Annotated in this window: 72 protein-coding genes and 4 pseudogenes; 49 read left to right on the top strand and 27 right to left on the bottom strand. The window is 72.0% G+C overall.

Features of this window, described 5'->3' with window-relative positions; genetic code table 11:
- The first annotated feature begins 181 nt into the window (after window positions 1-181).
- The 9 genes from ACPT94_RS34165 (at window position 182) to ACPT94_RS34125 (ending at window position 11,557) form a co-directional block, all read left to right on the top strand.
- A complete protein-coding gene (locus ACPT94_RS34165; protein ID WP_425247622.1) occupies window positions 182-1,426 on the top strand; it encodes an ATP-grasp domain-containing protein in 1,245 nt (414 codons plus the stop codon).
- Window positions 1,423-2,688, top strand: coding sequence for an ATP-grasp domain-containing protein (locus tag ACPT94_RS34160; protein ID WP_425247621.1), 1,266 nt, complete (start codon window positions 1,423-1,425; stop codon window positions 2,686-2,688). Before ACPT94_RS34165 ends, ACPT94_RS34160 begins: the two co-directional genes overlap by 4 nt.
- 40 nt (window positions 2,689-2,728) lie before the next feature.
- A complete protein-coding gene (gene epsC, locus ACPT94_RS34155) occupies window positions 2,729-3,376 on the top strand; it encodes a serine O-acetyltransferase EpsC (RefSeq protein WP_360335354.1) in 648 nt (215 codons plus the stop codon).
- A 67-nt stretch (window positions 3,377-3,443) separates the two neighbouring features.
- Window positions 3,444-4,397 carry a cysteine synthase A gene (gene cysK, locus ACPT94_RS34150; RefSeq protein ID WP_360335352.1) on the top strand — a complete coding sequence of 318 codons (954 nt, stop codon included), beginning with the start codon at window positions 3,444-3,446 and terminating at the stop codon, window positions 4,395-4,397.
- Window positions 4,394-5,626: an ATP-binding protein gene (locus ACPT94_RS34145; RefSeq protein WP_360335350.1), complete on the top strand. Its 1,233-nt coding sequence runs from the start codon at window positions 4,394-4,396 to the stop codon at window positions 5,624-5,626. The genes cysK and ACPT94_RS34145 overlap by 4 nt, the downstream gene beginning before the upstream one ends.
- Window positions 5,627-5,785: 159 nt before the next feature.
- Window positions 5,786-7,546: a non-ribosomal peptide synthetase gene (locus ACPT94_RS34140; protein ID WP_425247620.1), complete on the top strand. Its 1,761-nt coding sequence runs from the start codon at window positions 5,786-5,788 to the stop codon at window positions 7,544-7,546.
- Window positions 7,547-7,597: 51 nt separating this feature from the next.
- Complete coding sequence (locus ACPT94_RS34135; RefSeq protein ID WP_425247619.1) at window positions 7,598-8,974, top strand: condensation domain-containing protein; 1,377 nt, start codon at window positions 7,598-7,600, stop codon at window positions 8,972-8,974.
- A gap of 49 nt (window positions 8,975-9,023) precedes the next feature.
- Complete coding sequence (locus ACPT94_RS34130; RefSeq protein WP_360335344.1) at window positions 9,024-10,262, top strand: acyl-CoA dehydrogenase family protein; 1,239 nt, start codon at window positions 9,024-9,026, stop codon at window positions 10,260-10,262.
- 50 nt (window positions 10,263-10,312) lie between these two features.
- Window positions 10,313-11,557, top strand: a complete 1,245-nt coding sequence (locus ACPT94_RS34125; protein ID WP_425247618.1) for a cytochrome P450 family protein — start codon at window positions 10,313-10,315, stop codon at window positions 11,555-11,557.
- 181 nt (window positions 11,558-11,738) lie between these two features.
- Here the strand turns inward: ACPT94_RS34125 and ACPT94_RS34120 are convergent, their stop codons facing one another.
- Genes ACPT94_RS34120 through ACPT94_RS34110 form a run of 3 tightly spaced genes read right to left on the bottom strand, consistent with a single transcriptional unit; the run spans window position 11,739 to window position 14,776 of the window.
- Window positions 11,739-13,082, bottom strand: a complete 1,344-nt coding sequence (locus ACPT94_RS34120) for an FAD-dependent oxidoreductase (protein WP_360335341.1) — start codon at window positions 13,080-13,082, stop codon at window positions 11,739-11,741.
- A gap of 36 nt (window positions 13,083-13,118) precedes the next feature.
- A complete protein-coding gene (locus ACPT94_RS34115) occupies window positions 13,119-13,556 on the bottom strand; it encodes an SgcJ/EcaC family oxidoreductase (protein ID WP_360335339.1) in 438 nt (145 codons plus the stop codon).
- Window positions 13,557-13,594: 38 nt separating this feature from the next.
- Entirely contained in the window at window positions 13,595-14,776 is a 1,182-nt protein-coding gene (locus ACPT94_RS34110; protein WP_360335337.1) for an acyl-CoA dehydrogenase family protein, read from the bottom strand.
- Between the two features lie 200 nt (window positions 14,777-14,976).
- Here ACPT94_RS34110 and ACPT94_RS34105 point away from each other — a divergent pair, with 200 nt between their 5' ends.
- Entirely contained in the window at window positions 14,977-16,557 is a 1,581-nt protein-coding gene (locus tag ACPT94_RS34105) for a 4-hydroxyphenylacetate 3-hydroxylase family protein (protein ID WP_360335335.1), read from the top strand.
- 66 nt (window positions 16,558-16,623) lie between these two features.
- Here the strand turns inward: ACPT94_RS34105 and ACPT94_RS34100 are convergent, their stop codons facing one another.
- From ACPT94_RS34100 to ACPT94_RS34090, 3 genes are all read right to left on the bottom strand, one after another.
- On the bottom strand, window positions 16,624-18,279 hold the full coding sequence (locus tag ACPT94_RS34100) for a thiamine pyrophosphate-binding protein (RefSeq protein ID WP_425247617.1): 1,656 nt from the start codon (window positions 18,277-18,279) through the stop codon (window positions 16,624-16,626).
- 19 nt (window positions 18,280-18,298) lie between these two features.
- Entirely contained in the window at window positions 18,299-19,306 is a 1,008-nt protein-coding gene (locus ACPT94_RS34095) for a methyltransferase domain-containing protein (protein WP_360335331.1), read from the bottom strand.
- A gap of 166 nt (window positions 19,307-19,472) precedes the next feature.
- Complete coding sequence (locus ACPT94_RS34090) at window positions 19,473-20,744, bottom strand: MFS transporter (RefSeq protein ID WP_360335329.1); 1,272 nt, start codon at window positions 20,742-20,744, stop codon at window positions 19,473-19,475.
- A gap of 379 nt (window positions 20,745-21,123) precedes the next feature.
- On the opposite strand from ACPT94_RS34090, the gene ACPT94_RS34085 reads away from it, so the two are divergent.
- From ACPT94_RS34085 to ACPT94_RS34030, 12 genes are all read left to right on the top strand, one after another.
- Window positions 21,124-21,984, top strand: a complete 861-nt coding sequence (locus ACPT94_RS34085; protein ID WP_360335327.1) for a TauD/TfdA dioxygenase family protein — start codon at window positions 21,124-21,126, stop codon at window positions 21,982-21,984.
- Complete coding sequence (locus ACPT94_RS34080) at window positions 21,981-22,775, top strand: HpcH/HpaI aldolase family protein (RefSeq protein ID WP_360335325.1); 795 nt, start codon at window positions 21,981-21,983, stop codon at window positions 22,773-22,775. The genes ACPT94_RS34085 and ACPT94_RS34080 overlap by 4 nt, the downstream gene beginning before the upstream one ends.
- 33 nt (window positions 22,776-22,808) lie before the next feature.
- On the top strand, window positions 22,809-23,762 hold the full coding sequence (locus ACPT94_RS34075; RefSeq protein WP_360335323.1) for a PLP-dependent cysteine synthase family protein: 954 nt from the start codon (window positions 22,809-22,811) through the stop codon (window positions 23,760-23,762).
- 32 nt (window positions 23,763-23,794) lie between these two features.
- A complete protein-coding gene (gene asnB / locus ACPT94_RS34070) occupies window positions 23,795-25,612 on the top strand; it encodes an asparagine synthase (glutamine-hydrolyzing) (protein WP_425247616.1) in 1,818 nt (605 codons plus the stop codon).
- Window positions 25,609-26,670, top strand: coding sequence for a PrpF domain-containing protein (locus ACPT94_RS34065; RefSeq protein ID WP_425247615.1), 1,062 nt, complete (start codon window positions 25,609-25,611; stop codon window positions 26,668-26,670). The genes asnB and ACPT94_RS34065 overlap by 4 nt, the downstream gene beginning before the upstream one ends.
- Entirely contained in the window at window positions 26,667-27,770 is a 1,104-nt protein-coding gene (locus ACPT94_RS34060) for an acyl-CoA dehydrogenase family protein (protein ID WP_360335317.1), read from the top strand. Before ACPT94_RS34065 ends, ACPT94_RS34060 begins: the two co-directional genes overlap by 4 nt.
- The gene (locus ACPT94_RS34055; RefSeq protein ID WP_425247614.1) at window positions 27,758-29,206 is read left to right on the top strand and encodes a dihydroorotase; all 1,449 of its coding nucleotides are present in this window, start codon (window positions 27,758-27,760) and stop codon (window positions 29,204-29,206) included. Before ACPT94_RS34060 ends, ACPT94_RS34055 begins: the two co-directional genes overlap by 13 nt.
- A complete protein-coding gene (locus tag ACPT94_RS34050; protein WP_425247613.1) occupies window positions 29,203-31,044 on the top strand; it encodes an NAD(P)H-dependent oxidoreductase in 1,842 nt (613 codons plus the stop codon). Before ACPT94_RS34055 ends, ACPT94_RS34050 begins: the two co-directional genes overlap by 4 nt.
- Window positions 31,045-31,360: 316 nt before the next feature.
- Complete coding sequence (locus tag ACPT94_RS34045; RefSeq protein ID WP_360335311.1) at window positions 31,361-31,684, top strand: hypothetical protein; 324 nt, start codon at window positions 31,361-31,363, stop codon at window positions 31,682-31,684.
- 98 nt (window positions 31,685-31,782) lie between these two features.
- Window positions 31,783-33,084 (top strand): acyltransferase family protein, encoded by a 1,302-nt coding sequence (locus ACPT94_RS34040; protein ID WP_425247612.1) that lies wholly within the window; start codon window positions 31,783-31,785, stop codon window positions 33,082-33,084.
- A gap of 283 nt (window positions 33,085-33,367) precedes the next feature.
- Window positions 33,368-34,156, top strand: a complete 789-nt coding sequence (locus ACPT94_RS34035; RefSeq protein ID WP_360335307.1) for an alpha/beta fold hydrolase — start codon at window positions 33,368-33,370, stop codon at window positions 34,154-34,156.
- A gap of 127 nt (window positions 34,157-34,283) precedes the next feature.
- On the top strand, window positions 34,284-36,392 hold the full coding sequence (locus tag ACPT94_RS34030; protein ID WP_425247611.1) for an MMPL family transporter: 2,109 nt from the start codon (window positions 34,284-34,286) through the stop codon (window positions 36,390-36,392).
- 348 nt (window positions 36,393-36,740) lie between these two features.
- On the opposite strand, the gene ACPT94_RS34025 is transcribed toward ACPT94_RS34030, so the two are convergent.
- Window positions 36,741-37,067: a hypothetical protein gene (locus ACPT94_RS34025; RefSeq protein WP_360335303.1), complete on the bottom strand. Its 327-nt coding sequence runs from the start codon at window positions 37,065-37,067 to the stop codon at window positions 36,741-36,743.
- 1,513 nt (window positions 37,068-38,580) lie between these two features.
- Here ACPT94_RS34025 and ACPT94_RS34020 point away from each other — a divergent pair.
- The 8 genes from ACPT94_RS34020 (at window position 38,581) to ACPT94_RS33985 (ending at window position 47,361) form a co-directional block, all read left to right on the top strand.
- Entirely contained in the window at window positions 38,581-39,582 is a 1,002-nt protein-coding gene (locus ACPT94_RS34020) for a methyltransferase (protein ID WP_425247625.1), read from the top strand.
- Between the two features lie 60 nt (window positions 39,583-39,642).
- Window positions 39,643-40,875, top strand: coding sequence for a cytochrome P450 (locus tag ACPT94_RS34015; protein ID WP_360335300.1), 1,233 nt, complete (start codon window positions 39,643-39,645; stop codon window positions 40,873-40,875).
- Between the two features lie 615 nt (window positions 40,876-41,490).
- Entirely contained in the window at window positions 41,491-42,198 is a 708-nt protein-coding gene (locus tag ACPT94_RS34010; RefSeq protein WP_425247610.1) for a flavodoxin family protein, read from the top strand.
- Window positions 42,195-43,604 carry a phenylacetate--CoA ligase family protein gene (locus tag ACPT94_RS34005; protein ID WP_360335296.1) on the top strand — a complete coding sequence of 470 codons (1,410 nt, stop codon included), beginning with the start codon at window positions 42,195-42,197 and terminating at the stop codon, window positions 43,602-43,604. The genes ACPT94_RS34010 and ACPT94_RS34005 overlap by 4 nt, the downstream gene beginning before the upstream one ends.
- Before the next feature lie 17 nt (window positions 43,605-43,621).
- Complete coding sequence (locus tag ACPT94_RS34000) at window positions 43,622-45,121, top strand: anthranilate synthase component I family protein (RefSeq protein ID WP_425247609.1); 1,500 nt, start codon at window positions 43,622-43,624, stop codon at window positions 45,119-45,121.
- Between the two features lie 5 nt (window positions 45,122-45,126).
- Complete coding sequence (locus tag ACPT94_RS33995) at window positions 45,127-45,771, top strand: anthranilate synthase component II (RefSeq protein ID WP_425247624.1); 645 nt, start codon at window positions 45,127-45,129, stop codon at window positions 45,769-45,771.
- Window positions 45,772-45,872: 101 nt separating this feature from the next.
- A complete protein-coding gene (locus tag ACPT94_RS33990) occupies window positions 45,873-47,183 on the top strand; it encodes a phenylacetate--CoA ligase family protein (RefSeq protein ID WP_425247608.1) in 1,311 nt (436 codons plus the stop codon).
- Entirely contained in the window at window positions 47,152-47,361 is a 210-nt protein-coding gene (locus ACPT94_RS33985) for a DUF6052 family protein (RefSeq protein ID WP_360335290.1), read from the top strand. The genes ACPT94_RS33990 and ACPT94_RS33985 overlap by 32 nt, the downstream gene beginning before the upstream one ends.
- Window positions 47,362-47,423: 62 nt before the next feature.
- On the opposite strand, the gene ACPT94_RS33980 is transcribed toward ACPT94_RS33985, so the two are convergent.
- Both ACPT94_RS33980 and ACPT94_RS33975 read right to left on the bottom strand, forming a co-directional pair.
- The gene (locus ACPT94_RS33980) at window positions 47,424-48,833 is read right to left on the bottom strand and encodes an extracellular solute-binding protein (RefSeq protein WP_425247607.1); all 1,410 of its coding nucleotides are present in this window, start codon (window positions 48,831-48,833) and stop codon (window positions 47,424-47,426) included.
- Between the two features lie 34 nt (window positions 48,834-48,867).
- The gene (locus tag ACPT94_RS33975; protein WP_425247606.1) at window positions 48,868-50,043 is read right to left on the bottom strand and encodes an epoxide hydrolase family protein; all 1,176 of its coding nucleotides are present in this window, start codon (window positions 50,041-50,043) and stop codon (window positions 48,868-48,870) included.
- Window positions 50,044-50,403: 360 nt separating this feature from the next.
- Between ACPT94_RS33975 and ACPT94_RS33970 the strand changes: the two genes are divergently transcribed.
- The 3 genes from ACPT94_RS33970 (at window position 50,404) to ACPT94_RS33960 (ending at window position 54,947) form a co-directional block, all read left to right on the top strand.
- Entirely contained in the window at window positions 50,404-51,999 is a 1,596-nt protein-coding gene (locus tag ACPT94_RS33970; RefSeq protein ID WP_425247605.1) for a methyltransferase domain-containing protein, read from the top strand.
- Window positions 51,996-53,396: an FAD-binding oxidoreductase gene (locus tag ACPT94_RS33965; RefSeq protein ID WP_360335282.1), complete on the top strand. Its 1,401-nt coding sequence runs from the start codon at window positions 51,996-51,998 to the stop codon at window positions 53,394-53,396. The genes ACPT94_RS33970 and ACPT94_RS33965 overlap by 4 nt, the downstream gene beginning before the upstream one ends.
- Before the next feature lie 624 nt (window positions 53,397-54,020).
- Window positions 54,021-54,947 carry a GNAT family N-acetyltransferase gene (locus tag ACPT94_RS33960; RefSeq protein ID WP_425247604.1) on the top strand — a complete coding sequence of 309 codons (927 nt, stop codon included), beginning with the start codon at window positions 54,021-54,023 and terminating at the stop codon, window positions 54,945-54,947.
- 392 nt (window positions 54,948-55,339) lie between these two features.
- On the opposite strand, the gene ACPT94_RS33955 is transcribed toward ACPT94_RS33960, so the two are convergent.
- Complete coding sequence (locus tag ACPT94_RS33955; RefSeq protein ID WP_360335278.1) at window positions 55,340-56,650, bottom strand: MFS transporter; 1,311 nt, start codon at window positions 56,648-56,650, stop codon at window positions 55,340-55,342.
- A 320-nt stretch (window positions 56,651-56,970) separates the two neighbouring features.
- Between ACPT94_RS33955 and ACPT94_RS33950 the strand changes: the two genes are divergently transcribed.
- The 3 genes from ACPT94_RS33950 to ACPT94_RS33940 are packed head-to-tail and all read left to right on the top strand — an operon-like array spanning window position 56,971 to window position 58,939.
- A complete protein-coding gene (locus ACPT94_RS33950; protein WP_360335276.1) occupies window positions 56,971-57,513 on the top strand; it encodes a carboxymuconolactone decarboxylase family protein in 543 nt (180 codons plus the stop codon).
- A gap of 38 nt (window positions 57,514-57,551) precedes the next feature.
- Complete coding sequence (locus ACPT94_RS33945; protein ID WP_360335274.1) at window positions 57,552-58,517, top strand: oxidoreductase; 966 nt, start codon at window positions 57,552-57,554, stop codon at window positions 58,515-58,517.
- Entirely contained in the window at window positions 58,514-58,939 is a 426-nt protein-coding gene (locus ACPT94_RS33940; protein ID WP_360335272.1) for a hypothetical protein, read from the top strand. The genes ACPT94_RS33945 and ACPT94_RS33940 overlap by 4 nt, the downstream gene beginning before the upstream one ends.
- A 25-nt stretch (window positions 58,940-58,964) precedes the next feature.
- On the opposite strand, the gene ACPT94_RS33935 is transcribed toward ACPT94_RS33940, so the two are convergent.
- Window positions 58,965-59,405, bottom strand: a complete 441-nt coding sequence (locus ACPT94_RS33935) for an enediyne antibiotic chromoprotein (protein WP_360335270.1) — start codon at window positions 59,403-59,405, stop codon at window positions 58,965-58,967.
- A 308-nt stretch (window positions 59,406-59,713) separates the two neighbouring features.
- Here ACPT94_RS33935 and ACPT94_RS33930 point away from each other — a divergent pair, with 308 nt between their 5' ends.
- On the top strand, window positions 59,714-61,288 hold the full coding sequence (locus ACPT94_RS33930) for an MFS transporter (RefSeq protein ID WP_425247603.1): 1,575 nt from the start codon (window positions 59,714-59,716) through the stop codon (window positions 61,286-61,288).
- Window positions 61,289-61,425: 137 nt separating this feature from the next.
- On the opposite strand, the gene ACPT94_RS33925 is transcribed toward ACPT94_RS33930, so the two are convergent.
- From ACPT94_RS33925 to ACPT94_RS33905, 5 genes are all read right to left on the bottom strand, one after another.
- Window positions 61,426-62,418 (bottom strand): hypothetical protein, encoded by a 993-nt coding sequence (locus tag ACPT94_RS33925; RefSeq protein ID WP_360335267.1) that lies wholly within the window; start codon window positions 62,416-62,418, stop codon window positions 61,426-61,428.
- Window positions 62,419-62,624: 206 nt separating this feature from the next.
- Window positions 62,625-64,238 (bottom strand): tyrosine 2,3-aminomutase, encoded by a 1,614-nt coding sequence (gene cmdF, locus ACPT94_RS33920; RefSeq protein ID WP_360335265.1) that lies wholly within the window; start codon window positions 64,236-64,238, stop codon window positions 62,625-62,627.
- A gap of 99 nt (window positions 64,239-64,337) precedes the next feature.
- Window positions 64,338-65,894: a class I adenylate-forming enzyme family protein gene (locus tag ACPT94_RS33915; protein WP_425247602.1), complete on the bottom strand. Its 1,557-nt coding sequence runs from the start codon at window positions 65,892-65,894 to the stop codon at window positions 64,338-64,340.
- Window positions 65,891-66,862, bottom strand: coding sequence for an FkbO/Hyg5 family chorismatase (locus ACPT94_RS33910; protein WP_425247601.1), 972 nt, complete (start codon window positions 66,860-66,862; stop codon window positions 65,891-65,893). The genes ACPT94_RS33915 and ACPT94_RS33910 overlap by 4 nt, the downstream gene beginning before the upstream one ends.
- Before the next feature lie 103 nt (window positions 66,863-66,965).
- Window positions 66,966-68,276 carry a cytochrome P450 gene (locus tag ACPT94_RS33905; RefSeq protein ID WP_425247600.1) on the bottom strand — a complete coding sequence of 437 codons (1,311 nt, stop codon included), beginning with the start codon at window positions 68,274-68,276 and terminating at the stop codon, window positions 66,966-66,968.
- A 183-nt stretch (window positions 68,277-68,459) separates the two neighbouring features.
- Here ACPT94_RS33905 and ACPT94_RS33900 point away from each other — a divergent pair, with 183 nt between their 5' ends.
- Window positions 68,460-69,947: an MFS transporter gene (locus ACPT94_RS33900; protein ID WP_425247599.1), complete on the top strand. Its 1,488-nt coding sequence runs from the start codon at window positions 68,460-68,462 to the stop codon at window positions 69,945-69,947.
- 35 nt (window positions 69,948-69,982) lie between these two features.
- Window positions 69,983-70,173: pseudogene (locus ACPT94_RS33895) on the top strand (MerR family transcriptional regulator); the annotation flags it as partial.
- 292 nt (window positions 70,174-70,465) lie between these two features.
- Here the strand turns inward: ACPT94_RS33895 and ACPT94_RS33890 are convergent.
- Complete coding sequence (locus ACPT94_RS33890; protein WP_360335256.1) at window positions 70,466-70,753, bottom strand: DUF4287 domain-containing protein; 288 nt, start codon at window positions 70,751-70,753, stop codon at window positions 70,466-70,468.
- Between the two features lie 113 nt (window positions 70,754-70,866).
- Between ACPT94_RS33890 and ACPT94_RS33885 the strand changes: the two genes are divergently transcribed.
- A complete protein-coding gene (locus ACPT94_RS33885) occupies window positions 70,867-71,511 on the top strand; it encodes a winged helix-turn-helix transcriptional regulator (RefSeq protein WP_425247598.1) in 645 nt (214 codons plus the stop codon).
- Between the two features lie 512 nt (window positions 71,512-72,023).
- Here ACPT94_RS33885 and ACPT94_RS33880 read toward each other — a convergent pair.
- The gene (locus tag ACPT94_RS33880) at window positions 72,024-72,299 is read right to left on the bottom strand and encodes a hypothetical protein (RefSeq protein ID WP_360335252.1); all 276 of its coding nucleotides are present in this window, start codon (window positions 72,297-72,299) and stop codon (window positions 72,024-72,026) included.
- Between the two features lie 109 nt (window positions 72,300-72,408).
- Between ACPT94_RS33880 and ACPT94_RS33875 the strand changes: the two genes are divergently transcribed.
- The 5 genes from ACPT94_RS33875 to ACPT94_RS33855 all read left to right on the top strand — a co-directional run bounded on the left by ACPT94_RS33875 (window position 72,409) and on the right by ACPT94_RS33855 (window position 78,010).
- Window positions 72,409-73,407 carry a helix-turn-helix domain-containing protein gene (locus ACPT94_RS33875; RefSeq protein WP_360335250.1) on the top strand — a complete coding sequence of 333 codons (999 nt, stop codon included), beginning with the start codon at window positions 72,409-72,411 and terminating at the stop codon, window positions 73,405-73,407.
- A 410-nt stretch (window positions 73,408-73,817) separates the two neighbouring features.
- Complete coding sequence (locus ACPT94_RS33870) at window positions 73,818-75,038, top strand: hypothetical protein (RefSeq protein ID WP_425247597.1); 1,221 nt, start codon at window positions 73,818-73,820, stop codon at window positions 75,036-75,038.
- Window positions 75,035-76,108, top strand: a complete 1,074-nt coding sequence (locus ACPT94_RS33865; protein WP_360335246.1) for a JmjC domain-containing protein — start codon at window positions 75,035-75,037, stop codon at window positions 76,106-76,108. The genes ACPT94_RS33870 and ACPT94_RS33865 overlap by 4 nt, the downstream gene beginning before the upstream one ends.
- A gap of 7 nt (window positions 76,109-76,115) precedes the next feature.
- Window positions 76,116-77,354 (top strand): MFS transporter, encoded by a 1,239-nt coding sequence (locus ACPT94_RS33860; protein WP_360335244.1) that lies wholly within the window; start codon window positions 76,116-76,118, stop codon window positions 77,352-77,354.
- Window positions 77,351-78,010, top strand: coding sequence for a 2OG-Fe(II) oxygenase (locus ACPT94_RS33855; protein WP_360335242.1), 660 nt, complete (start codon window positions 77,351-77,353; stop codon window positions 78,008-78,010). The genes ACPT94_RS33860 and ACPT94_RS33855 overlap by 4 nt, the downstream gene beginning before the upstream one ends.
- A 49-nt stretch (window positions 78,011-78,059) precedes the next feature.
- Here ACPT94_RS33855 and ACPT94_RS33850 read toward each other — a convergent pair whose 3' ends face one another.
- Window positions 78,060-78,794: an SDR family oxidoreductase gene (locus ACPT94_RS33850; protein ID WP_360335240.1), complete on the bottom strand. Its 735-nt coding sequence runs from the start codon at window positions 78,792-78,794 to the stop codon at window positions 78,060-78,062.
- A gap of 85 nt (window positions 78,795-78,879) precedes the next feature.
- Between ACPT94_RS33850 and ACPT94_RS33845 the strand changes: the two genes are divergently transcribed.
- Window positions 78,880-80,529 carry an ADP-ribosylglycohydrolase family protein gene (locus ACPT94_RS33845; protein ID WP_360335558.1) on the top strand — a complete coding sequence of 550 codons (1,650 nt, stop codon included), beginning with the start codon at window positions 78,880-78,882 and terminating at the stop codon, window positions 80,527-80,529.
- A gap of 24 nt (window positions 80,530-80,553) precedes the next feature.
- On the opposite strand, the gene ACPT94_RS33840 is transcribed toward ACPT94_RS33845, so the two are convergent.
- From ACPT94_RS33840 to ACPT94_RS33825, 4 genes and pseudogenes are all read right to left on the bottom strand, one after another.
- On the bottom strand, window positions 80,554-85,254 hold the full coding sequence (locus ACPT94_RS33840; protein ID WP_425247596.1) for a DUF4062 domain-containing protein: 4,701 nt from the start codon (window positions 85,252-85,254) through the stop codon (window positions 80,554-80,556).
- A 413-nt stretch (window positions 85,255-85,667) separates the two neighbouring features.
- A pseudogene (locus tag ACPT94_RS33835) lies at window positions 85,668-85,763 on the bottom strand (kinase); the annotation flags it as partial.
- A 36-nt stretch (window positions 85,764-85,799) separates the two neighbouring features.
- Window positions 85,800-86,567 (bottom strand): DUF6042 family protein, encoded by a 768-nt coding sequence (locus ACPT94_RS33830; protein WP_425247595.1) that lies wholly within the window; start codon window positions 86,565-86,567, stop codon window positions 85,800-85,802.
- Between the two features lie 107 nt (window positions 86,568-86,674).
- Complete coding sequence (locus tag ACPT94_RS33825) at window positions 86,675-87,328, bottom strand: hypothetical protein (protein WP_360335235.1); 654 nt, start codon at window positions 87,326-87,328, stop codon at window positions 86,675-86,677.
- A gap of 115 nt (window positions 87,329-87,443) precedes the next feature.
- Between ACPT94_RS33825 and ACPT94_RS33820 the strand changes: the two are divergent.
- Window positions 87,444-87,913, top strand: a pseudogene (locus ACPT94_RS33820) (DUF6233 domain-containing protein); the annotation flags it as partial.
- A gap of 345 nt (window positions 87,914-88,258) precedes the next feature.
- Here the strand turns inward: ACPT94_RS33820 and ACPT94_RS33815 are convergent.
- The 4 genes and pseudogenes from ACPT94_RS33815 to ACPT94_RS33800 all read right to left on the bottom strand — a co-directional run.
- A pseudogene (locus tag ACPT94_RS33815) lies at window positions 88,259-88,399 on the bottom strand (IS701 family transposase); the annotation flags it as partial.
- Between the two features lie 124 nt (window positions 88,400-88,523).
- Window positions 88,524-89,423, bottom strand: coding sequence for an N-acetyltransferase (locus tag ACPT94_RS33810; protein ID WP_360335233.1), 900 nt, complete (start codon window positions 89,421-89,423; stop codon window positions 88,524-88,526).
- A gap of 126 nt (window positions 89,424-89,549) precedes the next feature.
- Window positions 89,550-90,881, bottom strand: coding sequence for an IS701 family transposase (locus ACPT94_RS33805; protein WP_425247623.1), 1,332 nt, complete (start codon window positions 90,879-90,881; stop codon window positions 89,550-89,552).
- A 346-nt stretch (window positions 90,882-91,227) separates the two neighbouring features.
- A complete protein-coding gene (locus tag ACPT94_RS33800; RefSeq protein WP_360335231.1) occupies window positions 91,228-91,857 on the bottom strand; it encodes a helix-turn-helix domain-containing protein in 630 nt (209 codons plus the stop codon).
- Window positions 91,858-91,999: 142 nt separating this feature from the next.
- Between ACPT94_RS33800 and ACPT94_RS33795 the strand changes: the two genes are divergently transcribed.
- Both ACPT94_RS33795 and ACPT94_RS33790 read left to right on the top strand, forming a co-directional pair.
- The gene (locus ACPT94_RS33795) at window positions 92,000-92,989 is read left to right on the top strand and encodes an alpha/beta fold hydrolase (RefSeq protein ID WP_360335229.1); all 990 of its coding nucleotides are present in this window, start codon (window positions 92,000-92,002) and stop codon (window positions 92,987-92,989) included.
- A 761-nt stretch (window positions 92,990-93,750) separates the two neighbouring features.
- Window positions 93,751-94,017 (top strand): hypothetical protein, encoded by a 267-nt coding sequence (locus tag ACPT94_RS33790; protein ID WP_360335227.1) that lies wholly within the window; start codon window positions 93,751-93,753, stop codon window positions 94,015-94,017.
- Window positions 94,018-95,001 lie beyond the last annotated feature (984 nt).

Below are 95,001 nucleotides of genomic sequence, written 5' to 3'. Positions count from 1 at the left end.
GCCGGGCGCCGCCGTTGTGCCCGAGCGGCCCTCCACCGCCGTTCGACCTGGCGAAGTCGGATGAACGCGCAGGTCACAGCCGGGTGGCCGGGGCGTCGCAATTGTGAAGATGACCCTTGTGCGGGCCCGGAAAACGATGGAGAGGCCGTCGCGAGACGCCCTACGAGAAACGGAGCCCCGCATGACACACGGCGTGCCGAACAAGCGGTTGCTGATGGTGATGCCCTACAGCCAGTTCGTCCGCAAGGCCGTCCAGGCGGGCTTCGAGGTGTGGGCGATCTGGGACCCGTCCCTGCGGGAGCAGGCCTACCTCGACTCGGTCGCCGAGCACGCCCGGGAGCTGCTGCCGGCCGACTTCTCCGACGAACCGGCGCTGCGCGCCCTGATCGCCTCCACCGTCCGGGCCCACGACATCGGCACCGTTGTGCACCTGGGAGCGGAAAGCAGCATGGGCCCGGCCGTCGCCGAGGCGGAGGCGCTCGGACTGTCGCCCAATCCGGCTACGGCCGTGCACCGCCTCAACGACAAGGCGGCCCTGCGCGCCCTGCTGGGCGAGCACGGGATCTCCCCCGTGCGCAGCGAACTCGCGCCCACCGTCGAGGCGGTCGCGGCCGCCGTCGGGCGTCTGCCGCTGCCCGTCGTCGTCAAACCCACCCGCCTGTCCGGAAGCCGCGGCATCGCCCTGATCCGGGACGCCGCCGACCTCGACGAATGGACGGGGCGCGTCGCAGCGGCCGGACACGTCGGCCCGTATCTGGTCGAGGAGTACCTGCAGGGGCCGGAGTTCAGCGTCGAGACCCTCTCGGCGAACGGGACGCACCACGTCATCGGCATCACCGCCAAGCGCACCACCGGCGCCCCGCTGTTCGTCGAGACCTCCCACGTCCACCCGGCCGCCGTCGCCCCCGCCGACAGCGCCGCGATCCGCACCCTGGTGATCCGGCTGCTCGACGCCGCCGGCCTCGTCTTCGGGCCCGCGCACACCGAGGTGATCCTCACCGAACGCGGCCCGCGCATCGTGGAGTCCCAGACCCGGCTGGGCGGGGACCGCATCCCCCAGCTCATCGAGACCGCCACCGGTTACGACATCGAAGCGGAGATCTTCCACGCCCTCGCGGGAGCCGACATCGAGCCCCCCACGGCCCTGCACACCGCGTCCGTCGGCTTCTTCCTGCTGCCGCCCGGCCGCCTGGAGTCGGTCCGCGGCCTGGACGCCATCCGGTCGCTGCCCTACGTCCACACGCTGCACTTCCCCTTCGTCCCCGGGGACGAACTGCCACCCACCACCGACTCCGCCACCCGCCACGGCTACGTCGTCGTCGACGCCCAGTCGCCCGCCGAGGCCGACGAGCGCATCGCACGCGTGCGCTCCCTGCTGGTCACCGAGGTGCGCGAAGCCACCGCCCCGAAGGGAATCCTGCGTTGAGCCCTGCCCCGACCGTGCTGCTCGTCGGCGGCGTCGACGCCCACCTGGAGCGCTTCGACGCGCTCGGCGCGAGAGTCGTCCTGATCCAGCACCCCGACAAGATCACGCCCTACCAGACCCGCACCGCCCACGCGCTGCTGATGGTGGACTACACCGACTGGGAGACCGTACGGCCCTTCGCCGAGGCCGCCCGCGCGGTCTACGGCGTCGACGCGGTGGTCTCCCTGACCGAACCCGGCCTCGTCCCCGCCGGGCGTCTGTCCGACCTGTTCGGGCTGAGCGACGGCAGGCGCCACGAGGTCAGCCGCCGGATGCGCGACAAGTACCTGATGCGCCGTCACCTCGCGGAGCGCGGCCTGCCCGTGCCCGAGCACGGCCTCGTCGACGGCCGCGGCTCCCTGGAGGACTTCGGCGCGAAGGCCGGCTACCCCTTCATCGTCAAGCCCGTCTCCACGACGGCCGGATTCGGCCTGCTGCGGGTGACGGGCCCGCACGACATCGATGCCGCCTGGGCGCGGATCCGGCAGTTGCAGGGCGGGCGCACCGACCGCGGCTCCACCATGTTCACCGTCGACGGCTTCCTGATGGAGGCCTACATCGACGGCCCCGAGTTCAGCGTCGAGTCCCTCAGCTTCGCCGGCCGCCACGTCGTCGTCGCCGTCACCGAGAAACTCACCGACGACGCCCACTTCGCCGAGCTCGGCCACGCCGTGCCCGCCCGCCTGTCCGAGACCGACCAAACGCGCCTGACCACCGCGGTCGAGGAGTTCCTCACCGCCATGGACGTCACCGACGGACCGAGCCACACCGAGATCCGGCTCTCCGCACGCGGCCCGGTGATCATCGAGTCGCACAACCGGTGCGGCGGCGGCCACATCACCGAACTCGTCCACGCCGCGTACGGCATCGACCTGATGGCCTACGGGGCGGCCTGGCCGCTGGGCCTGACCGAACCGCTGGCCGCTCCGCCCGAGCCGGAGGCCGCCGCCGTCACCCGCTTCGTGCTGCGCAGCCCCGGCACCGTCACCGCCGTCCACGGCGTCGAGGAGGTCGCCGCCCGGCCCGAGGTCCTGCTCGCCCAGGTCTCGGTCCGGCCGGGCGACACCGTCCGTCCGCTGCGCGACAACTGGGACCGGCTCGGCAGCGTCGCGGTGACGGCCGCCGACACCGACAGCGCCGTCCGGCTGTGCGAGCGCCTGGTCCGCGAGGAGATCCGCATCGACGTCGAACCAGCCGCCCGGGAAGAGCGCCGGGTCGCCTGAGCCGCCTGCGCACCGCAGCCGAACAGGAGGAGTTGACCACATGTCCGAACGACGAGGACTGCTGCCCACCCTGCGCGAGGACCTCGGCGTCGTCGTCGAACGGGACCCGTCCCTCGGCAGCCGCTGGGAGGCCCTGGGCCACACCGGACTGTCCGCCCTGTGGGCCCACCGCATCGCGCACCGGCTCTACCGGGGACGCGCGCGCTGGGCCGCGCGGACCCTCGCCCGCATCGCGCGCCGCCGTACCGGAGTCGAGATCCACCCCGGCGCGTCGCTGGGCCGCAGGGTCTTCATCGACCACGGCGCGGCCGTGGTGATCGGGCAGACGGCCGTGGTCGGCGACGACGTGACGATCTACCAGCAGGTCACCCTGGGAGCCGTGGGCTGGTGGGCCGACAACGCCCGGCCGCCGGGCGCCCGCCGCCATCCGGTGATCGGCGACCGGGTCGTCCTCGGAGCCAACGCCACCGTGCTCGGGCCCGTCACGGTCGGCGAGGACTGCCTGATCGGGGCCATGGCCACGGTCACGGACGACCTTTTGCCCGGCACTCGCGTCTACGCCGCCCGCTCCATCGCCCGCCCCGCACCTGCCCCGGCCGGCCCGCACGCGTCCACGGCGCACCCGGCCGACCCCGCACCGCCCGCCCTCGACGCCGTCCGTCTGCTCGCCTCGGCCGGCTCGTGGTGAGCGGTACCGGGGCGCACCCACGCCCACCCGGCCGCCGCCCGGCCCCGCTCGCCTCCTGGAGACTGCCGTGACCACTGTCGTCCGCGCCGAACGCAAGGTCGCCGCCGGGCTCGAAGAGCTCATCGGCCACACCCCCCTGGTCCGCCTCGCCGTCGCACACGCCGCGCCCGGCGCCGAGGTGCTCGCCAAACTGGAATCCGCCAACCCCTTCGCCAGCAGCAAGGACCGGGCCGCCCTGGCGATGCTGCGCGGCGCGGAGCAGCGCGGCGACCTCGTTCCCGGCGCCACCGTGGTGGAGTCCACCTCGGGCAACACCGGTATCGCCCTGGCGGCCATGGCCGCCAGGCGCGGCTACCGCTGCATCGTCGTCCTGCCCGACAGCGCCACCCCCGAGCGGATCGGACTGCTGACCGCGCTGGGTGCCGAAGTCGTCCGGACGCCCAGCGCGGAGGGGTTCGCGGGAGCCATCGCCAAGGCGGAGGAGATCCAGGCCGCGATCCCCGGGTCCTGGTACGTGCGCCAGCACGAGAACCCCGACAACGTCCGCGCCCACTACGAGAGCACCGGCCCGGAGATCTGGGCCGACACCGGCGGCCGCGTCGACGTGCTCGTCGCGGGCGTCGGCACCGGCGGCACCCTCACCGGTGCCGGACGCTACCTGCGCGAACGCAACCCCGCCCTGGAGATCGTCGCCGTCGAGCCCGAGAACTCCCCGGTCCTGTCCCGCGGTTACGCCGGCACCCACCGCATCCCCGGCCTCAACGGCGGCTTCGTGTCGCCCACCACCGACGTCGACCTCATCGACCAGGTCATCACCTGCCCGGACGAGGCCGCCCTGGAGACCGCCCTCGCCCTGGTGCGCGAGCAGGGCCTGTTCGCGGGAGTCTCCTCCGGCGCCGCCGTGCACGCGGCGACCCTCCTGGCCCGGCAGCCGTCGTACGCGGACAGGTCCATCGTCACGATCCTGCCCGACACCGGGGAGCGATACGTCAGCATCTTCACCGAAGGGATCCCCTCATGACGACGCTCGTGCTGCACCGCGGCTCCCTGCGGGCCACCCCCTACGAGCGCTGGCTCGCCGACCGCGGGGAGAAGCTCGTCCTGCTGTGCTCCGCCGAGCAGCTCGCCCTGTACGGCGAGGAACTTCCCACCACCGCGCCCTACCTGCACGCCGAGGCGCTGCCCGACTACGACCACAACCCCCGCGTCGCCGAACGCGCCGCCGAACTCCTCGAGGAGCACGGCGTCACCGACATCGTGGCCTGCCACGAGGTCGACATCCTGCGCGCGGCCGAACTGCGCGAGCGCTACGGCCTGCCCGGGCAGCGCCCGGACACCGCGCTGGTCTACCGCGACAAGTGGGAGATGAAGCAGGCCGCCCTGCGGGCCGGCATCAAGGTCGCCGACCACGCCCTGCTGCACACGGCCGCCGACCTGGAGGACTTCGCCGACCACCACGGACTGCCGGTCGTGGTGAAACCCCGCAGCGGCGCCGGCTCCATCGGCCTGGCCGTCCTGCGCACCCGCGAAGAGCTGGCCGCATGGCTGGGAACCGGCCACCTGACCGGCCCCGACGGCCGGGGCGAGTGGCTGGCGGAGGCCTTCGTCGAAGGCTCCATGTGCCACATCGACGGCACCGTCCTGGACGGGCGGATCGCCACCCTGTGGCCCTCGCAGTACCAGTACGCGCTGGCGAACTTCCGCGACCGCGCCGGCCGGGTCGACATCGCCCTCGACGCCGCCGACCCGCTCACCCGCAGGCTCGCCGAGTTCGGCGAGAGGATCCTGGCCGCCTTCGGCGGACCCGAGCACTTCGCCTTCCACATCGAGGTGTTCCACACCACCGACGACGAACTCGTCCTGTGCGAGGCGGCGTCGCGGGCGGGCGGGGCGGGCGTGCGCGACGTCCAGCAGGCCCTGTTCGGCTTCGACCCGATGGAGTACCCGGTGCGCCGCCAGTTCGGCCTGCCCGCCGCCTTCGAGGGACGGGGAGCGCCCGGACGCATCGCGGGGCAGCTGCTGTTCACCAAACGGCCGGGCGTCCTGCGCGCCCTGCCCGACCCGGCGACGCTGCCGCCGGGCGTACTGAAGTACACGACATACGCCGAGGTGGGGCAGCGGGTGCCGGAGGCCTCGCACTCCGGGGACTTCCTCGCCGCCTTCGTGATCAGCGGCGCGGACCGCGCCGAGTGCGAGGCACGCATCCGCGGGGCCGAGGCCTGGTTCACCGCCGGGCTCGACATCGGCTGAGCGGCCGACCTGACCAAGTACGCGCGGGGTACGCGCGGGCGCGGGGCGCGGCAATCCAGGAGATGCCGCGCCCCGCGCCGCTGTGTGACCGTTCCGGGCAGAACCGGGGGCACGGGTGAGGTCCGCCGCCGGGGAGGGCCGATCGGATTGGACAACGCCTTGGTCACATCGATTCAGCAGCGCTTCGCCGCGCAGGTGGGTTCGACGCCGGACGCGGTGGCCGTGTCGGCGCCCCGGGAGGGCACCGCCCTGACGTACCGGCAACTGGACGAGCGGGCCAACCGGCTCGCGCACCGGCTGCTCTCCCTCGGCGTGCGCCCCGGCGACCCGGTCGCCGTCCTGATGGAACGCTCGCCCGACCTCATCGTCGCCCTGCTGGCCACGGTGAAGGCCGGTGCCGCCTGCCTGCCCCTGCACAGCGCCTACCCGCAGGCACGCATGCAGCAGATCACCGACCGGGCCGGCGCCTGCGTCCTGCTGACCGACGCCGTGCTGCGCGAGCGCGGACTGCCGCGGACCGAGGCCGTCGTCGAGCCGGCCTCCGACGCCGCGGTGGCCGCCTCGCCCGCCACCGACCCGGCTGTGGCGTGCGGCCCCGACGCGGTCGCGTACGTCATCCACACCTCGGGCTCCACCGGCGAGCCCAAGGGCGTGGAGGTCACCCACCGCGGCGTCCTCGCCTTCACCGCCGACTCCTCCTGGCGGGCGTCCCATCAGCGGGTCCTGTCGCTGGCCCCCTACGCCTTCGGAGTCTGCGCCTACGAGATATGGATGCCGCTGCTCAACGGCGGTCGCGTCGTCCTGGCCCCGCCGGGTGAGCCCGGCGTCGCCACCGTCCGCCGGCTGATCGCGCAGGAGGGCATCACCGCCCTGCACGTGACGGCCGGCCTCTTCCGCGTCTTCGCCCAGGCGGCCCCCGAGATGTTCGCCCCGGTCGAGGAGGTCCTCACCGGCGGCGACGTCATCGCCCCGACGGCCGTGCGACGCGTTCTGGAGGCCTGCCCGGACACCACCGTGCGCGCCATGTACGGCGCCACCGAGCTCACCGCCTTCGCCGCGCACGCCACGATGACCGCTTCCTGCCCGCCGACCGGCCGGGTCCCGGTGGGACGGCCCATGGACGGTGTCGAGGTCCGGCTGCTGGGACCCGACCTCGCGCCCGTCGCCGAGGGGGAGACCGGCGAGCTGTACGTCGCGGGCGACCGGCTGGCCCGCGGCTACCACGACAACGCCGCCCTGACCGCCGAACGCTTCGTCGCCGATCCCTACGGCCCGCCCGGCGCGCGCATGTACCGCACCGGGGACCTGATGCGGCGCACCCCCGACGGGCTGCTGGAGTTCGCCGGACGCCTCGGCGACCAGGTCAAGATCCGCGGCTTCCTGGTGGAGCCCGGCGAGGTGGAGCACGTACTGGCCCGTCAGGACGGCGTGGCGCATGCCGCCGTCGTCGTCCGGGACGACGGCGCCGCCGAAGGCAAGCGGCTCGTCGCCTACATCGTGCCCGGCGCCGCCGGTGTCTGCCTGGACGACCTGCGCCGCGCGGTCGCCGCCCTGCTGCCCGGCTACATGGTGCCCGCCGCCTTCGTCACGCTCGACGCCCTGCCCCTGACCCCCAACGGCAAGCTGGACCGAGCCGCGCTGCCCGCGCCCGAGCGGCCTGTTCCCACCCTGCCGAGCGAGGAACTCACGCCCGCCCGGCAGCTGCTGTGCGGCCTGTTCGCACGCGCCCTCGGCCTCGACGCGGTCGGCGCCCACGACAGCTTCTTCGAACTGGGCGGCGAGTCCCTGCAGGCGGTACGGCTCGCCAGCCGCCTCGAGGCGGAACTCGGCGTCGAGGTGTCCGTCGCGGACATCCTCAGCCACCCGACCGTCGCCGAACTCGAAATCCGGCTGCGGGATCTGACGCCCGCCCCCCTCTAGACCCACCCGGCCACAACGCGGTCGCCCCGACCGGGAAAAGGAATGGTCACCTTGAGCATCACTGCCGCAGCGCCGGACACGGACGGACGCGCCCAGCGGATCCCGCTGTCGTACAACCAGCAGTTCCTGCGCGCCTTCGACAAGGGGGAGACCGACGGCGCCTTCGGTCACCGGCACACCCTCGTGTGCGGCTGGCGCGTCACGGGCGCCGTCGACACCGTTGCCCTCCAGCGCGCCCTCGACGACGTGGCCGCACGCCACGAGGTGCTGCGCACCGCCGTGGTCGGCGACGACGAGGGCGGCCACCAGATCGTGCACCCGCCCTCGCCGGTCGCCCTGGAGATCACCGACCTGCCCGAGACCGAAGGCTCCCGCGAGGTGCGCGCCGAGGAGTTCCTCAACGACATCGACGCCGCCCCGTTCCCGGTACGCGAACTGCCCCACCTGCGGGCCTTCCTGGGCCGCTTCGACGCCACCGACGCCGTCCTCGTCCTCGCCACCCACCACACGTCCACCGACGCCTGGTCCCTGCAGGTCCTGATGCGCGACCTGGTGGCCGCCTACCGGGCCCGCGCGGCGGGCGGCACGGCCGACCTCGGCGAGGTGCGTCAGTACCAGGAGTTCGCCCGCTTCCAGCAGGAGAGCGCGGACACCAGCCGCACCGACCAGGCCCGCGCCTACTGGCGCGAGCGTCTCGCCGGGGCCGAGATCACCGGCATCACCTCCGACCGGCCGCGCCAGGAGGACCGGCCGAGCGCGTACGGCGTGCACCGCTTCGTCTTCGACGCCGAACTGTCCCGGGCCGTGGTGGAGTTCGCCAGGGCCGAACGCTGCACCCCCTTCATGGTGCTGGCCGCCGCCTACAGCGTGCTGCTGCGGCGGCGTACCGGCACCACCGACGTCGTCTTCCCGACCTTCTCCTCGGGCCGCTACGAGGAGCGCTTCACGGACTCCGTCGGCCCGTTCTTCAACTTCGTGCCCATCCGCGTCGACACCAGCGGCTGCACCACCCTTCGTGACGTGCTGGAACAGGCACGCGCCGCGTGCGTGGGCGCCTACCGCCACGAGATCCCCTTCGCCCGGATCGCCGAGGACAGCCCGGCGCTGCTCGCACCGTTCGCCGACGGTTTCCTGGCCGTCGTCGCCTTCGAGGTGCTGCAGTCGCCGTTCCCGCTCGACGGCGAGGACGGCGCCGAGCCCCGGTTCCACGAGATCCGCCGCCGCACCCTGTCGCAGCAGGTCAGCTCGGCCATCCCGGACGGCGGCCTGTGGGCCATGGACGTTCTTCCCGGCGGTGAGCTCGCGGGCAGCCTGAAGTTCGACCACAACCGCTTCGACGAGAGCACGGCCCTCGCCCTGGTGGCCGAGTTCCGCCGCCTGCTCACAGCCCTGAGCAGCGCCCCGCAGACGCCGCTCGCGCACGTGTGACCTCGGCGCCCACCAGGCGACCCCTTCGACGCAAGAGGACCGATCCACGATGACTTCCACCCTGCCCGAGACGCCCGCGCCCTGCGCGGCGGTGCCGGAGCCGGACCTCACCCCGGACGAGATCGTCGCCCGCGCGCAGGAGCTGGCGGCGACCCTGACCGGCCGGCAGGCCGAGACGGAGCAGCGCGGCCACTACGCCGAGGACACCCACGAGGCGTTCCGCCGCGCCGGGTTCTACCGCATCCTGGTCCCGCGCCGGTACGGCGGCTACGAGTTCGGCCCCCAGACGTTCATGCGGGTCGCCACGGCCCTGGCGCGCGGCTGCCCGTCGACCGGCTGGATGTACCTGTTCGGCGCCGCCCACGCCCTGGTCGCCGCCACCCTGTTCGACGAGCGCACCCAGGCGGAGCTGTTCGCCGGCGGCGACTTCGTCTGCCCGGCCACGGTCGCTCCCGCCGGCAACGCGCGGCGCACCGAGGACGGCGCATGGCTGCTGGACGGCACCTGGAACTACTGCTCGGGCGCCCCCTACGCCACCCACTTCATCGGCCACACCCTGGTCTTCGACGACCCCGACCAGCCGCCCGCACCGATGCTGTTCGTCGCCGAACGCGCGCAGTTCGAACGCCTGGACGACTGGGGGGATCAGCTCGGCCTCCGGGGCAGCGGCTCGCACAGCATCCGCATCCGGGGCGCCCGCATCCCCGCCCACCGCACCCTTGTCGGCCACCTCAGCCAGATCCCCGTCACCGACCGGCTGCCGGGGCGCACCCTGCACGGGCCCGAGTACGGCGGCGGACCGCTCAGCTTCATGCTGCTCGAACTCGGCGCGCTGGCCGTCGGCATGGCCAGGGGCGCCCTGGACGCGTACGAGGAGCTGATGGCCACCCGCACCACCACGTTCTTCCCCATCGTCCCGCGCACCGAGGACCCCGACTTCCAGTTCCGCTTCGGAGAGGCCACCGGCATGATCGCCACCGCCGAGGCGGCGATGACCGAGGCCGTGCGCCAGTGGGAGCAGCTCTGCCGCGAGGAGGCCGCGGCCTTCACCCGCGAGGAGGAACTGCGGCTGGCCACCATCAGCCGTGAAGTGGTCCGCCTGTGCTGGCGGGCCGTCGAGGGCCAGCTGTTCCCGACGGCGGGCTCCAGCTCCGTGCGTGCGGGGGAGCGCATCGAACGGGTCTGGCGCGATCTGTCGATGCTGCACAGCCACGCGGGCAACGGCATCTTCCTCGCCACGCACGCCAACCGGGAACTGGCCCGCGCCCACTTCGGAACCGGGCAGTGACCGCCCCCGCCCCGACCCCACCCGACCTCACCTCAGACAGGAACCGTTCCATGGAGAAAGGCTGCCCCTTCGCCCTCGACACGACAGGGCGGGACCTCCACGGCGAGGCCGCCGTCCTGCGGGCCAAGGGCCCCGCGACCCGGGTGGAACTGCCCGGCGGAGTCCTCGCCTGGTCGCTCAACGGCCACGACGTCATCAAGAAGGTGCTCGGCGACCCCCGGGTGACCAAGAGCGCCCGCAACCACTGGCCCGCCTTCCGCAACGGCGAGATACCGCCCGACTGGGAGCTGATCAGCTGGGTCGCCATGGACAACATGGTCACCGCGTACGGCAAGGACCACGTCCGGCTGCGCAAGCTGACCGGCAAGGCGTTCAGCCCCCGGCGCACGGAGGCCTTCCGCCCGCGCGTGGAGGAACTCACCGACCAGCTGCTGGACGCCCTGGCCCAGGCCGGGCCGGGCGAGGTGGTGGACCTGCGCGAGCGGTTCGCCTACCCGCTGCCCGCGCGTCTGGTCGCCGACCTGATCGGCATGCCCGAAGAGGCCCGCGCCAAGACCGCCAAGGTCATCGACGCCATGGTGGACACCACCATCACCCCCGAGCAGGCCCAGGCCGTGCTCGCCGGCTGGCGCGGCGCGATGGCGGACCTGATCGCCGACAAGCGCCGCGAGCCCGGCGAGGACATCACCAGCGACCTGGTGGCCGCCCGCGACGAGGACGGCTCGCGGCTGTCCGAGGAGGAGCTGACCGACACGATCTTCGCGATCCTCGGCGCCGGCTCCGAGACCACCATCAACTTCTTCGACAACGCCATCACCGCGCTGCTGTCCGACCCGGCGCAGCTGGAGCTCGTCCGTTCCGGACAGGCCACCTGGGACGACGTGATCGACGAGACGCTGCGCGTGGAGTCGCCCCTGGCCCACCTGCCGCTGCGTTACGCGGCCGAGGACATCGAGCTCGACGGGGTCACCATCCCCCGGGGCGACCCGATCCTGGTCAACTACAGCGCGGTGGGCCGCGATCCGCGGCTGCACCCGGACAGCCCCGACACCTTCGACGTCGCCCGCGCCGACAAGGAGCACCTGTCCTTCGGTTTCGGCCCCCACTACTGCCTCGGTGTGGGCGTGGCCCGCCTGGTGGCCCGCACGGGGCTGTCCCGTCTGTTCGAGCGCTTCCCGGACCTGTCGCTGGCCGTGCCCCGGGAGGAACTGCAGCCGCTGCCGACGTTCATCATGAACGGCCACCGCAGCCTCCCGGTCCGTCTGACCGTGCCGGCGCTGGCCACCGCCGGCTGATCCGTGGCGGCCGTTCGGGGGCCGTCCCGCCCTGTGCGGGGCGGCCCCCGTCCTCTGCGCCGCGGAGAGCCGCCCAGCACGGCATCGAGATCCAGAGGACAGCCCCGGGGGCGCGCGGCCCGGCACGACGAGACCGCCGCACGGCACGTGCCGTGCGGCGGTCTCCTCGTGTGACGCCGGCTCAGGCGGCCAGCGGCTGCGAGCGCAGGAAGCCCTGCTCGACGCGCTCTTGCATCTCGGGACTCATCAGCGCCGCGGGCGAATCGACGAGCCCGGCCACCCGCATGAACGTGGCCGTCACCTCCCCGTCCACCACGGCGGCCGCGTGCAGCTTGGCCATGTACATCCCGGACTGCTCCCACTCGGCGGTCCGTACGCCCTCCACCTCCGGGTAGCCCAGGTCCGCGCCGGCGGAGAACTGCCACGGCACCTCGATGACCTGGGCGATGTCCCGCAGGAAGGCGAGCGGGTCCACCGCGCCCCGGGCCAGGTGGTCGCGCAGGACCAGGGCCTCCAGCGCGGAGACCGTCATGCCCTGACCGTAGACCGGGTTGAAGCTGCAGGCGGCGTCGCCGAGCACGAGGTAGCGGCCCGGGAAACGGGACAGCTTCTCGAACCGGCGCCGCACGCTGGCCGGATAGCGGAAGACCGTGCCGTCGCCGACCGGTTCGGCGTCGTGGATCACGTCGTGGACGTCCGTCACCGGCAGGGTCCGCGTCCACTCCAGGAAGCCGTCGAGGTCGGCGGGCGCGCTGTCGCCCAGCACTCCGGTGAGGGAGACCACGACCAGTCCGTCCTCGATCCGGGACAGGAACGCCCCGCGCCGGTGGCTCGGCGAGGTGACCGGGTTGATCGACAGGTCGCCGCCCAGGACGGACGGGTCGCGCAGCCGGAAGAGACGGGTCGTGTAGCTCAGGTCGATCCGGATGCGCTCCTCCTCGGGGCGCTCGTAGCCCAGCTCCTCGAGCCACACGGGGGTGCGGGAGGCGCGGCCGGTGGCGTCGACGACGAGGTCCGCCGCGATCGTGCGCTGCGGCGTGCCCTCGCCGCGGTCCTGCACCCGCACCCCGGTCACGTTCGCGCCGTCCTCGTCGGCGACCAGGCCGACGATGTCGTGGCGCTCCAGGAACGTGACGTTCGCCAGCCGGGCCACCCGCGAGCGCACCCGGCTCTCCAGCAGCGGCCGGGTGGCCGAGACACAGACCAGGCCGGTGGTGCCCGGGCTGAGCCGCCGGCCGTTGAAGAACCAGCGCAGTTCGCCCAGGTCGCCGGTCGGGACGCCCGCGGCGACGGCGTCGTCGGTGAAGCCCGGGAAGAGCTCGTCGAGGATCTGCTGTCCGCGGGCGAGCAGCCCGTGGACGTGGCGGCCCTGCGGCACACCCTTGCGTGCGGTGGTGGTCCGCCCGATGTCGTCGCGCTCGACGACCAGGACCTCGCCGTAGGTGTCGGCGAGCACCCGCGCGGCCAGGAGCCCCGCCATGCTGCCGCCGAGCACCACCGCGCGGTCACCGTATGAACCGGCCATCGGTCTCACCCCTTTCCGTGGAGTCGTCCGCCGCGCTCAGGCGGCGTGGCGCGGGCTGTTCTGGTAGGCGGCCAGGAACCACTGGCCGTCCCGCTTGACGACGACCCAGGACCCGTGGACGGCACGCTCCGGCGCCGGCTCGGTCTCGCCCGGGGCCAGGATGCCGCCGCGCGTGATCAGAACCCCCGCCCCCTCGTTGGCGAAGCGCAGGTCGACCGGGGTGCCGGTGACACGGGTGCCCCGGTAGGGGCCGGCGAAGGCGGCGGCGGCGAAGGCGCGGATCGCGTCGCGGCCCTTCTCGAAGAAGCCGGGCAGAACGAGGGTCCCGTCCGGGGTGAACACCTCGGCGAAGGCGTCGGCGTCGTGGGCGGCCCAGGCCTCGGCCAGGCGCTGGGGCACGGCGGCGACGGCGGCCTTGTCCTCGTCGGAGACGGCGATGCCGGAGGAGCCGGGAGAAACGGTCTGGGTGGTCATGGATGCACTCCGTGGGATGGCGTCGGGAGGGGAGGGACTCAGATGTAGAGGGTGTTGGGCTGCTGGCCGCACAGGACGCGGCCGTACAGCTCGGCGTTGGTGTTCGGGTTCATCAGGGCGTGCAGGCTGATGGCCTGGATGTCGCGGGTGATCCGCTGGATCGGCACGTCCCGGTAGATGGAGGAACCGCCCGAGGCGGAGGCGAAGACGTCGACCGCCTCCTTGGCCAGCCGCACCACGGCGCCCAGGTCGGCGCGGGCGCGGGCCCGCTCCTGCACCGTCCACTCCTCGCCCGAGGCGCCCTTGGAGTCGACCAGGTCGGCCAGGCGGTGCGCGTGGAACTCCGCCTGGTCGGTCTTGAGCACCGCCTCGGACACCTGGAGGTGGGTCAGCGCCGCCTCGGACTGCTTGGTGTACCAGGTGTAGGTCAGGGTGCGTTCCGGCAGCCGCTCGAAGAAGACGTCCCGGGCGGCGCGGGCCAGGCCCACCGCGGTGCCGACGGACGAGGCGGAGGCGACCGGCAGCAGCGGGGCGCGGTAGACGGGCGAGTCGGCGTTGAGCTGCGAGGCGTACTGGCCCGTCAGGACGGCGGGCAGGGGGAGCACGCGCTCCTGGGGGATGAAGACGTCCCGGGCGACGGTGGAGACGCTGCCGGTGCCGCGCAGACCGGAGGTGTCCCAGTCGTCGATGATCTCCAGCTGGTCCATCGGCACCAGCGCCATGAGGGGCAGATGCTGTCCGTGCGGCATCTCCTGGGCGGCGATGATCTCCTGCCAGTGGGCGTGCCGGGCGCCGCTGACGAAGCTCCACTTGCCGTTGACGACGATGCCGCCCTCGACGGGCACGGCCTGCGCGGACGGGCTGAGCGTGCCGCACACGCGCACGTCGGGGGTGGCGAAGACCTCGTCCTGGACGCTGTCGGGGAACAGGCACGCCATGAACGTGGGAATCCAGTACACCGACGCGGTCCAGGCGGCGGCCCCGTCGCCGCGGCCCAGCTCGGTGGCCACGTCGACCAGGGTGCGGGTGTCGGCCTCGTAGCCGCCGTACCGCTTCGGAACGCGCAGCTTGAAGACGCCGGCCTGCGCCAGCGCCTCGATCGTCTCGTCCTGAAGTCGCCCGTCCTCCTCGGCCTTCGGCGCGTTCTCGCGCAGCAGCGGTGCCAGTTCGGCCGCGCGCTGCACCAGCTGCGCACGCGTGGGGATGTCGGCGGTGAGCATCGTGAGTCCTCCCAGGACGTGACAGGTCGTGAAACCAGGCCGTGCTGATGCGACCTCACACCGCGCCGGGGTTCTGGGGCACCTTCCGGATTGCGCATCTGCGCCCTGGCCGCGACTTCGGCACCTCGCACGCCGGGCCGGGCCGCAGCCCCGCACGGGGGAAGAAGCCCCGGCGCCCGGTGGCTGTCACGATGAGACGCATGACCGATCAGCACGATGCCGCCGCAGACCAGGCGGGCGGACCGGGGACGCGGCCGCTGACGGGCGAGGAATACGTCGAGAGCCTGCGCGACGACCGCGAGGTCTTCCTCTACGGCGACCGGGTCAAGGACGTCACCAGGCACCCGGCGTTCGCCAACCCGGTACGGATGACGGCCCGCCTCTACGACGCGCTGCACGACCCGGCCCACCGGGACGTCCTGACCACGCGCACCGACAGCGGGGGCACGGGCTACACCCACCGCTTCTACACCACTCCCCGCAGCGCCGACGACCTGGTCGCCGACCAGCAGGCCATCGCGGCCTGGTCCCGGATGAGCTACGGCTGGATGGGCCGCAGCCCGGACTACAAGGCGGCCTTCCTCGGCACCCTGGGCGCCAACGCCGACTTCTACGCGCCGTTCTCCGACAACGCGCGCCGCTGGTACCGCGAGTCGCAGGAGAAGGTCCTGTACTGGAACCACGCGATCGTGCACCCGCCCGTGGACCGCAACCTGCCCCCCGACCGGGTCTCCGACGTGTTCGTGCACGTGGAGAAGGAGACCGACGCCGGCCTGGTGGTCAGCGGGGCCAAGGTGGTCGCCACCGGCTCGGCGCTGACCCACGCCAACTTCATCGCCCATCACGGACTGCCGGTGAAGAAGAAGGAGTTCGCCCTCATCGCCACCGTGCCCACCGGCGCGAAGGGCGTGAAGCTGATCTGCCGGCCCTCCTACACCGCGATGTCCGCGGTCATGGGCAGCCCCTTCGACTACCCGCTGTCCTCCCGGCTCGACGAGAACGACACCATCCTCGTCCTGGACAAGGTCCTCGTCCCCTGGGAGAACGTCTTCGTCTACGGCGACACGGCCAAGATCCAGATGTTCTCGGGCCAGTCCGGCTTCATGGAGCGCTTCACCTTCCACGGCTGCGTCCGCCTGGCGGTGAAGCTGGAGTTCATCGCGGGCCTGCTCGCCAAGGCCCTGGAGATCACCGGCACCCAGGACTTCCGCGGCGTACAGACCCGTCTGGGCGAGGTGCTGGCCTGGCGCAACCTCTTCTGGGGACTGTCGGACGCGGCCGCCCGCAACCCCGTCAAGTGGCGAGGCGGCGCCGTGCTGCCCAACCCGCAGTACGGCATGGCCTACCGGTGGTTCATGCAGATCGGCTACCCGCGCATCAAGGAGATCGTCCAGCAGGACGTGGCCAGCGGGCTGATCTACCTCAACTCCAGCGCCGAGGACTTCAAGAACCCGGCCATCCGCCCCTACCTCGACACCTACCTGCGTGGCTCCGGCGGCGTCGACGCCGTCGAGCGGGTCAAGGTGCTCAAGCTGCTGTGGGACGCGGTGGGCACCGAGTTCGGAGGCCGGCACGAGCTGTACGAGCGCAACTACGCGGGCAACCACGAGGCGACCCGGGCCGAGCTGCTGTTCGCGCAGACCGCCACCGGCCAGCTCGACGACTACAAGGCGTTCGTCGACCAGTGCCTGTCCGAGTACGACCTGAACGGCTGGACCGTCCCGGACCTCACCTCCTTCGACCATCTGCGCGACCTGCGCCCGGGACTGCTCGGCGGCTGAAAATCCCCCGCAGCGCCGAGCCGGCGGCCATGGGTCCCGGCCCGGGACCCGCGGCCGCCACCGCCGTCAGCGGCCCAGCAGATCGGCCAGGAACGGCGCGAGCACCCCACGCGACACCTTGCAGTCGAGCAGCAGCGTGCCCTGGGCACCGTGGGCCGTCCACTGCCGTACGGCATCCAGATCGCCCCGGCCGCGCACGGTGACGGCCCGCGCCCCGAGCGCCCGCGCCACCCCGGCGAAGTCGGTGTCGGCGAAGCGCAGCGTGGCCGCGTCCGCGCCCTGGGGCACGTACATGTGCTCCTCGAAGCCGTAGGACGCGTCGTCGTAGACCACCACCAGCGCCGAACGGCCCGACCGCACCAGCGTGTCCAGCTCGGGCAGACCCATCAGCGCCCCGCCGTCGCCGACGGCGGCCACGGTCGTGCGGTCGGGCCGGCCCACGGCCGCACCGACCGCGCCCGCCAGGCCCAGTCCGATGCTCTGGAAAGCGGCGCCGGTGAACACCAGCCCCGCCGGGTCCGGCACCGGCCAGTACATGGCCGGCCAGCCGATGAAGTGGCCGCCGTCCAGGACGACCGTGCGCTCGGCGGGCAGCAGCAAAGCCAGCTCCCGGGTCAGCGTGCGCGGATCGATGCGGCCGCCGCCCGACGCGTCCCGGTGGGGCAGCGCCGCCCAGCCGCCGCCCGCGCGCTCCAGCGCCCCGCCGACGGCGGCCAGCTCCCGCCACGGGGAACGGGCGACGCCGCGCGCGTCGACCGCGTCCAGCACCTGGGCCGCCACGGCCGCGGCGTCACCGCGGACGGACACGTCCGCCCGGGGCGCGCGGGCGCCCTCGACGGTGATCTGCGCGACGCGGGCGGACGGGTCGAGGATCCGCCCGCCGTGCAGGGTGAAGTCGCCCAGGCTCGCTCCGAACGCGAGCACCGCGTCCGCCTCGCCCATCAGGGCGGCCGCGGCCGGGGAGGCGAACCCTCCGCACAGGCCCAGCGAGTAGGGGCTGGAGGCGAACATCCCGTGGGCCATGACGGTCGTGGCCAGCAGCGCCCCGAGCCGGTCGCCGAGCTCCGTGAGGATCTTTCCCGCGCCCGAACGCCAGGCTCCCAGGCCCGCCAGCAGCAGCGGGCGGCGGGCGCCGGCCAACAGGGCGAGGACGTCGTCGACCTCGGCGGCACGGGCGCCCGGCGACTCCGCCGGACCGGCCGGCGTCACCTGCGTGGGCGTGGGAGCGGCGGGCAGCGGACGGGCGCTCAGGTCGCCGGGCAGGAACAGCGCCACCGGGCACTGGGCGGTGCGTGCGGTGCGTACGGCCCGCACGGTGCGCTCGACCGCCGTGTCCGGATCCGTCAGGCGCACCACGGGCACCCCCAGCGAGGCGGCCAGGGCGCTCTGGTCGATGTCGTGTGCGCGCGCACCCGCCACGGGCGCGTCACCGCACAGCAGGACGACGGCGCTGCGGTTCTTGGCGGCCTCGGCCAGCGCGGTCGCCGTGTTGGCCAGGCCCGGCCCGTGCGTGGTGGTGCACACGGCCGCCTGCCCGGTGGCCCGGAAGTAGGCGTCGGCCATGGCCATCGCGCCACCTTCGTGCCGCGCCGCCGTGTAGTGCACACCGGCCGCTGTCAGCGCGGCGGTGGCCAGGATGTTGCCGCCGCCGACCAGGCCGAAGGCGTGCCCGATGCCGCAGTCGGCAAGGGCCTGGGCGACGGCCGCCGCGAGTGTCGTCATGGCAGGGACTCCCCTCGCGTCAGGCCAGTTCGAAGATGACCTCTCCGACGGTCATCTCGATGCGGTTGGTGCGCACCAGCTCCCAGCCGCCCTCGGCGAAGACGGACTCCCAGTCGGCGACGGTCGGCAGGAACGTGCCCATCAGGTCGTGGCCGAGCTCGAAACCGAGGGTGAAGACGGGCAGTTCGGTGTCGGGCAGATCGGTGCGGGTGGCGTCGCCGATGAGCAGACGGCGGGCGGACGGGAAGGCCTCGCGCAGCCGGCGCAGGGTGCCGATCGCGTTCTCGCGCCTGCCGTCCTGCCAGAAGTCGTGCCCCATCATGAAGCACGTCAGCAGTTCCACGTCGGCGTACTCCGGCCGGGGCCGAAGACGCAGGACGTCGCCGTGCAGGAACTCGGTGCGGTCGGCCAGACCCGCGGCGGCGGCCTCCTCGCGCGCCACCTCGATCGCGGGCAGCGCGATGTCGATGCCCGTCCCGGTGGTGCCGGGGCAGCGGTCGAGGATCTGCAGCAGCCGGGCTCCGCTGCCGCAGCCGAGGTCGGCGACCCGGGTGAAGGGGAAGTCGACCCGGCCCATCGCCGCCCAGAACGCGGGGGCGTAGGTGACCTGGTCGATCTCGCGGCAGGCGTAGGCGATGGCGGCGGCGTCCCGCCGGTAGAAGGAGCCGGTGCGGTTGTCGTTGCGCAGGACGGCCGGGATCTGCTGGAACAGCTCCGCGCTGCCCCGCCCCAGCCAGTGGAAGAACGACTTGTTGCGGTACATCTCGTCGAAGCCGTCCAAGGCGGTGACGACCGTGCCCTCGCGCCGCACCAGGCCCACTGCGGACAGGGCGCGGAACAGGCCCGTGGTCGACAGGGAGTCCAGGTCGTGACGGGCTGCGAAGTCGGCGGTGTCGAGCCTGCGGGCGCGGTGCAGTTCGTCGAGCGCCCCGATCTCCCACGCCGCGGCGATGGCCCAGGCGGCCACGGCCGAGTTGAAGAGCGAGGCAATGCCGCGCGTATTGCTCTGTGCGATGTCCACCGTCACTGCTCAGCACCTCATCCGGGAGAAGGTCCGGGCGCCTTGCCCGCGGCGACCATGCTCGGCGGCGGGGCCGGTCGGCGGCATCTCCGAGGCTGCTGTTGCGCGACGGCGGCGTCTTTGAGGCTGCTGTGCCGCACGCGGTACGCCGTCCGCGGTGCCGGCAGCCCGTTCAGGCGGCCCGGGCGGGCACCCGCTCCCCGTCGGCCGTCCGGCGTTCCTCGCGCAGCTTCAGCAGCGACCGGTACAGCAGGATCGCGGCCAGGCCCGCCGTCCCGTACAGCAGGCTCATGCCCAGGGCCGGGACGAAGGCGCCCAGCGTGACGCACAGGGAGGCGACGAGCAGGCCGACCCGGGCGTTGAGCGTGTAGGCGGCCATGTACTTGGTGCGGGCCGCGGGGTCGACGAGGTCGGCCAGCAGGGCCTGGCGCACCGGGACGGCGGCGATCTCACCGAGGGTGAGCAGCACGGCCGCGGCGATGAGGACGAGGCCGGTGTTGCTGACCGCCCAGATCATGTATCCGGCGGTGAAGACGGTGATGCCGGCGTACAGCCGCGCCCGGTCGCTCAGCCGTGCCAGCAGGTTCTTGGCGAACAGCACCAGCGCCACCACCAGGGCGGCGTTGACCGCCCGCAGGATGCCGAGGATCGACACGCCGTCCACGGTCGGCGCCCACGAGCCGATCCGGGCGAGGACCTGGGTGGGGAACTCGCCGGAGAGACGGACGGCGATGTAGTAGCCGATCTGCATCTCGACGGCGGAGATCAGGGCGGCGGCGGCCAGGACCCGCAGGAAGACCGTGTCGCGGGCGACAGCGAGGTAGCCGCGCAGCATGGCGCCGATGCCGCCGGCGGTGTCCTTGCCGGTGTGCGGCGCGGTCTCGCTGAGCCAGCACACGATCGCGGTCGTGGTCAGCGCGCTCAGCACGGCCGCGCCCGTCAGCAGCCGGACGAAGTGGCCTTCGTAGAAGAAGCCGCCGATGAGCGCACCGACGGTGAAGGCGAGGTTCACCGACCAGTAGTTGATCGTGTAGACGAGCGGCCGGCTCTCGGGCGTGGAGACGTCGACCATCATCGCCTCGGCGGCGGGCGTGGCCAGCTGCGCGCAGCAGGTGTTGAGCAGGAACAGCACGAACGTCGCCCATCCCGAGGACCACCAGGGCGAGTTGGCCAGTGCCAGCAGGGCGAAGCACAGGGTCGCGCCGAGCTCGCCGGCCACCAGCACCGGGCGCCGCCCGTGCACGTCGGCGAGATGGCCGCCGAGGAAGTTCGCGGCGATCCCCGCTCCGGCGACGGCCAGCGTCATCGCACCGGCCGCGGCGGGCCCGTACAGCTCGGCGAGACGGATCACCAGCAGCGGCATCAGCATGACGGCCAGCAGTCGCTGAACGAACCCGACGCCGATGCGCAGCCGGATATTGGGGTGCAGCTCGCCGAATGTCATCGGGGTGCCCTTCTGCGCGGTACTCCGCCCGCTCCAAGGAATTCGGCGGCGGCGCAAGGTGATTCCGGGATGGTGCGAAGCCCAGCACGCCGGCCGCCGGCCGGGCAAGAAGGGCCGCGGCCGCGCCGACGACTTGAACAGGTCGACCTGCCGGGACCGCGGGGACGAGTTGGCCAAGTCGTCGCGCCCGTACGGGCTTTGTTGCCCGGATCCGGGGGCTCCGTGGTTTGCTCGATGCCGTCCTGTCCGGCCGACCTTCCTCTGTGTTGCCGGTGTCGCTCCCGTGGCCGGTTCGCGCCCCTCTTCTTCTGCCGTGGGCGGCGGACCGTGTGTCTCTCCCGGGAGGCGAGGACTTCTGACGAGTTCGGAAGGATTGCTGGTGTCCACGTTTGACATACGCAGGATCGGCGGCCGAATCGGCGCGGAAGTGACGGGCGTCGATCTCTCCACGGACCTGTCGGATCCGGTCTTCGGCCAGATCCATGAAGCGTTCCTGGAACACAAGGTGCTGTTCTTCCGCGACCAGGACATCACCGACGCGCAGCAACTGGCCTTCGCCGGCCGGTTCGGGCCGCTGACGCAGAAGCATCCGATGATGCGGACCGTCGACGGCGCAGCCCAGGTGATACCGGTCGACGGCGAGGACCAGCGCGCCGACCACTGGCACACCGACATCAGCTTCACCACCGCCCCGTCGCTGGGCACCACACTGCGCAGCGTGGTGCTCCCGCCGTACGGGGGCGACACCCTGGTGGCCAACGCGGCCGCCGGATACAAGGACCTGCCCGCCGAGCTGCGGCAGATCGCCGACCGGCTGTGGGCCGTGCACACCAACCACGCCGAGCAGCCGCGCCTGGGCACCGAGCGCGGCGAGGAGGTCCGCAAGGCGTTCCTGGCCCGCCGCTTCGAGACCGCCCACCCCGTGGTCCGCGTCCACCCCGAGTCGGGTGAGCCCGTCCTGTTCCTCGGCGGCTTCGCCCAGTGGCTGGTGGGCCTGCAGCCGCGCGAGTCGCGCCCCCTCCTCGACGTGCTGCAGTCCTACGTGCGGCGCCCGGAGAACACCGCCCGCTGGACCTGGCGGCCCGGTGACGTCCTCATCTTCGACAACCGTGCCACCCAGCACTACGCCGTCAACGACTACGACCGTCACCGACGCGTGCTGCACCGGGTCTCCATCACCGGCGACGTGCCCGTCGGCCTGGACGGCAAGCAGAGCTACGCCATCGAGGAGGGCGCGTGAGCCGGCCCTCCGCCCAGGGCCCCGCGTCCTTCGCCCAGCGCCTGCGCGACCGCGAGCCGCTCGTGGGCTACTGGATCGCCCTGGACGCACCGGCCGCCACCGAGCGCATCGCCGGCCTGGGCTACGACTACCTCGGCGTCGACGGTCAGCACGGGGTCATGCACCAGCCGGGCTGGCAGGCGGCGATGCTCGCCGTCGACGCCCGCAGCCGGTCCGCCGGGATCATCCGGGTGCCCTCGCCCGACCCGGTCGCCATCGGCGTCGCCCTCGACACCGGCGCCCGCGGCGTCGTCGTACCGATGGTCGAGACACCCGAGCAGGCGCGGGCCGTCGTACGGGCCTGCCGCCACCACCCGGGCGGCACCCGCAGTCTGGCCGGGCCCGTGCGCGCGGAGCTGCGGCTGGGATCCGTACCCGCCGAGATCGACGACCAGATCGCGTGCATCGTCATGATCGAGACCGCGGCCGCGCTGGAGAACCTCGAAGCCATCTGCGCCACCGACGGACTCGACGCCGTCTACGTCGGCCCCGCCGACCTGTCCGCCGCCCTCGGCGCCCGCTGGTTCGGCGACCCCCGGGCCGCCGACGCGCTGGAGGCCGCCCTCGTCCGCGTCACCGACACCGCCCGCCGGGCCGGCATCGCCTGCGGCATCCACGTCCTGGACGGCGACAGCGCGGCCAAACGGCTCACCGACGGCTTCACCTTCGCCACCGTCTCCAGCGACATCACCCACCTGCAGCAGGCCGCGGCCCGTCACCTGGCGGCCGCCAGGGCGCACCTCGCCGCCTGAGCCGGGCGCCGCATCCCACGACTTGGGGGAACCATGACGACAGACACCGGCCTCGCGCCCGCCCGATCCGCCGGCCCCGCCCGGTCCGTGGAGGACCTGGTCGGCGACACGCCGCTGCTCCGGGTCGCCCTGCCGGGCCTCGCCGACGGCGTGACCCTGCTCGCCAAACTGGAGATGCTCAACCCGCTCTCCAGCGTCAAGGACCGCGCCGCGCTCGCCATGATGCGCGCCGCCGAACAGTCCGGGCAGCTGCCCGCCACCGGCGGCACCGTCATCGAGTGCTCCTCCGGCAGCACCGGCATCTCCCTGGCCGCCCTGAGCGCCCTGCGCGGGCACCGCTGCATCATCGTCATGCCCGACAACGCCACCCAGGAGCGCCGCCTGCTGCTGCGCGAACTGGGCGCCGAGGTGGTCCTGGTACCGCACCAGGACGGGCTGATGGCCGCCTGGGCGCACGCCGAGGAGCTCCAGCGCTCCCTGCCCGGCTCGTGGCTGCCGCACCAGGACCGCAACCCGGCCAACGCCCGCGCCCACTACGACACCACCGGCCCCGAGATCTGGGCGGCCACCGGCGGCGGCGTCGACGTCCTGGTGTGCGGGGTGGGCACCGGCGGCACCCTCAGCGGCACCGCCCGCTACCTCAAGGAACGCACCCGCGTCCACGTCGTCGCCGTCGAACCGGCCCGCTCCGCGGTCCTGTCGGGCGGCGAGCCGGGCCCGCACGGCATCCCCGGCATCGGCGCCGGCTACGTCTCCGACATCACCGACCTCGCGCTCGTCGACGAAGTCGTCGCCGTGACCGACGAGGCGGCGGCCGCCACCACGCGCGAGGTGGTGCGCGCCACCGGCCTGCCCGTCGGGGTGTCCTCCGGGGCCGCCGCGTGGGCCGCCCGGACCGTCGCCGCGCACCCCCGCTGGGCGGGCGCCACGGTCGTCACCGTCTTCCCCGACAGCGGGGAGCGCTATCTGTCGACGACGCTTCGCTGACCCGTCGTCTCCTCACGGAAAGACAGGCAGACATGTGCCGGATCCACGGCTACTTCAACGCGGTGGCCACACCGCACGAGATGTGCACCGTCGCCGCCCTCCAGCGCCACGGCGGCCCGGACGCCACCGGCATGTCCCGGGCGCCGGGCTGGGGCCTGGGCTACGACCGGCTCGCCGTCGTCGACCTGAGCGGCGGACGGCAGCCGTACGGGCTCGGCGGCCCCGTCCAGGCCGTGTTCAACGGGGAGATCTACAACCACGACGAGCTGCGCCGCCGGCTGCGCGAGCGGGGCCACGTCTTCACCGACCGCTGCGACGGCGGCGTCATCCCGGCCCTGTACCTGGAGTACGGCGAGGACTTCACCGAGCACCTCGACGGCATGTACGCCATCGCGCTGGTCGACCGGCGCGGCGAGGTGCCCCGGCTGCTGCTGGCCACCGATGAGATCGGGATGAAGCCGCTCTACTACCGGTGGGACGCGGCCGCCCGCTCCCTGCACTTCGCCTCCGAGATCCCCGCCCTGCTGGGCTTCGAAGCCGTCGGCGCCCGGATGCGGGAGACGGCTCTGGACGCCTATCTGGCCACCCGTACGCCCTTCGGCGAGCAGACGATGTTCGAGGACGTCGAGGTGCTGGCCCCGGGCACCACGCTCGTGTGCGACCTGGGCGCACCGCCCCGGCGCCGCAGGCGCGTCCCGGCCGCCGCCGAACTGCCGGAGCCGGACCGGGCCGCCGAGCGGGTGCGCGAACGGCTGCGCGAGGAGGTCGGCCGGCTGCTCGTCGCGGACGTCCCCGTCGCCCTGATCACCTCCGGCGGGCTGGACTCCAGCCTGGTCACCGCCCTGGCCGCCGAGCACGGACCGGTGCACTCCTTCAACATCGCCTACCGGGGCCAGTGGCCTTTCGACGAGCGGCACTTCGCCCGCGAGGTCGCCGACCGCGCCGGGGCCCGCCACCACCAGGTCGAGATCGACCCGGCCGACTTCCCCGCCCTGCTGGAGGAGACCGTCGGGCACCTGGGCCAGCCCAACGCCGACCCCATCGCCCTGAGCACCTACGCCCTGTTCAAGGCCGTACGGCAGGAGGGCTTCACGGTCGCGCTGACCGGCGACGCGGCCGACGAGGTGTTCGGCGGCTACGCCCGGATGCGCACCGCGGCCGAGACGGCCGCGGCCGGCGGCGACTGGTCCGCCGCCTACCTCGACGCGCTGTCCGCCGCCCCGCCCGCGGTGCGCGCCGGGCTGTACACCGACGCCTACCGCGACCATCTGCGGCACACCGCCCCCCTGCCCGAGGCCGCCCACCAGGACCTGTTGCACGGGCCCGGCAGCGTCCTGGAGCGCATCACCCGCTTCGAGCTCGGCCACCGCCTGCCCGCCTACCACCTGCGCCGCGTCGACCACCTGAGCATGGCCGGGTCCATCGAGGTACGGCTGCCGTTCTGCCAGCGGTCCGTGGTGGCCCTGGGCCGCGCCCTGCCCGACCCGCTGCGCATCCACGGCGGACAGGTCAAACGCACCCTCTACACGGCCGCCCGGGGGCTGCTGCCCGACAGTGTGCTCACCCGCCCCAAGCAGCCCTTCACCCTGCCGGTCACCGCGATGCTCGCCCCCGGCACGCCCCTGTGGGAGTTCGCGCGCGACCTGCTGCACCCCGCACGCCTGGCCGCCGACGGACGGATCGAACCCGGCGCCGTCGACGCCCTGTTCGACGGGCAGGCCCACCGTCCGGGCGACACCACGGCGCTGACGCTGTGGGCGCTGCTCGTGCACGAGGTGTGGCGGGAGCGGTTCCAGGGCGCCGGGCGCGCCTCCACCACCCGGCCCGCCGCCGCGGCGGTGGCGGCGTGATCGGCCACCTCGCCTACGCCGCCGGCAGTCCCTGCCCGACGTTCGTCCTGGACTCCGCCCGGCTGCCGCGCGAGGACACGGCACTGCTCGGACACCTGACCGAGGCCCGCCGCTACCTGACCTCGGCGGGCGGCGCCCACGTCCTGAAGATCGCCCTCGTGGAGCCGTCCGCGCACCCGATGTTCGACCTCGACTACCGGTTCGTCCAGGCCCTGCCCGGCGCGCCCGACCTGTTCGACCTGCGCGGCTCCTGCGGCCATTCCGTCCTCGCGGCGGTGGTCGCCGCCGCCCGCTGCGGCATGCTGCCGCGGCTCGTGCCCGGCGCCCGCGTGCGGGTGCGGGTGCGCAACAACGGCGACAGCGTGGTGTGCGAGGTCGACCGGGTCGAGCGCGACGCGGTGGGCTTCACCGTCACCTTCGTCCAGCCGCGCCCGGTGCCCTTCACCGACCTGCTGCCCACCGGGCAGGCGCGGACCGTGCTGGAGGCGAACGGGCAGCGCGTGGAGGTGTCGCTGGTCTCCAGCGCCAACACCTACGCCTTCGTCGACGCCCGCTCGCTCCGCGTGAGCGACCAGAGCGCCCTCTTCGCCGCCGACGGGGAACTGCTGCAGCGCCTGGAGGCCCTGCGCGGCGCCGCAGCACGGCGGCTCGGCTGGCCGACCGGCGGAGCCTTCCCCAAGATCGCGGCGGTGCTGCCGGGCGAGGACGGCGGCGTCGCGGCCCGCGCCCTGACCGTGCCCGGCTGGCATCCCACCATCGCGCTGACCGGAGCCGTCTGCCTGGGCACCGCCGCGCGCATCCCCGGCACCGTTCCCTGGCGGATCACACGTGAGGCGGAAGCCGGCGACGGACTCCTGGACATCACCACGCCGGGCGGCCGGGCCGCCGTCACCGCGGTCGTCTCCCTGCCCGGCACCGACGACGGCGACGGAGCCCTGCTGTGGTCCTCCGTCGCCCGCAAGCGCGTCACCTTCCAGGGCTCCTTCGCCCTGGCACCCCTGAGTCACCTGCAATTCGAGGAGGTTGCCCAATGCCTGGCGCTGTCGGGAGCCATATGAGACCGCGGCTCGCGCCCGCGTTGCGCGCGCTGCTGCGCGAGGGCGCCGAACAGGCCGACGCGGCCGGCGAGGTGGACCGGGAGGCCCTCGCGGCCCTGCGCGCGAGCGGCCTGCTCGCCACCGCCGTACCCGCCGCCCACGGCGGCACCGGCCAGGACGCCGCCGCGGTCAACGCGCTGGTCGAGCAGATCGCCGCGGTCAACCCGTCGGTGGCGATCATCGCGTTCCAGCACTTCGCCGTCAGCGCCCGGATCGCCGAATGGGGCACCCCCCGGCAGCAGGAGCGCTGGCTGCCCCGGCTGGCCGACGGCACCTGGCTGGCCGCCTCCGCGTGGAGCGAGAACGGGGCGGGCGCCGACAAGCAGAACCTGTCCACCACGGCGGAGCGCCGCACCGACGGCAGCTGGGTGCTGAACGGTTCCAAGACCTTCACCACCGGTGCCGGCGTCGCCGACGTCTACCTGGTCCTGGTCCGCACGGCCGCGCCCGCCACCGCACCGGCGCCAGGCTACGGAGCGGCCGGGCAGACCTTCTTCCTCGTCGGAGCCGACAACCCCGGCCTGGTTCCCGACCTCGGCCTGGAGCTGGCCGGCATGCGCGGCTCCGCGACCGGGCTGGTCACCCTCGACCGCGCCGTCGTGACGGACGACGACCGGCTCGGCCCCGAAGGGGAGGCCGCCTCGATCATCGCCGGGGTCCGCGAGACCGGGGCCAGCCTCGGCGCGGTGGCCGTCGGCACCGCACAGGCCGCCCTCGACCTGGCCGTCGCGCACGCCCGCGGCCGCGGGCTCATGGACCTGCCGGCCGTACGGCACCGGCTGGCGGACCTGGCGACGCGGCTGGAGGCGGCCCGCGCCGTGGTGGAGCGGGCCGGGGCGCGCACCTCCGCCGACCCGGGCCTGACCACCCTGCACAGCAAGCTGCACGCGACCGAGGCCGCCGAGGAGATCTGCCTCGACGTCGCCCGCATGCTCGGCTCCGCCGGGTACCGCGACGGCGCCCGGATCGGCCGTCTGCTCGCGGACGCGCGCGGTGTCTCCCTCATGGGCCCGACCAACGATCTGTGCCGGGAACTGGTGGCGGCGTCGTGGACCGGCTGACCCCCGCCCCCGAACTCGTCGTCAGCGGCCGCAGACTGGTCACCCCGCAGGGCGTGCGTCCCGGCCATCTGTTCATCTCCGGCGGGCGGATCACGGCCGTCGCGGACACCGACGACGCCCCCGCCTCGGCCGACCGGCTCGACGCGGGCGAGCACTACGTGCTGCCCGGACTCATCGACTCCCACGTCCACTTCCGCACCCCCGGTCTGACCCACAAGGAGGACTGGGAACACGGGAGCAGGGCGGCCGTACGCGGCGGTGTCACGACCGTGATGGACATGCCGAACACGGTGCCGCCCACGCTCGCACCCGAGGCGATCCACGCCAAGGCGTCCCTCGTCGACGGCCGCACCCTGGTGGACTACCGCTTCCACCTGGGGCTCGACCCCGCCCGCCCCGAACTGCTGGCGGACCTCGACGCACAGGTCGCCACCAGCGTGAAGATCTTCATGGCCGGGCACCACACCGCACCGACCGTGGTGCGCGACGCGGACCAGCTGGAGAAGGCGTTCGCGGCGGCTGCCGCGGGCGGCGTCCAGTTGGTCCTGCACGCCGAGGACGACGCTCTGTTCGCGCTCCTGGACGCCTGGTGGGGCGAGCCCGGAAGCTACCTGGAGTACGAGGCGCGCCGCCCGCGCACCGGGGGGATCGTCGCCGTCGCCAAGGTCCTCGAACTGGTGCGCCGCCACGGCACGCGCGCCCACATCCTCCACCTGTCCAGCGCCGAGGAGGCCGACCTGGTGTGCGCGGCCCGGGCGGCGGGGCTTCCCGTCACCTTCGAGGTCACCGGGCACCACCTGTCGTTCACCGACAAGGACACCCGGCGCCTGGGCGCCCGCACCCGCCTGTCGCCCTCCATCCGCGGCGTGCGCGACCAGGACCGGCTGTGGCGGGCGCTGCGGCACGGCGAGGCGGCCACCCTCGGCAGCGACCACGCGCCCCACACCATCGAGGAGAAGACCCGCACCGTGGCCCAGTCGCCCCCCGGACTGCCCGGCGTCCAGGAACTGGCCGTCGCCGTGTGGACGGGCATGCGCAGGCGGTGGCCCCACGAGGAGCCCGACGCGGCCGCCGCGCGTCTCGCGCGTCACCTCTCCACGCAGCCGGCCGAGCTGTTCCGGCTGCCCGGCAAGGGACGGCTGGAGGCGGGAGCCGACGCCGATCTCGTGTTCTTCGCGCCCGACGTGCCCTGGATGCTCTCCGCGCACGACGTGGAGAGCAAGTGCGGCTGGTCGGCGTACGAGGGGTGGACCTTCACCGGCCGCGTCGAGCGCACCCTGCGCGCCGGCCGCACCGTGTGGGACGCGGCGACAGGCTCCTTCGGCAGCTACGACGGCCGACTGCTGGACGCGGCACCCGCCCGCCCCGCACCGCCCGCCCCGCACCCCCCGAACGCCTCGGCCCGACCGGCCGGATCGGAGGTCCCCCACCCATGACGCAACGCCAGACCGTGCTCATCGCCGGCGGCGGCATAGGCGGCCTGGCCGCAGCCGCCGGCCTCGCCGCGCGCGGCTTCGACGTCACCGTGATCGAGCGCGCCACCCGGGTCAGGGAAGGCGGCTCGGGTCTCATGCTCCAGCCCAACGGCCTGCGCGCCGCCGACGCGCTCGGCGAGAGCGTCGGCGCCCGTGTCCGGGCCACCGGGCACGTCACCGCCCCCGACGAGGTACGCGTCCTGATGGACGCCCGGGGGACCGTTCTCGCCGAGGAGCCGGTCGGGGCCGTCGGACAGCGCGCGGGCGCCCCGCAGATCCCCGTCCTGCGCTCCGCCCTGCACCGGGCCCTGCTCGACGAGGCCGTCACCGCGGGCGCCGCCGTACGGATGGCCACCGCCGTCGAGGACTACACCGGCCACGACGACCACGTCACCGTCCGGCTCTCCGACGGCAGCACCGCCACCTGCCAGGCACTCATCGCCGCCGACGGCATCAACTCCGCGGTGCGCCGCCGCCTCCTCGGCGACGGACCACCCACCTACCGGGGCTACACCTCGGTGCGCGGACACACCCGCGGCTCGGCACTGGGACAACGCGGCCACGTCGTCAACGGTCGCGGCATCCAGCTGTTCGTCGCACCGGTCGGCGACGACACCCTCTACTGGACCGCCAAGATCACCGCCCCCGAGGGGATCTGGCCCGCCATGGAACCCGACGACGCCCAGCGCGCCCTGCTCGCCGAGCTGAGGGACTGGTATCCGCCCGTGGTCGACCTGGTGCGCGCCGCCGACCCCGGCGACATCGTCGTCACCGACATCCACGACCGTGATCCCGCCCCCCGCTGGACCGACCACCGGGTCGCGCTGCTCGGCGACGCCGCCCACCCGATGGTCCCCGCCCTCGGTCAGGGCGCCAACATGGCGCTCGAGGACGCCGCCGTGCTCGCCGACTGCCTGAGCGCCTGCGCGCACGTGCCCACCGCGCTCGCCGCCTACGCCCGCGCGCGCATGGACCGCACCGCCGCGGTCGTCCTGTCCTCGCGCCGCCAGGGCGCCCTCGACCAGGGCGCCGACCGGGAAGGGGAGGAACGGCGCAACGCCCGGATGAGGTCGGCCGGGCGCAAGGACCAGGACGCGCTCGACATCGCCGCGTGGCGGCCGGCTCCGGCCCGGGCCGCCTCCCCGGCGCACCCACAGGCCCCACGGAAGGACGCCGGCACCGTGAGCACTCCCCACATCGTTCTGCTCAGCGGCTCCGTGCGGGCCGGCTCGACGTCGGACCGGGTGGCCCAGTGGTGCGCCCAGCGCGTCACCGCGACCGGCGCCACCGCCCGCGTCTTCACCGGCGCGGAGATCGACTTCCCCGCCTACCGGCCCGGTCTGGCGGCCGGTCATCCGGGCGTCGCCGAGTTCCTCGCCGAACTGGGCCGCGCCGACGGCGTGGTGCTGGTCTCTCCGACGTACCACGCCAGTGTCTCCGGGCTGCTCAAGAACGCCCTCGACACGGTCAACGACATCGACGGCCCGCTGCCCTACCTCGACGGGCGGGCCATCGGCACGGTCGCCGTGGGCGCGGGCGCCCAGGGCGCCGCGGCCACCCTCACCACCCTGCGCACCATCGCCCACGCGCTGCGCGGCTGGCCCGCCCCGCTGGGCGTGGCCGTCACCCGGGCGCCCGCGCCTGCGGCGCTGGGCCGGCAACCGGTGCCGCCGGACGAGGAGCGCCTCGACGAGATGGTCCGTCAGGTGCTGTGGCTGGCCGGCGTCCGCGCGGCGACCAAGCCTTCCGGAACCGTCCCCGCCGCGGCCCGGCCCGCCGGGGAGAGCGCCGCGGCCTGACCGCCGCGGGACCGCCGCCCGATCCGCCCCGCGGCCGTCGCGGCCCGATCTGCCGGGGAGACCGCCCGCAGCCCGGCCCGCGGAGAGAGCGCCGCGGCCTGACCGCCGCCCGATCCGTCCCGCGGACCGTCGCGGTCCGGCCCCGCTCCGGGGCCGCCGTGCCGCACCGCCACCCGCAGGCGGCCGTGGCCCGGCACGTCCACCTGCGGACCGTCATGGCCCGAGCCACCCCACGGACCACACCGTCCGGCCCCTCGAGGACACCGTCGCGCACGTCCTTTTGAACCCGCCGCCCACCTCGCAGAGAGGCACCCGTATGACCGGCACCTCCTACCACCGCGCCCCGAGCACGCCCGGTCCCGTCTGGCGTGACGCCAACGTCCGCACCGGTCCCTCGCTGGACAGCCCGGTCGTCGAACTGCTGCTGCCCGACAGCGGCACCTCCCACACCGCCGAGGGCTGGGCCCTCGGGGACGAGGTCGTCGAAGGGGAGAACCCCGTCGGCGAGATCGTCAGCTCCGTCTGGTTCAAGTTCGCGGACAGCCGTTGGTGCAGTGCCGTCAACTTCGATCCCGCGCACCTCAGGTCCGTCCTCGGCGACGACGCCCCTCTGGTGCGGCCGCACACTCCGGCACGCTGAGCACCCGCGGTGCCGCCAACACCGCACTTCAGAAGATGGCAACGGTATCGAGCCACACCCATCCTGAACGAGCCACCGAACAAAGGAGCTCTGCCGAAGTGAATGCCAACGGGGCCGCGGCACAGGCCCAGCAACCAAAACGCGTCGGGCGGCTCGACGGTGTCCGGGCGCTGTGCGCGCTCGGGGTGGCGGCGGTCCACACCTCCTTCGCCGCCGGTGTCATGGGCGCCTACACCGCCAAGCCGGGCAACGAGGTGCTGGCCACGCTGCTGGCGGGCTTGCGACCGCTGGCCCTCGGCCCCTTCTTCGTCCTGTCCGGGATGCTGCTCTACCGCCCGTTCGCCCGGTGGACCCTCACCGGCAGCGAGCGGCCCCGGATCGGGCCGTTCCTGGCCAAGCGCCTGGCCCGGCTGTGGCCGGCGTACATCCTGCTCGCCCTGGTCTGCGTCTTCCTGCTCAACTACGACGCCGTGGACGGCCCCTGGTACGTGCTCAGGCCGATTCTGATGCTGCAGGTCTACGACTACACGTGGATAGCCGGCATGGACCCGGCGTGGACCGTCCCCGCCGAGATGCAGTACTACCTCGCCCTGCCGGTCCTGGCCGTGCTCATGCACTGGCTGGCGGGCCGGGTGAGCGACCCGGTCAAGAAGGCCCGCCGCATGATGATCCCGCCGGCCGTCATCACGGTGGCGTCCGCGGTGTGGACGTACTGGATCCACCGTCCGCAGATGGGCGTCTACCCGCAGGAGTACTGGTGGCCGTTCGCCGTGGGCGGCGCCTTCGCCCTCGGCATGGCGATGGCCGTCGTCCATGTCCTGGCGGAGATCAAGCCGCACGACAAGCCCGCCCTGTACCGCATCGCCGCCCGCCGGCCCCTGCTGCTCTGCGGCGCCGCTCTGGTCATCTACGCCGTCAACTGCACGCAGCCCTTCGGCCGTCCCGGCTACGGCGACTACGAGGGTGTGGGCCTGGCCGTCACGCAGTACTTCCTGCTGCTGGCCTTCTCCTACGTGGTCGTGATGCCGCTGTCGATCCCCGAGGCGAAGTCGAGGGTCATCGACGCGATCGTGGCCAACCCCGTCTCCCGCTACCTCGGCCGCATCTCGTACGGCATCTACCTGTGGCACTTCGCGATCATGTACTTCTGGTTCGAGACGGGCAGCGTCTTCGGCACCCAGCCCGCCCTCATGCAGCAGCTGCGCGGCACCATCTCCTTCCCGGAGCTGATGTCCGCGGTGCTCATCGGCAGCATCGCCGCCGCGACGGTGAGCCACTACCTTCTCGAGCGCCCGATCGTCGCCGCGGTCGGCCGCTGGGCCCGCCGCAAGGAGGCCGCCTCCGCCGCGGCGTCGGCGCCCGCGTCCCCCTCCCGGCAGGACCACGTCCTCACCCGCTGAAGCGGCGGCGCCGCAAGCGCCGGCCCCGGCAACGACGAGCCCCCGCGGGCCTTTCGCCCGCGGGGGCTCGTCGTCGCGTCGCGCCGTGCGCCGCACCGCAGGCGAGACGGAGCAGCCCCGCCGCCGTGCCGCCGACTGTGGCACACGGCATCTTCCGGATTGCGGTGTGCGGGGGCACTTGAACGCAGCAACCTCGAAGATGCGGCGCCCGTCCGCCTCCCGGGACGCTGAGTGCGGCACCACCGTGTGCCTCCCCCCAAGGCCGCTCAGCATCAGGAGAGCAATGAACACCGTCCAGTCCGCCGACGGCACCGCCATCGCCTACGACCGCTCCGGTGAGGGCGAGCCCCTCATCCTGGTCGGCGGCTCGTTCAGCGAGCGCGCGCACCCCACCATGACGCAACTGGCCGAAGAACTGGCCCCCCACTTCACCGTCTACAACTACGACCGTCGCGGGCGAGGGGACAGCGCCGACGCGCCGGAGTACGCGGTCGAGCGGGAGATCGAGGACCTCGCCGCCCTGATCGCCGAGGCGGGTGGTTCGGCGAAGGTGTTCGGTCTGTCCGCGGGCGGCGTCCTGGCGCTCAAGGCCGCCGCCGCCGGCCTGAACATCACTCAGGTCGCCGTCTACGACCCTCCGTTCGTCGTGGACGAGACCGGCCCGAAGCCGCCTGCCGGTTTCACCGAGAAGCTCGCCGAGCTCGCCGCGACCGACCGCCGGGGCGAGGCCGTGGAGTTCTTCATGACCCAGGGCATGGGCGCCCCGGCCGAAGCCGTCGCGGGGATGCGGTTCGCTCCCTTCTGGGCGGGCCTGGAGGCGCTGGCCCACACCCTCCCGTACGACACCACGATCACGGGCGACGACTTCGCCCTGCCCACCGACGAACTCACCGCCGTCAAGGTGCCCGTTCTCGTCGCCCACGGCGGCGACGCCGACCCGTGGCTGCACGCGAGCGCCCGCGCCGTCGCCGACGTGCTGCCCGACTCCCGTCACCACACCTTGGCCGGCCAGGGCATCGCCGTCGAGCCGGCGGTCCTCGCTCCGCAGCTGAGGGACTTCTTCAAGAGCTGAGCCCGCCGCTTTTCGGCAGCGCCCGTGGAGCCGCGGCCCCACGGGCGCTGCTGTGCCCGGGCCGCCCCGTGATCCGGGAAGCCGCCCGTGCGCACGCCGTACGTCCCCACCCAGAAGGAGAACTTCCATGCGAACGTGGCTCGATCGGAGCGTCGCCACGCCCGGCGGCCGACGCGGCAAATGGCTGGCCCTGGCCGCCTGGCTGCTCGCCGTGATGGCCCTCGGAGCACTGGCGGGCAAACTGGGCGAAGTACAGGACACCAGTGCCAACGCCTTCCTGCCCCGCGGTGCCGAGTCCGCCCGGGTCAACACGGAACTGGAGAAGTTCCGCACCCACGACCTGATGGCTGCCGTCGCCGTCTACACCAGCGACGCCCCCCTCACCGACGCCGACCGCGCCAAGGTCGAAGCCGACCGCGCGGCGTTCGCGAAGATCGCCGAGCCGGGCCAGGAGGTGCCGCCCGCGGTCACCTCCAAGGACGGCAGGGCCCTGATGGTCGTCGTCCCGCTGTCCGGCGAGGACCAGGCCGTGCTCGCCGACAAGGTCGCCGAACTGCGCACCGTGGCGGCCGCCCACGCCCCGCCCGGTCTCGACGCCAAGGTCGGCGGACTGGGCGGCGCCACCGCCGACGCCTTCACCGTCTTCGACACCCTCGACGGCACCCTGATGGCGGTCACCGGCCTCATCGTCATCGTCCTGCTGCTGCTCACCTACCGCAGCCCCGTGCTGTGGCTGTTCCCGGTCATCGCGGTCGCCTTCGCCGCCGTCCTGACCCAGGCCTTCACCTACCTGTTCGCCAAGTACGCCGGACTCCAGGTCGATCCGCAGAGCTCCGGTGTCCTCATGGTGCTCGTCTTCGGCATCGGCACCGACTACGCCCTGCTGCTCATCGCTCGCTACCGCGAGGAGCTGCACCGCCACGAAGACCGGCACGAGGCCATGAGGATCGCCCTGCGCCGCTGCTTCCCCGCCGTGCTGGCCTCCGCGGCCACCATCGCCGTCGGCCTGCTCTGCCTCGGGTTCGCCGACATCAACTCCTCCCGCTCGATGGGGCTGGTCGGCGCCATCGGCGTCGTCTTCGGTTTCCTCGCCATGGTGAGCGTGCTGCCGGCCCTGCTCGTCGTCGCCGGACGCTGGGTGTTCTGGCCGCTCGTGCCGCGTCACGGAACCGCCCCGCGCACCGGCGGCGGGTGGCAGCGCGTCGGCGAGGCCGTGGCCGCCCGGCCACGCCGCGCCTGGCTGGTCTCCCTGCTGGTCACCGGCGGCCTCGCGCTGTCCGCCCTCGGCATCGACATGGGGCTGAGCCAGTCCGAGTGGTTCCAGAACAAGCCGGAGTCCGTCGTCGCCCAGGAGAGGCTCTCGGCCCACTTCCCCTCCGGCGCCGGCGACCCGGCGGTCATCATCGCCCGGACCTCCGAGGCACAGGACGTCACGAAGACGGCCGAGAACACCGACGGCGTCCTCGACGTCACCACCGTCGCCACCACCGCCGACGGAAAGCTGACCCAGCTGTCCGCGGTACTGGACGGCACGCCCGACAGCCAGGCAGCGAAGGACGCCGTGAAGGCGCTGCGCGCGAACACCGACGCCCTGGTCGGCGGTACCGCCGCGCAGAGCCTGGACAAGGAGACCGCCACCGCGCGCGACCTGCGGACCGTCGTCCCGGTCGTCCTGCTGGTCATCCTGCTCGTGCTGGTGTGGCTGCTGCGGTCGCTGGTGGCCCCGCTGGTGCTGCTGGCCACCGTCGTCGTCTCGTACTTCTCCGCCCTCGGCGCCTCGAACCTGCTGTTCGAGCACGTCTTCGGCTACTCCGGAACCGACTGGTCGGTGCCGCTGCTCGGCTTCGTCTTCCTGGTGGCCCTCGGCGTCGACTACAACATCTTCCTCATGCACCGGGTCCGGGAGGAGGCACAGCTGCGCGGCCACCGGCGGGGAGTGGTCGCCGGCCTCAGCGGCACCGGCGGCGTGATCACCTCCGCCGGCCTCGTCCTCGCGGCGACCTTCGCGGTGTTCGCCGCGCTGCCGCTGGTCGCCATGGCCCAGATGGGGGTGATCGTCGGCGTCGGCGTGCTGATCGACACCTTCCTGGTGCGGACCGTCCTGGTGCCCGCCCTCGCCCTCGACCTGGGCGAGCGCCGCTTCTGGTGGCCCGCCCGGCCCGCCGTGGCCGGTCCGGCCCCGGCCTCCCGGGACGCCGGGGCCGACACACCCGAACGGGAGCACGTCGTGCTGTGACGCGGCGTCGGGAGGCCATCCGGCGCCCCGCCCCGAGTCTCGGTCCGTCTGACCAGTACACAGACGGCTGCGGCCCCGGACACGGCAGGTGTTCGGGGCCGCAGCCGTTCCGGCGGAGCCGGGGTGAGCGCGGGACATTCAGGTGGGGTTCAGGGGGGTGACACCGGTTCCGGCGTACAGCTCGGGTTCGAGCGAGAGGACGGTGACCGGTTCCCCGGCCTTGGCGGCCTGCCAGGCGATCGCTGCCGGATGCGTCACGGCCCACGGGGCGCCCGCCCAGGCGATGGCGTCCCGGGCGTGATCGGTGGTGAACGGCAGGCGAGGTGCCGGGACCGTTCCTGAAGACTGTCAGGAGACGGACCGCACCTCGCGACGGCGGCGAGCGTCGATCGGCGAGGTCCGGCGCGGCTGGTGGGCGCGCTCATCGGGTTCGACGTCGGGGGCCTGGAGCGCCTCCAGCACGAGCTGGGCCACCTCGGGGTTTTGGGCGAAGAAGAACCGCGGGTTCACCCGGTACTCAGCTCCGTTGCGGCTGATCAGGCGGAGCGCGGTCAGCCGGTTAAGGGCCTCGTAGACCGTGGAGACGGAGACGTGCTGCTTCCGCTGGTACACCTCGCCCGTCGCCTCGTCGACGACGAGCGTCATCCCCCGCCGGGCCCTGCTCGTGGCTGCCATGGATCTCCGTCCAAGCGACCTCCAAGGCACGTTTTTTTCGTGCCTTAGCTCCTGCCTTTGATGCCTTATGGGCATGATCTACGGAGGATCTAAGGCATGTTTTTTCCGGCCGTAAGGCACGAAAAATCGTGCCTTACGGCAGCGTTCGACCAGGTCAGAGCGACCGCCCCTTCTTGTAACAGAACGCGCGCGCGCATTTACCCTCCGCACATGCGCATATCAAGCACCTGGCACACTCCGGCGTGTCATGCCTTGGCAGCGAGGGGAAGCGGGCGCCAGGCCGCCAGGCTCACCCTCCGCCGCAGGCGCCTAGGGTCGGCGAGTCCTCAGGCCCGGGGGGCCTTGCGGGTCCCGACTGATGCCACCTGGTCGCCGCCGGCGGCTGCCGGCAGTCCTCGGCTGGCGACGAGCAGGAGTAAGCGCAGTCCTGCCGGTGGTGGGCCGAGGTACCTCCGTACCGCCGTCGTCGGCGCCCCCGCCGCAGGAGTTGCCTTTCCGTGGCTGAGGTCGATTCCACCGCCGTTTGATCACCCGCACGATGAAAGGCCAGCCGCCGGACGGTGTGTGCAGTAGGTGCTGGACTGCACCTCGGCGCGTCGGCCCCCCGGAGGTGCCAGCCCCCGGGGTGCGCAATGGCGGAGCCCGTAGCCCCGGAGCGCAGCGGAGGGGGCGCTGGTACGAGGCCGCAACGGTGCGCATGAGCACGACAGGGGCCGACCTCCGGAGGGGCGACGCACTGCCGGACCGGGCCGTCAGGCCCGGTGTCCCACGACGGTGGGTCAGCCGCAAAGAGCCGGGCCCGGCCGAAAGGCGTTCATCGTGGCCGCTGAGCGCCCCGCACACGCGCTCTCCCCTCCCCTCCCCTCCCCGCCCGCCCGGGGCGGATACGGCCGCCTACGGGCCGCACAGATCATCGGGGCGTGCTGGAACTTTCGCTGGACCGGTCGGCTCCACAGGCGTGGTCTTTCGTGGAGTCGGAACGCATCCCGCAGGCCGCGCGAGGAGGCCCGCGCCCCGGTACGCGTCGCGCTGGCCTGCTGGAACCTCCAGGACCACGTAGACACCGGGATGCTGCTCGTCAGCGAACTGGCTGCGAACGCCGTCCGCCACGTCAGCGGACCCCGCATCCGTGTCCACGTCGACCGCCCGGCGCCCCCGCTGCTGCTCTTCGCCGTGGTGGACAACGCCCCCGACCGGCGGCCGCATCTGCGTACGCCCGGCCCGGACGACGTATCGGGCCGGGGACTGCTGCTGCTCGCCGAGTTCGCCGACCGGTGGGGACACGACACCGTCTGCGGCCCCGCCTCCCAGCCCGGACCAAACGCGTCTGGGCAGAACTGCGGATCACGCCGTGAAGCGTCGCACCGCCCCGGCCACCTGACCACCCTGCAGGGCCCTGCCCGCCGCAACCGCCGGGCAGGAGCGCAATCCAGGAGATGGCCCGCGCGCGCCGCTCGGCGAGGATGACACCGCGGGCCCGGCTGTGCCCGTCGACGAAGGAGGACACGCCGTGTTGGGCGACGAGGACGGCAGCGCCGCCACGCTGTGGCGGATGGCGAACCTGGGCACGCCGATGGCCGTGCGCGTGGCCGCGACCCTGCGGATCGCGGACCACATCGCGGCCGGCACGCACACGGCGGCCGCCCTGGCCGAGGCGGTCGGCGCCCACCCCGGCGCCCTGGAGCGGCTGTTGCGCTACCTGACCGTGCGGGGCGTGCTCGACCGCGGCGACGACGGCCGCTACACCCTGACCGCGCTGGGCCGGCCGCTGTGCGAGGACCACCCGGCCGGCCTGCGCGCCTGGTTCGACATCCACACCGGAGGCCGCGGCGAACTGTCCTTCGTGGAGCTGCTGCACAGCGTCACCACCGGGGAGGCCGCCTTCCCGGTGCGCTACGGGCGCTCCTACTGGGACGACCTGACCGCCGACCCCGAGCGGGCGGCCGCCTTCAACACCCTCCTCGGCGCCGACGTCGCCGCCCGCGCCCCGGGCATCGTCTCCGCCTTCGACTGGGCCCGCGTCGGCCATGTCGTCGACGTCGGCGGCGGCGACGGCTCCCTGCTGACCGCCCTGCTGACCGCCCACCCCGGCCTGCGCGGCACGGTCGTCGACCTGGAGGAGGCCGTGCACAGCGCCAAGCGGTCCTTCGCCGCCTCCGGCCTGGACGACCGCGCCGACGCCGTCACCGGAAGTTTCTTCGACCCCCTGCCCGCCGGCGCCGGCGGCTACGTGCTCTCGCTGATCCTGCACGACTGGGACGACGCCGCGGCCACCGCGATCCTGCGCCGCTGCGCCGAGGCCGCCGGCTCCACCGGCTCCGTCTTCGTCATCGAGTCGGTCGGCCCCGCCGGCGACGCCCCGCACACCGGCATGGACCTGCGGATGCTGTGCGTCTACGGCGCCGGGGAGCGCGGCGTGGCCGAGTTCGCCGCCCTCGCCGCGGACGCCGGCCTGAAGGTGGCCGCCGTCCACCCCGCGGGCCCCTCGGCGATCATCGAGCTGACCGCGGCCTGACCGTGCCACGCGACCGGGCCGTCCGGCCGCACCGAGTATCCCCGCAGGAGGAGACGCCGGATGGCCGAGCCAGCCCTGTCCCTGACCGAGGCGTTCGCCGCCCTGGGAACGCCCCGAGGACGCCAGGACCCCTACCCGCTGTACGAGGCGATCCGCGCCCACGGCGACCTCGCCTGGCGCGGTCGCGGGCGGCTGGTCGTCACCGGCTACGACGAGTGCGCCCGGGCCCTGCGCGACACCCGCCTGCACGTGCAGGACCGCGCGGCTTACGACGCCGCCTATCCGGCCTGGCGCTCCCACTCCTCCCTGCGCGCCTTCACCAGCTCGATGCTCTACAGCAACGGAGCCGACCACACCCGTCTCAGGTCCCTGGCCGGCTTCGCCTTCACCCCGCCGCGGGTGCGCGAACTCACCGCGGCCGTCGAGGACATGGCCGACCGTCTGCTGGACCGCATGGCCGCGCTCGGCGCCGACGGCACCCCGGTCGACGTCATCGCCGAGTTCGCCTCCCGGCTGCCCGTCGCCGTCGTCAGCGCCGTGCTCGGCTTCCCGGAAGAGGACCAGGTGTGGTTCCGGGACATGGCCTCCGCCATCGCGGTGTCCACCGACGGATTCTCCGACCCGGCCGCCCTGCACCGGGCGGACGCCGCGATGGACGCGCTCGCCGGCTACTTCGACGACCTCGTCGAGCGCCGCCGCCGCAGGCCGGCCGAGGACCTCGTCACCGCCTTGGCCGAAGTGCACCGCGGCGAGCCGGGACGGCTGAGCCACGAGGAGCTGATGGGCAACCTCATGGTGCTGCTCACCGCCGGCTTCGAGACCACCAGTTTCCTCATCGGCCACGGCGTGATGCTCGCCCTGGACCACGCCCCATACGCGCGTCGGCTGCGCGACGACGCGGACTTCGCCGACGCCTACGTCGAGGAGATCCTGCGGTACGAGCCGCCCGTGCACGTCACCAGCCGCTGGGCCGCCGACGACACCGACCTGCTCGGCGCCGCCGTCCCGCGCGGCACCCGGCTCACCCTCGTCCTGGCCGCCGCCAACCGCGACCCGCGCCGCTTCACCGCCCCGGACCGCTTCGTCCCCGGGCGTCGCGCGCCGCAGCCCCTCAGCTTCGGCGCGGGCCCCCACTACTGCCTCGGCGCCCCCCTCGCCCGCCTGGAGGCCCGGATCGCCCTGCCCCGGCTGCTGCGCCGCTTCCCGGACCTGTCCGCGACCGGGCGGCCCGTCTACCGCGACCGGTGGGTCGTACGGGGACTGGACACCTACTCCCTCACGCTCGGCGCCTGACCGGCCATTGCCTCACGCTCGGCGGCTGACCGGCCATTGCCTCACGCTCGGCGGCTGACCGGCCATTGCCTCACGCTCGGCGGCTGACCGGCCATTGCCTCACGCTCGGCGGCTGACCGGCTATTGCCTCGCGCTCGGCGCCTGACCAGGCCGGACCGCGGCCAACCGCGACCCGCGCCGCTTCACCGCCCCGGATCGCTTCGTCCCCGGGCGTCGCGCGCCGCAGCCCCTCAGCTTCGGCGCGGGCCCCCACCACTGCCTCGGCGCCCCCTCGCCCACCCGGAGGCCCGGATCGCCCTGCCCCGCTTCACCCTCGCGCCCGGGACCTGACGGGCCCCAGCCCTCCCTCGGGCCCGGGACCTGACGGGCCCCAGCCCTCCCTCGCGCCCGGGACCTGACGGGCCCCAGCCCTCCCTCGGGCCCGCTTGGCGCCGCTTGTCGCACAGCATTTAGAGAGATGCGTCTTCGCGGCCGCAGACGTGACGATTTCAGTAAGTCGGCAGGCCCCCCACGACGACTTGGCGAAGTCCAGCATCCGCGCCCCCGCGCCCGCGCTGTCCGGCTGCCCATCCGCCGACTGCGCCGGATCCGCCGAACCTTCGAAGGAGTCATCTCGTGACAGCACCACTCAAGATCCTGGCGATCAACGGATCGGAGCGTGACGGCAACACCGCCGACGTCCTGCGGCACGCCGCGGAGGTCGCCGCGCGACGCGGGGTCGAGTTCGAGACGGTCGATCTGCGCAGCATCCGCATGGACCGCTGCGGCCCGTGCGGCGACTGCAACCACCGCACGACTGTCTGTGCGATGAAAGACGACGTCGCCGGTGTGGTGGCCAGGATGATCGAGGCGGACGGCATCGTCTTCGCCGCTCCGGTCCACGGGTTCGGCACCGCCAGCCTCATGCAGACCTTCATCGAGCGGGCCGGCGTGGGCTACCTGCGTTTCGACCGGCCGCTGACCAACAAGGTCGCCGGCGTCATCTCCGTCGCCCGCCGCTACAGCGGCGGCGAGGTGTGGGCACAGCTGACCGTCAACGCCCTGCTCAACAGGATGATCGTGGTGGGCAGCGGGTTTCCGGCCACCGTCCACGCCCTGCACCGGGGCGACGCCCTGAAGGACGAGGAAGGCCTGACCAACGTCTCCCGGCTCGTGGAGCGGATGACGGACATGATGGAGCTGCTGGACGAGCACCGCAGGCTCACCGGCCACGACGGCCCGCTCAGCTCCCACGAGGTCAACGAACGCGTCGGACTGGCCCTGAACGCCGCCGAGTTCGACGACGGGCCCGAGCCCGCCCTCGCCCTGCAGGGCCGGCCGTGACCGCCGCCGACACGGATGCCTTCCTCGCCGCCCACCGCCGTGTCAGCGACTCCTTCTACGACGGCACCCTCACCCGGCGGGAACTGGCCGACTGGCGGGCCGAACGACTGACCGCCGTACTGCGTCACGTCACCGGACGCTCACCGTTCTACCGCCGCCACCTCGCCGGCGTGGACGTCGGCGCGGTCACCCCCGCCACCTTGGACACGCTGCCTTTCACCACCAAGGACGATCTGCGGCGCGAGATGTACGACGTGCTGTCCGGCCCACTCGCCGACGCGCGGATCTACTACGAGACCAACGGCACCACCGGGGCCGCGACACCCTGTCCGCGTGGCGCCCGGGACATCGTCACCTCCAACACGGCCGTCGAGCAGTCCTGGCGGCACCTGCTGCGCACCCGCTTCGGCGACCGCAGACCGGTCGTCGGCCTGATGGGGCCGTCCGAACTGTACGCGTTCGGCGACGTGTTCACCGACGTGGCCGCGACCCTCGACCTCTGCCACGTCAAGATCTGGCCCGAGTCGCCGCGCGTCGGCTTCAAGAAGGCGCTGCGCCTGATCGAGGAGCTGGGCGTCGAGGTCGTCGTGTGCGCTCCCGCCCTGTGCCTGAGCCTGGCCAAGGCCGCCCTGCACCACGGCTACGACCCGGCCCGGCTGCCGGTGAAGCTGTTCCTCGTCCTCGGCGAGATCTGCACCCCGCAGTTCGCGGCGAACGTCTCCACCGTCTGGCCGCACGCCGTCGTACGGCCCGCCCTGTACGGCTCCCAGGAGGCGCTGTGCATCGCCGCCGGTGCCGACAGCGGCACGCTCCACCTGTCCGTGCCCAACTACCTGGCCGAACTCGTCGACCCGGACACCGGCGCGTCCCTGGGCCCCTTCGGCACCGGCGAACTGGTGCTGACCATGCTGGTCGACGGCATCAAGCCGCTGATCCGCTACCGCACCGGGGACATGGTCCGCCTCACGCCCGCTCCGCCCGGATCCGCCCTGCCCGGGCCACTCGTCGAGGTCCTCGGGCGGGCCGGCGACCGTATCCCGCTCGGCGACGGCCTGCTGTGGCCGGCCGAACTGGAGGCCGCCGTCCTGACGGACGTCCGCGGCTGCCTGGGCTACCAGGTCGTCATCGACCGCGCCCCGGACGGCGGCGACCGGGTCACCGTCCGCATGGACCTCCTGCCGGGCACGGCACGACCCGACCGGGTCGCCGCGGCCGTCGCCGCCCGGCTGGACGAACGCACCGGTGCGCGGACCTCCGTCGTGGTCGACACCGACCTCGATCCCGTGACGCACACCGGTTCGTTCGTCAGCTGGAAGGCGGCCCGGGTGCTCGATCGCCGGTCCGGGCCCGACGGCGCGGCCCGCACCGCCCAAGAGATCGCGCATCGCTACGCGATCACCACGTGACCCCGAAGGACCGTGCCATGACCGACCAGCTCCCGGCGCCCCCCGCGGTCCGCGTGACCACGCGCACCCGCGGCGTGCCCCAGCCGGCGATGCTCCCCGCCTACCGCGCCCTCGCCGAGCGCTTCGGGCCCGACCAGGTCTACCTCCTGGAGTCCGCGGCCGGCCCGCTGCGCGACCGCCGCTACCAGTTCACCGGCTTCGGCACCTTGCTGTCGCTGTCCGTCACCGACGGAGCGGTGCGTGTGGAGGGACAGCCCGGCCTCGTCGGACTGTTCCTCGAGCGAGCCCGGCCGCTGCTGGCGCAGGACGCCGGGGCCGGTCCGGGCAAGGGACACGCCTCCTTGCGGCTGCGCTCCTTCGGGGACCTGTGGGCGCTGCTGCGCACCGCCCAGCGGATGTTCGACGCCGAGGGCTCCGGCAGCCGCTTCCGCTTCGGCTTCCTCGCCTACTTCGGCTACGACACCGTCCGTTACGTCGAAGACCTTCCGTACCTCATCGAGCAGCGCCCGGACCTGCCCGACGTCCACCTCGTGCTGCACCAGGGCTGCGTGGTCGCCGACCTCGAGGGCAGCCGCGCCGAGCTGCTGCTGCACGAGTCCGCGCAGTGGGCGCCGCTCGACCAGGACGACATCGTGGGCCTGCTCCAGCGGGCCGGGCACACCCACCCCGAGCCCGCGGCGGACACCTTCCCCGAGGCCGTCGTCACCGACGACAGCGACCCCGACCGGTTCGCCGCCGACGTCGAGCACTGCCTGAAGCACATCGCGGTCGGCGACATCTACCAGGTGCAGATCGGGCACGAGCTGACCATCCGCTCCCCGGCCCACCCGGTCGACGTCTACCAGCGGTTGCGCCGCCGCAACGCCTCGCCCTACATGTACCTGGTGAGCCTGGCGGGGCAGTGCGTCATCGGCGCGAGCCCCGAGCTGTTCGTACGGATCGAGGACGGCGCCGTCACCATGCGGCCCATCGCCGGCACCCTGCCGCGCACCGGGGACGACGAGGCCGGCGCCCGGCGGCTGTCCTCGGACCCCAAGGAGGTCGCCGAGCACACCATGCTGGTCGACCTGTGCCGCAACGACATCGGCCGGATCTGCCAAGCCGACACCCTCCGGGTGCCCGACCGGCTCACCGTCGAGCGCTACTCGCACGTACTGCACCTCGTGTCGACCGTGGGGGGGCAGGCCGAGGAGGACAAGGACGCCTTCGACGCGATCGCCGCCCTGTTCCCCGCCGGCACGATGACCGGAACCCCGAAGATCCGGGCCATGGAAATCATCGAATCCGTCGAGCACAGCCGCCGCGGCCTGTACGCGGGCGCGCTCGGCGTCCTCGACGTCGGCGGTTACACCAACCTCTCCCTGTGCATCCGCACGCTGTTCCACCGCGACGGCGTGTACCGCACGCGGGCCTCGGCGGGCATCGTCGCCGACTCCGTCCCCCGCGCCGAATGGCGCGAGACGCTGGCCAAGATGAGCGCCGCCCACTGGGCGGTCACCGGAAAGGAACTGCTGTGACCCGGATGTTCACCGTCCGGCCCGCCCCCGCACGCCCGCGGATCCTCGTGGTCGACGCGTTCGACAGCTTCGTCGACATCCTGCGTCAGTACCTGATGTCGGCGGGCGCCGCCCCTCTCATGGTCCGCTCCGCCGCGCTGCGGCTGACGGACGTGCCCGCCATGGGACTCGACGGGATCCTCCTGGGGCCCGGCCCCGGGCACCCGGACGAGTCCGGGCACGTGGAGATCGTGCGAGCCTTCGCCGGACGCCTGCCCCTGTTCGGGGTGTGCCTGGGACACCAGGCCATCGGCCGCGCCTACGGCGCGAGCGTGGTGCCCGCCCGGCACCTCATGCACGGCAAGACCAGCCGGATCCACCACGACGGACGCGGCCTGTTCGCCGGACTGCCCGACGGGTTCGACGCGACCCGTTACCACTCCCTGATCGTGCCCGAGGAGTCCGTCCCGGACTGTCTGGAGGTCACCGCCAGGTCCGCGGACGACGGCTATGTGATGGGGCTGCGCCACCGCACCCTGCCCGTGGAGTCGGTCCAGTTCCATCCCGAGAGCTTCCGCACCGACCACGGAACGGACGTCATCGCCAACTTCCTCGACGCGGTACGGGCCTTCGGCACCCGCCCGGACGAGGACGAAGCCGCGGCGGCCTGACCTCCGCGGCCACGGACCGCACGCGCAAAGATGCGCCGACGCGCCGGCCGGCACCAGGATTTCCCGTGTCACCAGCTGCCGGGCGTACATCGGAGACCCACGTGGACTACTGGAACAGCACAGCGGAGACCATGCCGCGCGCACGGCTGGAGTCCTGGCAATGGCAGCGCCTGCGCCGTGCCCTCGACCACGCCCGCCGGTCCTCGCCGTTCTGGAGCGGCCGGATCCCCGACGGCATCACCTCGCTCGGCGAGTACTCCGCCCGGATGCCCCTGCTGTACAAGGCGGACCTGCTGCAGGCCGAGGAGCAGGCGCCCCCGTACGGCACCTGGCCCTCGCTCGACCCGTCGCTGGGCGTGCGCCACCACCAGACGAGCGGCACCAGCGGCAACCCGCCGATCCGCACCTTCGACACCGAGCGGGACTGGGCCTGGTGCGTGGACACCTTCTGCACCGCGCTGTACGCCAACGGCGCGCGCCCTTACCACAAGGGAATGGTGGCCTTCGGCTACGGCCTGTTCGCCGGATTCTGGGGCATGCACTACGCGCTGGAGCGCATGGGCTGCACCGTCGTCCCCTCCGGCGGCCTCGACTCCCGCACCCGGGTCCGTCTGCTGGTGGACCACCGCATCGAGATCCTCGGCCTGACCCCCAGCTATGCCATGCGGCTGATCGAGACGGCCCGCGAGATGGGCGTCGACCTCGCCCGCGACGCCAATGTGAAGATCATCCTGGCGGGGGCGGAGCCCAGGTCCGACTTCACCACCCGCACCATCGAGGAGGCCTTCGGCGCCCGCGTCTTCAACGCGGCCGGCACCACCGAGTTCGGTGGTGTCTTCATGTTCGAGTGCCCGTCGCGGCGGGGCGCCTGCCACATCAACGAGCAGTCCTGCTACGACGAGGTGCTCGACCCGGAGACCAAGCAGCCCGTCGGTTACGGTCAGGAGGGCGTCAGGGTCACCACGGGCCTGTCCCGCGAGGGCGTCCAGCTCTTCCGCCACTGGACCGAGGACATCGTCGTCAAGCGCCCGTACACCGACTGCGGCTGCGGCCGCACCTGGGACTTCTACGACGGCGGCATCCTGCGGCGCGTCGACGACATGCGCAAGATCCGCGGCGTCTCCGTCACCCCGGTGATGATCGAGGACGTCGTCCGTTCCTTCGGCGAGGTCAACGAGTTCCAGTCGTCCATCCGCACCGTCCGCGGGCTCGACACGATTCACGTCAAGATCGACGCGGGCGAGCTCGCCGGCCAGGCCGCCGACGCGCTGTGCGGCCGTATCGCCGAGGAGTTCAAGCGCGAGATCGGCATCCGTCCCGTGGTGGAGCTCGCCCCCGCGGGCAGCCTGCCCCGAACGCAATGGAAGGCGGCACGACTCCATGACGAACGAGTACTCACCTCTCACGGCTGAGCAGGAGATCCACCTGATCGAGAGCTACCGCACGCTGACCCACCTCGCGGAAACCGTCCAGGTGCCCGCGGTGCTCGCCTCGGTGCGGGCCTGCCTGGCCGAACTGCGCATCGCCCTCGACGGCCAGGCCGTCGACTTCGACTACTACCGCACGTCGGCGCGCACCCTGGTGGCCTGACCCGCGAGCATGGGGAAGGGGCGCCCCCCGTCCAGAGGGGGCGCCCCTTCCCCATGCTCGCGTCAGCCGTTGCTGCCGCGCACGGCGTTCTCCAGCTGCGCGCCGGTGTAGGCCTCGGCGCCGGTGAAGTACTCCACCCGCAGACTCTCGGGGCTGCGCACGCCGTTGTCGACGCGGTCGCGCTCGTAGGCGTCGAGCAGCGTCTGAGCCTCCCGCGTCGCCTGCGCGAACCGCTCGGCCGCGTCCACGCCGTGCAGCAGTACGTCGCCCATCGCGCGCGTCATCACGTCCTGCGCGCCGGCGAAGTCACCGAACAGCGCGCCCCGGCACGGCGGCACGCCCGTGCCCTCGCCCTCGGCGTAGCTGCCGAGCTGGCTGCTGGCCAGCCGGTGGTAGGGGTGCGCCTCGAACCAGCCCTCGTCCTCCAGCAGCCGGTACGAGGAGCGGGTGACCGGCACGAAGCTGCTCGCGATGTGGCGGTCCGCCGCGTTGCGCGGGTTGTTCAGGAACTGCATGAACGCCAGGGCGCCGTCCTGCGTCACCTCGTCGAGACCGGCGGTCAGCCACAGCGACGTACCGGCGATGATGTTGCCGCCGTACGGCTCGCCCGCCCGGCCGGGGAAACGGCCGACCGTCATCTCGAAGCCGGCGTGCTCGGCCGCCTGGGCCATGTAGTTGAGGTCGTTGGACGAGGTGATGCGCAGCGCCACGTCCTGGTCGGCGAACGCCTTGAGGTTGCCCTCCCAGTCCGGGATCTTGCCGGTGTACAGGTAGTGGCCCTTCTGGTGCAGCCGCTGCCAGTACTCGACCCAGGTGAGCATCTCCTTGGACGACAGGTCCACGCGGGTGGCCCGGCCCGAGCGGCCGTTGTCGCGGTCGGCCAGCAGCCCGCCCTGGACGGCGAGCGCCTGCTGGAAGAACAGGCCGTGGTTGGCCCAGGTCACCGCGTGGCGCGGACCGTCCGGCAGTGCCGCGACCGCCTCGCAGGCGGCCTCGACCTCCTCCCAGGTGGTGGGCAGCCGCTCGACGCCCGCGGCCCGCAGGAGGTCCTGGTTGCCGTAGACCAGCATCGCCGTCACCACGGCGGGCATCGAGACCAGGTCGCCGTCGCGGGAGTAGTACTCGCGCACGGCCGGCAGGATGTCGTCGACGACGACCGGCTCGCCGAGGATCTCGCTGCGGCCGGCGATCGCCCGCTGCACCGACGTGAACAGCGGCTTGCCGGCGTGATCGCGCATGTCGTGCGCGGCCTGGGTCACGGCGAAGTAGAACTCCGCGACCGCCGGCGGGCGGCCCGCCTCGGCGGCCTCGGCGATCTCCCGGGACAGGTTGCGGAAGTCCCTCCCCTCGATGTTGACGCGGTACTCGGGATGTGCCTCCTCGAACGCGGCGCCCAGGCGGTGCAGCCGGTCCATGTAGCCGGGGAACGTCAGGTCGGCCACCCAGACGTCGATCACGGTCGGTGCGGTCATCTACGGCCTCTTCTCTGTCTGAACGGACGCCGGCTCAGGCGGCAGCGGCGGTGACGGGCGTGAGGGAACGGGCGAAGGCGCGGATGTCGCCGGTCAGGGCGGCCGGCTGCTCCAGCGCCGCGAAGTGCCCGCCGCGTTCGAACTCGGTCCAGTGCGTGAGGGTGGGGATGTCCCGCTCGGCGAAGCTGCGGACGGGGACGAAGATGTCGTCCGGGAAGACGGCGACCCCCACCGGCACCGTCAGCGGCGGCGGCACCGCGCCGGCCGCGGCGGCCCGCACGCCTTCGGCGCCCTCGAAGTAGAACTGCGCCGACGAGCCGGCCGTGGCCGTCAGCCAGTAGATCGAGACGATGGTCAGCAGCAGGTCGCGGTCGACCGCCTCCTCGGGCCGCTGCTCGGCCGAGGTCCAGTCCAGGAACTTCTCCGCGATCCAGGCCAGCTGGCCCACCGGCGAGTCGGTCAGCGCGTACGCCAGCGTCTGCGGGCGGGTCTGCTGCACCTTCATGTAGCCCGACAGCTCCGCGTCGAAGCGGGCCAGCTTGCCCAGCCGGGCCTGGTCGGCCTCGCCGAGCCCGGCCAGCTCGGCCGGGTCGCCCGAGGGGAAGGTCATCAGCATGTTCACGTGCACGCCGATGACGTGCTCGGGGTCGATACGGCCGAGCTCCAGGGAGATCACCGCGCCGGCGTCGCCGCCCTGCGCGAGGTAACGGTCGTACCCCAGACGCGCCATCAACTCGGCCCAGGCGCGGGCGATGCGGCCGGTGTCCCAGCCGGTCTGCGGCAGCGGCCGGGAGAACCCGTAGCCCGGAATCGACGGGATGACCAGGTGGAACGCCTGCGACGGATCGCCGCCGTGGGCCCTCGGGTCGGACAACGGGCCGATCACGTCGAGGAACTCGGCGACCGAACCCGGCCAGCCGTGCGTGAGCAGCAGCGGGGTGGCGTCCGGCTCGGGCGAGGTGATGTGCAGGAAGTGCACCGGGGCGCCGTCGATCTCGGTGACGAACTGCGGGTGCGCGTTCAGCCGCGCCTCGGCCGCACGCCAGTCGAACGAGGTGCGCCAGTACTCGGCGAGCTCCTTCAGATAGCCGAGCGGCACCCCGCGGCTCCAGCCGACGCCGGGCAGTTCGTCGGGCCAGCGGGCCGCCTCCAGCCGCCGGCGCAGGTCGTCCAGCTGCTCCTGCGGGATGTCGATACGGAAGGGATGCATGAAGCGCTCCGAGGAAGTCGGGTCCGCGCGGAAGGCCGCGGCTCGCTGAAGGAGGTCACAAGGCTCGCCCGGCGGGATCAGTCCCGAAACACGTGCGTCCGGCCGTATCGTGCGCCGCCGCGCGGCCGCCCCGCATCTTGCGGATTGCTCCGTGCTGCGGACGGGCCGGCAGCCGCACGACGGGCGGCGAGGAGGCCGGACGGCGGCCGGAAGAAGGGCAGTTCAGAAGATGCACCGGCTCGGGCGGCCCTGACAGCATCCAAAGGCGGCCGGCCGCTTCGGCGCAGGTCAGCGCGCCGGTCCCCGGCGCGCGCCGGACGATGCCGGGTGGCGCCGCACCGATCGGAGGAAGGACGCCCCATGAATGCTGCCACCGCCCACGCCGCCGACGCCCTGGTCGACGCGTTCGTGGACGCCGCGCCGGAGCAGACCGCGCAGCACTACCGCACGCTGGTGGACGCGGTGTGGGAGGACGGCGAGCTCACCGCGTCGGCCCTCGACGCCGTACCCGCCCTGGTGGCGGGTCTCGAGCGCGCCGGGAACGAGCGCCGCGGGCACCTGGCGATCCTGCTGGGACTGCTCGCCGAGGCCGAACACCCCACCAGCGCCGGTCCCGTGACCCGCGCGGTGCGCGCCCACCTCGACCGGTACCTGGAGCTGCTGCGCACGGAGGGCATCGGCACCCCGCTGACCCTCGCCCTCCTCTACCTCCTGTCGCACTTCCCGGCCGACCGGGACGAGATCCTCACCGCCGTGGCCGGCCTGGAACTGGACCCGGCGGACCTCTCCCGCCTCGACCGTGCCCTGAGCGAACTCGACCCGGGCCGTCCCGGGCTGGGGCGGGTGTGGCCCTCCCCGTCCGCCTGGACCCTCAACGAGGACGAACTCGCCTTCGACCAGAGCTGGGTCGAGGCCCTGACCCCGCAGCAGCTCCTGGCCGCCTGGGACAACGACACCCGCACGGTGCTCGGCTGCACCGGCGCCCGCGCCTACTGGGCGGTGTGCCACGGCGACCCGGCCGACGCCCCGGCCGCCGCGGTCCCCGACCGGGCCGGCGCCGCAGCCCCCGCCGCCGGCACCGACCTTCTGGCAGCGCACGCCGCCGCCCTGCGCTGCCCCGCCTGCCGCGGGGCGCTTCAGCCGGGCGACGGGCGGTTCACCTGTACTGGCTGCGCCGCCCGCTACCCGGCCGCGGGCGGCATCCTCGACCTGACCGCCCCCGCCGAAGAGGACGGCGGCGTGGACGACTTCCTGGAGAAGCTCTCCCAGGTGCCCAGCATGGGCCTGTTCTACGAAGCCGTCGCCCGCCCCTCGTTCCTGCGCGTCGCCGGGGCGAACTGGGGCGGCGCCGTCACCCCCGCCGACGAGGACCGCTACATCGCCGAGCACGTACGGCCCGTCGACGGCCCCGTGGTCGACCTCGCCGCCGGCGCCGGCCGGTGGACCGCCGTCGTCGCCGAGACCGTCGGCGCCGACCGCCTCGTCGCCGTCGACAGCTCGCTGCCCATGCTCAACGTGCTGCGCGGCCGCCTGCCCGACGTGCCCGCCGTACTGGCCGGCGCGGCCGACCTGCCCTTCGCCGACGCGTCCGTCGGCGCGGTCGTGTGCTGGAACGCCCTGCAGGCCTTCTACGACGAGGCACCGGCCGCCATCGCGGAGGTCGGCCGGATCCTGCGACCCGGCGGCACCTTCACCGCGATGACGTTCCGCCGTTCCGAGGACCCCGTCTACCGCTACTTCCAGTCGGCCCACCGCTTCCCGCAACACGAGGGCGGGTTGCGGCTCTTCGAACAGCAGGACCTCAGGCGCTGGCTGGCCGAGGCGGGCCTGACGGTCCGTGAGGAGAGCGGGCCGGGCACCTTCGTGTTCATCACCGCCGTCCGCGACGCCCGACAGCCCGCCGGCGGCCCGGACCCGCAGCGCACGGCCGTCGCCACGGAAGGAACCCGTCCATGACCCTCTCAGATGCCGGGGAAGTGGTCCTCGCCCGCCCCGGGAGCCCGGAGTACGAGCAGGCCACCGCCGTGTTCAACCTCGCGGCCCCGCAGTGCCCGGCGGTCGCCGTCACCGCGCACAGCACCGAGGACGTGCGGTCCGCCGTGCGCACCGCGGTGCGGGCCGGCCTGCCGGTGCGCGTGCACACCACCGGGCACGCCTCCGGTGCCGTGCGGCCCGCCGACGGCACCCTGCTCATCCGCACCCGGTTGACGGGTGGCGTCGAGATCGACACCGCCCGCCGCACCGCCCGCATTCCGGCCGGCACCACCTGGGGCGAGGTCGTGCGGGCTGCGGCCCCGCACGGCCTCGCCGCCGCCCACGGCTCGGCCGACGGCGTCGGCGTCGTCGGCTACCTGCTCGGCGGCGGCGTCAGCTTCTACGGCCGCAGCACAGGCCTCGCCGTCAACACCGTCCGCGCGATCGAACTGGTCACCGCCGACGGGGAGCTGGTGCGAGCCGATTTTGCACACGAACCCGAGCTGTTCTGGGCGCTGCGCGGCGGGGGCGGCGGATTCGGCGTCGTCACCTGCGTGGAGATCGACCTCTTCCCCGTCGCGCGGGTCGTCACCGGCGCCAGCTACTGGTCCGCCGCCCACGCCCGGCCGCTGCTGGAGCGCTGGCGTGCCTGGGCGGCCCACGCGCCGCGCGAGGCGACCACCTCCCTGCGCATCATGAACCTGCCGCCGGTGCCGGGCGTCCCGCCGCAGCTCGCCGCCGGGCCCGTCCTCTGCGTCGACGGTGCCGTTCTCGCCCGCCGGGAGGAGGAGACGGCGGCGGCCCGCGAGAGCGCGGCCGAACTCCTCGGCCCGCTGCGCGAGATCGCCGAACCGCTGCTGGACACCTGGGCGGAGACCGGACCGGCCGGGGTGCTGGACGCCCACATGGACCCCGCCGACCCGGTTCCCTTCGTCGGCGACCATCTGCTGCTGCGCGAGCTGGACGACGAGGGCGCCGCAGCCTTCCTGAACGCCGTGGGGGAGGGCTCGGGATCACCGCTCGCCGTGGCCACGCTGCGCCAGCTCGGCGGAGCGTTCGCGCAGGCCCGCCCGGAGGGCGGAGCACTGTCCGAGGTGGACGCGGCGTACGCGTACATGGGCTCGGGGCCGCCCTTCGGCCCGGTCACCGTCCAGGCGCTGCACGCCCACTGCGCCACCGTGCGGGCCGCCCTCGGCCCCTGGGACACGGGGTACACCCTGCCGTCCCTGGTCGAGGGGTACGAGCGTCCGCAGCAGCACCTCGACGAGGACCGCGCCGCTGCCGTCGGCCGGGTGCGGGCCCGCGTCGATCCGCGGGGCGTGTTCGCCGGGGACATCGCCCTCGGCGCGGCCAACTCGGTCTGGCGTGGTTCCCGCTAGCCGGGCCGGTGGTCCGGTGCCCGGGAAAGTATCGGAGCAAATCGTTCCGCCACCGGGTGGGCGCTCGCACCGCGCCGGCGGCGGCCGCCCACGCCGGCGCCCGCCCGGCCGGCGTGCCCGCTTTCCGCACGTCACGACGGCAGTGAGCAATCTCGAAGAACTCCCGGGCCCACTTCGCCAAGTAGCATCCAACTGCGTCGACACCCGTTGGCCGGAGCGAAGGGCGGTGCGGTGCCGTGAAGTCTGCCGGATGCCGCTCCGGCGCCCTGGGCCGCCCGGCCGGAGGGGAGCGCGGCACCGTCCGCTCCCGCAGACGGCCCGTGCGGCACAGGGCGCCGGGCGCGGTCCGGGCACGCGCGGCCGCCCGATCGTCCGGCCCGTCGCCTGCCCCGCGGCGTCCACGCACCGGCCGTCGGCCCGTACTCTGCCCGCCGCCCGCCAGGACCTGGAGCAGCGGCAGACCGGCCCGCTCGCGCACCGGCCGCCGCAGACGCTGACGGCGTCCGCCCCCGTGCCCCGAGGTCCATCGGTGGCGCTTCCATGCCCGGCCTCACTGGATGCCCAGGGCGACGACCTGTCGACCGACCGTTGGACCGATCCCCCAGAAAGGGGGCACGAAATTCCATGACCCTGCCCGGAGAATTCGTCCTCAGACGCTCCGCCGACGTCCCCGTGGACACGCTGGTGCGGCTGGTCAGGGCGTACGAGGAGGGCAGCACGGGCACGGCCACCTGGACCCGCGAGGACGTTCTGCTGGCGATCTCGCACCCGCACTACGAGGACAACAGCTGGTGCCTGACCGGTCCGGGCGACGAACTGCTCGGCTGGGGATCGCTGGCCCCGAGCGGCGGCCCCGCCGTCGACGCGGCCCTTACGGTCCTGCCCGGCCGGCGTGGCGCCGCGGCCGCCCGCTTCCTGGTACTGCACCTGCTGGACCGCACCGACGCGCTCGCGGTCACGCACGGCACCTCCTACGGGGTCGACGTCGGCGGGATCCTCGGCGGCGACACCGTGCTCCCGCGCGTCCTGGAGGAGACCGGGTTCGTGCGCGGCGCCACGATCACCCAGTACGACGTCGACCTCTCACATGAGGCACCTGCGGGGGTCCTGCCCCGCGACGCGCACATTCGCCCGGCTGTGACGGCCGACGACACGGACGCGATGCACGGCCTGCACCTGCGCAGCCTCGCCAGAGGCTCCAAGATCCATGATCCGGCCGTCTTCCACGGCCGGATCCGGCGGCTGCGCGAGCTCTCGGGTTTCGCGCTGCTCATGGAGATCGCCGGCCACCCCGCCGGTCACGTCCTGGCGCAGGCGGCGAGCGGCCAGGGCCGCGTCCTGGAGGCCGCCGTCGCCCCCGCCTCGCGCGGACTGGGCGTCGGCCTCGCCCTGGTCGCGGCCGCCCTCGGGGAACTGCGCCGACGCGGCTGCGCACACGCCCTCATCGCCGTCGACACGGCCCAGCTCATCGACCCCGAGGGCCTGCGCCGGGACCTCGGAGTCCAGGGCGAACGGGCGATGACGCACTACCACCGGGACCCGGAAACGTGATCCGGGGCCGGCGGGCGCGCGGGTTCGCGGCCCGGTGGCCGATGGCCCCGGCCTTGTTCCCGGCGCGTCGTCACAGGCCGCCACCGGTCTTCGCCGCGCCCCCGTGGGCGGAGCGTCCGAGTCGCCGAGGGCGACGGAAACGTTGTCATCGAACGGTGTTCCGCCCCGGGTGTGCTGTGCCGGGACGGCGGTGACAGGCGACCCCGCAGACCCGTGGCCCTGCGGCCGACGCGTCTTCGGCCGCGCAGCCCCTGGCCCCGTCCGCCCGGCAGTCCCGGCCCCGTCCGCCCGGCGGCCCCGGCCCCGTCCGCCCGGCGGCGGTCCGCCACGTGGTCGCCCGCCGGCGCGGCCGAAGGCCCGGGCCGCGGTACCCGCCGCCCGGACCCGGTCCGTCACTTCGTGAGCGTGAGCGTGTTCGGGTCCAGCGCGGGACGGACGACTGCCGGCCGACGGCGGGAGAGGGCCGCCGCCGGAAGCGACATCAGGACGGCCGCCATGACGGCGGCGATGAACCAGCCGGAGGCGTCGTGCTCGGCGGCGAAAGCGGCCGACACGGGCATGACACCGCCCAGCACGGCACTGGTCACAGCGTTGGGAAGCCCGATGCCCAGAGCCCGAACCTGCGCGGGGAAGATCTCCGTCAGCAGCTTGGGCAGGACCGTGGTGGCACACACCAGGTAGACGACGCCGGAGCCGTACGCGAACAGCAGACTGGCGAAAGTGCCCCGCATGGTCAGGTACGACCAGGAGCCCAGGACCGCGAAGACGACGCTGGCCACGGCCAGGAACCTGGCGGCTCCCACCCGGTCGGCGAGCATGCCGAGAGGAACGTTGACCACCATGAGGAACGCGGTCGCGGTCACGGCGACCCACATCATCGTGCCGGGCGCGGCCAGCCGCCCGCCCAGGGCGGGCACGACCGCGGTCCAGGTACCGCCGACGGTGCCCGTACCGGCCACGAACAGAACGGCGACCAGCACGTTGCGCCGGTAGGTGCCCAGAACCTGGCGCACGGAGCCGCGCCCGGCCCGGCTGCGGACCTCCCGCTGGAACACGTCGGTCTCGGTCAGCCGGGTGCGCAGCACCAGCAGCGCCACACCGAGGACACCGCCGACCAGGAACGGCACCCGCCACCCCCACGCCGCCATGGCCTCGGGGCCGAGCGCGGCGGTCAGGCCGCCGCCCAGCAGGGACGCGGCGAACGCGCCGGCGCAGGTGGTCAGGGAGAACAGGCTGCCGTAGGTGCACTTGCGCTTCTCGGGCGCGACCTCCATCAGATAAGCGGCCGCGGCCGGCCACTCGCCGCCGTGCGAGATGCCCTGGGCCATGCGCGCGAGGAGCAGCACGACGGGGGCGAGCAGACCGATGTGCGCGTACGTCGGCGTGACACCGATCAGGAACGAGCCGCCCGCCATGAGGGAGACGGCCAGCATGAGCGCGGGACGCCGGCCGCGCCGATCGGCGAACCGGCCCAGCAGGAGACCCCCGAGGGGGCGCATGAGGACACCGATACCGAGGACGGCGAACGCTCCGAGGACGGAGGTCAGGGCGTTGCCGGAGGGGAAGAACCGGGCGGCGAACAGCGGCGCGAACAGCCCGTACGCCAGCCAGTCGAAGGACTCGATGAAGTTGCCGACGACCGTGGCGGTGACCGAACGGCGGTGGGCCTTTCTGCTGGAGGGCGCGGGCGCGGACACGGGCATGGGGCTCCTTCGGACGGCGCGGGCGCGGCCGTGGGACGTGATCCGCCGGCCGGAGTCGTCGCGGCGGCCGGGGCGGGCGGTGGGCAGGGGCGGCCGGCCGCCGCTGTCCCGGGCGGCCGGTCGGTGCCCATCGTCGGAAGACGCGCGGGCACCGGCCAACTCCCTGCGTGCGCACTCCGGCGGGAAGCCGGAAACCGGCGCCCGGGCCGCACCGCGCGTTCACGCTCCGGCTCCCGGTTGCGCACGCTGGGAGTTGGCCGCCCGTCACCCCGCTGACCACGATGACACCGACCGAGCCGCCCCGAGCGAAGGGTGCTGTCATGGCGCACATCGCGATCGACAACGACCTGCCAGGCATCAGCGGGCTGATGGCCCACCGTCCCGACACCGGTGCCCCGCTGACCCACCTGGCGGAGACGCTGCTGCGCAGCGGCGACTCGCCGCTGACGCGCGGCGAGCGCGAGCTGATCGCCGCGTACGTCTCGCACCTCAACAGCACACCGTTTTGCGCCCACTCCCACAGCGCGTTCGCGGCCGCCCAGCTGAACGGCGGGGCCGACCTGGTCCGCGCGGTCCTCGCCGACCCGGCCTCCGCACCCGTCTCCGCGCTGCTGAAGAGCCTGCTGCGGGTCGCCGCCGAGGTCCAGGCCCAGGCCCGTCCCGTCTCCGACGAGGCGATCGCCGCCGCCCGCACCGAGGGCGCCACCGACAGCCACCTCCACGACACCGTCCTGATCGCGGCGGCCTTCTGCATGTACAACCGCTACGTCAGCGGCCTGGCCACCGAAGCGGCGTCCGACCCGGCCTTCTACGACGTCGCGGCCGACATCATCGTCGAACACGGCTACGGCGCCGCTCTCTGACGCCCCATGGCGTGCGCGGCCACCCAGGGAGGACTTTCGTGGACTGGTCCCCGGCCGGTGTTCCCGGCCAGCACGGCAGAACAGCACTGGTCACCGGCGGCAGCGGCGGCCTCGGCTTCGAGGTGGCCCGGGCGCTCGCGGAGCGCGGCGCGCACGTCGTCCTGGCCTGCCGCAGCACCGAACGCGGCCGCGCGGCCGCGGCCCGCATCGGCGGGCGCACCGAGGTGGTGCGCCTCGACCTCGCCTCACTGGACTCGGTCCGCGGTGCCGCGGCCGAGGTGCGCAGCCGGCACGAGCGGCTCGATGTGCTGCTGAACAACGCGGGGGTGATGTTCCCCTCCCTCCGCCGCACCGAGGAGGGTTTCGAACCCCACTTCGGCGTCAACCACCTGGGGCACTTCGCGCTGACCGGGCTGCTGCTGGACCTGATGCGCCGGGTGCCGGGCTCCCGCGTGGTGACGGTGGCCAGCCTCGCCCACCGGGTGGGACGGGGCGCGGTGAACGAACCGCGGGCTCGTGCCGCCGACGGCCACCGCTCGCTGACCGCCTACGGGCGCTCGAAGCTGGCCAACCTGATGTTCGCCCGGGAACTGCAGCACCGCCTGGCCGACAGCGGTGCCGAAACCGTCTCCGTCGCCGCCCACCCGGGCCTGTCGGCGACCGCCCTGTGGCAGGGGGAGGCGCCGGCGTGGCTGCGCCCGGTGAGCCGGGCCGCGCTGCGGTTGCTGGCACAGCCGCCCGACCGGGCGGCGCTGCCCGTGCTGCGGGCCGCGACCGACCTGCTCCTGCCGGGAGGGACGTACCTCGGCCCGGGAGAACGGTTCGAGAGCCGGGGCCTGCCCGCCCCCGCGGCCAGCAGCCGCGCGTCACGTGACGCCAGGGCGCAGGTCCGCCTGTGGGAGCTCTCGGAGACACTGACCGGCGTCGGTTACGGCCCTGCGGCATTGGGTCCCGCGGCATCCCGTTCCCGGGCGGACGGCCCGCCGGCGACGGCGCGGCGATGAGCACGCCGGCCGGTACCGGTTCCGACGACGGCCCCGGCGGGCCCTTCCGGCAGGTCGCCGCCTGGGCATGGATCTGGCGCAGCTTCGACATCGGCCCGGCGGATGCCGGGGGCCCCTTGGACTGCACCGCCTCCCCCGTGGCCCGCACCGGCGAGAAGGCCTGTGTCCCGGCCCGGGCGCACGCCGGCGGCGACGCCCTCGTCCACGCCCCCGGCCCGCACGGCGTCGACCTTGTCCCGCCCGGCCCGACCGCCTCGGCACCGACCGGCGCGCGGCCCCGTTCGCCGAGCGCCGAAGCCGCACACGGCGAGCGGCTCCCCGCTCCTTTCGCCCCGGCCCTGAGGGGGTGGGCCGGGGCGGACAGGGACGGGGAGCGGGAGGGCGCCGGTGAGCCGAACTGTCCCGGGGGGCTTCGGAGCTGACCGCTCCTCAGCAGCCGGTCGTGCCTCAGGAGAAGGTGATCGCCTGACCACCGCCCTCGCCCGCGTCGCTGCCCAGGCCGACCTGGCAGGCGGTGACCTTGCAGTCCACGGTGCCCCACGGCGTGGTGGCGGAGCCGACCACGGCCTGGAAGGACCGCTTCACGGTGATCTTCGTGGTGACGCTGCCCGCGGAGTCGGCGGTGACATCGAGGGCGGTGGCCTTGTTGCACCCGTACTGGCCGCCGTCGACGAAGGCGCACTGGCCCACGTGATAGACGGTGCCCGGCGTCAGGCCCGTGGCCTTGAGCGTGACCGCGGTGCCGTCGGCGAGACCCGTGGCCGGCGTCACCGTGACGACCGGGGTGGCGGCCGTCGCGCTCGGGGTGACCGCGACCCCCAGACCGATCGCGATCGCGGCGGTGGCGCCGACGCGGGTGATGAGGCCGAGCTTGTTCTTGACGGTCATGTCCTGACTCCCTGTCAGTCGTGAGGTGCGCCGGGAGGTTCCGGCTGCTGTGTCCATGACGTTACGGACCCCGCGTCTGCCTGGGCATCTTCCAAGTTGCTTCATGAAACTCACTGATTCCGCCTGCGGACACAGCACACAGGGAGATGCGGACACGGCAGGCGCGGGGGGACGGTGACGGATGGGCCCGACGGCACGCAGGCGCACGGGCACGCGCACGGCGCGGGGGCGCGTATCCGGCACTCCTCGCACCGGCACCACCCTCACCCACCCGCGCACGACTCACGACGATGGGAAGTAACAGGCACATGACTGCAGGCGGTGCTCCCAAAGCCGGGCGGAAGGAGTGGATCGGGCTGGGCATCCTCGCCCTGCCCACCCTCCTCGTGGCCCTCGACGTCTTCGTACTCCTCCTGGCGCTGCCGCACCTGAGCGCGGATCTCGGCGCCAATTCCAACCAGCAGCTGTGGATCATGGACATCTACGGCTTCATGGTCGCCGGCTTCCTCGTCACCATGGGGACCCTCGGCGATCGCATCGGCCGCCGCAAACTGCTGCTGATCGGCTCGGCCGCATTCGGCGCCGCGTCCTTGCTGGCCGCCTTCGCCACCAGCCCCGGCATGCTCATCACGGCGCGCGTGCTGCTGGGCATCGCCGGCGCGACCCTGACGCCGTCCACCCTGGCGCTGATCACCACGATGTTCCAGGACGCCAAGCAGCGCACGGTCGCCATCAGCCTGTGGGCCAGCTGCTTCACCCTCGGCGCGATCATCGGCCCGCTGCTCGGCGGCGTGATGCTGGAGTACTTCTGGTGGGGTTCGCTGTTCCTGATCGGCGCCCCGGTCATGGCCCTCACGCTGATCGTCGGCCCACGCGTCCTGCCGGAGTTCAAGAACCCCGAGGCCGGCCGCCTCGACCTGCCGAGCGTCCTGCTGAGCCTGGGCAGCACCGTCCCCGTCATCTACGGCATCAAGGAACTCGCCCGCGACGGCCGGCAGACCCTGCCCACGGTCGTCCTGGTCGCCGGCCTCGTCATCGGCGTGCTGTTCGTCCAGCGCCAGCGCCGCCTGGCCAGCCCGCTGCTCGACGTCCGCCTGTTCACCCACGCCCGGTTCACCGCGGCCCTGCTCAGCCTGCTCGCCTACAGCCTCATCGGCGGCACGGTCATGCTCTTCATGACCCAGTACTTCCAGGCCGCGCAGCGCATGTCCCCCTTCGAGGCGGGCCTGGGCATGCTCCCCGGCATGGCCGCGGCCACCGTCTCCTTCGCGGTGTGCCCGATCATCGCCCGCAAGATCCGCCCCGCGTACGTCATCGGCGCCGGCATCGCGGGAGTGACCGCCGTCCTGCTCACCTTCACGCAACTCGACGCCGATTCCGGCACGGCCGTGCTGATCGCCGGTTTCGCCGTCTTCTCCTTCTGCGGCGCCCCCATCGTGGCGCTGGGCACCAACATGGTCGTGGGCACCGTCCCCCCGGAGAAGGCCGGTTCGGCCGGGGCGCTGTCCCAGATGAGCAACGAGTTCGGCGCCGCCCTCGGTGTGGCGACCCTGGGCACGCTGGGCCTGGCCGTCTACCGCAGCGACATCGCCGACACCGTCCCGCCGGAGGTGCCCGAGACCGCCGCCGACGCGGCCCGCGACAGCGTCGCCGGTGCGGCGGCCGCCGCCGACCAGCTGCCCGGCTCGCTCGCCGACACGCTGCTGGACCCCGTACGCGTCGCCTTCACCGGCGGCCTGCACACGGTGGCCGCGGTCAGCGCCGTCCTCATCGCCGTCGCCGGCGTCTTCTTCGTGGCCCTGATGCGGCACGTCCCGCCCATCGGCCAGGAGGAGGCGGCCCAGCAGGAGGGAGCCGAGCAGGAGCAGACCCTCGCGGCCTGACGCGTCGGCCCCCAGGGCCGTGAGAACCGTCCGTGACACACGAACCGGCCGGGGGGGGGCCCCCCCCCCCCCCCCCCCCCCCGGGGGGGGGCCCCCCCCCCCCCCCCCCCCCGCCCGGTTCCTTTCCGGGGCAGTTCTCACTGCGCCCAGGGAGCGATCGGGTACCAGATCAGATCCCTGCGGGCGAGGATCCGCACATCCCAGTACAGGACCATGAAGACCCCGGCGGCGATGAAAGCCGCCGCCATCAGCGCCGAGGCGCGGCTCGGCTTCGCCGTCAGCCAGCGGTGCAGCCGGTCGCCGAAGACACCGGTCACCACGAGGAACAGCGCGGCCATGACGACGATGTTGCCGAGGGTCTGCAAGGTGAACGCCGCCGCCCCGTACAGGACGTTGCCGCTCTCGGCGGCGTCCCGGAACAACTGCCGGAACAGCGGGAACGGACGCCCGATCAGGAAAGCGCCGATCAATCCGCCCATGATCAGCATGGGAGCACCCGGGAAGCGGTGCGTGAGCCGTGCGAGGGGGTCCTTCACCACGCCGAGCGAGGACAGCCCGAGGACCACCATGGCCAGGCCGATCAGGCCGTACACCACCATCGCCTGGATCAGGCGGCCGGACAGACCCGAGCCGCTCGACTGCGTCTCGTCGAACTGCGGCATGCCCGTACCGGCCAGTGCCACCACCACGCCGTACAGCGCGGACACGGTGACCGCGCCGAGCGCGAGCCTGCTCAGCGGCCGCAGAGCGGCGACCAGCCGCCGCCGCGGGGAGGACGGCTGGCCCGCCAGCGGGGCCAGCGCGCTGAACACGGCGACGTTGCACGCCGTGAACGTGCCGGCGATCCCGGTCGCCACGGCGAACGCCAGACCGGCCAGGACACCGGCGATGGGAGTGCCCTTGGCATGGTGGCCCAGCAGGGTGTCGGCGACGTTGTCGCCGATGGTCCGGTCGACGAACTCCGCCGACCAGACCACGGTCAGGGCGAAACCGAACAGCGCGCTGACCGCGGCGACCAGCGCGCGACGACGCGGCGCATGGCCGTTGAAGAAGAAAGACGGCCGGCGCGGGCCGCGGGCCCGTGGCGTGCCGGAAGCGTTCAGGGCGGGGCGGGGCGCCACTTGAGTCATGGGCGTGCCTTTCACCGGAAGGTGGGACGGGGAGGGGATGTGCGGCGTTGCCGCCACGCTAGGACCGCCACGCCGTGGTGTCCGGCCCGAGCGGCTGGAGAGGGCAAGGGGGAAGAAGCCGCGCCGCGACTTGGGGAAGTCCGCGGCACGCGCGAGGGGCGGCACACGGATCCGTGCACCGCCCCTCACCCAGGTGACGCGCCGGGTCAGCGCAGCTCGATCCCCTGCTGGTGGACCAGGGACCGCAGGAACTCGCCCCGCGACAGCGCCGCGGCGATCAGCTCGATGTCGTCGGCCATGTAGCGGTCCACGCCCAGAGCGGGCACCAGGGAGCGCACCGCCTCGTACGTGGCCCTGCTCGCCGGGCTCAGGCCGTCGTACCGCCGGGAGACGTCCACGGCCTGGGCGGCGGCGAGGAACTCCACCGCGAGGATGCGGTTGTTGTTCTGCAGGACGCGCCGGGCGTTGCGGGCCGCGATCAGCCCCATGCTGACGACGTCCTGGTTGTCGCCGTTGGACGGCACGCTCTGGGTGCTGGCGGGCCCGATGGTCCGGTTCTCCGCCACCAGTGCGGTCGCCGGGTAGTTCGCGCCGGCGAAACCACAGTGCAGGCCCGGTTCGGCGGCGACGAGGAACTCCGGCAGCCCGTAACTGAGATGCCGGTTGAGCAGCCGGTTGACCTGCCGCTCGGCGAGCACACCGAGCTGGGTGAGCGCGATGGTGACGAAGTCCATGACGAACGCGATCGGCTGTCCGTGGAAGTTCGCCCCGTGGAAGATCTCCTCGCCCTCGAAGAACAGCGGGTTGTCATTGGCGGAGTTGAGCTCCGTCTCCAGCTTCTCCCGCGCGTGCCCCAGGGTGTCACGGACGGCACCGAGGATCTGAGGTACGGCCCGCAGGGTGTACGCCTTCTGCAGGTACACGTCAGTCCGCTGGACGTCACCACCGCCCTGCCGGGCCTCCTCCAGCTCACGGCGCAGATCCGCGTGGTCCAGGGCCAGGCGGCTGCCTGCGAGGAGAGTCCGTATGTTGGCCGCCGAATCGATCTGCCCCTGATGAGGCCGGGCGATGTCGTGGCCTTCGGCCAGGAACGGGCTCTTGGACCCGCGCAGGACGTCGTTGAGCAGAGCCGAGACCATCTCCGCCTGGCGGACCTGGGCGAAGGACCGCTCCACCACCAGCGCGCCCAGGCCTGTCATGGCCGACGTCCCGTTGATCAGCGCCAGGCCCTCCTTGAAACGCAACTGGAGCGGAGCGATGCCGAGTTCCCCGAGTACCTTGCCGGTCTCCTGGCGCCTGCCGTCGCGCAGCACCTGGCCCTCGCCGATGAGCGTGCCGGCGAGGTGAGCGAGCGGAACCAGGTCGCCGCTGGCGCCCAGCGACCCGATCTCCGGTATCGCCGGCGTGATGCCCTCGTTCAGATACAGCGCCAGGCGCTCGAGGATCTCCGGCCGGACCGCGGAATGACCCTTGGCAAGCGTGTTGAGACGCGCGGCCACCACGGCCCGCGCCTCGTCCTCGGCGAACAGCGGGCCCACTCCGGCACTGTGGCTGCGCACCAGGTTCGTCTGCAGCTCGACTTCCTTCGACTTGTCGATCTGCATGTAGATCATTTCACCGTAACCGGTGGTCACGCCGTAGATGGGGATGTTCTGCTCCGCCAGGTCCTCGAGCATCGCGCGGCTCTTGAGAGCCTTGGCCACGGCACTCGGGCACACACCCACCGGAGCCCCCGACTCCGCGACACGGCTCACCGCGTCGATGGTGAGGCTCTCGCCGTCGAAGGTGACCGCGGTGGTGCCGGTATCAGCTGTTGTCAACGCTCTCACTCCAGGTGGACGAAGCCGGGCTCGACGAGGGGCCGGCAAGCAGGTCGGGGCAGACAGGACAGGGGCCGCTCACATGGCGGCCGGGCCGTCTCACGGGCCGAGCGAGCCGTCGGCCGCCTGCGCGCGCACCGTGCGGCGCAGCAGCTTGCCGACGTGATTGCGCGGCAGAGACGGGACGAAGACGACGTCCTCGGGGACCTTGTACCAGGTCAGCGTCGCCTCGGCGGTGGCGAGCAGCTCCTGACGCACCCCGTGCGCACTCTCGGCGTCGACGCCTGCCCGCAGCACGACGAAGGCACGCAGCGCCGACACCCCGCTGTCGCGCCGTACAGCGCACACCGCCGCTTCCTTCACGGCCGGGTGCTCCATGAGACGGTCCTCGATCTCCGTGGGGTGCACGTTGATGCCGCCGACGATCTCCACGTCGTCGAGACGCCCGTACACCCGGACGTAACCGTCGGGGTCGACCGTTGCCGCATCGCTGGTGGCGTACCACTCCTGCGGTGCCAGCCGCAGCGGCGCGTCACTTCCGTGTGCCACGCCCGGACCGATGGTGGGTCCGGCCAGCTCCAGACGGCCCTCGATGCCGGGCGCCACCGGCTGCCCTGCCTCGTCGACGACCCGCAGCCGATAGGGCTCCAGCACCCTGCCGAGCGTGAACTCACGATAGGCGCCCGCACCGTTGACCAGCAGGGCGTGCCCGATCTCGGTCGTCCCGTACACATTGAGCAGACGCTCGCCGAGGATCGCCCGCAGCCGGCGCTCCAGGGCCTGCGGCAGCACCTCGCCCGCGACGACCGCCGCTCGCAGACCACCGAGGACTTCTGCCGCCTCGGAGTGACCGAGCATGTGCGCGAAGAAGGTCGGCTGACTGTAGTAGACGGTCACACCGTGCCGCGCGAGGAGTGCCAGGCAGTCGGCCGGAGCGAGCCGCCGCCCGCTGAGCACGGTGACGGCACCTCGCAGCAGCGGGAAGAACAGTGAATTGCCCAGCCCGTACGCGAAGTTCATCCGCGGTACCGAGTAGCAGACGTCGTCCTCGGTGACACCGATGGCCTCACCGGCCGCACGATCAAGGATCTCTGGATCGGCGTGCGTGTGGAAGCACAACTTGGGCCCGCCGGTCGTACCCGACGTGAAGGCGGCGAAGGCCGGCGTGCCAGGGGAGCAGTCGGCGAACCGCGGCACCGCGCCGCCGCTGCCCAGCAGACGGTCCGCAGTCAGCACCGGCGCGGTGAACAGTTCCTCGAACTGGGACGAAGCCACCACGGCCGCGGGCTCGGCGACGCGTGCCGCCCGTGCCATCTCGTCCGGATGGAACATGGAGTTCACGGGAATCGCCACAGCCCCGATGCGCAGCGCGCCCAGGAACGCCCACACGAAGTCCATGCCGTCCGGCAGGGCGATGAGGATCCGTGAGCCGAGCCCGAGACCTCGCCCCGCGAACGCCGCAGCCGCCTGCTCCGCCCCCTCGAACACCGCACGGAAGGAGTACTCGACTCCGTCGTCGATGTAGGCCGTGCGCTCCAGCCGGCCATGCGCCCGCGCGGACGCCTCCAGCAGTTCCACCAGATTGCCGCTGCTGACCTGGGTGACGGACGCCGGTGCGATCGCGCTGTCCAGGGCCTGTGGCGGTGCCGTCGTCATCGGCAGATCCCTTCGATCTCGACCAGCAGATCCGCTCGGCAGATACCGACGTTGAAGAAGGCGATGGCCGCGTCCCCGGAGAAGACCTCGGCGCACCTGGCCCGCACGATCGGCAGGTGCTCGGCGTTGCGGACGTACACCTTGACGCACCCCATCTCCGCCAGCCGGAAACCGGCGTCCAGTGCGTGCTGGCGCAGGTTCTCGCTGCTCACCAGCGTCTCGATGTTGGCGAGGGTGACATCCAGCTGCCGCTCGATGTCGCCGGGATGCACCGTGTCGTCACCGAGGATGCTGGCCGTGCCCGAGACGTAGACGGCCCCTGTCCCGTAGCCCTCGGACGCCAGATGGGTGCCGCGCGCGAAGCTCGGCGACGTGGCCCCGTACCGGTCGGGATAGCGGTAGGCCGGAGTCTGCCGAGGATTCTCCACATGCGTGGCGCGGCCGGGACGGCAGGCCAGGAAGTACAGGTCGATACCCGCGCCCAGGGAACCGATGCCGGTCGCCGCGGGCAGCCCCTCGAAGCGGTCGGACCAGTCGTCGAAGGCCCGCGCACGACCGGCGCAGAAGTCCTGGTAGATCTCGGTGCCCTCAGCGTTGTCCCCGGTGATGTCACCGACGAGGTTCCACATGCGGAACAGCTCTGTGTACCCCCGCTGTGAGGCCAGCCGTAACGCGGCACCGTAGGCGGTGTGCACCGCGTCGCGGTACACACCGCTCTCCTCTATGCGCACCGCGCAGAAGAAGTACTCACCGTCCTCCGCGTACACCAGGTTGTCCTGCAGGCCACAGCGCACGGGGCGGTCGGTGGCCCAGACCTCGGTGAACGGGGCGGCGTCAGCGGCGACCATGTGCACGTCGAGCCGAGGAGCCCCCCGGTACAGCGTCGGCCGCCCGCCGTGGTGCCCGTACACGACGCGGGCCAGGACGTTGCGGCCGGCCAGGACATCCCGGTCGCCGCCGGCAGGCATGTCGAACGCACACTCCAGTGTCCGTGTGTGCGAGCTTGTGTGAAGAACTGTCACGAGATTGCTCCCAAGGGGGTGAGCGCTACGAAGCGAAGCGGCGGGTGCGTCACGAAGACGGCCAGGGCAGTTCGCGGCCGCCGAAGCCGTCCGCATCGACCCACAGCGCCCGCAGGCCGCGAAGGGTGACGTTCGGTCGGTAGGACGGCGACCCGGTGGCGAACCGGGCGCCTGTGACCCGCTGACCGAACCTGGCGAGGACCGCCTCGGCGATCAGACGAGCCACCGGTTCCCCCGGGCAGGCGTGCGGGCCGAGCCCGAAGGCGGTGTGCATCGCCGTGGCTCCACCGGGCGAGAAGACCTCGGGACTGTCCCACACGTCCGGATCCCGATGCGCCGCCGCCAGGAGCAGCACCATGGTGGTGCCGACCGGAACGCGCGTGCCACAGATGTCGAGGTCGGCGGCGGCACGGCGATGGAGCAGCTGGACCGGCGGATCCAGGCGCAGGACCTCCTCCACCACCTGACCCGCGTACTGGGTGTCGCGCTGCACCGCCTGAAGCTCATGAGGAGCACGAAGCAGCGCCAGGACCCCGTTGGAGACGAGGTCGACAGTCGTCTCGTGCCCCGCCACGAGCAGATACCGACAGGCCGCCGCAACCTGCGCCGCCCCGGACCGCGCTTCCGCCGCCGCACCCACCAGCACCGACAGCAGATCCTCGCCCGGATCGGCACCACGCGCCCGCACGAGCGCGTCCAGATAGGCAGTCAGCTCCTCCTCCGCCAGCCGGCGGGCATCCCCTCCGGGCGGCGCGGAACCGGTCAGCAGCGGATGCGGGTCCAGCGCGGGGGACAGCAGCAGTGCCTGCCTGTGCAGCCACGACGCATCCCGCTGTGGAAGACCCAGCAAACGGCAGATCACGGCCGCCGGCAGCGGATACGCCAGATCCGTGACCACCTCGAGCCGCCCTCGTGCGGCCACCCCGTCGAGCAGGTCGTCGACACGGGCACGAACGAAGGGGACAAGAGCGCGCACCCGTTCTGGTGTGAGCGCCCGCGACACCAGCCGGCGCAACCACACATGCTCCGGCGAACCTGCCACGGACATGGCAAGCAGCTCTGGCTGCTCGTTAGAACCAACGGGACATCCACCGGCACGCCGCGCCACGGCATCGGGCTCTCGCAGGACGGCCGCGCAATGACGGTACGAGGAAAAGACGACGGTTCCCTCGTCCCACCACACCGGCCCGGCCTCCCGTATCCGGTTGAACACCGGATACGGATCGGGACGCACCGAACCGTCCAGGACCCGCAGCAGCAACGACCGGACTTCGTCTTCCCGTGCGTTCTCCCCGGAAAGGAGGGACGCCGGGCGATGGCTTTCCATGGCACAGCCTTCCTGAAAAGGGGATGCCGCCACCGGAAGGATGTTGGCGCCCGCCGAACGCTGTCCATGCCAAGTTGCACAAACCGCCACGAGCGGCGGTCACCGTGCGGACTCAGCCAAGTCCGCTTGTGACCATCGCCCCCGGCGGATTGGATGAACCGCGCCTGACCGAACCCCGTCGGAAATCGGCAGCTTGGCCGTTAGGAGAACACTCTCGTGAAACCGGGCCCTACGGTTCGCGCCCCCCGCACAGCCGACAGCCCCCCACCGGCCGCGGCAACCGCCCTCCCGGCCGAGGCGAACGGGACACTGAACCCACGCCGGTGGCACGCACTCGCCGTTCTGGTCATCGGCCCTTTCCTCTCCCTCTTCGACCAGTTCTGCGTCAACCTCGCAGCACCCTCGATCAACCAGTCGTTCAGGCTCTCACCCTTCGAATTCCAAGCCGTCGTCGGCGGATACGGCCTGGTCTACGGCCTCGGCCTGATCACGGGCGGCCGGCTGGGAGACCTCGTCGGCCGCCGCCGCATGTACCGCCTGGGCGTCGCTCTGTTCGCCCTGACCTCACTGGCCTGCGCGATGGCCTGGTCACCACCGGCCCTGATCGCCGCCCGTCTCGCCCAGGGCGCCTCCGCAGCCGTGCTCCAGCCCCAGGTCCTCGCCCTGATCCGCATCCAGTTCCCGCCCTCCGAACGCGCCAAGGCGCTTTCCTGGTACGGCATCTCCATGAGCCTGGGCATGGTCGGCGGACAGATACTCGGCGGCGCGATTCCCTCCTGGAACCTCCTGGGCTTGGGCTGGCGCCCCGTCTTCCTCGTCGCGGTACCCCTGTGCGCGTTCGCCTACATCGCCGTCGCCCGGTTCATGCCATCCGACTCCACCACCCGCATCGGACAGGGCATCGACGGCACCGGCATGGCCATGAGCACACTCGGCTTCGCTTTGCTGCTCCTGCCGCTCGCGGCCGTCCAGGAATGGAAATTCCTGCCCACAGGACTGACCCTCATCACCGCTGCTCTGCTCCTCCTCGCTGTCTTCGTCCGGCACGAAATCCTGCGCGGCCGGACAGACCGCGTCGTACTGCTCCCGGTGCGACTCTTCAACAGCCGCGCGTTCAGCCTGGGCGTCCTGCTGAATTTCCTGCTGTACATGGCGAGCGTGCCGTTCGCCGTGCTGCTCGGCCTGTATCTCCAGGACGAGTCACACCTGAGCTCGGCTGCCGCCGGCCTGGTCTTCACCCCGGCCGCCGTTGCCATCGCCGTCGGATCACGCATCGGTCCCACCCTGCAGACTCGCTACGGCCCCCGAGTGCTCGTCGTCGCCGCCGCCCTGACCGCGGTGGGTCTCGCCGCGGCACTCGCCGCCGTCGCCCTGGGCACACGGGAGACAGTCGTCCTCCCGCTCATGCTCGCCTTCGCGACGTACGGCCTCGGCAACGGAATGATCGTCCCCCTGCTCACCGGCATCGTCCTCGCCCACGTACCGCCCCAGGACGCCGGGGCCGGGTCCGGCGTGCTCAGCACCGCCCAGCAGCTGGGGGCCGCTACCGGGATCGCGGTCGCCGGCGTCTTCCTCTACCCTGCCTCGGCGGCGATGCCACTGCGCTACACCGAGGCCATGGGAGCCGAAACCGTCCTGGCCGCGCTCGGCGTCGTCTGCGCGGCGCTCCTGGTGTCCACCCACCGGGTCGACGCCAAGGGCTGATGCGGTCACCCGAGGAGGGCGCGAGGTACGACCGACTGGCGCCGTACGCCGAGTTGATGCACCAGGTCGCCGTCCGCGGCCTCGGCTTCATGGAGAGGTACGCCTCGAAGGAGGAGAGGGGCGAGGCGGCGGTCGCGGCGACGGTGCTGTTCGAGCCGGTGCTGAAGGCGCTGTACCGGCTGGCGCCCAGGAGGAGGAGCCGGCGCGGCGCCACGGCATCGCGTGAGCGGGGCTGGAGGCCGTTGTCCTCGGCTGACCCCGGCCACCGTGAGGGCGGCTACGGATGCGCGTTTCCCGCCCTGCGGGATGGGTGGAGCGATCTTCGCGTCGGGACGTTGAACCGACGTCATGGTCTGCTCGGAGTCGCATCAGCGGCGGCGTCGGGCACGACCGCGTTCGCCGCGGAACGGGATGTCGCCTCGTGCGGGGCCCCACGGCGAAGGACCGCCGCCTGTGGTGGAGCAGCGGTCACACGCGGGTCGTTTCCGGTCTGGGCAGGACCTGTTCGCCGTCTTCGGTCAGGGCCGGTTTGCCTTGCCGTCGAGCCAGAGCGTGTCGGACTCGTCACGGTGTGATCCGTCCGTTCCGACGTGCTTGTCGGAGATCTTCGCGCCGTTCTTGATGACGTGGACCAGCGCCATTCCGTGGCCGCGACCCAGGTCGTAGTCCTGCTTGAGCCACTCCAGGATGGTGCCGGCCTTCGTGTCCGGGTCGTCGTAGCCGCGCTCCTGTGCGAGCGCGATGAACTGCCGCGGTGTCAGGCCGGTCTTGTCCTCGATCTTGTCCAGGTACGCCTGAAAGGACATGCCCTCTTCCCTCCCTTGGTCGTGCGTGCCGGTGAATCCAGCTAACCAGAATGAAGTGTACTTGTAAAATGCAAGCTGAGTTCGCAGATCGATGTTTGCACTAGAATGCGAACATGGTGAAGGAGTACGGACAGTTCTGCGGCCTGGCCCGCGCGATGGAGATGGTCGGCGAGCGCTGGACGCTCCTCATCGTCCGCGACCTCCTCCTCGGCCCCAAGCGCTACACGGACCTCCGCAACGGCCTGCCGAACATCCCCACCAACATGCTCGCCACGCGTCTGAAGCAGCTCGAAGGGCACGGCATCGTCGTCCGTCGTGCACTTCCCCACCCGGACCGTGGCGTCGTCTACGAACTGACCGAGTACGGCCGCGAACTGCAGCCGGCGGTGATCGCTCTCGGCCGATGGGGCGCCCAGACCATGACCGAGCCCCGCACCGGCGAGATAGCGACACCCGAGAGCCGGGCCTTGTCGTTCCATACGGCGTTCCACCCCGAAGCCACAACCGGAGCCGCGATCGGCTACGAGGTGCGCATGAGCGACACGACCTTCAGCCTGTCCATCGACGGTGCCGGGCTCACCGTTGAAACCGGCCCCCACGCCGACCCCGACCTGATCATCGAAGGACGAGCCGGCCGCCCCATCCTCGAGATCATGCGCGGGACCCTGACCCCTGCCCAAGCGGTCGCCAACGGCAGCGTCCACATCGAGGGCCCCTCGGCCCTCTTCGACCGGTTCGCCGAAATCTTCCGCCTGTGACATCAGGCCCGACCGCCCGCGGTGGGCGGCACGCTGGTGCCCCTTCAGCAGGGCGGGCCGCCAAGTGAGGCTCAGGGGGGCCGGCAGGGGCGGTTTCGCACTCCCAGGCGCAGTTGGTCGAGCGTCAGGGAATCAAGAGCGACTTCCCAGAACCAAGTTGAGCGGTCTTCAGTCCACCTGTGAAGATGAGCCAACTGAAAAGGTGCAGGTCAACGGCCCACAATAGGCGTTTCCGCAGGGACAGCCGTCCCCACACGACGGAGGGGGCCATCCCGACCATGGGGTGACCGCCTCCGTGTCGACGGGCGGGCGCGTCAGTCGACGGCGGCCGGGGCCGACTGAGCGGGAAGCCTGTCCGCGGTGCCCTCGCCCGCCACGGCGTCATCTCAGCACACAGAGAGAAGCGTCGCGGCGCCCACTAGTCCAAGAATGAGGACGTGGCAAGGAACAGTTCGCGCTACACCACGACTTGGGCAGATGATCGAACCGGTACGGGCATGTCCCGCACCACGTCAGGCCCCGACGGGATGCGTCAGCCGCCAGTCGCGCAGGGCAGCCGACAGCGCCAGGGCCCGCCGGCACACCTCACGGCACTGCCGCACGGCACTCGCCTCGTCGGGGGCCAGCAGGAACGCCGCGCCCCGGGCACCGGCCCGGCTCGTGTGCACGCGGACGTGCTCCACGCCGTCGTCCGGTCCGCACACCGCCCACAGCGCGGCGAGCAGGGCGTCGGAGGAGAGCTCCGGCGCCTCCCGCGGCTTGGCGAAGGCGAACTCGACAAGGTGCACACACCGAGTGTGCCGCACGCCACGGGCCGCGCCCCAGCCCCGGCGAGGCCACGAACATGCCGTGGCACGCATGTGCCCGGCGCCGACACACGACTGCGGGGGAACGCTGATGCTGCGCGTACTCGGACTCGACTCCGGCACGGAGGCCGTCTACCGGCTCATGCTGGAGCACCCTTCCTGGGGAGTGGACCGTCTGGCACAGGCGCTGGGCCAGGACCGGTCCACCGTCACCGGAGCCCTCGACACCCTCGCCGACCTCGCGCTGCTGCGTCCGGCGGCCGCGGACGAGGACCCCTGCGGCGGACCACTGCTCGTGCCGCCCCGGGCCGGGCTCGGCGCCCTTCTCCAACGCCGTCAGGCCGAACTCGCCCGCACCCAGACGGAGATCGACGCGAGCCGCGCCGCGGTCGCCGACCTCCTCGCCGACTACACCGCGCTCGGCCGCGAACCGTCCGCCGGCGGCGTGGAGCGCTTCACCGGCGCCGAGGCCGTCCACCGGCGTCTTGCCGACCTCACCGCCCGGGCCCGCGACGAAGTCCTCGTCCTTGCCCCCACCACCACGGCACCCGACGGCCCATGGGACTTCGACGTCCCCCTCCACCTCGACCTCCTGGCCGAGGGCGTCCGCGTACACGTCATCCACCTCGACAGCACCGACGCCTCACCGGAGCGCCGCAGAGCCGTACGGAGCCTGGCGGACGCCGGCGCCGAGATCCGCACCCTGCCCTCCCTGCCCCTTCACCTGCGGATCGTCGACGGCGCGAACGCCGCCATGCCCCTGGACCCGCACGACCCCGCCCAGGGCGCCGTCCTTCTCAGCGAGCCCGGCGCCCTGAACGGCCTGCGCGCCCTTTTCACGCACCTGTGGGACGGGGCGATCCCGCTCAGGGACACGGACAGCGAGGCTGACGACCCGGGCGCGTACTCGCCGCAGGAACGCGCGCTGCTGCGCTTCCTCGCCGACGGACTCACCGACGAGGCCGCGGCCCGCAGACTCGGCGTCTCCCTGCGCAGCGAACGCCGCATGATTTCCAGCCTCTCCGACCGGTTCGGCGCCCACAGCCGTTTCCAGCTGGGCCTCCAGGCCGCACGCAGCGGCATGGTGTGACACAAGAATGCCAGGGCCATTTGTGCCACGGAAAACTACTGACACCCACCTTGAGGACGTGTCAGAGTAATTTCCAGAACGGGCCGGAAAGTAAGTGAATCCTTACCGGACGGGCCGCTCGATTCCAATGGGTTACCCAACTGCCCTTCTCGAAGAAGGGTCGACAGCCCGCAGAAAATTCCCGCTTCCCCTTGCGGGAGAAACTCTTGTACCGATCGGAAAGGAATTCCCGTCATGGAGAACGAGAAGAACCTCGTCATGGAGATCCTCGAGGACGAGAACGACACCTTCGAGGCCGAGTTCGGCCCGCGTCAGGACGTCGGCCACTGAGCCCCGCACCGTAACGCGGCCGGTCGTCCGAACGGACAGCCGGCCGCATGGCCGTTTTCCCCGAACGAGTGGTGAGTTGGATGAGCATCGACACGAGGACATGGAAGGCGTTCGCGGCGAGCCACGCCCCGGACTTCGCCCGCACCGTCTTCCTCCCCAGCTTGGTCGCCGACCCCGGACACCTCGGCCGGCTGATCGACGACAGCCTGCGCACGGCCACCCGCCACGCGCCCGCAGACCTGCGCCTGCGCGCCTTCCGGCCCGGCGCCTTCGACTACCGGCTGACCAAGCGCTTCGTGGAGACGCCCCTCGCCGACGGCGAGAGCGCCATCGCCTGGCTCGCCCGCACGGCCGACAGCGACGAAGCCTGCCTGGCCGTCAACGACGTCTCCTCCTGGAACCTCGACCTGGGCGCGGAAGTCGCCCGGCTCGTGGCGGAACTCGTCGCCGACGGAACCCACGAACTGCCCTCCGGAACCGACGTGTACACCTTCGTCGCCCACTCCGGCTGGACGCCGTTCGGCATCCACAAGGACTCCGAGCCCTCACTCATCTTCCACCTCGGACCGTCCCCCAAGGAGGTCTGGGTCTGGCACGACAACCCCTTCGACGCCTCCGGCATCACCCCCAGCCCCTCGTTCGGCCGCATCACCTTCGACATCGAGGAACACCTCGGCTCCGCCGAGCGCCACCTGCTCCAGCCCGGCGACTTCCTCTGCATTCCCCAGGACACATACCACGTGTTCCGCAACCTCGGCCCCTCCGCTTTCCTCGGGCTCACCCTGTACCCGGTCAAGACCCGGTCCCTCATCACCGAGGCCCTGTGGCGCGCCGCGGACCCGGCGCAGCCCCTCGCCGCCTACCCGGCCGCCCAGGCCGTCACCGACCGCGCCCACGCCCTCCTCACGGACGACGACACCCCCGGCGCCTCACTCGCCGACCGCGTCGCCCACGAGATCACCCTCGGGCAGCTCCGCCTGCGCACCAACGGCTACCTCAGCCGGCCACACCGCGCCGCCCTCCCCCGAACGGCCCCCACCCCCGCCACCCCGCTGCGCTGGTCCGGACCCGGGGCGGTCGCCGCCGCCCCCCACCCGGACGGCACCGCTCTCGTCGCCCGCGGCCGCTCGCTGACCCTCCCCGGCCACCTCGACTTCACCGCCCTGGAGGAGTCGACCCGCTCGGACGCCCCCTTCACCCTCGACGAGCTCGCCGCCACCCTGCCCACCGCCCTCGCACCGGACCGCCGCGACGAACTCGCCCGCGCCCTCTACACCCTGGGAGCGGTGATCGCCCCATGACCGGCTTCGACGCCTTCGCCTACGCCCGGCTGCTGCTCGCCGGCCTCGGCGACCAGCAGCCGCCCTCCGGCGGCGTACGCCTCCACGAGCCTGCCGAGGACGGCACCGCCTCCACCGCCCGCGAGGCCCTGCTCGCCGCCGTCTGGTCCGCCCTCGCCCGGCCCGGCGCGCTCGCCACCAACTTCCGCCTCGTCGAGTCCGGCCGCCAGGTCGACCGCAGCCGGTGGCTGCGCTCCCGCGTCGGCGACGGCGAGGTCCTGCACACCACCCTCGTCCCCGCCTACCTGCACAGCGCCGTCGAACGCGGCGCGACCCTCGTCATCAGCCACCTCGAAGCCCTCGACGAGCGGGGCATGCTGCTGTGCGAGGCCCTCGAATACCTGCTGCGCGCCCGCGCGTGGATCAACTGCTACATCACCGCCGGCGACGCCTCCGCCTTCGACGTCCACAGCGACGACCACGACGCTCTCATCCTGCAGCTCCTCGGCCGCAAGCACTGGGAGGTCGACTCCCGCGTCGGCGCCCGCTCCCGCGACCTCGCCGACGACAGCCTCGACCACGTCCTCACCCCCGGCACGTTCCTGTCCGTGCCGCGCGACACCGCCCACCGCGTCTCCGGCACCGGCGAACTCACCGTCCATCTCACCATCGGCTACGAGCCCTTCGCCGACGTACGGGAGGAGACCCGCGCCGCCCACGAACTCGTCGGCCGCACCGCACCCGCCCCCGACCCCGAATGGCTCGCCGCCCGCCTGGCCCTGCGCCCCGACCGCCGCGCCGGTGCCTCCCTGCGCAGCCTCCTCACCGGCGAGATCGGTCCCGCCGCCCGTATCCGCTGGGCCAGCCGCTACCCCCCGTACGTGACCGCGGACGACGACCATCTGACCGTCACCACCATGGGCCGGCGCATCCGCCTCGACCGCCGTCTGGAACGCGCCGTCGCCCTCCTCACCCGCGGTGGCGCCCTGACCTTCGACGAACTCGCAGCCGCCAGCGATCTGCCGGACGCCGACCTGCGCGCCCTGGTCGCCTTCGGCGCCCGCAACGACTTCCTGATCTGCGAGGGATGACCCGCCCGTGCCCACCGCAACGCTCAAGGGCCACGCCGCGATGGTGCGGGACCGCCGCTTCGCGACATTCTTCACGGGCCACGTCGTCTCCAGGCTCGGTGACGCCCCCGTCCCCGTCGCGTTCGCCCTCGCCGCCTACCACATCTCGCACTCGGCTGCCGGGCTCACCTGCGTCCTGCTGTCCCTGTGGGCGGCCCGCTTTCTCCTGGTCGCCCCCGGCGGCCGGATCGCCGACCGGTTCGACCGGGTCATCGTGATGATCGGCGCCGACCTGCTGCGCCTGTTCGCCCAGGGCGCGCTCGCCGTCGTCGCGGTCAGCCCCCTGCCGTTACAGAGCTGGCATCTGTGCCTGTCCGCCGCCGTGTACGGAGCGGGCACCGCTCTCTACAACCCGGCGCAGATCGGCCTCATCCCCGAACTCGTCACCGAGGACCGACTCCAGCGGGCCAACGGCCTGCTCTCCCTCGTCGCCGACGTGAGCTTCCTCCTCGGGCCCGTCCTCGCGGGCGTCCTCATGGGAGCGGTCGGCTTCTCATGGATCCTGTGGCTCGACGTGGCCTCCTTCGCCGTCAACCTCGCCTGCCTGGCCCGCCTCACCAGCCTGCACACCCCCGTTCGCCACGTGACGAACCCGCGGGCCACCACACCCGACACCCGCTTCCTGGCCGCATTCGCGATCATGGCCCGATACCCCTGGTTCTCCTTCGGCACGGCCCTGTGGTTCGTCGTCTCGCTCGGCATCGGCCTGACCGCCGTCGCCGGCCCCGTGATCGCCGTCGAGTCCCTCGGCGGCACCGGCGCCTGGTCCGTCCTCGCGACCTGCCTTGCCGCCGGCTCCCTCCTCGGGTCCCTGGCCGTCATGGCGACCACGAAACAGCACGCCTGGAAAACCGCGGCCGTCGTCGTCACCCTCGGAGCCGTCCTCCAGTTCACCGCGCTGACCCTGCGCGACCACCTGCCCACCGCCGTCCTCGGCGCCACCTTCGCCCTGTGCGCCCTGACCACCGCAGCCTGCGGCATCGTGTGGGACACGGCCTACCAAAGAGAGATCCCCGAGCGTTACCTCTCCCGCCTCGGCTCCGTCGACAACCTCGTCAACGCCGTCGGCGTCCCCTTCGGCATGCTCCTCGGCGGCCTGTTCGCCGACGACTACGACATCGTCTTCCTCGGCCTCAGCGTCCTGCTCCTCCTCCTCTGCATCCCCGCCACCCGCCTCGCCGCACCCGGAAGGAAAACGACAGCATGAACGTCGGCAGCCTCCTCGCCGCCCACCCCGACACCCGCGTCCACTCCCGCGGCGACCGCTACCTCGTCATCGACGACCTGCTGCCCCAGGCCGACTTCGACGCCACCGCAGACACCTTCGAGCACATCCGCCTCAAGCCCGTCCTCAGCACCATCGACCCGGTGTACGACGGTTTCGCCTACCGCGGCGGCGAGGAGAAACAGCCCCTCGGCCACACCGCCGACGACGCGCCGCGCTGGCAGCACGCCGTCAAGGAACAGATCACCACGCACCTCGACCTGCTGGGCGCCCCTGGCCGGGCCGACAGCCTCTCCCTCACCCTCAGCGCCTGGGGCTACCCCGCCGGCTCCCGTCTGAGCTGGCACAACGACGCCGGCGCCGGCCGCATCGGTGCGTACGTCTACTTCACCCACCGCACGTGGGACACCGACTGGGGCGGTGGCCTCGCCCTCATCGACGAAGAGTCCCGCGCCGACGCCGCCGACGGCGCCACCCTCGTCCACTGCGCCACCCACCCGGCGCTCATCCTGCCCCGCCCCAACCGCCTGGTCATCTTCCGAGCCCACACCATGCACGCCGTCCAGCGCGTCGACCCGACCGCCGGCGACCGCCTGCGCCGCACCTGGACCGGCTTCATCACGGAGGAAGCCGCCTGAACCAGCCCACTCGTCCTCAACGTGTCCACGGGCGGACACACGCGAACACTCAGAAGTATTCCTGATGGATCGACTGCAAAGATATTTCAAGGATGTGCACGTGGGCCGGTGCCACCAGTACCTGCACAACCTGGTCCGCGACGTCCGCTGCCCGCAATCCTTTCTGCCGCTGTCCCTCGGCGATGCGCTTCCTGAGTTCCGGTTGCGTTATTCCGGCGCCTTCGTTCGTCAACGTGAATCCGGGTGAGATGGTGGTGACGCGCACACCGGTTGATTGCAGTTCGAGGCGCAGCCCGGAACTGATCCTGTCGACAGCTGCCTTGGAGGCCGCGTAGACCGACTGTGCTGCGTGCCGCACCCGTTGGCCCGCCAGCGAGCTGATGTTGATGATCTGGCTGGACTCGCCGCGTGTCAGAAAGGGCAGCGCGGCTTGGGTGACCTCGAGCAGCCCGAGTACGTTGACGTCGAGAAGTTCCTGCCATTGCTCGCGTTCACCGGCCGCGACGGTGTCCAGGCGAACGATGCCGGCGTTGTTGACCAGAGCGTCGAAGGCGCCCACCTGGGCGCCGACCTGGCTGATCGCCTCGGCAGTGGCGGACGGGGACCGCAGATCCACCGGAACGGGCAACCCGCCGGTGCGGGCCACGGCATCGGCGAGCCGCGGGCCAGGTCGAGCGAGCAGAAGCGGCACCGCTCCCGCGGCCGAGAGCGCCTCCGCGATGGCCAGTCCGATGCCGGCCGATGCCCCCGTGACCAGAACACGTCTTCCGCCCAACGTGCGCATGGGCAAGGTAGTCCCGTCCCGTCCCGTCGCTGTGCGCGGTCGTCGCGCCGTTGTCCAATGTTCCAATGTTCGGGGGGTGATCTCCATGAAAGTGCTGGCGTTGGAGCTGGAGACGGCGGTCCTTGACGCCGTGTCAGCGGGGTACCGGGTGTGGCGATCGGTGTTCGCGGCGCGGGGCAAGCTGCTGACCAGTGACGACTGGGCTGGGGTGCTGGCACGGTCGGCGTCCTCGAGGTCCCCGGTGGGAGTGGTGGCGCGGGACCTGCTGAGCGCCCGGGGTGGGTGCCGGGACACCGGGCCTTGGGGCACGGAGGAGTTGGATGCCGTGGCGACGACAGCCTGCGAACCGCTGATTCGCCAGGGCACCGCCCAGGACGGCGTACTGCAGTGGTTGAAGCAGGCGGCTCAGCTCGGAATGCACTGCATCGCCTTCAGCGTCACCTGCCCCGCCCTGGTCGAGGAGAGCCTGCAGCGGTTGGGGCTGGACGCGTTGGTGGTGCCGGGCGTCCTCGAAGAGGTGATCGAGATGGCGCCGGGACAGCCGATCGCGGAGATCGGTCGGCCGAGCCCGGTCACCTTGGTCAGCGGATCTCCCTGGCTCATCGACCTTTTCCATGGGCGCGGGGCGCATTGCCTGGCGGTGGCGAACAAGTTCTCGTCGTATCTCGTCGATCCGACGCCGGGCGTGACGCTGGTGCAGCCACGGTTCATGAGTCTGCCGGCGGCGCTCGAATCGCTGCACGACCTCGACACCGCCACGGCTCGGCCCCGGGCGGCCGAGCCGCAGCGCGAGCGGCTGTGGGGAAGTCTGGCAGGTCTGGCGCTCGGCGACAGTGTGGGAAAGATCGTCGACAAGCGCCCGGCGCCGCAGCTGGATCGGGAAACCGAGGAACTCCTCGTGGACCTGACCTCGGGAAGGGAACCGCCGGCCGGTTTCACGGGCAGGGTCACCGACGAGACGGCGCTCCTGTTCGCCTCGCTCGACGTCCTTCGCGCGCATCGACGGACGTCTCGGGACGCCTTCGAGGCATTGCTCCGCCGCACGAACCCGCTGGGCGGCCGGCAGGTCTACAAGCTCAGAGCACGGCGCGATCTCTTCAGCGTCGCCGATGACGGGGCGACCAACGGCTGCATATCGCGGTGCATACCGCTTGCGTATTTGTACGGACCGGAGTCTTGCGGGGATCTGACGTTCGAGGTCCACAAGTTGGTCTCGGTGACTCACTTCTCGCCGGATTCGATGATGGCCGCGCTGGTATTCACTTTGATCCTCTCGGGATTGCTTCGGGGGGAAGCGCCCGGCGTCGCGGTGGAGTTGCCGTTTCGTGTGGCGGACACCCTCAGGCGCCTGGTCCGGGGCGGCGACGCCGTACTGGAGGCGCTGCGTGCGGCGGCGGCTGTACCTGGTGACAGTCGACCCGCCGACGTGGTGGATTGGATCGAGGACGAGTTCGGCATGGCCGTCGAGGCCAGGTCATCGGTGATCGCGGCCATCGCTCTCGCGGTGGCCGACCATCCGATGGCGACCACGACAGGGCTGCTCCTGCGCCGGCGCGGAAGCTGGGATCTCGACTCGACGACCGCTCTTTACATGGCGCTTGCCGGGGCCGCGCGACCGGTCGAGGTCCCGGCCAAGTGGGTTTCCAGGATCGAGGCGAGGACCGGCCGCAGTGTGGCCTCGGAGGCGCAGATGGTGGATGCGGTTCGTGCGGAAACGATCAGCACCGGTCTCTGACGGGCGTATGACAAGCCCCGTCGATCACCTCGAAGAGGCGGCGCCCCCGTTCTCCCCAGGGATGAAGTCGAAGGTGAAGACGCCACCATGGCCCGCGGCACAGACGCGCTTCGAGTCCGGGAACCAGGCACAGGCCCGCAGCGGGTGCGCTACCCGGATCATGGTCAGGCAGCCGCCATCGCGAACGTCCCACACGCGAAGTTCCCCAAGATCGTCGACGCTCGCAAGCAGACGACCGGTGGCATCGAAGGCGACTGACCGCACCGTTCCCGCGTGTCCTGCCAGGTCTGTCACGACGGTGGGCGGCTCACCGCGCCACAGGCGGATCACCCTGTCCTGTCCGCCGGTGGCGATGAGGCCGCCTTCCCGTGTCATGTCGCAAGCGGTGACCCAGCCGGTGTGCTGCGACGGGTACCTGGTCAGTTCGCCGTGCAGCTCGGTGAAGCACAGCATCCCGTCGTCGCCGGTGCTGACGACGAACCGGCTGTCGGGAGAGAACACGCAGGTCCGGGCCCATCCCTCATGACAGCGGACGTCGCACACGGGACGGCCCTCCAGATCGAAGACCGTCACACGCCCGTCGCTGGACGCGGCGGCGATCCACGACCCGTCGGGGGAAAGGGCCGTCGCGAGAATGCTGCGCCGTGCCTCGCCGCGGAAATCGGCGAGGAGCGCGCCGCTGTGTGCGTCCCAGCGTCGGACGTGGCCGTCGTCTCCGCTGCTCAACAGCCATGCCCCGGAGGCGTCGACGGCGACGTCGGTCGTCGCTCCGTCATGGGCGTCGATGAGGCGTACGGTGTCGCCATCCCCGGACTGCAGACGAAGCGCACCGTTGGAGCTCGCCGCAGCGATGAGCCGGCCGTCGGCGGAGACAGCGCAGGCACGCCAGTGGGATACGTCCGTCTCGATCACGGCGCGCAGCCGCCGCTGTGCGACGTCCCACACGCGGACGCTTTCGTCGCCCCCTGACGTCACCAGGAGCCCGGCGGAACTCGTCGCCATCGTGCGTACACCCGACGTGTGGCGTCCCAGCACGGTCGACGGGGGACCTGTGGCGGGATCCCAGAGACGCACCTCCGGGTCATCGCCTGCGGTGGCGATCAGGCCGGTGTTCCTGTCGAAGGCGCAGGCCCAGATCGCGCCCGAGTGTCCTTCGAACGCGGCGGACTGTGTGCCCGTCCGAAGGTCCCAGATCCGGACCAGCCGGTCGTCGCCGACGCTGACCAGCGTGTGGTCCCCCGGGCCGGGGCAGAGCGCGCGGACGTATCCGCTGTGTCCCCGCAGGACGGCACGCTCGGATCCGTCGTCCGTGTTCCACAGCCGTACCGTGCGATCGCCACCCGCGGATGCGATCCACTGCCCGTCGGGTCCGTAGACGCAGGCCCGGACGGCTCCGGTGTGACCGGTGAGCGTCTCCAGGAGGGTGCCGGCCGACACGTCCCAGACCTTGACGGTGTGGTCGTCGCTGCCGCTTGCCAGGCGTGTGGAGTCGGGGTTGAACACGCAGGTGCGGACCGGCGCCGCGTGGCCGGCCAGAGTGGCGACCGGCGTGCGGTTCGTGGCGTCCCAGATCTGCACGAGATGGTTGTCGTCCGCGGTCGCGACGAGCCGGGCATCGGGGCTCACGGCGCAGGCGCGCACGGTCTTGCGCTCAGCTGGAAGCGCGCCGAGAAAGGCGCCGGTGGCCAGGTCCCACAGCCGCGTCCGCCGGTCCTCGCCCGCTCCGACCATCCACTGCCCCCCGGGGTCGACGGCGCACGCCTTCACGGCGCCGCTCGGCCCACCCGACTCGGGCGGGGGCCGGTCGAACCTCGCGGGATCCCAGAGGAGGACCTTGCCGTCGACATCCGCGGTCGCGAGCCAGGCTTCCCCGCCGTCGCTGCCCGACGCGCTCGCCCAGATGGCGCCCCGGTGCCCGAGCAGCTCTGCCCTCAGCCCGGTGACTTCGCCGTCGATGCCCCACACGCGCACGGTCCGGTCGTCGCCCGCCGTCGCCAGCCAGGTTCCGTCGGCAGCCGCGGCGCAGGTGCGGATCCACCCGGAGTGGCCGTTGAGGAGCAGCCGCATCTCCCCGCTCTCGACGTCCCACACCCGAGCGCTTCCGTCAGCGCCCCCGCTCGCCAGCCACCGTCCCCGCGGGTCGATGGCAAGGGCCCGCACCGGACCGGTGTGACCGCGGAGCGTTCTCAACAGTGAACCGTCCCCGACGTGCCACAGCCGGACGGTGCCGTCATCGCCACCGGTCGCGAGCCACGATCCGTCCGGCCCCGCGGCACAGGCCCTGATCCACCCGGTGTGGCCGGTCAGTGTCAGGCGTACGGTTCCGGACGCGACGTCCCATACCCGGACGAGGCGGTCGGCCCCGGCGCTGGCCAGCCAGTCGCCGCGTGGGCTGACCGCGGCGGCTCGCACGGCGCCCGTGTGGCCCGTCATTCTCCTGGTGACGTCGCCTTCCCTGCGGAGCGACCGGACGATGATGGTGGCGTCGTCGCCGGCGCTGGCCACCCATCGGCCCAACGGGTCGATGGGACAGGCCCAGTTCATACCCTTGCCCGCGCCGTCGGTGAAGACGTGCAGGACGTGGCCGGTGCGTACGTCCCAGATCCGTACGACGCCGTCTCCGCCGGTGCTGGCCAGGAGCTGTCCGTCCTGGCTTGCGGCACATGCCCAGATCCCTGACGTGTGGCCGGTCAGCGTGCGCCGAAGAGCTGCGTGCGGGAGATCGGCGAGCGGCCACGCCGGACGCAGACGGGGAACCGCGAGGCCCGACTCGAAGGCGGAGATGCGCGATTCGAGGTCCGGAGTTCTTTCCAGCCGGCTGAGGAAGACAGAGGTGAGGGCGTGTTCCGGGCTGGTACCGGTCAACAGGTGCGCGCTGCGCCCGATCGCGCGATGCAGTGCTCGCGCTTCGGGCGAAGTCGCCCTGGCCAGATCCTCCTCGACCGCGACCGGTCCGAGCACCTTGAGCTTTTCGGTCAGGTAGCGCAGGTGACCGCAGAGTTCCTCGAACTCCTGGGTTGCGTCCGCTTCGGGCAGGTGGTAGCCGAGATTGCGCCACATGTAAGTGTCGTCCGCGGGCAGCCGCCACCAGGGGCGCATGCGATCACCGGCGCCGTCGACACGTCCGGTCGCCTCTGCGATGACCGCCGCGAGGAGCTGTCCGTTGAGTGCTGTCAGGCCGGCTGCGCCCACCCTGGTGCGGAGGTAGTCCCTGATGACGTCGTGGAGCCGGACACCCGGACCGGTGGCCGCCGGAAGCGCCAGTGAGAGATCGACCAGGTCCTCGCACAGCAGATCGGTCTCAAGGGCCGACAGATCCCCGGTCGCCGACCAGAAGGTCCGCACCGTGGACGCCGGAATGTCCTGGTCCTCGGGAAACACAGCGAGCTCCAGGAACCTGGCCAGGTCGTCGCCGGACAGACTGTCGAGGCTCGCTTCGACCGTGGCCGCCACGGCGTCCGCGCGGTCTTCGGCGCGCCGTACGTCCAGCGCTGTCGGGCCCTTTGTGCGCAGGCGTTCGTCGATCCGTTCACCGGCCACCGCGGCTGACTCGCCGGCCGCCACATAACGCCGGAGGGCCTTGTTGACGAGGGACAGCAGCACAGGCCAGCGCCCGGTGCGGGCGAACAGTCGATGAGCGATGTGCATGGGCAGTTCGGGCAAGCCGCGCGACAACAGAGCGAGCGCCTCGTCGTCCGTCATCGCTCCGACGACCACCGATACGGAATCCGTCGGAAGAATGCTGCTGACGCGGGTGGTGATCAGTCGGGCGCAGTTCTCGGCGCCGTTCAGGAAAGGGCGAAGCTGGGATCGTGTCCATACGTCGTCGACGACGATGAGGAACCTCTTGGACCCGATGATTTCGCCGAGCCGGAAGCCCGCGACATCCGGATCCGAGAGGGTGGGGCGAGTTCCCGAAATCATCTCCGAGAGGTCGTTCAACTTCTCCGCCAAACGTCCGGCAGCGGTCTCCTCGCCCACGGTCACCCAGAGGACGCCGTCCGGAAATCGTGCCCCTATCTCGGACTCGAGACAGGTGGCGACGGCGAGGGTCGTCTTGCCGAAGCCGCCCGCGCCGCGCAGTGCCGTGGTGATGGCCACCCGGCCTGGTTCCCTCTGACCGAGGAGCGAGAGCAGTTCCCGGGTCTGGAGGTCGCGCGGGACAGGTGGGACCGTCACCGGCGGAACCATCCAGATGCGTCCACGCGGTCGTTCCGGAGGCTGCGCGACGGTGGCGGCGCGGAGCTCGGTGAGCGCCTGGTAGATCAGACCGCCGAGGTCCGAAGGCGTCTCGAACGTGGCGCAGATGATCCCGGAACCGAGCAACGACTGCCGGAACGAGGCCTGTCGGGCAGGGTGGACGAGGTCGGCGAACGTCCCCACGGGGACGAGCGCGTGCTCACCGAGCATGAAGATCAGTGTGGGAATGTCGTTCGCCCGAGCGGTCACATACTCTAATTCGGTGTACGAGACATTCGGCCGATCAACCACCGGTGAGCCGTACCGGAAGCCGATGATGCCGACGTAGATGTCGGACTCGATGACCTGGCGTTCGCAATAGGACGCCGGCGCCTCGGCCCGTGCCGAGAACTGTGACATCTCGACCGGAATGTCGCCCGCCTTGAGAACCGCGTCACGCGCGGCGTCGATGAATGTTCGCGCGGCCGGGTACGCGCTGAATTCGGATGTATGGCTGACGAAAACCTTGCGCGGCGCAACACCCACCGGCCCAAGGTACCGCAGACCGAGAACACGGTGACCGGTTATCACGCAAGAACGAGCCCGATGACCCAGGGCGCGAGCGTTCTCGACGGCTGCCCCAGAAAACACTCTGGCGTGAGCGTACGGCGCGGATGTACCGGACCTCCGATCCGAAGCCGCAGATCAAGAAGCCCGACGCCGGCCTCGGGGCGCACCCCTCCAGCGGAATCCGAGTCAGGGTTGTCAAGGCGCCACCTCCTCCGCTGCTCGATCGCTCGACGGAGATCCCGGCCGGCATCCGGCACGCCAGGCACATGCCGCAGCTCGGATCCCGGCGGCTCACCGCTGAGGTCACGAACCACCGTCAGCAGCGAGCGAGCGCACGGCCTCCCGTCTCCGGGAAGGCCATGCCACTCGGCGGCCGAAGTCATGCCGCGACGGCCGACGATCGCGAGGTTGCGGCCGAACTTCTCGCGCAGGCCGGCTGCGACGGACGACTTCCCCGAGGCGCTGATGCCCCTGACCCCGATCAGCCGTGTGTCTTCCGTGCATGCCCGGCACGCTTTCCGTCACGCGTCGTCGCCCTCGATACTCAGCTGCACCCGGTGCTGATGGAAGTGATCCCAGTTCATGACCAGGCGGAAGCGCTGGTGCGCCTCCAGGCGTTCCGCGTCGGCCGGCTCCTGGCCACGCTGTACCTGTGCGTCGCCAGAGCCCACGAGTTCGGTGAGGGCGATACGGACGTCGTCGGCATCCTGGCTGGTGGCGGCCGCCAGTCGGTCCAGGGACGTGAGGATCTCTTGCGGTTCGCCCAGATCGCCGACCAAGTGGTCGATGAGGCCGTCGACGAGCGGACCGGTGCGCAATGTCCAGCGAATCCGGTCGAGCCGTTTGGCGAGGTCGGCGTCCAGGGGCAGCAGGTCACCAGGCAACGGCAGCGCGGCGGGCATCGACCACCGTGTGCCGTACGGTGTCTCATCACGGCGGGCCAGGCCCCACGTCAGGTAGAGCTCGGACAGGTCCCGCACGGTCTTGGGCACCGGATAGCCGGCGGCCGTGAGCATGGCGCCGAACGTCTCCCAGCGATGTGCCTCGTTCGCTTCGCGCCCCTCCGGCGCCTCCTCGTAGTCCCATTCCTCGTCGGGCCACGAGAACGTGAGCGCGCCGTCGAGATCGCCGCCGATCATGTCCCAGTGACCGTCGAAGATCTCCTGCAGGAGGTCGTCCAGGGAGCCAGTGAAGTCAGGCTGACTCGCGGTCCCGATCAGCATCGTCAGCGGGAAACCCTGGCAGGGCAAGACGTGGTCCCAGCCCGATGCCCACCAGTCGTTGTGCATTGCCAAGTCCCGGCGGGGTCCGGGCACAGACGGATTGTCAGTCATCCGCAGCTCTTCCTCAAGGAACGGTCAACGCTGGCAGCGTACGCACTGTGGTCGGAGCGTTGTCACGCGCGCCCAACCAGGCTTGCCGCGTCGCCAATGCCCTCGCCCGTGATCTGGCCTGTGGGGTCGCCGAAAGGCTCACTGCGGCACCCGAGGAACATCGCCACCAGTTCCTCGTCCGAAGCGCGGTCGACGTCCGCCTGCGGCTCCTGCAGCCGGTGCCGGGCCCGCAGCCGGTAGTACAAGCCGGTCTCCTCCCCCTTCGCCTCCTCCGGCAGATCCCGGCTGTCTGCCAACTCGTACAGCTGCCCTAGCACCGACCGTGGCGCCGCGCCCACCGACACCGCGTACGACAGCAGCCCCCGCACCGCGGCCAGCACCCCGTTCACCCGCCGCTCGCCCCGGACCGGCTTCGTACCGGGGCCCCACACCACGGTCGGGTTCTCCCCGCCCAGCCGGCTGGGTGAGTAGCGCAGCCAGACCATGAACATCCCGATGTCCCCTGCGGCCTGCTCCCACCTCCGGCCCGTGGCCCGGCACCACCGGAGGTAGAAGGCCGCCCCGCTGGCGTACGACCGTGTCGTCAGTTCCGTCCGGCTCCGCCCGAACCGCAGGAACCCAAGCCACTGATCAGCCACAGGCACGACACACCACTCGTCATCGACCACGGTCCAGTACCGGGCTCCGGACGGCAGGTCCACGGGAAACGCCCGCATGCGTAACTCCTTCGAAGTGACGGTTCATACAACAACCCGCCACAGAGCCACACCCCCGAGAACGAGCCTCGGAAGACCAACGAAGCCCTCCCCCGCCACGTCACACCACAACCTCATCCACCCTAGAAAACAGGAGGTCACCGGCCGTCTCCACGAACGCCAGCAGACGTCCGAGGGCTGGCTGTACAAGGTCTCGGTCCCGGCCTGGAAGGTCCAGAACGACCAGGTGGTGCCCTCCTGGTACACGGTGTGGGTGCAGGCCCCCGCCCATGTGAGGCCGGTCGACGGCGTCTCGTACGAGGCCGTGCCACCGCATACCTGGACGCTCCTTCGCTGGTCAGGCAGGAATTGGGGCCGCGCCGCCCGTCCGGCTGGGTGCTGGCGAAGACCGGCGGCCGCGGGCCCGACCGAGGCGTCGTGCACGCCGTCGACTGCGAAGAGGCCCCAGCCGGAGCGCCCGTGCTGACCTGGGAGCGGGCACTGGAGGCAGCCGAGCGGCAGGGAGTGCGGCTGTGCTCGCTGTGCGGCGCCGCCGCCGAACTCGATCCCCTCCTCAAGGGCTTCGACCACGGCTTCGACGATGGTGAACAGGCCTGCTGTGCTTCGGCCGGGTCTCGCGGCCAACGCTTCGCCTCAGTACATGGTGAGCTGCTCATGGTCGGGCAGGTCATAGTGGGTGATGCGGTCGGCCAGCGCCTCGTCGAACTCGCTCATCTCCTGGGCGTTGCGCACGAGGACGCGGTGGTAGGCCAGCTGAGGTGAGAGGGAGACCAGCTCAGGGCACGGACGCACGATTCCGTACAGCGCGTGGTACCGCCCCCGCGAGCACACGGGCACCCCGTAGGCGAAGTGGACGGCCATGCTCGGCTTCTCGGGAATCTCCACCCGCAGCTTGCTCCTAGTACTCCAGTGCGGTTTCGTGACCCATCGAGCGGGTTCGACGGCGGTTCGTCGTCGGTAGTGGCTGCGTCGGGCTGTTGCCTGGTGGCGTCGGCGCCAGTTGGACCAGTGCAGCAGCCTGGTCGCGGTCACGGCTGGTGGGTTGAAGACGGCGGCGAGTAGGTGGCGGATTCCGGAAGCCAACTCCGCCCGCATTGCCCGCTGTCGATCACACTGTCGGCCAGCATGCCATCGGGCACTGACAAGCGGTCCGGACCTATCCTTGGCCGGACCGCTCACCGCGTGCTACTTCTCGCTAGGCCGTTTGGCCCGCCGGGTGGAAGTTGATGCGTTCACTGACGACGGGGAAGCCGGCCTTGGCGAAGTTCGCGGCCATGGGGAAGTTGCCCCGGTCCGTCGCTCCGCTGACGAACTCCGCGCCCTGTCCGACAAGGAAGTGGGTGCATTCCGCGAGGAGGTCGTAGGCGTAGCTGTGACCGCGCTGTTCCGGGACGACTCCGATGAAGCCGATGGTCGGTCCGGAGGGGTTGTGAGCCGGGATGTGGATGCCGGCCAGGTCGCCCTCCGGCGTGTGCGCGATCTGCCACCACTCCCGCGGGGAGGGGCACCAGTGGAAGAAGTCGAGTTCCTCCTGGGCGGCCTGATCGAGGCCGCCCTCCTCGATGGTCTTGAGCGCGTGGGCGTCCAGGGTGACGGAGTGGATGCGGCGCAATGCGTCGAAGAACACGGTGTCATCGGGTTCGGCGCTGAAGCGCAGGCGTCCGGGCCGCTCGGGCAGACCTCGCTCCGGGGTCCAGCGGTACAGGAAGCGTTCCACCAGGAGTTCGTACCCGGCGGCTCGTGCGGCGGCGAAGCGTGCCTCGGCCGCGGGGCGCAGGTCGGGCTTGTCCCGCCAGCCGCCAGGCAGGTTGATCTCGAGTTCGACCTGCCAGGGGGCAGAGCGCAGGAGCTCGGCCCCCGCCTCCTCCTCGCCCTCGGCCACATCGAACCAGTTGATGTTGACGGGCTCCGAGTCGTCGGGGCCGCCCCACCACGCGCCACGTGCGACGACCTCGCCGTCGCGCAGGGCGACGCGCTTCCAGTCGGGGCGGAACCGGGTACGCCGATGGCCCTCACGGGCGCCCAGTGGGTCGGGGAGAGCGTCGAAGAGATGGGCGTCGCTCGCGGAGAGCGCGCGGATGACCGGATCGGTCATGGATTCCTCCGGGCTACAGGCTGCTTGGAGCGCTCCCGGTCAGAACTCATGAACCACGCCGGGACAGCGGAAAAGGGAGCGCTGGAAAGGTGTGAACCGCACGGCACTCGCCTCCTTCCGTCCATCTCAGGGCGTGGAGCCACACGGTACGTGAACTTCCGCTGGTCCGTCCACGGTTTCGTGATCTACCCAGTGGGTTCGTCGTCGGTAGTGGCTGCGTCGGGCTGTTGCCTGGTGGCGTCGGCGCCAGTTGGACCAGTGCAGCAGCCTGGTCGCGGTCACGGCTGGTGGGATGAAGACGGCGGCAAGTAGGTGGCGGATCTCCGGGACGGTCAGCGTGATCGGATCGCGGCTGCGGATGAAGTGGTTCGTGTCTGCGGGCAGTTCGGGGGCCGCGCCGGCGGCGAGGGCGGGGAGGAAGGCCAGGGCGAGCATGGCGAGGGTGATGTGCCGGTGCCATGAGGTCCAGTGCCTGACCTGGTAGTGGTCGAGTCCGACCTGGCTCTTGGCGGCCTGGAAGCACTCCTCGACGCTCCAGCGGGCACCGGCGACCCGGACCAGTTCGGACAGGGGCACTTCGGTGGGTGACCAGCACAGGTAGAAGGCGAGTTCCCCGGTGGACCGGTTACGTCGGATGAGCGGGTGCCGATGACTGCTGGTGCCGATGTGGATCCAGGCCCAGTCGTAGTATCGTGGGCCTTTCGCGCCGTTTCCGGCGCTCTGACGGTGCCAGGCGGTGGCGGGCAGACGGCTGGCGACGGTATCGGCGCGGACGGGAGTACGGCCGTTGTTGATCTTCACCCGCATCGAGCAGGCGACGGCCAAGACGTAGCCGGTGCCGCGTGCCTCAAGGGCGGCGCGGAGCTGGGGGTCCTGCCCGTAGGCTTCGTCGCCGGTCACCCAGGAGGCGGTGATCCCGGCGTCCAGCGCAGCGGCGATCATCTCCGAGGCCAGACGGGGCTTGGTGGCGAACTGCACCGTCTCGGGTATCCCGGCCCCGGTGCGGCGTTCGGGATCATTGGACCAGGAGTGTTCGGGCAGGTAGAGCCGGCGGTCGATCAAGGCCCGTCCCCGGCTAGTGGCGTAGGCGAGGAACACGCCGACCTGGGCGTTCTCGATGCGTCCCGCGGTGCCGGTGTATTGCCTCTGCACTCCTGCCGAAGACCGGCCCTTCTTCAGGAAGCCGGTCTCGTCGACTACGAGAACGCTGCCGTCAGCGCCGAGGTGTTCGGCGGCGTAGGCGCGCAAGTCGTCGCGGACGGCATCCGCGTCCCAGCGGGCGTAGCGCAGCAGACGCTGCATCGGCCCAGGCCGCGTATGGCCCGCCTGCTCGGCCAGTTGCCAGCAGTTCTTGCGTTCGACGCTCGACAGCAGCCCGAGCAGGTAGGCGCGGGCCGCGGCCCGGGGCTCAACTCGCTTGAATTTGCCCGCGATCCGGGCCATGGCCTGGTCGAACATCGCCTGCCAGCGGGCAGGGTCTACGCCACGGCCTGCGGCCACCGCACGATCTTCAGGAGTCCACACAATCCTCGATGATCACGCGGTGGCCGTACCTGTTCCCAGCCAGGTCCACGACAAGATCGCGAAGTCAGACTGGAGTACTAATCCGTACTTAAGAGCTCTCCCAGTCGAGGAAGTCGGCGCCTTCCTCCTCCTGGCGCTGGTAGTCGTCGGCGGCCTGACGGTTCGCCGCCCGTTCTGCGTCGTTCTCAGTAGTTGTCACCGGCGCTGGCTGACGTGGCGAATGAGACCGCGTGAAGCAGCATGGTTGTCACCAACGAGGCACGCGGCTTGCCCCAAATACTCATTCAGCAGCCTTCCCGTCACCAGTTTCGCGGATAGCGGCTCGAGGGGTGCGCGACCGCAGACGTTCACCCTGCGGCCCGAACAAGACCAGATACTCGACCGGTCCGGCAGATCCGGCGTTCGCGACTCCGTGGGGGATGCGGGTGTCGAACTCGGCGACCTCCCCGGCGGCCAGGGCCAGGTCCTGATCACCGAGTGCGAGCCACAGCCGGCCGTACAGGACGCACAGCCACTCGTAGCCGTCGTGGGAGGTCTGCCGGGGCCGCGCGGGCGGGTCCTCGAGGGCGGGCAGGACGTGCTTGTGAGCGTGCAGGCCGCCGACGTACCGGGTGAGCGGCAGCACCGCCTTGTCATCCCCGAAGCTCAGCGGCGCCGAGGTGCGCGGCTCGGCTGCGGGGGCGGGCCCGGTGCCGGCCAGCTCGTCCAGGGAGACGCCGTACTCCTTCGACAACTGCAGCAGCACCTCCAGGGTGGGCCTGCGCCGGCCGGTCTCGATCCGGGACAGCGTGCTGGTCGAGATGCCGGTCGCGCAGCTGACACCGGCGAGCGTCGCACCGTGGTGCTCGCGCGCGACCCGCAGCCTGGATCCCATCGCGGCCAGCGTGCCGTCTACGTTGTCGACCGCCACCTTCTCGCTCCTCCTTGCCGTGCCTCTCCACTGCCCTGTCCTGCGATTTTGCCAAACTGGCAAGGCTGATCGCGTCGAGCGGGTGCCGCGCCGCATGATCGATGGGTGGCCGCGTCCGTCCGCGAACCGAGGAGAAGCCCCCATGCAGCCTGAGCCGACCGCCGAGCTCCGCCACCGCACCGTCCAGGCCCCGGCCGGGCGCCTGCACCTGGTCGAGCAGGGCACCGGCCCGCTGGTCCTGCTCGTGCACGGCTTCCCCGAGTCCTGGTACTCCTGGCGCCGCCAGCTCCCGGCCCTCGCCGCGGCCGGGTACCGAGCGGTGGCGATCGACGTGCGCGGCTACGGCCGCTCCTCCAAGCCGGAGGCGACCGACGCCTACCGGATGCTCGACCTGGTGGAAGACAACGTCGCCGTCGTGCGCGCCCTCGGCGAGGAGAGCGCGGTGGTCGTCGGCCACGACTGGGGCTCCAACATCGCCTCCTCCTCCGCCCTGCTCCACCCGGAGGTCTTCCGCGCCGTCGGCCTGCTGAGCGTCCCCTACGCGCCGCCCGGCGGCCCCCGCCCCACCGACATCTTCGGCCAGATCGGCGGCCCCGCCCAGGAGTTCTACGTCTCCTACTTCCAGAAGCCCGGCCGCGCCGAGGCGGAGATCGAGCCCGACGTCCGGGGCTGGCTCGCCGGCTTCTACGCCGCGTTGTCCGCCGACACTATGCCCGCCCAGGGCGAGCCCGACCCGCACTTCGTCGCCCGCGGCGGCGGCCGGCTGCGTGACCGCTTCCCCACGGGGGCCCTCCCGGCCTGGCTGAGCGAGGACGACCTCGACGTCTACGCCGGGGAGTTCGAGCGCACAGGGATCACCGGCGCACTCAACCGCTACCGCAACATGGACCGAGACTGGGAAGACCTCGTCCCCCACCGCGGAGCCCCGATCAAGCAGCCGTCCCTGTTCATCGGCGGCGCCCTGGACGCCTCCACCACCTGGATGTCCGACGCCATCGACGCCTACCCCATCACCCTCCCCGCCCTGTCCGCCTCCCACCTCCTGAACGGCTGCGGCCACTGGATCCAGCAGGAGCGCCCCGACGAGGTCAACCGCCTGCTGACCGACTGGCTCGCCACCCTCCAGGGCTGAACCAGGTCGGGCTAGCCTGGCGACTCGCCGACCGGTGGGCGACGGCGACAGCGGAGCAGACGACGCAGGACGCGGGCCAGCCCAGCAAGTACAGCGGTGCCCCTGCCAGCATCGCCAGCCACCGCCACCGGCGAGGTCATCAGTGCCCTGCACCGTCGGCACCGGGCAGCGGAGCGTCCTCACCGAACCCGGCCTCGCCCTGCCCCACCTGCTCACCCAGTGCGGTACCCGGCCAGACCGGCGGGTGTTGATTGTTCCCCAGCCGAGGCTGGCGATGGTGGCGGCGGCGAGTAAGGCGTTGCCGAGCTGGGTGCTGCGGTAGGCGGCGAGTCCGGTGACGACGCCGATGACGAGCAACAGGGTGATGACGACGGTTGGACGCTTGCTGGTATTCATAAGCTGCTCCTGGTGAGTTGATGCTGCGCTCGTGGCCGGCCGTCCGGCACGAGGGGCTGGCGAGTCGCCGGGACGTGCACGTAGCTGATGCGTTTTCTGCCCCGGCGGTATGGATTCTGCGGTACGGAAGGCGTGTTGGAGAAGCACGACAAAGAGTTCTCGGAGCAGCGATTTTCGGTAGTGTTCCGAACTTGGCGTTGAGGGCTGGGGACATGGCTGAGTGGGAGAATGGGATGGCAGGGTTTGTGCCTGAGCTGGTTTCGGTGAAGGTGTGAAGAGGGTTAGCCGGATGCTTGAGGCTGTTCTGGGAGGGGGTGGGGGAGGGTCAGTGGCATTTGGCTGCTGTTTTGGGGGTGGGTCACTCGATGATCTCTGCTTATGAAAGGCAAGGTGTCGACGGCTGTGTCCCCGATCCGGGCTGCATTGAGGCTTTGCTGGCGGGAGTGGCACGGCGTAGCGATGTGGCTCCGGAGGTGCTCGGCGACGCTCGCCAGGCTTATGGCCGTGTGCTGTGGCTGCTGAGTGAGCAGCTGCCGGAGCGGGGGCGCAGCTATCGGCACATGCTGCGTATTTACGAGCTCACCCGGGAAGTCGAGGAGCTGTCAGGGGAATTGGCCGACGTCCGGCAGTGAAAGCGGGATGTGGTGGACGAACTGGAGAGGCTGCGGCAGTCAGCCGATGCAGGCTCAGCCGCCGGCCGTGAGCGGCAGCATCGGCTGGAGGAAACCGCCGCGACCCTGGAACGCCGCCGGGCCGAGCTGGTGCGTTGTCGTGAGGCGGTCCTGGCGTAGACGAGAGCCGATGGTCCGGCAGCGTCAACCTCACCTACCTCGACCTCGACGCGGTCCCGCCCAAGGTGCTGTCAAGCAACACCGGTGCGAGCCTCTGGATCAATTACGAATACTTCATTGGCGACCAGAAGTTGAAGGAGGCGACCATGTACGGGAAGGGCGGCGGATTCTTCACGACCGACCCCACGATCGCTGCCTGGGATGGGCAGGACGCAAACCGTGTTTCTACGTATGGGGCAGAAACACTTCCAGTCACTCCCGAGGGCCATTTCTGCGCTATGTCAGCAGAGGGGCGAATCTCCTACATAACCGTGGGAAAGCTGGATAATGCGACCGGCGCATATCGAGGAGATCTCACCGTCTGGGAAAACTCGGAAGATTAGCCCTGCATCAAGTTCAGACTACAACTCACCGTGGACACCTTGGGGCGTGAATTGGTCCGGCGGGGTGTTCTGCGTTCACGGTCGGATTTTCTGATGCACCGTCAGGTAGCTTCCCGGAGTAAAGCATGCATGGAGGCGGGGATGTGGGTCGGCTCCAGAGACTATCTGGGTTGAAGTTTGATGCAGTGGGTGTGACGGTTTCACCGAGCCAACATGCTGTATCAGTTGCGATGCACAGCCCCGCCCTCTCCCGTCCCTGCTGCTGGCCTCGGGCGCGCGAAGCGTGCCCGGTTGCCCGTACGCAGTGGGGGCGTTGCGGCCGGAGCGTAGCGCAGGCCGCATTTCCGGCAGGGCGAAGCCTGGCTGGGGCCGCCTGGTGGCCTGCTCCTGGAGCACAGCGGAGGGAGCGTCAACCTGCTTGCGCAGCAAGCAGGTTGCTCGG

Source organism: Streptomyces aurantiaciflavus (assembly GCF_049808595.1).
Lineage (GTDB): Bacteria > Actinomycetota > Actinomycetes > Streptomycetales > Streptomycetaceae > Streptomyces.
This window is presented reverse-complemented; position numbering and strand designations above follow the sequence as displayed.

Coding starts and splice junctions, on each gene's coding strand:
- ACPT94_RS34090 (WP_360335329.1), bottom strand. CDS start 20,744: ATGACATTCGGCGAGCTGCACCCCAATATCCGGCTGCGCATCGGCGTC.
- ACPT94_RS34130 (WP_360335344.1), top strand. CDS start 9,024: ATGACTTCCACCCTGCCCGAGACGCCCGCGCCCTGCGCGGCGGTGCCG.
- ACPT94_RS33970 (WP_425247605.1), top strand. CDS start 50,404: ATGAATGCTGCCACCGCCCACGCCGCCGACGCCCTGGTCGACGCGTTC.
- ACPT94_RS33980 (WP_425247607.1), bottom strand. CDS start 48,833: ATGACCGCACCGACCGTGATCGACGTCTGGGTGGCCGACCTGACGTTC.
- ACPT94_RS33830 (WP_425247595.1), bottom strand. CDS start 86,567: ATGCACAACGACTGGTGGGCATCGGGCTGGGACCACGTCTTGCCCTGC.
- ACPT94_RS34045 (WP_360335311.1), top strand. CDS start 31,361: ATGACCGGCACCTCCTACCACCGCGCCCCGAGCACGCCCGGTCCCGTC.
- ACPT94_RS34015 (WP_360335300.1), top strand. CDS start 39,643: ATGGCCGAGCCAGCCCTGTCCCTGACCGAGGCGTTCGCCGCCCTGGGA.
- ACPT94_RS33795 (WP_360335229.1), top strand. CDS start 92,000: ATGCAGCCTGAGCCGACCGCCGAGCTCCGCCACCGCACCGTCCAGGCC.
- ACPT94_RS33935 (WP_360335270.1), bottom strand. CDS start 59,405: ATGACCGTCAAGAACAAGCTCGGCCTCATCACCCGCGTCGGCGCCACC.
- asnB (WP_425247616.1), top strand. CDS start 23,795: ATGTGCCGGATCCACGGCTACTTCAACGCGGTGGCCACACCGCACGAG.
- ACPT94_RS34125 (WP_425247618.1), top strand. CDS start 10,313: ATGGAGAAAGGCTGCCCCTTCGCCCTCGACACGACAGGGCGGGACCTC.
- ACPT94_RS33910 (WP_425247601.1), bottom strand. CDS start 66,862: ATGCCTGCCGGCGGCGACCGGGATGTCCTGGCCGGCCGCAACGTCCTG.
- ACPT94_RS33915 (WP_425247602.1), bottom strand. CDS start 65,894: ATGACGACGGCACCGCCACAGGCCCTGGACAGCGCGATCGCACCGGCG.
- ACPT94_RS33850 (WP_360335240.1), bottom strand. CDS start 78,794: ATGCGCACGTTGGGCGGAAGACGTGTTCTGGTCACGGGGGCATCGGCC.
- ACPT94_RS33965 (WP_360335282.1), top strand. CDS start 51,996: ATGACCCTCTCAGATGCCGGGGAAGTGGTCCTCGCCCGCCCCGGGAGC.
- ACPT94_RS34165 (WP_425247622.1), top strand. CDS start 182: ATGACACACGGCGTGCCGAACAAGCGGTTGCTGATGGTGATGCCCTAC.
- ACPT94_RS33865 (WP_360335246.1), top strand. CDS start 75,035: ATGACCGGCTTCGACGCCTTCGCCTACGCCCGGCTGCTGCTCGCCGGC.
- ACPT94_RS34105 (WP_360335335.1), top strand. CDS start 14,977: ATGACCGATCAGCACGATGCCGCCGCAGACCAGGCGGGCGGACCGGGG.
- ACPT94_RS33950 (WP_360335276.1), top strand. CDS start 56,971: ATGGCGCACATCGCGATCGACAACGACCTGCCAGGCATCAGCGGGCTG.
- ACPT94_RS34100 (WP_425247617.1), bottom strand. CDS start 18,279: ATGACGACACTCGCGGCGGCCGTCGCCCAGGCCCTTGCCGACTGCGGC.
- ACPT94_RS33825 (WP_360335235.1), bottom strand. CDS start 87,328: ATGCGGGCGTTTCCCGTGGACCTGCCGTCCGGAGCCCGGTACTGGACC.
- ACPT94_RS34050 (WP_425247613.1), top strand. CDS start 29,203: ATGACGCAACGCCAGACCGTGCTCATCGCCGGCGGCGGCATAGGCGGC.
- ACPT94_RS33930 (WP_425247603.1), top strand. CDS start 59,714: ATGACTGCAGGCGGTGCTCCCAAAGCCGGGCGGAAGGAGTGGATCGGG.
- ACPT94_RS33995 (WP_425247624.1), top strand. CDS start 45,127: ATGTTCACCGTCCGGCCCGCCCCCGCACGCCCGCGGATCCTCGTGGTC.
- ACPT94_RS34075 (WP_360335323.1), top strand. CDS start 22,809: ATGACGACAGACACCGGCCTCGCGCCCGCCCGATCCGCCGGCCCCGCC.
- ACPT94_RS34145 (WP_360335350.1), top strand. CDS start 4,394: ATGACGACGCTCGTGCTGCACCGCGGCTCCCTGCGGGCCACCCCCTAC.
- epsC (WP_360335354.1), top strand. CDS start 2,729: ATGTCCGAACGACGAGGACTGCTGCCCACCCTGCGCGAGGACCTCGGC.
- ACPT94_RS33870 (WP_425247597.1), top strand. CDS start 73,818: ATGAGCATCGACACGAGGACATGGAAGGCGTTCGCGGCGAGCCACGCC.
- ACPT94_RS33845 (WP_360335558.1), top strand. CDS start 78,880: ATGAAAGTGCTGGCGTTGGAGCTGGAGACGGCGGTCCTTGACGCCGTG.
- ACPT94_RS33790 (WP_360335227.1), top strand. CDS start 93,751: ATGATCTCTGCTTATGAAAGGCAAGGTGTCGACGGCTGTGTCCCCGAT.
- ACPT94_RS33890 (WP_360335256.1), bottom strand. CDS start 70,753: ATGTCCTTTCAGGCGTACCTGGACAAGATCGAGGACAAGACCGGCCTG.
- ACPT94_RS33925 (WP_360335267.1), bottom strand. CDS start 62,418: ATGACTCAAGTGGCGCCCCGCCCCGCCCTGAACGCTTCCGGCACGCCA.
- ACPT94_RS33985 (WP_360335290.1), top strand. CDS start 47,152: ATGACGAACGAGTACTCACCTCTCACGGCTGAGCAGGAGATCCACCTG.
- ACPT94_RS33805 (WP_425247623.1), bottom strand. CDS start 90,881: ATGTTCGACCAGGCCATGGCCCGGATCGCGGGCAAATTCAAGCGAGTT.
- ACPT94_RS33940 (WP_360335272.1), top strand. CDS start 58,514: ATGAGCACGCCGGCCGGTACCGGTTCCGACGACGGCCCCGGCGGGCCC.
- ACPT94_RS34035 (WP_360335307.1), top strand. CDS start 33,368: ATGAACACCGTCCAGTCCGCCGACGGCACCGCCATCGCCTACGACCGC.
- ACPT94_RS33810 (WP_360335233.1), bottom strand. CDS start 89,423: ATGACCGATCCGGTCATCCGCGCGCTCTCCGCGAGCGACGCCCATCTC.
- ACPT94_RS34030 (WP_425247611.1), top strand. CDS start 34,284: ATGCGAACGTGGCTCGATCGGAGCGTCGCCACGCCCGGCGGCCGACGC.
- ACPT94_RS33855 (WP_360335242.1), top strand. CDS start 77,351: ATGAACGTCGGCAGCCTCCTCGCCGCCCACCCCGACACCCGCGTCCAC.
- ACPT94_RS33885 (WP_425247598.1), top strand. CDS start 70,867: ATGGTGAAGGAGTACGGACAGTTCTGCGGCCTGGCCCGCGCGATGGAG.
- ACPT94_RS33955 (WP_360335278.1), bottom strand. CDS start 56,650: ATGCCCGTGTCCGCGCCCGCGCCCTCCAGCAGAAAGGCCCACCGCCGT.
- ACPT94_RS33960 (WP_425247604.1), top strand. CDS start 54,021: ATGACCCTGCCCGGAGAATTCGTCCTCAGACGCTCCGCCGACGTCCCC.
- ACPT94_RS33975 (WP_425247606.1), bottom strand. CDS start 50,043: ATGCATCCCTTCCGTATCGACATCCCGCAGGAGCAGCTGGACGACCTG.
- ACPT94_RS34120 (WP_360335341.1), bottom strand. CDS start 13,082: ATGGCCGGTTCATACGGTGACCGCGCGGTGGTGCTCGGCGGCAGCATG.
- ACPT94_RS34000 (WP_425247609.1), top strand. CDS start 43,622: ATGACCGACCAGCTCCCGGCGCCCCCCGCGGTCCGCGTGACCACGCGC.
- ACPT94_RS34110 (WP_360335337.1), bottom strand. CDS start 14,776: ATGCTCACCGCCGACATCCCCACGCGTGCGCAGCTGGTGCAGCGCGCG.
- ACPT94_RS33875 (WP_360335250.1), top strand. CDS start 72,409: ATGCTGCGCGTACTCGGACTCGACTCCGGCACGGAGGCCGTCTACCGG.
- ACPT94_RS34060 (WP_360335317.1), top strand. CDS start 26,667: ATGAGACCGCGGCTCGCGCCCGCGTTGCGCGCGCTGCTGCGCGAGGGC.
- ACPT94_RS34115 (WP_360335339.1), bottom strand. CDS start 13,556: ATGACCACCCAGACCGTTTCTCCCGGCTCCTCCGGCATCGCCGTCTCC.
- ACPT94_RS34025 (WP_360335303.1), bottom strand. CDS start 37,067: ATGGCAGCCACGAGCAGGGCCCGGCGGGGGATGACGCTCGTCGTCGAC.